Raw genomic sequence first — 115,343 nt, 5'->3', positions numbered from 1 at the left:
GGGAGATCGAGGACCGGGTGCAGGCACCCTGCCCCATCTGGATGATCGCGGTGGCCCGGGTGCTGTCGGGGGCCGCCCAGGGGCTGATCTCGGCCGTCATCGTGCTGCCGATCGCGGCCGTGGTGCACGCGCCGGGGGTCCATCCGCACCTGGTCATCCACTGGTGGATCGTGGTCACGCTGATTCCGCTGTCGTGCGTCACCATGACCTCCCTCGGGCTGTTCCTGGGCACCACCTTCGAGCCCAGGAACATCGGCGTCATGTTCGGCTTCGTGGTGCTGCCGCTCGTCTTCCTCGGCGGCACGTACTACCAGTGGACGAAGCTGTCCCTGGTGCAGGTGGGAGGGTTCCACTGGCTCCAGGTACTCGTCCTCGTGAATCCGCTGATCTACATGAGCGAGGGCATGCGGGCCGGGTTCACCGATGTGTCCCACATGCATCTGTACATCGTCTATCCGGTGCTCGTGGGCTTCTTGGTGCTCTTCCTCGGCCTGGGTCTGCGGAACTTCCGTCACCGCGTACTGTCCTGACCCCGGGCCCGTGCCCGTGGCGCCGCCGCGTCCCTCGACGCCGCTACGTGGCGTCCACGAGCGCGGCGAAGGGATCGATCACCCGGCCGTCGGCGCCCTCGCGGAGTGCGCGGCTGCGGCGGAGGTCCCGTACGACGGTGAGCTTGCGCATCCAGCGATCGGTGCCGTCGTACCGGGGCCGGAAGGTGCCGCGTCCGTGCAGCGCACGGTAGTTGTCCACCAGCAGCAGATCGCCCTCCGCCAGGCTCAGTGTCGTGGCGCCGCGATCAAGCTGGTCGGCGAGGTCCGCGAGGGCCTTCGCCGCGCGTTCGTCGCCCGGCAGGGCCCGCGTGTACGGGAGATCGACGCGCAGGTACGGGGCGTGCCGGGAGCCGAACATCAGCGGGCGGGGGCGCCCCGCTTCCGTGGTCCCGCCGCTCCTGCGCAGGTGTTCGGAGTCGGGCATGATCAGGAACCGGGGCGAGAACAGCGCGTCCAGGTCCAGCCGTCCGAGATCGAGGGCGGCGGTGGTGACGAGAGAGTTGGGCACCCGGTCGTGGTTCCTGAGGCAGAGCAGTGCGAGCGCGTCGCACCGCTCGTCGCTGAAACAGTCCTCGATGTGCAGTTCCAGGTCGGTCTCGCTGCTGTGACCGGTCTGCTCCCGCTCCTCGCCCGCGATGGGCAGGATGTCGTTGAACAGGTGCCCGTCCTGCAGGCTGGCCCAGCCGATGGGATCGCCCAGCTGGGCGGTGACAAGCGCGAGCCAGAAGTCCTGGCGGACGGTGGCGGCGGGTTCGCGTTCCTTCCAGTGGCCCGGGGTCGGGCAGTCAGCGCCGCCCACCGGGCCGCCGCGGATCACCAGCGCCGCCGTCGACTCCGCGAAGCGCATCTCCCGGACGGCGTCCAGCACCTCGTCCGGCAGCCCGGACGCGTACGCGCCGGCCTTCCGCAGGAATCCGGGATCGTCGGCCGCGCCGAACTCCTCGCCCACGGCGTCGAGCACGGCCGAGCACTCCCGAACGGCCTGTCCGCCGAGGGTCAGCTCCCGTATCCCGGGGTCCCCGGCCCGCACCGTGTTCCCGTTCTCCCGCACGTCTCTCTTCCCTTCGTGTCGCTGTGGACGAAGCCGCTGAATCGGCCGGTGTGACGGGGTCGACCGTGTCCGCGTCGACCGTGTCCGGCCGGTGCTCACCTCGGTGTCGCGTCCAGCGTCATCGAACGGAACTGGGCGCGCCACGGCTCCGGATCGAACGACCGCAGCACGTACTCCCGATCCCGGTCGAGGCCTTCACGTACGGGGGGATCGGCGGCGGCGTTACGGTCCATGAGATCCACCAGCGCCCGCGCCGCCTCCGGTATCCCCTCGTTCCCCTGGTAGCCCTTCACGACGACGCAGCCGCTGTCGGAGCCGTAGAAGTCCTCGAAGCAGGTGAAGTCGGTGACCGCGCAGGGGACCCCGGCGATGGCGGCCAGCGCGGGGCCGAGACCGACGCTCTCCACGTCGGCGGTGTTGGGGGTGAACAGCACCGCGCCGGGCCCGGAGCGGCAGAGGCGCAGCAGGTCCACCTCGTCCAGACGCCACTGACCCGCCGCGTCCAGATGGCTGGCCAGCGGGACACCGTCCAGGAAGGCGATGTCCTTCAGTACGCCGATTTCCCCCGCCAGGGCGAGCACCTCGCGGGCGTACGGAGGGTCCTCGTCGAGGCTGCCGAAGACCACCAGGTACGGGGCGGGGGTGCCCCGGCTCTCGCAGATCTTCTTGGCCTCGGCCAGGAGCGAGACCGATATCTCCACGCCCTTGACCCGGAACATCCGTACCGGCACGAGCAGCAGCGGACGGTCCCGGTCGAGATCCCGTTGCGCGAGGAACTCCGTGTGGCGGTCCTGGAGCCGGCCGCTCTCCACGACCGGCAGGACGTTGGGCAGGATGCTCGCCGTCAGCGACGTCGGATAGCCGCTGACCTCCTTCGCGAGTGCCGGGGAGACCACGGCCCAGCGGTGGCAGGGATGGGATCCGGGTACGGGGGTGAACTCGTTCGGCTCCTCGGGATAGAGGCGGACGCCGTCCTCGAAGATCGCGCAGCTGCCGAAGAGGTCGTGGTCCCAGAAGAGAACGCCTCCGGGTCGGCCGTCTGCCCAGCGCTTCGCCGCGGCCCGGTGCAGGCCGAGGGTCACCGGCACGGCGTCCGAGAGCGTCATGTTGACCGCGCACACCCAGTCGACGTCGTGATCGTCGAGCCAGCGGGTGAAGTACTCCTCGTAGGGCCCGGCCAGCGCCTCGATCGCGTCGCGCAGCTCGGCGCGCTCCGCTTCGTCCAGCGCGTCGGCCCGGGCCACCCCCGCGCGGACACGGGTCAGTTGGCGCATGAGCTCGGCGCGCTCCAGGTCCACCGGCACGGCGTCGCTGACCGACATCCAGGCGGGGTATCCGCTGTCCGGGCGTCCTTGGGGGAAGAAGTGTTCCTTGTCGGGCCGCCATGAGTAGCCGAGGTCGGCGACCACGGGCAACTCCAGCTCTTCCGAGCCGAGTTCAGCTTCGATCACATTGCGGAAGATGGTGAGCAGTCCACTCACGGGGAGTCCGTCGCCCGACACCAGAGCAAGCTTCATCCGACCCTCTTCTCATGAATCCTCAGAATCCTCAGGAAACGTCTCCGGTCCGACGTGGCACCGACGCGGCACCGACGCGGCACCGGCACGGCCCGCGAAGGCGCACACCCGTACACCGGCGGGCACCCCGCGAGGCGACCGCGCGAGCCACCCCGACCGTCCCGCAGCCGTACGCGGAAGGACTTCTGCCCCACGACCGGCGGGCCATGCCCGGGGCCCCGGATGTGGATCTACACGGCCATCCCGGGTCTCAGGCAAGCAGGGCGGGCGGTACGACAGCCCGGGCCCGCTCGTACAGGGACTTCGCTTCCTGGTTCTTCAGGTGCGGGCGGAGAAGCTTGAACATGTCACGGAAGCGCTGGTCGATTCGTCCGGAGTCGACCAGCGGGTAGTCGTCCAAGGCGTTTCCCCACGTGACACAGGCCGCTTCCAGATGCCCTATGGACAGTTGGCGCTCCGCGAGAATCGCGCGTTCCTTGACACGGGAACGGCGGTAGACGCCGGGCCGCAGCCTGTCAGACTCCCGCATCGCCTCAACGGCTCCACGCGGATCGCCGAGTTCGAAACGAACCTGGCTCACGTGGTAGTTGAGCGACGCGGGGCTGTAGGAACCGAGAGCCTTCTCGCGGGATTCGGCTTTCTCCATGGCCCTTTCGGCTTCGCGCAGATACCTGAGTGCTTCGACGCGGTTCCCGGTCCGCGCTGCCGCATGCGCCTGCCGGCCGGCCAGGAAGGGGCGCATCCGAGGACCCGCCTGAGGTGACGCCGCCGCAGCCGCGTCGGCGAGCCGCACGGCGGTGGCACCATGGCCCAGATCAACCGCCTGGACACTCATTCCCCGCAGCGTGGTGCAGTACGTCAAGTGATCTTCTGAGGCCCCCGCCAACTCCAGAGCCTTCTGGTAATAGCGCTGCGCCAGACCGTGCAATCCCTCGTCGACGGCCATGTAACCGGTGAGGTAGCACAGGTCCGAGGCCGCTGACAGCATCGCCTTGCGTACATCTTCGGTGGCCTCGGTACGCAGGAGGGGCGCCACGGTGTTGACGATGAACGAGGCGGTCGGCGGGCGCGCGGTGCGCCCACCGAACTGGTCATCCATTTCGGACAGACGCTCGGTCATCGCCACGACGGTCGCGACGTCCGGCTCTCCGATACGCCGAAGAGTCCTCGACCGCGCACCTTCCATCCGGCCGACCACATCGGGCCATTCGGGAATGGTGAGAGCGGCAGAGAAGAGGGCGGCATTCACCACGCTGCGCCGCGACAGGTCCATGTCCTGCCTCCCGAGATCAATGATCGCGTCAACAGTGTCCGGTCCGGCGGCTGCACCGGCGACTTCCGGGAAGCCCGCCTCGCGCGCGGTGACGGGCCGCCCCCGAGGGGCTCTCACCTCTCCCCCGGGCTGTAGCAGCCCGGCTTCCTCCAACCCCTTTGCAGTGAAAGGACGTTCACGCCGCCAGGTCAGCAGCCGGAACGGTCCTCAGACAGGCCTGAATCGACTGGCCTTCACGGCTCCGACGAACGCTGTCCAAGCGTCTTCGTCGAAGACGAGGCAGGGCGCAGCAGCGACCTTACTGTCCCGTATCGGCACGAGACCCGGAAATCCGTCCGCCACTTCGAGGCATTCGTTGTTTCCCCCGCTGTATGTGCTCTTGCGCCACCGCGCTTCCGACAGGTCTGAAAATGTGCGACGCGGGGCGTTCATTCTCCGTGCTCCTTCGAGAGCTTGTGGATGAGGGAAAGTGACTCCGCAGGGGAGAGCGCCGACGAGCGGGCATCATCAAACAGAGCCCGGTAGCGGGCCACCTCCGGTTCATGCTCCAACCAGATAGACCCTGTCGGATTGTCCGCGAGCACAACATCAAGAGCCGAGGTCTCCGTAAAACTGAGTATCACGTAAGGGCCGAACATGCTCGCATGAGCCCCACGATGAAACGGAAGAATCTGAATCTGCACATTCGGCAGATCGGCCACGCTCATCAAGTGCTCCAGCTGTGCACTCATCACATTCGGGCCCCCAACCTGCTGCCTCAGAACGCCCTCCGCGACGACGGCCCAAACGCTCAGTGGGTCATCAGCCACAAGTCGTTCTTGCCTTGCCAAGCGAACGCGAACGAACTGTTCGATCTCGCTTGGTGTCTGCCATGCCTTGGAGGCGACCGTCACGGCCCTCACATAGTCGGCGGTTTGCAACAAACCGGGGATGAGTTGCCCCTGAAATGTACGAATAGTGGAAGCCGTTGCTTCCAGCGCAATATAGTCCCGATAAGTGTCAGCGAGTACAGGGCCGTACTGATTCCACCATCCAGTTCGACGACGGCGGTTGGCGGTTCGGGCAAGATCCGTGAGACGGGTCGCAATCTCCCCTTCCTGCTCCACGCCATAAGCACGGAGCAGAGCCAGCACATCGGGCGTCCTCACGGCCACACGTCCGTTTTCAATGCGACTGATCTTGCCCTTGGTGCAATCGAGAGCCTCGGCCGCACTGGCCATCGTAATTCCAGCCGATTCTCGAAACTTCCGTAGCTCCTCGCCCAGTTGGCGGCCGAGCACGGTAGACGGCTTCTCCGTCCTCCTCGCCAGTGTCACTCCGACTCCTTATCGAACTGTAGTTCTAATTTTCACCTCGCACTGAGACCTTCGGGCAACAAAGCTTTCAGGCAACGTTGCACATATCTCGCCTTGGGTGCATTCCACTGAGGGTCGAGCCGCCATTACGGAGTGTGATGTCGATGCGTCAGAAGGATCAGCGCGCCCAAATACGGGCCTGCTGAAGACATTCTGCCCCGCACTGCGGCGGTGTTGGAGGGTGTCACGGCTGCCGATACCGGCCGTTCCGGTGCCGCTACCACTACGGCGCCCCAGCGAACGCCCCCTCGCCCAGCGAGCTCGCTGAACAGGAAGGCCCCCGCAACCGCGCGAACGGTCCGCCGGGCAACGACGCGGCGGTGCAAGCGACATGGTGTATCGACCACACCGGTCGGAGCGGGCATACGGGCTATCGCTCGATCGTGACCCGACGCCTGCGCGCGATGGCACCTCCTGATGAGACGGGGGCGGTGACGTGTGATGGCGCCTGACGCCATCGGGGCGGCCCGTCGTGACGGTCGCCTCCCGGCTCGTCGTCGGGTGACCGATGTGCTGCTCAGCGGCCTGGGGCATGTCCTGTATCTCATGGACGAACTCTGGTACCGCGTGCGCCCGGACGCGAAAGCGGCGGATCAGAGGATCGAGGCAGCTCTACGCCACGCTTTGCGTGGCCTGGCGTCTCACATCGACCCGGCGGACCGGCTGCCGGCCGATGAGGAAGGGCGCGACACGCAGACCGCGTGGGTCGACCACGAGTGGGAGTCGCTGGTCGACCGGCTGACTGCCGGGGGCGGCCGGGACGGCGCACCACCCCCCGGAGGCTGATGCCTCACAGCGGCCCCAGCCACCGGCCAGGAATCTGGCGGGTGGCTGGGGCTTCGCCCCGCCTTCCTGGCTCCTCGGTCCAGTTACCCGCACGCCCTCGGAACCGGATACGTCTTCGCGGCCCATCCTCCGGGGTCAGTTCAGCGCGTCGATGGCCCGCACGATCAGCTCGCGGGCAGCCGCGCCGTACACGGCCATGGCCCGTAGTTCCTCGAACGCCTTCATGTAGAGGGCGATCTCGCTCGGCTGGGTGACTGTGACGCGGGCGGAGAGCAGTTCCAGGGAAACGAGCGTGTCGTCGTACATGTGGAACGTCTCCATCGGCCAGATGGAGCGCGAGGGCGTCGCCGCCGGAATCACTCCGAGCGATACCGACGGGAGCGCGCCCGCCGTCAGCAGGTAGCCGAGCTGCGCGGCCATGGCATCCGTGTCTCCGATCTGGTGCCGCAGCGCGGATTCCTCGACCAGCAGCACGAAGCGATGCCCCGGCTCATGGACGATCCGGGACCTCTCCAGGCGGGCGGCGACCGCTTCCGGCACGTCGTTCGGGATCTCCCGGAAGCCGGTGATCGACGACATCAGGGCGGTGATGTAGCCCTCGGTCTGCAACAGGCCGGGCACCAGGGTGCCCGAGTACACGCGGAAGACGCTCGTCGCCTTGAACAGGGGGACGTAGCTGTGCTGCAACTGCTTGAGTCCCACCCGTACCTTGCGCCGCCAATCGACGTACTGGGATCCGGCGTTGTGTGACTGAGCGATGATGTCCGCCGCCTGGTCCTCAGCGCCGCACGCACGACACCAAGCGCGGATGTCAGCAGGCGACGGAGGCGTTCGGGCGTTTTCCACGCGCGAGGACTTCGAGTGGGTCCAGCCGCAGAGCGCGGCCAGCTCGGACCCGGTGATCCCGGCCTCGGCACGGAGTTCACGCAGCCGTTGGGCGACGCTCTCACGGGCGGCCTGAGCCGATGAGGACGGGGAGATGGGCATGAGCTGACCTGAGCGCTCTCTCGCTATCCGATCTTGTACTCCACGAGTCCCCTGCCGCTTCCGGTCCGTCCGGATGGTGGGGCTCTCACCTCCCACCCGAACGGTAGCGGCCCGGCTTCCCCCAACTCCTTCCATGTGCACCGATGTTCACGTCCATCGACGCCTCCGGCCGACGCACCCGTACGCGCGCACCGGCCGGCCGCTCCATGTGAAGCGCCCGGCCGGGATTCCCGGCCGGGCGCTTCACATGGACACTCGTCCGGACTCAGCCGTGCGAAGGCACCGCCAGGCGGTGGGTGCCCGCCGGGGCCGTGTACAGGGCGCCGCGGGGGTCCACCGCGCCGTCGCCCTCGGGGGTGGCGCCCACGAGCAGGACCTGCCACGGCAGGTCGCTCTCCGTCTCGACGACGATCTCGCCGCCCGTGCGCCGGGTGGTGAAGACCGCGGCCGCGCCGGAGCCGTCCTGGGTGGGGATGGTGGTGACCGTCTCGGAGCCGTCGGCGCCGCCCGCGTACACGCGCAGCGTCACACCGTCCGCCCAGGCGTACTCGGTGCCCTCGTCACTGGCGCCGAACGGGATGACCGCGCCTGGGCGGGCCAGCAGGGGCAGCGTGGTGAAGTCGTGCGTCTCACGCTGCCAGCCGGGGCCGGGGACCAGCTCGCCGGTGAGGACGTTGGTCCAGGTGCCGGCGGGTACGTAGTAGTCGACCGTGCCTTCCTTGGTGAAGACCGGTGCCACCAGCAGGTCGTCGCCGAGCATGTACTGCCGGTCGAGGGTCTGGGCGACCAGGTCCTCGGGGAATTCCAGCAGCATCGCGCGCATCATCGGCGTACCGGCGTCCCTGGCCTGGGTCGCGGCGCGGAACAGGTACGGCATGAGCTGGTGCTTGAGGCGGGTGAAGGTGCGGGTGACCTCGACCGCCTCGTCCCCGTAGTCCCACGGCACCCGGTAGGACTTGCTGCCGTGCAGCCGGCTGTGTGAGGAGAGCAGACCGAACTGCACCCAGCGCTGGAAGACCTCGGCCGGCGGGGTTCCCTCGAACCCGCCGATGTCGTGGCTCCAGAAGCCGAACCCGGACAGTCCCAGCGACAGGCCGCCGCGCAGCGACTCGGCCATCGCGTCGAAGGAGGACTCGCAGTCGCCGCCCCAGTGCACGGGCAGCTTCTGGCCGCCGGCCGTGGCGGACCGGGCGAAGAGGACGGCCTCGCCCTCGCCGCGCTCCCGCACCAGCAGGTCGAAGACGGTCTCGTTGTAGAGCTGCGTGTAGTAGTTGTGCATCCGCTCCGGGTCGGAGCCGTCGTGCCAGGCGACGTCGACGGGCACGCGCTCGCCGAAGTCCGTCTTGAAGGCGTCCACGCCCTGGTCGAGCAGGACCTTGAGCTTGCTCGCGTACCAGTCACGGGCGGCCGGGTTGGTGAAGTCCACCATGCCCATGCCGGCCTGCCACTGGTCCCACTGCCAGACGTCGCCGTCGGGCTTCTTGAGCAGGTAGCCCTCGGCCATGCCTTCGGCGAACAGGTGCGACTTCTCACCGATGTACGGGTTGATCCAGACGCAGATGCGCAGCCCCTGCGCCTTGAGCCGGGCGAGCATGGCTTCCGGGTCGGGGAAGACCGCCGGGTCCCAGATGAAGTCCGACCACTGGTACTCACGCATCCAGAAGCAGTCGAAGTGGAAGACGCTGAGCGGGATGTCGCGGTCGGCCATGCCCTTCACGAACCGGTTCACCGTGGCCTCGTCGTACGAGGTGGTGAAGGAGGTCGACAGCCACAGGCCGAAGGACCAGGCCGGCGGCAGCGCCGGGCGGCCGGTGAGGGCCGTGTACCGGGCGAGGATCTCCTTCGGCGTGGGGCCGTAGATGATGAAGTATTCGAGGGACTGGTCCTCGACGCTGAACTGGACGCGCCCGACGGCCTCGGAGCCCACCTCGTAGGACACCTTGCCGGGGTGGTTGACGAAGACGCCGTATCCCCGGTTGGTGAGGTGGAAGGGGATGTTCTTGTACGCCTGCTCGCTGCTGGTGCCGCCGTCCGCCTGCCAGATGTCGACCGTCTGGCCGTTCTTCAGGAACGGGGTGAAGCGCTCGCCGAGCCCGTACACCGTCTCGCCGACACCGAGGGGGAGCTGACCGACCATGTGGTGGCGGTTCTCGTCGTCGGTGACGAAGCCGGTGCCGCGTGCGCCGACGGAGGTGAGGGATTTTCCGGCGGCGGTGAAGTCCAGCAGCCAGGGGGCGTCCGTGTCGACCGTCAGGGAGAGCTCACCGGAGGTGAGTTCGATCTTCGAACCGTCGCGGAGCACGGTGGCCGGACTCTGTCCCGGGCCGTCGGCGCCGGTGGTCAGCTCGAACTCGGGTCCGCGCCGGACCTTGCCGCCCTGGTGGGTGGTGCGGACGCCGATGACGCCCTCGGCCGGCGACCAGAGCTTCACGGTCAGCAGGGGGCTGTTGAGGGTGTGGCCCCGGTCGGTGACCCGCTTGACGGGCGCGTAGAGCGTGACGTCGTTCTCGGTGACAGCGGCGTCCGCCACCTCGGCCGCGTAGCGCGGGGTGACGCCCGGCCGCATCTGCCAGTAGCCGTCGGTGAACTTCATCTCAGTGCTCCTGCTCGGTCGCGGGGTGGGCGGCGCGGTGGGCGGCGATCAGCTCGCGGAACCAGTGGTAGCTGTCCTTCGGCGTGCGCTCCTGCGTGTCGTAGTCGACGCGCACGATGCCGAAGCGCTGGCCGTAGCCGCGGGCCCATTCGAAGTTGTCGAGCATCGACCAGCAGTAGTAGCCGCGTACGTCCACGCCCGCGTCGATGGCGCCGACGAGCGCCCGGAGGTGGTCCTGGAGGTACGTCACCCGGTCCGCGTCGTGCACGGAGCCGTCCGCGGAGACGGTGTCGGCCTCGGCCGAGCCGTTCTCGGTGATGTAGACGGGCGGCAGGTTCGGGTAGCGCTTGTCCAGGTCGACCAGCAGGTCGGTGAAGGCCTCGGGCACGACGGGCCAGCCCATGGTGGTGTGCCGGGTGCCGTACGGGTCGGTCTCGACGACCCCGATGTCCATGGCGGTGCGCAGGCTCAGGTCGGCCTCGCGGTGCGGCGCGTCGGCGACGGTGAGCGGGCGGTAGAAGTTCAGGCCCACGAAGTCCAGCGGGGCGCCGATGATGTCGAGGTCGCCGTCGCGGCGGTACGAACCGTCGGCGAGCGTGCCCCAGGTCTCGGCCTCGCCGGTGGGGTAGCGGCCGGCGAACAGCGGCTCCGTCCACACCTCGTTGTGCAGCGTCTCGGCGCGGCGCAGGGCGGCCTGATCGGCCGGGGAGGAGCTGGCCGCCTCGATCCGGTCGAGGTTCAGGGTGATGCCGACCTCGCGGGCGCCGGCCTCGCGCAGCACCTGGACCGCGTGGCCGTGGGCGAGGAGCAGGTGGTGGGCGGCGGCCAGGGCGGGGGTGCCCGCGCGCACGCCGGGGGCGTGCCGGCCCTCCGCGTACCCCACGAAGGAGGAGCAGAAGGGCTCGTTGAGGGTGATCCAGCGGCCGACCCGGTCGCCGAGCCGGTCCACGACGACGCGGGTGTACTCGGCGAAGTGCTCGGCGGTCTCGCGCACGCGCCAGCCGCCGCGGTCCTCCAGGGCCTGCGGGAGGTCCCAGTGGTAGAGCGTGACGGCCGGGGAGATACCGGCGGCGAGCAGCGAGTCGGTGAGCCGGTCGTAGAAGTCCAGGCCCTTCTCGTTGACCGCGCCGGTGCCCTGCGGCTGGATCCGCGACCAGGCGATGGAGTAGCGGTACGAGTCGACGCCGAGGCGGCTCAGCAGCTCCACGTCCTCCGGATACCGGTGGTAGTGGTCGCACGCGACATCACCCGTGGCACCGCCCTCGGTACGTCCGGGGGTGTGGCTGAAGGTGTCCCAGATGGACGGCCCGCGGCCGTCCTCGTCGTACGCGCCCTCGATCTGGTAGCTCGCGGTCGCGGTGCCGAAGGTGAATCCCGGAGGGAATACCAGGGAGGCGGGTGAAGCGCTGCTCATGGTGTTGCGGACCTTTCGGGTCTGCTGGGGGTGTGGGGTGAAACGGTGCTGCCTGATCAGGCGTCCCGCCCCGGGGAGGGCGTCGCGCCTGATCAGGCGGGGTACGGATGAGCGGGTTCGGATGAGCGGGTACGGGCGGGGGCGGTCAGGCCGGGGCCCGTACGGCCGCGCGGTGCGTGGCTACTTGACGGAGCCGCCGGTGATGCCCGCGGCGACGTACTTCTGCGCCATCACCAGCAGGATCGCGGCGGGGATGGCGGAGACGACGGCGGTCGCCATGACCGCGCCCCAGTCACTGACGTGGGCGCCGATGTACTCGTACATGCTGAGCGTGATCGGCTTGATGTCGTCCGTGGTGTTGAGGGTCAGCGCGAACATGAAGTCCGACCAGGCGAAGAGGAACGTGAAGAGCCCGGCCGTGATGAGCGAGTTGCGGCTCATCGGCAGCACGACGCGTACGAAGGCGGTGAAGCGGTTCGCCCCGTCGACCATCGCCGCTTCGACGACTTCCTTCGGGATCGAGACCATGAAGGCCCGCAGCAGCACGATGGAGAACGGCAGTCCCAGTGAGGCGTCGGCCAGCATCAGGCCGGGCAGGGAGTTGACCAGGTGCAGGTCGACGTAGGCGCTGTAGAGCGCGTTGGCTATGACGATGCCGGGCACCATCTGGGTGATCAGGGTGCCGAACACCATGGTGCGGCTGCCGCTGAGCTTGAGCTGGGCCATCGCGTACGCCGCCGGTGCGGCGAGCGCCAGACAGATCACGACCGCGCCGAGCGCGACCCCGAGGCTGGTCAGCAGCGAGCCGCCCTGGCTGCTCAGGGCGCGGCTGAAGTTGTCCCAGCCGGGTGAGGTCGGGAACCAGGCGGTGGAGGCGAGGCTTTCGCCGGGCTGGAGCGCGATGTTCAGCATCCAGTACAGCGGGAAGAGCAGGATGACCAGAATGACCAGCGCGATGACGGTGTTGGCGCCTCGGCGCAGAGTGCGGGATGACATGGCGATCACTTCCCCTGACCGAAGTCGGACCGGTTGGCCCGCAGATAGAACACCGCGAAGATCGCGCTGACGAGGATGAGGATGTTCCCGACCACCGCGCCCTGACCGAAGTCGAGTTGCTGGAAGGACAGCTGGTAGGTGACGGTGCCGAGGGTCTGGGTGGAGTCGGCGGGGCCGCCGCCCGTCAGCGCGAGGATCAGGTCGAGGATCTTGATCGTCGACATGAAGCCGAGGACCAGGACGACGGTGACGACCGGGCGCAGCTGCGGCAGCGTGATGCTGCGGAAGGTACGCCAGGGGCCGGCGCCGTCGAGCGAGGCGGCCTCGTACAGCTCACGCGGGATCTCCTGGAGCCCGCCGTACAGGATCACCATGTTGAACGGGATGCCGACCCAGATGTTGACCAGGATCGCGGACAGCAGGGCGACGCTCGGGCTGCTCAGCCACGGCACCGCGTGGTCCGTGAGGTGCAGGTTCATCAGCAGGGTGTTGATCACCCCGGTGTCCTGGTCGAGGAGCTTGCGCCAGACGACCGACGACACGACCATCGGGACGAGCCAGGGCAGCAGCAGGACCGCGCGGACGAAGCCGGAGAGCCGGAAGCGGCGGGCGAAGAACACCGCGAGCATCAGGCCCAGGGTGAACTGCCCGAGCAGCGAGCCGACGGTGAAGACCAGCGTGTGCCAGAGCGAGTCGGTGAACAGCGGGTTGTTGAAGACCGCGGTCCAGTTGTCGAAGCCGTTGAAGGGCGCCTTGCCGGTGAAGAACGTCTGCGGCGTGTAGTGCTGGAAGCTCATGATGACGTTGCGCACGAGCGGGTAGCCGAAGAACGCCAGCATGTAGACCAGGGCCGGGGCGACGAAGAGCCAGCGCAGCGCGGAGCCCTTCGTCCTGCGCGGCTGGGTTTCCAGGGGGATGCCCGGCTGGGGCTTCACGGGGGTGTCAGTGGTGACGGTGGTCATCGCGGTCTCCTCACTCGCCGCCGGCCGTGGCCTGCGACTGGGCGTGCTTCAGCGCGGCTTCGGGTGAAGAGTTGCCGGTCAGAACGGACTGGAAGGCGCCTGCCAGGGCGTCGGAGACCTTCGGCCACCGGTCACCGACGATGGCGGTACGCGAACGGGCGGTGGCCACCTGGTCCGCGAAGCCCGCGAGCTTCGGGTTCTTGGCCTTGTACTGCGCGGCGGCCGTGTCCTTCGTGGGGATGTTGTTGACACCCTCACCCCACGCCACCTGGTTCTTCTCCTCGTTCAGGCAGTTGAGGATCTTCGCCGCGGTTTTCTGCTTCGTGGCGTCGCCGTTCTTGGGCAGCGTCATCACGGTGCCGCCCATGGGGGCCACGGGGGCCTTGCCGGCCACCGGGACCGGGACGGTGGCGACCGCCCAGTGCAGGTTCTTGTGCTCGTTGAGCGTGGGCACCTGCCACGGGCCGTTGACCATCATCGCGGCCCGTCCGGCGATGAACTGGTCGTTGACGTCCTGCTGGTTCCAGTTGACGACGGCGCTGGAGGTGACCTTGCTGTCGACCAGGCTCTTCCAGAGCTTGAGCGCCGCGACGCCCTTGCCGTCGTCCAGATGCGCCTCGCTGCCGCCCGCCGACCAGAAGAACGGCAGGAACTGGTAGACACCGTCCGCGTCCGGCGTGGCGCTGAAGGCCATGCCGTACGTCTTGCCCTGGGTCAGCTTCTTGGCCGTCACCAGGAGCTCGTCCCACGTGGTGGGCGGCTTGACGCCGGCCTTCTTCAGCAGGTCGACGTTGTAGACCAGCGCCAGCGAGTTCACCGAGCGGGCGATGCCGTACTCGGTGCCCTTGTAGGTACCCAGGCTCTGCGCGCCGGGGGAGATTCCCTCGACGCTCACCCCCGCGTCCTTCAGCGGAACCAGACCACCGGTGGCGGCGAACTGGGGCAGCCCGGATCCGTCCAGCTCAAGGATGTCGGGCAGCGAGTGCGAGGAGGCCATCCGCAGTGCCTTCGTGGCCACCTGGGAGGCGGGGACACTGGTCTGCTTGACCTTCACCCCCAGCTGCTTGGCGCACTGGTCGAAGAACTTCTGCTGGGCGGTGTGCTCAAGGGTGTCGGTGGCCGAGTTCAACACCGTGATGGTGTCGGGGCCGGGCCCTTGCGCGCAGCCGGCGAGGCTGACCCCGGCCACGAGGGCTGCGGCGATCAAGGCCGGCGCCGCGAGACGGCGGCGAGGGTATGGCATGGCGGTGTCTCTCCGTTCGGGCTACGACTCTGTAAGGAGACGGAGGTCGTGCGAGACAGCGCGACGGCAGGCCGGGCACCAGGGGTGTCCGGCCGCGTCGTTGTCTGCGGAAATGCGGGAGAAGCTGGGGAACGCTGGGCTGGAGAAAGGGGTGGACCTTGGAACGACAGGGTCGCGTGACCCACGACACAGTGCGCCCGGCGCTACCGGGGGGCACTTCGGACGTCCGTGGTCCGGCTCAGACGCTGTGCTGAACCGAGAGCATGGGAGGACCGGGCGGGACAGGGCCGTACCGTGCGCCGGACGGCCCCGTGGCGCTCTCTGCGATGTGGCTCATGGCGGTCACCATGGCTCCCGACTGTCGTGCGGTGCCGAAGTCGATGCGATCGACCCCGACTTGTCGAAACGATTCGTCGAATCGATTCGACGATGCGATTGCAGCGATGTTAAGCGTTTGTATGGATGGCGACAAGAGTTTGTCGGGAGGAGACCGGGATCAGTCGCGCGGGGCGGTGAGCGGGGTGAGCCCCGGCAGCAGTTCCGGCGCGATCAACAGGTGCCCGACGGAGTCGGCCAGCAGCCGCGTGGCGGGCTCCATGCCCCGCCGGGGAGGCTCGCGCAGTGCTGTGGCGGCGGCTACGGCCAGCCGGGTCACCTCTGTGGCCAACGTCACCACCGGCAACTCGATACGGGGCAGCCGCCGGCCGGCCGGATCGCTCGGCAGGGCGCCGATGACCACGACCGTCAGATCCTCCGGTATACGAAGCCCCGCACCGGTCACGGACGTCAGGATGTGATGGTGCGCGGAGGGGTGCTGCACGATCAGCGCGGTCGGCCGGTTCCGCGCTCCGCCGCCCAGCCGGCCCGTGCGGTCGGCGAGGAGCGTGCGGAGTTGGCCGGCGAGCCCGGCGGGGTCACTGACCGAGTGGGCCACCTGGACGGCGGCGCCGGTGCCGCGGGCACCCCGGCCGGCGCCGGCGATGCCACGCAGCGCGTAGCTGCGCCGGGCCCGTACTTCCGATTCGCCCGGCGCGAGGTAGACCATCTCGCTGTGTCCGGCGGCGGCCAGTTCACGCACCGCGAGGGCCGCGGCCTCTTCCCAGTCGAGGTCGGTCCACGGGAGGGCGTCCTCGTCGGCGGGCCGCCCGATGAGAGCCGCCGGGAAGGCCAGTTCCCGTACGACGTCGATACGCGCGTCCTCCATGTCGACGGCCATGAGCACCGCCGCGTCCGCGAGTCCGCTGCGCGCCACGCGCCGCAGGCCCTCGGCGTTGTCCCGGGAGGTGGTGAGGAGCAGGTCGAATCCGAGGTGGTTGGCGGCGTCGCTGATGTCTATCGCGAAGCGGCCGTCCACGGCGTGCTGCCGGCCGGCCGAGCGGGGCAGGGCGAGAGCGATCACATGGGTGCGGCTGCTGCGCAGGGTCCTGGCGCTGGCCCGTGGGTGGTAACCGAGGGCGTCCACGGCTTCCTGTACGCGCCGGCGCGTCTCCTCGGAGATGCTCCGGGAGCCGTTGAACACGTACGAGACCGTGCTCGGCGCGACCCCGGCGCGCTGCGCGACGTCCCTGATGGTTGCCATTCTCGACCCTTCGGTGGTGCGGCACGACGCCGGAGAAGGTGCCGGAGCGGCGATTCGCCATCGTATCGAACGCCTCGGTGGGGTGGCCGCGAGCATGGTGGCCTGAACTCACTCCACAACAGGGCCTATTGCCCCAAAAGGTGCAAAGCATCCAAATGGGCTGCTCGGTGCGGCCGGACGGCGGGACCCACCGGAGAGGCGGCGTCCCGCCGTGCCCCGAAAAGGACCGGGAAAACAAAGAAAAGATCTCCGTTTCCCAGGCATGGCCCGAATTACCGAGGGCACACGGCTGGTCGGAGGTTGATAACTATGGTTCCCCTGCTTCTCGTTCTTCTGCTCGCCCTGATCCTCTTCGGTGCCGGTTTCGCACTCAAGGCACTCTGGTGGATCGCGATTATCGTGCTGGTGGTCTGGCTCCTCGGCTTCCTGGTGCGTCCGACCAGTGGTGGAAAGCGTGGCCGCTGGTACCGATGGTAGACAGAGCGCACTGAACAGCGGTCAAGTGGGCGGGGCCCGGACACCATTGTCCGGGCCCCGCCCATTTCCCTGCCCCAACTCCACCGCGTCCGATAATTTCCCCGCGGCAATACTCGTCGCGTTCGCGTCACGGGCGATAGGGAAAGGCGGGCTGACGGCCCGTGAATTCTGGTTCGCGGGTTCACTGGTCCACGGCGCCGGACTGCGGGGCGCTCCGGGGGCGGCGAGCCCCGGCGGCTCGTGGCGGTGTCGGGCAGGACGTCGGGGGTGATCTCGGCCGGCCCCAGCGGACCCCGGCCATCGCCGGCGGGCTCCAGGGGCCCAGCGGCGAGGGTCCATATCGAGCTGAATCCCGCCGAGATCCAGCCAGACCGGCAACCCGTTCCGCCCGGGGTGCCGGGGACCCGGTCCGGCCGCCGAGCGGGCGCGGGCCGGTCTGCTGCGGGCCGTACGGTCCTGCTCCCCCGGCTGCCGGGCCGGAGCCGCTCCGCCGGACGGATCCGGCCGGGCATCCGGACCCCGTACCCTCACCTCACCGCTCTCCGCACCACCTCTTTCGCCGCCCCGCGCAATCCCCCGATCGAGGGGTCACCCACCTCACGGGTGACGCGGAGGGGCCTTCCCGGGCGGCCGCGCCCATCCCGCACGGCCTCCCCACCGCACTCGAACGTCTGTTCTATGCTTCCCTCCGCGCGCCCCGTTACAGCCTCTTGATCAGGTCCGTTGTCCGGGCGCCCACCTGTACCGCCGTGCCCTCCGGAGGAATCTTGCGCCCTGTCCCCGCCCCCATCGGCGTCACGCGCGGCATGAGCGACGCGCGCGGTCCCGCCGAAGTGGCCGACCCGACCGAGCAGTGCACCTGCGTCATGCAGAATCGCGGCGACACCACCGGGCCGGCCGATGCCGGGGGCCCCCGGGTGCTCGACCTCCGGGACGGGACCGGCTGCTGCGCTTCCCACACCGCCCCGCACCGGCTGCTGGCCGCCCTCGCGCACGAGATCCGGCCGGGCGGGCGGCTCGAACTCACCGTACGGACCGCTGATCTCACCCCGGAACTATGGGAGGACCTGCTGGTAGAGGCCGGGTTCACCGTCGACGAGATGGTGCCTCTGGACGGCGGAGACGCCAGGGACACCGGCACGACAGGCACGACAGGTGCCGGCACGGTGGACGCGGGCACGGTGGACACCGGCACGACGGGCGCCTCAGCCGGTACGGGCGAGCCCGCCGCCACGGACGCCCCCGCCCCCTGCCGGCTGATCCGGGCCCGGCGACGCGAGAGGCCCGCGTACCCCCGCGTCACCAGCCGGCCGCGCGGCACCGGCCGGGTGCCCACTCCGCACGCCACCCTCGGCGTCGGGGTGATCGTCCGGGACAGCGCCGGCCGGATCCTGCTCGGGCTGCACCACGGCGGAACGTGGGAGCTGCCCGGCGGGAAGCTCGATCCTGGCGAGTCCGTCACCGCCGCCGCCGTACGCGAACTGCGCGAGGAGACCGGGCTGCGGACCCACGAGCGGGACGTGACCGTGTTCGCGATGCTCCACGACGAGACCGGCGGCCTGACCCGCGTATCGATGGCCGCCGTGGTCACCGTGTACGACGGCGTGCCCGTGGCGGCCGAGCCGGAGCTGATCCGTGAGTGGCGCTGGGCCCCGGTCGACGAGCTGCCGAGTCCGCTGTTCGTGCCGTCCGCCCAGATCCTGACGGCGTGGCGGCCGGGGCTCGACATCGACCATCCGCCGGCGCACCGCCTGCCCGTCGCCGGGGGTCACGGCTTGCGGGCGACACCCGCGTAGATCGAGACCGCCGCGTCGCTCGCGCCGGGCAGGGCGGTACCGTCCGGGCGCCAGTTGTGCGGCACCGCGAGGCCCGGCTCGACCAGCTCAAGGCCGTCGAAGAACCGCAGCACCTCGTCCCGCGAGCGCACCTGCGCGGGGATGCCGCCACTGCGGTAGACGTCGACGACCCTCGCCCACATCTCCGGGGCGAAGTCAGGCGTGCAGTGGGAGAGGACCAGGTAGCTGCCGGAGGGCAGCGCGTCGAGGAGGAAGCGCACGGTGTCGTACGGCTGGAACTCGTCCGGGACGAAGTGCAGCAGCGCGTTGAGGGACAGCGCGACCGGACGGGTCAGGTCGATCGTCCGGTGCAGCTCCTCCGACTCGACGATGGTCTTCGGGTCCCGGACGTCGGCCTGGATGTACGTGGTGCGCCCCTCGGGGGTGCTGCGCATCAGGGCCTCGGCGTGCCGCAGGACGACCGGGTCGTTGTCGACGTAGACGACCCGGGAGTCCGCAGCGGCCTCCTGTGCTATCTGGTGGAGGTTGGGGCGGGTCGGGATGCCCGTCCCGATGTCCAGGAACTGGCGTATCCCGGCCTCGGCGGCGAGCCAGCGGGTCGCGCGGTGCATGAACAGCCGGTTGGTCCTGGCGCAGGTCTTGATGGTCGGGAAGACCGACTCGACATGGGCGGCGGCGGCCTTGTCGACCTCGTAGTAGTCCTTGCCCTGGAGGTAGAAGTCGTACATGCGCGCCGGATGCGGCTTGGTGGTGTCGATCTCGTCGACCGACGGCTGGTCGAGGTCCGTCATGCTGGTCCGTCTCCGTTTCTCGGATTCTCAGATTCTCGGATGGTGAGAGGAATAGTCGGGGCGGGGGTCGGGGGCGGGGGTCGGGGGCGGGGCTCGCCGGCACCGCACACCACCGGGCGCTACAGGAGGAAGTCGGCGAGGCCGTTCTTCGCGCCCTCGACGAAGCCGGCCATGGCGGCCGTGGTGCAGATGAGGGCGGGGCCCGACGGGTCCCGTGACTGACGGACGGCGATCCGCCCGCCGCCCACCTTCTTCGTCTCGACGCAACTGCCGCCGTTGGGGCCGCTCCAGGGCTTCTCCCAGCCGTCCGCGCCCAGCTGGTCGGCCGGCATGCCGTTGAAAATGTCCCGCATCAGAGCTCCTTGCGTATTCCTTGGAGGAAAGCTCTTGTCTCCGCGACGGGTGCCGCCCGGGCGGACATGTTGTCCAGGACTTCCAGATAGGCGGCGACATCGGGGCGCTGGTCCATGTAGACGGCGCCAGTGAGGTTCTCGGTGTAGACGACGTCGGGCAGTTCGGCCATGTCGAACCGGAAGAGATGGAACGGCCCGAACGCCCCGAGGTGCGGGCCCACCGCGAACGGCATGATCTGGAGCGTGATGTTCGGCAGAGAGATCGCTTCGAGCAGCCGATCGGCCTGGGCGCGCATGACGCCGGGGCCACCGACGGGCCTGCGCAGCACCGCTTCCTCCATGAGGATCCACAGAATCGGCGCGTTCGATTTGCTGAGGAGCTGCTGGCGTTTGACGCGCAGCGCGACGCGGCGTTCCAGCTCGTCGGCGTTGCGATGGGCGCCGGCCCGGAGCACCGCGCGGGCGTAGTCCTCGGTCTGCAGCAGACCGGGCACGTAGTGGGGTTCGTACGTCCTGATCAGCGCGGCCTCGTCCTCAAGGCTGACGTACGCGCTGAACCAGCCGGGCAGGGCATCGCGGTAACGGTGCCACCAGCCGGGCTTGTTGGCGGCCTTCGCCAGCTCGACGAACTCCTCGGCCTCGCTCCCCCCGACTCCGTACACCTGGAGCAGCAGCCGTACATAAGGGAGCTTGAGGCTGACCTCGGAATTCTCCATCCGGCGAATCGTCAGCGGGGTGACGTCCAGGATCTTGGCCGCCGCCTCGCGGGAGACGCGCGCTTTCTCACGCAGCGCGCCGAGCCTCTTGCCGAGGACGATTCTCAGGACCGTGGGCGCGGTTCCGGTACGGACCGTTTCCTGCCGTGCGCTCATCTCCCGCAGTGTGGCAGGTAGTTGATGATCGATCCAGGGTCAGTTGTGAGCATTTTGAAATTATCAGATCGATCAGTTGCGACCTGAGAGCACCCGCGCCCATAGTGAGCGCGTGGCGTTTATCACGGATCACCGTGCACACGAGCAACTTCGTTCGGCGGCCAAGGAGTTACCGGGCCAGGGCCATGGGAGCGACGCCTTCACCCTGCCCAGCCGGCGGGATTCCGTCGCCGGGGCGCGGCACCGGGTCCGTACGGAGCTGGAACGGCGCAACGTGCCCGCCGAGTTGTGCGACCACGCCGTTCTGGTGCTCTCCGAACTGGTCACCAACGCCGTACTCCACGCCACCGGCGCGGTGATCGGCTGCGAGGTCCGGGTCACGGCCGACCAGGTACGACTCGACGTGCACGACCAGGGAACGCGGGACGGAGTCGTCGGCCCCCGACCAGCCGACTCCCGCGCGGAGAGCGGGCGCGGACTAATCCTGGTGGACAGCCTGGCCGGCGCCTGGGGCGTCGTCACTCACGAGAACGGTGCCGGTCGCACCGTATGGGCGACGCTGCCCCTGCACGGCTGAGGCCGGCGAGCCACCAGGCCCCGTCCCGACCGGCAGTACAGGGGTCTGCCGGTCGGTCGACGGGTGCCATGCCCCGGCGGCGGCAGTGGCCACCGGCGCGACCGGCGACCGGTCACGTCCGCCCGAAGCGGGCGACGAAGCGGCGCTGCCAGGGAGTCTCCACCGCGTGTGCCGCGTAGTGCCGCCGGACGTAGGCGACCGCCTCGCCGTTGGGCACCCCGTCCAGTACGGCGAGACAGGCCAGCGCCGTACCGGTTCGTCCGCGTCCGCCGGCGCAGGCGATCTCGACGCGTTCGGCCCCGGCCCGCTCCCACGCCTCGCGCAGCGCGTCCCCCGCGGCGGTGCGGTCGGACGGCAGTCGGAAGTCGGGCCAGCGAAGCCAGCGAGCCTCCCAGGGGACCGAGGGCGGCTCGTGGCCCAGCAGGTACAGCGCGAAGCCGGGCACCGGCCCCGCCGGCACGGGGTGCCTGAGCCCCCGGCCGCGAACGAGCCGTCCGGAGGGCAGTCGCAGCACACCCGCCGCGGCGGGCTCCCAAGCATGGTTCACGCGGCGAGCGTAGCCGCCCGGCCCCCGGACGGGCATCGCCCGGTGCGGGCCGCCTCGCGCTGATCAGCGGCGGGACCGACAGGCACGTTCCCGCCGCTGATCAGCGCGCACCGAAATACCCATAAGCTTAAATGGGTATGTAAGGGGTATAACGATCAGCCTGGACCATCACGTCCTTCACACGCTCCCACCGGGAGGTGAGCGAATGGCTGAGCAGCTCGTCATGGACGACGCCGGAGCCCAGCGTCTGCGCATGATCATCGAGGCAGGTGATGAGCTGGGGGGTGCCGACCTGCTCGGTTTCGCGCTCGACCACGCCGTCACGGCGCTCGGCGGCGTGGGCGGCATGGTGCACCTGCGCATCCCCGGCGGCCAGGGGCTCCGCCTGATGGCGGTGCACGGGCTCGCCCGTACGATCGCGCAGACCTGGGACGGGATCGAGGAGACCGGGCCCACCGCCCCCGCCCGCGCGGTGGCCGAAGGGATGACGGTCTGGGCGCCCGGCCACAACGGCGAGCACACCCCCGGCGGCGGCGAGCACACCCCCGGCGGCGAAGATCCGCTCCCCGGCCTCGCCCCGGGGCGCCGCCCGCAGCGGGTGGCGCCCCGGGCGTGGGCCTCGGCGTTCCCGGCCGGAGGCGGATTGCTCGCCGTCCCGCTCGTGACTCCGGGCGGCGTCGCCGGTGTGCTGTCCGTGATGACAGCCGCGGGTGAGGGACCCACGCCCCGGGACCGGGCCGTCGTCGAGGCGCTCGCCGCCTGGGCGGCCGTACGCCTGCGGGAGTTCTCGGCGACGCCACGGCAACCCGAGGGCGGGGAACCGTGGGACCAGCCGCCCACCACCCCGCTGCGGCAGGCCCTGAAGGCGATCAGGGTGGGGTCCTGGGAGTGGGACCTGGCCACCGGGGACCAGCTCTGGGACGAGTCGACCCTCGCCATCCTGGGGATGGATCCGAAGGACACGAAGCAGCACTTCGATGCCTGGACCGGCCGGGTCCACCCCGATGACCTGCCGTGGATGGTCGTCGAGATGGAGCAGGCGATCCGCAACCGCAAGGTGTTCGGCGTGGAGTACCGGGCCCGCCGGCAGGACGGCACCACGATCTGGATCAGCGCGCGGGGCAAGGTCCTGCTCGGCGACGACGGCGAACCCGTCCGCATGGTCGGGACGGTGTGGGACACCACCGAGAGCCGGATCGCCCGGGATTCCGTGAGCCGCGCGCTGCGGCACATGAGCGACGCGTTCCTCGCCATCGACAAGGAGTGGCGCCTCACGTTCGTGAACGTCGAGGCCGAGCGGCTGCTCGGCGGCAACCACGCACTGGTCGGGCAGAACCTGTGGGACGCCTTCGCGAGCATCGACGTCGATGTCGAGGGACTCGGCCTGGAGTCGAACTACCGGCGGGCCGCGGAGACCGGCGTACCGGTCGAATTCGATGTGCTGTGGCCCCTTGACGACCGCTGCTACCACGTACGACTGGTCCCGGTGCCCGACGGACTGACGGTGTACGCCACCGATGTCACCGAGAGCCGCTCGCGCGCCGCCGAGCGTGACGCGGCGGAACGGGCGGCCGCCGAGCGCACCGGCCGGGTCGCGGAGCTGACCAACGCGCTCGCCGAGGCACTGACGATCAGCGACGTGGTGAAGGCCGCCGCCGAGCGGGTGCTGCCGCTGTTCGGCGCGACCGGCCTCATGGTGCTGTTCCTCGAAGGCCGGACGATCCGGATCGCCGGGGTCGTCGGATATCCGCAGGAGTTCCTCGACGGTGTGGAAGGGCTGTCGATCGACGACATCGGCAGCGTCGAGGAGGTCTACCGCACCAAGCGGCCGGTGTTCCTCGACGATCCCAAGGCGTACGTGGCCCGTTACCCGGACCTCGGCTACGCTCCGATCGCGTCCGGCAAGCGGGGCTGGGCCTTCATGCCGCTGATCGCCTCCGGCCACACCATCGGCTGCTACGTCGTCTCCTTCTCCGAGCCGCGCCACGTGAACGGCGAGGAACGGGCGCTGCTCACCACCCTCAGCGGGCTGGTCGCGCAGGCCGTCGAACGGGCCCGGCTCTTCGACCGGGAGCACACCCGGGCACAGGCGCTCCAGCGTGGCCTGCTGCCGCACGCCCTGCCGTCGCTGCACGCCGTCACGGCCGCCGCGCGCTATCAGCCCGCCAGCGAGGGCATCGAGGTCGGCGGTGACTGGTACGACGTCATTCCCCTGTCCGGTTCCCGGGTGGCGCTGGTCATCGGCGACGTGATGGGGCACGGGCTGTCCGAGGCCGCCACCATGGGCCGGCTGCGTACCGCCGTGCACACACTCGCCGATCTGGAGTTCCCGCCCGCCGAACTCCTCAGCCGCCTCAACGACCTGGTCAACGACCTCGGGGACGACTTCTACGCCACCTGCCTGTACGCGGTGTTCGACCCGGTCCTCTCCACATGCACCTTCGCCCGCGCCGGGCATCCCCCGCCGGCCGTCGTGCACCCGGACGGCACCGTCGAGTTCCTCGGCCGGTCCCCCGACCCGCCGCTGGGCGCCGCCCGCCCGCCGTTCGAGACCACCGAGGTGAAACTGCCCGAGGGGAGTCTGCTGGTTCTGTATACCGACGGGCTGGTGGAATCCGTCACCCGGGACATCGACCTGGGCATGGAACAGCTGGCCACCGCGCTGTCCGGGGCGTCGTCCGCCCGGCACCACGGGGTCCGGAGCGAGAGCGATTCGCTGGAACGCATGTGCGACGACGTACTGGCCGCGCTGCTCCCGGAGAAGGAGCTCACGGACGACGTCGCGCTGCTCATCGCCCGTACGCATACGACAGCCCCATCGGACATCGCCGCCTGGCCGCTCTCCGACGGGCCGATCGCGGCCGGCGAGGCACGCGACCATGTCCGGGAGCAGCTGGCCGACTGGGATCTCGACCTGCTCACCATGACCTCCGAACTGCTGGTCAGCGAGCTGGTCGGGAACGCCATCCGGTACGGCAAGGGCCCCATCGGGCTGCGGCTGCTGCGCAGTGAGGGGCTGATCTGCGAGGTCTCCGACGGCAGTCTGACCACGCCCCGCATCCGCCACGCCTCGGACACGGACGAGGGCGGGCGCGGGCTGCAACTGGTCGCCGCGCTCTCCCAGCGCTGGGGGACGCGCTACACCGCCACCGGGAAGTGCATCTGGACCGAACAGCAGGTGCCTGACCTGTCGGACCTCGGGTAACACCTGACGGGATCCCGGGTGACACCTGTCGGACTTGTCGGCCCCGGGACCTCCGCTGACGCCTGTCGGCCCTGTCAGCCCCGGGCTGATGTCAGGCCGACGCGCTCCGCGCCCCGGCCTGACATCTGTCGCCACTCGCGTCCCGCCCGTCATCGGACTTCCGCAAACGGCCTGCCGCGCGCGCGGACCGGCCGTAACGTCACCGACGGCGCCGGGGCCGTCCGGGCCCGTGGGCGCCCGTCGGAAGGAAGACACAGTGAAGATGCCGGAGCCCGTACGGTGACCGCGGTCGCCGTGGACGGCCTGCGCAAGAGTTACGGGGACCACGAGGCGGTGGGCGGGGTCAGCTTCAGCGTCGAGCGCGGCGAGATCTTCGCCCTGCTGGGCCCGAACGGCGCGGGGAAGACCACCACACTGGAGATACTCGAAGGCTTCCGGAGCCGCGACGGCGGGACAGTGGAGGTGCTCGGACGCGATCCGGGCCGCCGCGCCGACAGCCGCTGGCTGCGCCGGCAGATCGGCCTCGTCCTCCAGGACATCGCGGTGGAACCATATTTGACGGTCCGTGAGACGATCGCGCGGAACGCCGGGTACTACCCCTGCCCCCGCGATGTCGGTGAGGTGATCGACCTGGTGGGCCTTACCGAGAAGAAGGGCGCCAAGGTCAAGGATCTCTCCGGCGGCCAGAAGCGGCGGCTCGACCTGGCGCTCGGGATGATCGGGGACCCTCAGCTGCTCTTCCTCGACGAACCCACCACCGGTTTCGACCCCAGCGCCCGGCGCGGCGCCTGGGACGTGGTGCGGAACCTGCGGGACGCGGGTACCACGATCATGCTCACCACCCATTACATGGACGAGGCGCAGGCGCTCGCCGACAACGTCGCGGTGATCGCCGCAGGCCGGATCGTCGCCGAGGGCACCCCCGCGACCATCGGCGGACGCGACAGCGCGCGCACCCGGATCAGCTTCGCGATGCCGGCCGGCGCGGTCGCCTCCGATCTTCCGCTGACGGTGACGGCGATCGAGGCCGGGACGGTGACGGCGGAGGTCGACGACTCCACCGCGGCGCTGCACGAACTGACCGGCTGGGCCCTGCGGCGCGACACTCCGCTGGAGCGGCTGACCGTCGACCGGCCAAGCCTGGAAGACGTCTATCTCAGCCTGACCGGCGCCCACGCCGCGCAGGAGGAATCCTCGTCGTCGCCCGCCCGGCGGCGCCGCCCCGGACGGAGCCGCTCATGACCACCGTCGACACGGCCGGCACCCCGGCGACCGGCTCCGGCGAGGCCCGCCCGGAACGGAACGGCGACTTACGCCTGCTGCTCCATCAGATCCGTTACGAACAGCTGTCGTTCTGGCGGAACCCGCAGTCGATGGTCTTCACCTTCGTCCTGCCCGTCCTGATCATCGCGATCTTCGGCGCCGTCTTCAGCGGCAGCGACAGCGACAGCGACCCGTTCTTCTTCGGCCTGTCGGGCATGCAGTACTACACCCCCACCATCGCCGCCGTGTCGGTGCTCGGCGCCTGCTACGCGCAGCTGGCCATCGTGCTGGCGATGCGACGGCAGTCCGGCATCCTCAAACGGCTGCACGCCACCCCGCTGCCCGCCTGGATCTACTTCGCCGGGCTGCTGGTGCACTGCGTGATGGTCAGCGTCATCGATGTCGCGCTGATCATCGGGGTCGGCACGTTCTACGACGTACCGCTGCCGACCCACTGGGGCGCGGTCGCCGTCACGCTGCTCCTGGGCGCCGCGAGCTTCTGCGCGATGGGTGTCGGGGTGGCCTCGCTGATCAGGAATTCCGAGGCGGCACCCGCCGTCGTGCAGTTCATCCAGTTTCCCCTGGTGTTCATCTCGGGCAGCTACTTTCCCATCCACTCCGGCGTGCTGAACGACATCGCGGGGCTGCTGCCGGTGAAGCCGTTCAACGACGCGATGCTCGCGCCGTTCGCGCAGAACGCCGGGTTCCAGTGGAGGGAGCTCGGCATTCTCGCGGTCTGGGGAGTGCTCGGCGCGCTGCTCGCCGTACGCCGCTTCCGCTGGAACCCGAAACCGGAGTGATCTCGGGTCCGCCCCACAGGGCCGGGCGCCCCGTCCCCCCGCACACCAGAGGAGCACCGTTCCATGCGAGCCACCCTCCAGCAGCTGTCGGACCGGTCGTCGGACCGGCTGTCGGACCAGTCGTCGGACCAGTCGTCGGACCAGTCGTCCACGGACAGCCCGGCAGGCGAGTGGGAACTCGACCCCTCGGCCGGGTCGGTCACCTTCACCGTCCGCCATCTCTTCTTCCGTACCGCCGCCGGCACCCTCCCGGTGCGCTGGGGCTCGGCCGAGATCGGCGGCGGGCGGACCGTCGAGCGGCTTGAGGTGGTCGTCGATCCGGCCGGTTTCGACACCGGCAACCCGAACCGGGACACGGCGGTGCGCGGCCCGAGGTTCCTTGATTCCGCGACCTTTCCGGAGATCCGCTTCACCGCGGGCCCCCTCGTGGCCGGGGGCGGCGGCTGGGAGATACCGGGACAGCTGACCGTCAGGGGCACGGCACTTCCGCAGTCCTTCACCGTGGACACGGCGGCGAGCACCCTGGACGCGGCGGCGGGACGGATCGAGGTCCACGCCACGGCCGAGATCGACCGGCACGCGTGTGGTGTCGGCGCGAAGAGCGCGCTCGTCGGGCCCCGGCTGAGTGTCCGGATCAAGGCGGTTTTCATCCGCCGGAGTCTCGCTACCGGTCAGCGCGGCAACTCCGGCCTCCGTGGCCGGGAAGACGTCAGCGAGCCGGCAGGCTCCGGCCGGGCCGGTTCTGGGGCAGAAATGCCACACCGCGCACGACCCTCGTACAACTGACGCCGGTAATTCGACGAGAAGTAGATTTTTCGTTCGCGCTGTTACGTTTCCGGATCACGAGGCCCGAGCACCGATCCGCTTTCCCCGGATGCCAGGACCTCAACTGCTGTGGCGCGAAATCACTCGTGCCATCACGGCGTCAGGGTGCTTGCCGGAAGCGGAAGTTCATATTCCTGTGAACCTGGTTCCGATTTTCCCGTCAACCGGCTGAACCCCTGCCCGGGCGGCCGGGTCAGGGGCTGGGACATCAAGAGCCGGTGAGGGGCAGGGGGATGGGGAGCCGGGGGGGCGGGGGTTTGTGGAGGACGGTCGTGGGGTGCGGTCAGGACAGTGCGGCGCTGACTATCAGGACGAAGGCGGCCACCGAGAACAGCGTGCGCACGAGGTGACAGGCGTTCCAACGGGACTCGAAGGCCGCGCGCGCCACACTGTCGGGTCTGGAGGTGGCCGCGGCGAGCGAGTTGTTGAGCGGGACATTGCCGCCGATGGTGACCAGGTGATTGATGATCGCGCAGACCAGGCCGGCCACCAGGAGCCATTTCTGGTTGTCGGACCGGCCTTCGACGGGGACGGCGAGAGCCGCCGACGGAAAAGCGACTATGGCGAAGAATGTCAGGAGGAAGACAGGACGGGGAACGAGCTCATTGATCCTGCGCATGGCCGGGACGAACTGCTCGTCCGTCAGCCGGGCAAGGGCAGGCATGATGCCGGTCTGGAAAATAAGGAAGTAACCCGCGAACAGACCCGTGGAGATCGCGGAGAGAGCGAGCAGCAAAGTGGCCATGCCGAACATCATGGCGCACTGAATACCCGGTGCGGGACTGTTCTTGACAGCTTCTCGATCACCTTGGCAGTTCGTGGCTTTTCGTCTCGGGAATGAGCGGGAACGGGGTCGCCGAGACCCTGGCATGGAGTCGCCACTCTCTGAACTGGCACTTGTCACGGTGCGCAATCATGTGAGTACATGGAGTGGCGTACGACTCCGATGGGGATGGCGGGGGTGGTCAGCGTGGGGGATTTATCAGGATCTGTACTCAACAGGTCGACGCTGTCGGTAGGTGTGGCGCGGGAGGACGTGGTGGACACGCTCCATCCGCCCGGCCGGCCGATCCGAGGTGTGCGGCAGGTGACGGCGACGCTGACCGCTCTGGTCCGCTCCGCCCGCCGTGAGCTGCTCGTCTTCGACGACCCGGGCGGCTGCCTGGGCCAGGGCATCCCTGAGCCGTTCCTCGAATTCGCCGGCACCTGCGTGCGCTCGGCGGGCGGGCGCACCTGGCAGGACGGTTCCGGCACCGGCTCCGGTCCCGGCTCCGGCCTGGGCCTCGGCTCCGCCACCGGAGCCGGTTCCGGTGGCAGAGGGCGGGGGCGGCCGCCCATGGTCAGCGTCCGCCGGATCGTGCCCCGGCACGGGCTGGCCGGGCTCCCCCGTCACCTGCCGCACGAGCTCCCCGGCCGGGCGAGACAGACGGACTCCATCCCCTTCAAGCTGATCCTGGTGGACCGGACGGTCGCCGTGGTCCCCATCGATCTGCAACTCCACTACAACGGACTTCTGCTGATCCGGGATCCGGTGATCGTCCAGTCCCTGGTCCGCACCCACCAGACCTGGTGGGAGAGCGGCGAGGACCTTCCCACGGCAGCCGCCCCTTCCCCGGGGGCCCTCCCGGCCCAGCTGCGGCCTGTGCTGGAGGCTCTGCTGGCCGGACTCACCGATGAGACGGCGGCGACCCGGCTGGGCATGTCCAACCGCACCTACAGCCGCCGGGTGGGCGACCTGCTCACCGCCCTCGGCACCACGAGCCGCTTCCGGGCGGGTGCGGAAGCGGCTCGACGAGGCTGGATCTAGGCTCTGTCCGGGGCCCTTCCCGGCAAGCTTTGCCGCGTTACAGGCCTTAGCTGGGGGCGGAACCAGTTCTGGCTGGGTTCGGCCCTGGACCTGGGCTCGGCCCTGGACCTGGGCTCGGCCCTGGACCGGGTCGGAACCGAAGAGGCCCGTGAGCCGTGCTCACGAAACGATGTCCTTGCGGGAGAAGCCCCGGAAGGCCAGCGCGAACAGCACCACGGCATACGTCGCCGAGACCGCCGCGCCCTTCGCCATGCCACCCCACTCCAGCTGGGGCTGGAGGGCGTCGGCCCAGGCGAACTGCCAGTGCGCGGGCAGGAAGTCACGCCAGGAGCCGAGCGCCGTCACGGCGTCCAGCACATTGCCGATGATCGTCAGCCCGACGGCCCCACCGACCGCGCCCAGCGGAGCGTCCGTCCTGGTCGACAGCCAGAAAGCGAGGCCCGCCGTGACCAGTTGGGAGACGAAGACGAACGCGACGACCAGAGCCAGCCGTGGCAGGGCGTCACCGGCGGCCAGGGAACCGCCCGTGGGCAGTTCCAGCGGCCCCCAGCCATAGGCGGCCGTGCCCGCCGCCAGCGCGACCAGCGGCAGCAGCACCATCGCCGCGGCGCTCATCCCCAGCGCCACCGCCAGCTTGCTCCAGAGCAGCCGGGCCCGTGGCACCGGTGCGGCGAGGAGGTAGCGCAGGGAGGACCAGCTCGCCTCGGAGGCCACCGTGTCCCCGCAGAACAGCGCGACAGGCACCACCAGCAGGAAGCCCGCCGAGACGAAGAGGCAGGTGGCGGCGAAGTTGGCGCCGGAGGCGGTCGCGGTGTCCATGAGGTTCAGCCGGCCAGCACCGCCACCGTCCCCTTCACCACCCGGGGTCCCGCCGATCGCGAAGGCCACGATCAGCACGAAGGGAAGGACAGCCAGCACGGCCCCCATCGCCAGTGTCCGCCTGCGCTTCAGCTGCCGCAGCGCCTCGACCCGCAGCGGCAGGGTGTGCCGGGCCCGGTAGCCCGGGGCCGATTCGGTCAGCACGCTCATGCGGATTCTCCTGCGATCAGGGTGAGGAACGCGTCCTCCAGGCGGCGGTACGGTCCGACGCCCGTGAGCGGGACGTCCAGCCGTACCAGCTCGGTGATCAGGGCGGTGGTGCTCACGCCGTCCAGCCGCACGAGCAGTCCGCCCTCCGTGCGGACGGCCGAGCCGACCCCCGCCAGCGCGGCGATCTTCTCGACGACGGGCTCCGCCACCTCCTCGGCGGTGGTGACGAGCAGGGTGTCGCCCGAGCCGGTGATCTCCGCGACCGGACCGGCCTGCACGAGTCGGCCACGGTGCATGACGACCAGATGGGTGCAGGACTGTTCGACCTCGGAAAGGAGGTGACTGGAGACGATGACGGTCCTGCCGCCGGCCGCGTACCTGATCATCACGTCGCGCATCTCACGGATCTGCGGCGGGTCGAGCCCGTTGGTCGGTTCGTCGAGGATCAGCAGGTCCGGCATGCCGAGCATCGCCTGTGCGATGGCCAGCCGCTGCCGCATGCCCTGCGAGTACGTGCGTACGGCCCGGGCGAGAGCGTCACCGAGCCCGGCGATCTCCAGGGCCTCCTCGATGTGGGCGTCCTCGGCGGGACGGCCGGTGGCCTGCCAGTACAGCTCCAGGTTGGCCCGTCCCGACAGATGCGGCAGGAAGCCCGCGCCCTCGACGAACGAGCCCACCCGGGAGAGCACCGGGGCGCCCGGCCGGATCGCGTGCCCGAAGACCCGGATCTCGCCCGCGTCCGGGCTGATCAGTCCCATCAGCATGCGCAGGGTGGTGGTCTTGCCGGCGCCGTTCGGGCCGAGCAGACCGAGCACCTGTCCCTTCTCGACCTGGAAGGAGAGATCTCGGACCGCGTAACGGTCGGCGGACTTGGCGTAGCGCTTCGCCAGACCGGTGATCCGGAGCGGCACGTCGGCGAGCGCCGGGTCGGGCGCCGGCGCGGCGGTACGGCGCCGGGCCGTGAGCAGCAGCGCGGCCGCGATCAGTGCGCCGATGGCCGGAAGTCCCCAGGTCCACCAGGGCAGTCCGGTGGAGCCGCTGGTCAGGGCGGGCACGGTGGGCACGGTCAGCGGGCCGTCCAGGGCGACCCGGTAGGTGGCCGGGGCGGCCGGTGAGGCGTAACCGAGGTCCGTGGCGGCGAGGACGACCCGCAGCCGATGCCCGGCCTGCACCTGATGGTCGACGGCGGGCATCGTGAACTCCACGGTCCTGCCCTGGCGGGCGCCCTCGACCCGTACGGGCGAGACGAGCTGTGAGGGCAGCACCTGTTGGCGGCCGTCCGGCCCGACGTCGTACACCTTGCCGAAGAGCACCGCCTCGCCACTGTCGGAGGTGACCTTGACCCGCACGGTCGGTGAGCCGGTGATGCGCAGCGAGTGGTCGAGCGGCCGGGAGTCGAAGCGCGCGTTCTGCCCGGGGAAGTCGAGGGAGAAGCCCACACCGAGAGCCGACAGCTGGGAGAGTCCTCCGCCGACTCCCGGTACGGCGGAGATGGCGGGCGGGGTGGCGCCCGCCGGGTTGCCGAAGGTCTGGCCGCCGCCGCTGAGGGGGATGGTGGTGGCGCCGGCCGCCAGGCCCGGGTAGCGGTCGGTGTCGGCGCCCCGCAGCTGGGACCGGCCGTCGGTGGAGTCGACGCCTCCGGTACGGCTGACCCGGAACGCGGGCCCGGTGTCCGCGCCCTTGTCGTCCTTGAGATAACGGTCGAACCAGGTGGAGATCCGGCTCTCGACCCGGCTGGTCTCCGGGTCGCCGCCGTCGTGTCCGCCGGCCATCCAGTCGACGTCGACGGGTGCGCCGTTGCCGCTGATCGCCTTCGCCATGGCATCGGCCTGGCCGAGCGGGAAGAGTGAGTCGGACTGGCCCTGGATGATCAGAGCGGGGACATCGATCCGGTCGCCGACGGCGACGGGGCTGCGCTGTTCGAGCAGTTCACGGGCGGCCTCGTCCGGTTTCCCGGAGACCGCGACGCGCTGGTACATCTCGCACAGGTCTTTCTCGAAGCTCGTGCAGCCGCCGCCGGAGGCGAAGAAGATCCCGGCCCAGAGCTTCTTGAAGACGCCGTTGGGGAAGAGCGCGTCGGCGAGATTCCAGTAGGTGATCTGCGGGGCGATCGCGTCGACCCGCTGGTCGTATCCGGCCGCGAGCAGCGAGATGGCCCCGCCGTACGAGGCGCCGGTGACGCCCACGCGCGGATCGCCCTTCGCGTCGAGCCGTACCTCGGGCCGCGCGGCCAGCCAGTCGATCAGCCGGGACACGTCCTTGACCTCGTGGTCCGGGTCGTTGATCCCGATCTCACCGGTGGACTTCCCGAAGCCGCGCGCCGACCAGGTCAGCACGGCGTACCCGTCACGCGCGAGCTTCTCCGCCTGGGCCCGTACGTCGTTCTTGTCGCCGCCGAAGCCGTGTCCGATCAGTACGGCCGGCCGGCGCCCGTTGCCGGCGGTGAAGTACGAGGCGTCGATCCGGGCGCCCGGCATGTCGAGCACCTGATCCTTCTGGCGTACGACGGGCTCGCTGTCCGAGGCGACGGCGGTCCAGGTGCCGGCTCCGACGAGCACCAGGGCGGCGGCCGAGGCCGCGAGCCATCGTGCGCGCGGCCGGAACCGGCGGGGGGTTCGGATCTCCATGGTTGAACCCTAAACGGGGCCTGGGCGGGGCGGCGCTGACGCCGGTCGGAACTCGGGGGCCTCCTCGGGTCGTACGAGGTAACGTCGGCGTACAGCGGACGCGGTACGCCCGCCGCGCCAAGGAGGCAGCAGATGGAGATCCGCCGGGCGACCACGGTCGCCGAGCTGACCGCCGCGGAGCATCTCTACGACGGCCCGGCCCGCCCCGAGTGGGCGGAGCGCTTTCTCGCCGCTCCCGGCCATCTGATGCTGATCGCGTACGTCGACGGGGCACCGGCCGGGATGGTCTCGGGCATCGAGATGCTGCACCCGGACAAGGGCGTCGAAATGTGCTTGTACGAGCTGTCGGTGGCCGAGCCGTACCGGCGGCGCGGTATCGGCCGGGCCCTGACCGACGGGCTGGCCGCCGTGGCACGGGAGCGCGGCTGTTACGACATGTGGGTCGGTGCGGACACGGACAACGATCCGGCGCTGGCGACCTACCGTGCGGCCGGGGCCGGGGACGACGGCGCGTTCGCCATGCTCACCTGGGACTTCACGGATGGCACGCCCTCCGCCGGGTAACCGGTCTCGACCGGCAGCAGCCGCGTGGCGCCTGCCAGGTCCCCTCCGCGCACCAGAGCGTGAATCCGGTGCGCGAGGGGCGTCACGTCCCTGATGGAGACGGTCCACTCGTCCGCGTACCGCCGAGCGGCCTCTCCCCGGAGCCCGAGCTGGAGTGAGCGGTACGGCAGGGGCCGCAGACGCAGATCCCGTTCCGGGTCCCACTGCACCCGGGCGGGGGCGCGCTTCAACTCGCGCTTCCAGGCGGCCTGGTCCGGGTAGAGGGCACGGTCGTACTGCGCCGGACAGGCATGCCGGAGTGCCTGGTCGAAGCCTTCCCGGGATATCTCCACGGCCAGCACGCTCTCCTGGCCTTCCTTCGCTCCCCAGCCGCAGCGGTACATCATCCACAGGAACGACGGCTTGACCCAGGTCATCCGGTCCCGCTTCCAGAGGTCCGGAAAGCGGCCGTCGCGGGCGGCGGCGAGCCCGATGGCCGGCGGGTACGCCTGATAGAGGGTGATCGTCGACGCCGTGTGCAGCGCGCGGATCCGGTACTTCGGTTCTGACATGGGTCCAGCTTCCCGCCCCGCGTTCCGGCCTTCCACCGATTAACGGCCCGGTCAGGACAGGGTGATGACCGGGTTGTAGAGGTCCAGCCAGAGCGCGAGATCGAGGGTGCGTTCCAGGCCGCGCCGGGAGGCCGTGGTGATCTGCGGGGTGTCCCGTTCCGCCGCGCGCCGCACGCGGGCCGGGTCGACCAGGTCGAAGACACGGTGGGAGGGGTCGGCGAGCAGTTGTTTGGCGTGTTCCTGGAGGGCGATCGCGTACTTGGGGTCCTGGGTGGAGGGGTAGGGGCTCTTCACCCGGTCGTAGACCGACCGCGGCAGCACATCGGCCGTCGCCTCCCTCAGCAGGCTCTTCTCCCTGCCGTCGAAGGACTTCATGGACCAGGGGGTGTTGTAGACGTACTCGACGAGCCGGTGGTCGCAGAAGGGGACCCTGACCTCCAGGCCCACCGCCATGCTGGCGCGGTCCTTACGGTCCAGCAGCATCCGGACGAAGCGGGTCAGGTGCAGGTGGCAGATCCTGCGCATCCGGTATTCGAAGTCGCTCTCCCCGGCCAGGCGTTCGACGCCGGCCACGGCCGTGGCGTAGCTGTCGCGGAGGAACCCCGGCAGGCTCAGGGCCGTACTCACCTCGGACCGCAGCACATTGGCGTCGTCACCGAAGTACTGCTCGAAGCGCACCAGCCACGGATACATCTCGGCCTGCCTGGCCTCCTCGTCGAAGAACTGGAGGTAGCCGCCGAAGACTTCGTCGGCCGACTCCCCGGACAGCGCGACGGTCGATTTCTGCCGGACGGCCCGGAATAGCAGGTACAGCGAGGCGTCCATGTCGCCGAAGCCCAGGGGAAGGTCACGGGCCCTGATCATCCGGCCCCGCACCTCGGGGTCGGCGAGGGCGTAGGAGTCGAGCACGATGTCCTCGTGTTCCGTCCCCGACGCGGTCGCGACGTCGTGCACGAAGGGCGCGTCCGGGGTGGTGCGCAGCTCGTCGGCGACGAAATTCTCGGTCCGGCCGACGAAGTCGACGGAGAAGCTGCGCACCTTCTCGCCGCTCCCGGCCAGCTGCCGCGCGGCCAGCGCCGTCATGGCGGAGGAGTCGAGGCCGCCCGAGAGGAGGGTGCAGCGCGGCACGTCGGCGACGAGCTGGCGCCGGACGATGTCGTCGAGGAGCGTGCGCACCTTCGCCACCGTGGTGGCCTGGTCGTCGGTGTGCGGGCGGGTCTCCAGGGACCAGTAGACGTGCCGGCGGAGGCCGCCCCGGTCCACGGTCACCACGGTGCCGGGCTCGACCTCGTGCATGCCGTCCCACACGGCGTGGCCGGGCGTCTTGACGAAGGCGAACAGTTCGCGCAGCCCGTCCAGGGCGACGCGGGCGCGGGCGAGCGGGTTGGCGAGGATCGCCTTGGGCTCGGAGCCGAACAGCACGCCGTCCACGGTCGGGTAGTAGTAGAAGGGCTTGATGCCCATCCGGTCGCGGATCATGACGAGCTTCTGCTGCCGGCCGTCCCAGATCGCGAAGGCGTACATCCCGTTGAGGCGTTCGGCCACGGCCTCGCCCCATTCGAGATAGCCGTGCAGGACGACCTCCGTGTCGGACTCGGTGGTGAACCGGTGGCCCCGGCCGGTCAGCTCCCGGCGGAGCTCGGTGAAGTTGTACGTCTCCCCCGAGTAGACGAGCGCGAGGGTGCCGCGTGGGGTGTCGAGGGTCATCGGCTGCCGCCCGCCGGGCAGGTCGATGATCGCGAGCCGTCGGTGCCCGAGGCCCGCGGGGCCACTGAGCCAGGTACCCCGGTCGTCCGGGCCCCGGCAGGACATGGTCTCCGTCATCGCGTCCAGCGTTTCGGACGCGGAGCGGAGTTCACGGTCGAACGAGACCCACCCGGTGATGCCGCACATGCCTGTCCTCCTGCTTCCGATCGAGGGCCGGCACAGGCCAGGGACCGAGGAGACCAGCGATTCCACGGCAGGACAGGGCACCGGGCCGGATCAGTCGTATCCAGCACCTGTTGAGCGAGCGCGAGTCAGAAGACCGCGCCCGGGTCAACGAGGCCGCGACACCGCTGGACACGCGTACCGGTGATTCAGCTCGACGCCTTCCTGTGAAAGGCCGTGGCCCGGGCGGCGATGGTCGCCGTCCGGGCCACGCGAAAATTTCCGGCTCAGGTGCGCTCGTCAGTGGTGCCCGGTGGCTTCAGCGGTGCTCAGTGGTCAGTGGTGGTCAGTGCTCAGTTGGTGCTCAGTGGTTACGGGGGAAGCCCAGGTCCACGCCCGTCGGAGCTTCCGACGGGTCCGGCCAGCGGGTGGTGACCACTTTGCCGCGCGTGTAGAAGTGCACGCCGTCGTTGCCGTAGATGTGGTGGTCGCCGAAGAGCGAGTCCTTCCAGCCACCGAAGGAGTGGTAGCCGACCGGCACCGGGATCGGCACGTTCACGCCGACCATGCCGGCCTCGACCTCCAGTTGGAAGCGGCGTGCGGCACCGCCGTCGCGGGTGAAGATGGCCGTGCCGTTGCCGAACGGCGAGGCGTTGATGAGGGCGACGCCCTCCTCGTACGTCTCGGTGCGCAGCACGCACAGCACCGGACCGAAGATCTCGTCGCGGTACGCGTCGGAGTCCGTGGAGACCTTGTCGAGCAGGGACAGGCCGATCCAGTGGCCGTCCTCGAAGCCGTCCACCGTGTAGCCGGTGCCGTCCAGGACGACGTCCGCTCCCTGGGCCGCCGCGCCCGTGACATAGGTGGCGACCTTGTCGCGGTGTGCCTTGGTGATCAGCGGGCCCATCTCGGAGAGCGGGTCGGCGCCGGGGCCGATCTTGATCTTCTCGGCGCGCTCGCGGATCCTGGCGACGAGTTCGTCGCCGATCGCGCCGACCGCCACGACCGCCGAGATCGCCATGCACCGCTCACCGGCGGAGCCGTACGCCGCCGAGACGGCCGCGTCCGCGGCGGCGTCCAGGTCCGCGTCGGGCAGCACCAGCATGTGGTTCTTGGCGCCGCCGAGTGCCTGGACGCGCTTGCCGTTGGCGGAGGCCGTCGTGTGGATGTAGCGGGCGATCGGGGTGGAGCCGACGAAGGAGACCGCCACCACGTCCGGATGCGCCAGCAGGGCGTCCACCGCGACCTTGTCGCCGTGCACGACGTTCAGCACGCCGTCGGGCAGGCCGGCCTCCGCAGCCAGCTCCGCCAGGAAGTTGGCGGCCGAGGGATCCTTCTCACTGGGCTTGAGGACGAAGGTGTTCCCGCAGGCGATCGCCAGCGGGAACATCCACATCGGCACCATCGCGGGGAAGTTGAAGGGCGTGATGCCCGCGACGACGCCCAGTGACTGGCGGATGGAGGAGACGTCGACCCGGCTGGAGACCTGGGTGGACAGCTCTCCCTTGAGCTGCGTGGTGATCCCGCAGGCCAGCTCGACGATCTCCAGACCGCGCGCGACCTCACCGAGCGCGTCCGAGTGCACCTTGCCGTGCTCGGCGGTGATCAGCGCGGCGATCTCGTCGCGGTGCGCGTCGAGCAGCGCGCGGTAGCGGAAGAGAATGCCGGTGCGCTGAGCCAGGGACGAGGTCCCCCAGGTGGCGTACGCGGCCTTCGCGGCGGCGACCGCCGTGTCCACCTCCTCGACGGACGCCAGCGCGACCCGGGTGGTGACGGTCCCGGTCGCCGGGTCGGTGACGGGGCCCCAGTCGCCCGACGCGCCCTCGACGGTCTTGCCACCGATCCAGTGGTTGACGTTCTTCATGCGTACTCCCTCACAGATGACGGCGGCGGGCTGCCACGTGCCGGTCGTACTCCTCGCGGGCTCTGACCGCGGGCGTACGGGTCGCGGCCTCGGCCACGGGCACATCCCACCATGCCTGGGCCGGGGGCACACCGGACATGGTGTCCGCCGTTTCGGTCTCCACGTAGACACATGTCGGGGCATCCGCCGCTCGCGCCTCGGCGAAGGCTTCGTACAGGTCACGGATGGTCCTGGCCCGGATCACCCGCATTCCGAGGGAGGCCGCGTTGGCGGCGAGGTCGACGGGCAGCGGGGCGCCCGTGTACGTGCCGTCAGGGGCGCGGAAACGGTACGCGGTACCGAACCCCTCCGCGCCGACCGACGCGGAGAGCCCGCCGATGGAGGCGTAGCCGTGGTTCTGCAGGATGACGAGCTTCAGGGGCAGCCGCTCCTGGACCGCCGTGACGATCTCGGTGGGGTTCATCAGGTAGGTGCCGTCCCCGACCAGCGCCCAGACGGGCCGGCCGGGGGCCGCGAGCTGGACGCCGATGGCCGCGGGGATCTCGTAACCCATGCAGGAGTAGCCGTACTCGACGTGGTACTGGTCCCGGGAGCGGGTGCGCCACAGCTTGTGCAGTTCGCCGGGGAGCGATCCGGCCGCGTTGATGACGATGTCCTCGTCGGTGACGAGGGCGTCGAGCACCCCGAGGACCTGCGCCTGGGTGGGGTGGTAGAGCTCCTCCTCGGTGGTGAAGGCGGCCTCCACCCGGTCTTCCCAGCGCTCCTTGTCGTCACTGAACTCGGTCGCGTAGGCGGGTGCGACGCGATGGTCGCCGACGCCGGTGGCCAGCGCCTCCAGTGCCGTACGGGCGTCCGCCACCAGGGGCTGGGCGGCGAGCTTGTGGGCGTCGAAACCGGTGATATTGATATTGAGGAAGCGGACGGCGGGGTTCGTGAAGAGTGTCGCGGAGGCGGTGGAGAAGTCCGACCAGCGGGTGCCGACGCCGATCACCAGATCGGCGGTCCTGGCCAGTTCGTCGGCGGTGGCGGTACCGGTGTGACCGACGCCGCCGACATCGCAGGGGTGGTCGTGGCGCAGTGAGCCCTTGCCCGCCTGGGTGGAGGCGACCGGGATGCCGGTCGCGTCGGCGAACGCCGCCAGCGCTTCCTCGGCCGCGCTGTGGTGGACACCGCCGCCCGCGACGAGCAGAGGGCGGCCCGCTTCCCGTACCAGCCTGACGGCCTCGGCGAGTTCGGACGGATCGGGCGCCTGCCGGCGGACGCGCCACACGCGCTCGGCGAAGAACTCCTCCGGCCACTCGTACGCCTCCGCCTGCACGTCCTGCGGCAGCGCGAGGGTGACGGCTCCGGTCTCGGCAGGGTCGCTGAGCACCCGCATGGCGGCGAGCGCGGCCGGGATCAGCGCCTCGGGGCGGGTGATGCGGTCGAAGTACTTCGAGACGGGCCGCAGGGTGTCGTTGACGGACACGTCACCCGCGGTGGGGAGTTCGAGCTGTTGGAGGACCGGGTCGGCGGGACGGGTGGCAAAGGTGTCACCGGGGAGCAGCAGCACGGGGAGGCGGTTGATGGTGGCGAGGGCCGCGCCGGTGACGAGGTTGGTGGCGCCGGGGCCGATGGACGTGGTCACGGCATGGGCGGAGAGGCGGTTGCTCTGCCGGGCGTAACCGACGGCCGCATGGACCATCGCCTGTTCGTTGCGCCCCTGCAAGTACCTCATCTCCTCGCCGGACTCGACAAGGGCCTGGCCGATACCCGCCACGTTGCCGTGGCCGAAGATGCCCCAGGTGGCGTTGATCAGCCGCTGCCTGCGGCCGTCCCGCTCGGTGTACTGGCGGGACAGGAAGGTGATCAGTGCCTGGGCGACGGTCAGGCGGCGCGTGCGCTCGTTCGAGGCACCCGTCCCGGCCGCTGCGGTGGCCGCAGCGGTCCTGGTCGTGTTGATGTCCCTGCTCATCGGGGCCCCTCCTCTGCTCGGTACAGCGGCAGGCGCGGATCGACGGCCTCCTCCCGCCAGGTGTCCCGGATCCAGCTGTGGTCGGGGTGGTCGCGGATCAGCCACTCCCGGGACTCACCGGGTCCCGCCATCACGTTGAGGTAGTACATGTCGCGTCCCGGCGCGGCGATGGACGGGCCGTGCCAGCCGTCGGGGATGAGGACGGTGTCACCCGTACGGACCTCGGCGAGGACGTCCGTACCGCCCGGGCGGGAGGGCGAGACCCGGTGGTAGCCGAGCCCGTCGCCGTCGATCTCGAAGTAGTAGATCTCTTCCAGCTCGGACTCGGCGCCCGGGTGGTACTCGTCGTGTTTGTGCGGCGGGTACGACGACCAGTTGCCGCCGGGGGTGAGTACCTCGACGGCGATGAGGCGGTCGCATACGAAGACTCCGGCCGCGGCGAAGTTGTTGACCTGGCGGGAACAGCCGCCCGCGCCGCGCAGCTCGACCGGAACCTCCGGCGCGGGACCGTAGCGAGCGGGGAGTCGTCGCTCGCACTTCGCTCCTGCCAGGGCGAAGCGGCCTCCCGCGCCGGAGGCGATCTGTGCACGGGCGTCGCGCGGTAGGTACACGAAGTCCGTGACTCCGCTGAACACGCTTTCCCTGCCGCGCAGTTCATAGAACTCGCCTTGCGTGTGCACCGTACAACCGCCGGTGAGCGGAAGCACGATCCACTCGCTGTCCCCGGTGGCCAGCTCGTGGCTGCCGCCAGGTGGCAGTTCCAGGACGCGCAGGCCGGAGTGGGACCAGCCGGCCCGCTGGGGGTCGATGTCGAGTGCATACGGTCCGCTCGCCGTGCTGCCCGCCGGTACGTACCGTTCGTACGGCTCATGGTCGGTCGTCATGATGTCTCCGTACCCCCTGGAGCAGCTGTACGGCGGTATCGACGGCGCCTGCCACGTTCCCGTCGACCGGATAGAGCAGCGAGCGGCCCACCACCAGACCGCGGACGGTGGGCAGTTGCAGCGCCGTGCGCCATTTCTCGTACGCGCCCTCCTGATCCCCTCCGGTCTCACCGCCCAGCAGGACGGCCGGGAGGGTCGAGCTCTCCATGACCCTGGCCATATCGTCGGGGTCCTGGGTGACGGGAACCTTCAGCCAGGTGTACGCCGAGGTACCGGCCAGCCCCGACGCGATGGCGATCGAGCGGATCACGGCCTCGGCGCTGAGATCGGTACGGAGCCGTCCCCCCTCGCGGCGGCAGATGAACGGTTCGACGAAGACCGGGAGCCGGCGCTCGGCCATGGCGTCGATGACGCGGGCGGCGGAGTGGAGGGTGTCGAGGGAGCCCGGGTCCTCGTAATCGATGCGGAGCAGCAGCTTGCCCGCGTCGAAGCCGAGCCGGGCGAGATCCTCGGGGCGGTGTCCGGTGAAGCGGTCGTCCAGCTCGAAGGCGGCTCCGGCCAGGCCACCGCGGTTCATCGAGCCGACGACGACACGGTCTTCCAGGGCCCCGAGCAACAGCAGGTCGTCCAGGATGTCGGCGCTGGCGAGGACACCGTCCACGCCGGGGCGCGACAGGGCCAGGCAGAGCCGCTCCAGCAGGTCGAGACGGTTGGCCATGGCGAGGCGGTGGTCCCCGACGGCGAGGGCGCCGCGGGCGGGATGGTCAGCAGCGATGATCATCAGCCGGCCGGTGGAGCGCAGCAGGGGCCGCCGGACGCGCCGGGCCGCGGCCTCGGCGATCGCTTCGGGGTGGCGGGTGCGCAGCCGGACCAGCTCGGCCACGTCGACGCGGGTCACGAGAGGACGTCCGAGGACGGCACGGGATCCCGCACGGGGACCGGGCCTCCGGCGAGGACTCGGGCGACCTCGCCGTCGTACGGCATCGCGGAGGAGCAGGCGAGGCGGCCGGCGACGATGGCGCCGGCCGCGTTGGCGTAGCGCATGACGCGCTCCAGCTCCCAGCCGGCGAGCAGCCCATGACAGAGAGCGCCACCGAACGCGTCCCCGGCGCCGAGTCCGTTGACGACGTCCACGGGAACGGCCGGCACCTCGGCGCGGGTGCCGTCGCGATGGACCGCGAGTACGCCTTTGGGTCCCTGTTTGACGACGGCCAGTTCGGCACCGGCGGCGAGCAGTGCCTCGGCGGCGGCCCGGGGTTCACGCTCTCCGACGGCGACCTCGCACTCCTCAAGGTTGCCGACGGCGACGGTGGCCAGGCGCAGGGCCCGCGCGTACAGCTCGCGCGGGTCGGCTTCCGCGCTCCGGCCCCCGGCGGACCGTTTTCCGGCGGACAGTCTCCCGGAGGACGGAGCGTCGGCGGGCCGGTCCTCGGCGTCCGGGTCCTCGGCGGGCGTAGGCCAGAACATCGGCCGCCAGTCGAGGTCGAAGACGGTGACGCCGGAGCGGGCGCGCGCCTCCAGCGCGGTCAGCGTGGCCGAACGGCTGGGCTCCGCGCACAGGCCCGTACCGGTCATCCAGAAGATCCGTGCGGACCGGATCGCGTCCAGATCCAGTTCGTGGGGGTGAATCTCCAGATCGGGGGCCTTGGGCTGCCGGTAGAAGTAGAGCGGGAAGCTGTCCGGCGGGAAGATCTCGCAGAAAGTGACCGGGGTCGGATACCTCCCGACCGCAGTCACCCAGCGGTCGTCGACCTCGAAGGCGCGCAGGGCCTGGTGGAGATAGTCCCCGAAGGGATCCTGGCCCGTGCGGGTGATGACCGCGGCGCGGCGGCCCAGCCTCGCCGCCGCGACGGCGACATTGGTGGCGGATCCGCCGAGGAACTTCCCGAAGGTGTCGGCCTGCGCCAGCGGGACACCGCTGCGCAGCGGATAGAGGTCCACCCCGATCCGGCCCATGGTGATCACGTCGTACGGCGCAGGCATACGTGTCCCTTCGGTTCGACGGCGGCCCCCGGCCCTCACCCACTCCTCATGCCCCCTCCGAAGCCCGGTCAACGCTTTGTCCTTACATTCGGACGAAGGCTTGACACTCTTTCCGCGCGGCCGGAAGGCTGGAACGTATGACCTCCTCCGTACCCTCACTGAACCGCATCCGGGTCGGGTCGGCCCCCGACTCCTGGGGGGTGTGGTTTCCCGACGACCCCCGACAGGTCCCCTGGCAGCGCTTCCTCGACGAGGTGGCCGAGGCCGGCTACGAGTGGATCGAACTCGGCCCCTACGGCTACCTCCCGGCCGACCCCGCCCGGCTGGGCGAGGAGACGGCCCGGCGCGGCCTGAAGGTCTCGGCCGGCACCGTCTTCACGGGGCTGCACCACGGCCCCGCCGTCTGGGAGAAGACCTGGGCGCATGTCGCGGACATCGCGGCGCTCACCCGGGCGATGGGCGCGGACCATCTGGTCGTCATTCCCTCCTTCTGGCGCGACGACAAGACCGGTGAGGTCCTGGAGGACCGCACCCTCACCGCGGCGCAGTGGCGCGATCTGACCACCCAGACCGAACGCCTCGGCCGCGAGGTCCAGGACCGCTACGGGCTGCGGATCGTCGTGCACCCGCACGCCGACACCCATATCGACAGCGAGGAGAACGTCAGCCGCTTCCTCGACGCCACCGATCCCTCACTGGTCTCGCTCTGCCTGGACACCGGGCACTACGCCTACTGCGGCGGCGACAGCGTCAAGCTGATCGAGACCTACGGCGAACGGATCGGCTATCTCCATCTCAAGCAGGTGGACCCGGAGATCCTCGCCGAAGTCGTCGCGGACGAGGTGCCGTTCGGACCGGCCGTCGGTCGAGGCGTGATGTGCGAACCACCGGCCGGGATCCCCGCCCTGGAGCCGGTCCTGGCGGCGGCACAGCGGCTGGATGTCGATCTCTTCGCCATCGTCGAACAGGACATGTATCCGTGCCCGCCCGACAAGCCCTTCCCGATCGCCGCCCGCACCCGCCGCTTCCTGCGGAGCTGCGGCGCCTGAAGCGTTCATCACGTCCACCCGCGGCCTCGGAAGATCCCCTATCCGGCCTCAAAACATCGAACTTGTGGACTCTCTGCGCACTCACGGCCAAGGCGCCATATGTGCCGTGCGTGTCACAAGCATCCCCTTACCGTCACACATATCTCCATTACGCGGGTCTTCCGTCACGGGGAGGCGACAACCCGGCCCCCTTCATCACTCTGCGTCGCTCATTGGGCACAGGCTGAGTGATCGCCAGCACATGCCGCAGCTCCCTCGACGGCCCACAGGCCGCCTCTGCGGCACATGCGGGGAGGTACTACTGATGACGGACAAAAAGCTCTGGTCCTACAAGGAGATCGCGGCGCACATCAGGGTGCAGCCGGACACCGTCCGCTCCTACCGCAAGCACGGACTGCTTCCACCGCCCGACCATGTCGAGAACGGCAAGCCCTACTGGTACGCGGACACCGTCCGCGCCTGGGTGGCCAACCGCCCCGGCAACAGAGGCACCCGGAACTGACCGGCACCGGCGGGACCGGAGGCTGATGAGGGGCCCGGCGGCGGGGTCCCGTACCGATCCGGTACGGGACCCCGCCCCGCTTCCCGGCCGTCAGACGCCCGCCGGGTCGCGGTCCCGCCCGGCCGGTGCCGGGAGGTCCTCGACGGCCGGCGGCGGACCGCCCTCGCTGAGGCCGAACCGGTCGTGGAAGCGGCGCAGCGGGGCCGGGGCCCACCAGGTCGCCTTACCGGTCAGCTTCATCACCGCGGGGACCAGCAGGCTGCGCACCACCATCGCGTCCATGACCACGGCGAGCGCGATACCGAGACCCAGCATCTTGGTGTTGGTCACCCGCGAGGTGCCGATGCCCACCATGACCACGGCGAGGATGACGGCGGCCGCGGTGATCAGGCCGCCCGTACGCCGGAGCCCGAACGCCACCGCCCGCCCGTGGTCCCCGCCACGGTCGTACTCCTCCTTGATACGGGAGAGCAGAAAGGCTCCGTAGTCCATGGAGAGCCCGAAGGCGACACAGAACATCAGGACCGGCAGCGTCGTCTCGATGTCCCCGGTGGAGGTGAAGCCGAGCAGCCCGGAGAGGTGGCCGTCCTGGAAGACCCACACCACCGCGCCGAACATCGCCGTGAGGCTCAGCGCGTTGAGCACGACAGCCTGGATCGGTATCAGCACGCTGCCGGTGAGCAGGAAGACCAGGAGCAGGGTCACCACCGCGACGATCCCCGCCGCCCAGGGCAGCCGGTCGGCTATGGCGTCCTTGGAGTCGACCAGGATGGCGGCGCTTCCGGTGACGGAAGCATCGAACGCGGCCGGCTCGGCGCGGAGTTCCCGCACGAGCCGCTGGGAGTCCTCCCCCACCGCCTCCCCCCGGGCCAGTACCGTGAAGTACGCGTGCGCGCCGGAGGTGACCGGCCCCTCGACCCGCAGCACACCCGGCAGCCCGGATATCCGGCTGCGGAAATCGGCGTACTCGGTGGGTGTGGCCGCGCCTTCGGCGAGCACCACCAGGCCGCCGCCGGGTCCGCCGGGGAAGCCGTCCCGTATCTCCTGCTGGACCACCCGGGACTCGGCGCTCGACGGCAGCTGACGGTAGTCGGCGGTACCGAACTTCACGCCGAGGAACGGCAGTCCGAGCAGCACCAGTCCGGCCGTGGTGGCGAAGGCGAAGAGCGGGGCCCGGCGCATCACGAGCGCCGCCACCCGCCCCCAACCGGCCCCCGGCTCCGCGGCCGCTCCCGGCACGGGCGGAGCACTCCCGGTGCGCCGGCTCCGCCGGTCCCGGCGCAGCAGCCGCCGCAGATCCAGGGCATTGACCCGGTGGCCCAGCAGCATCAGCGCGGCGGGCAGCAGAATCAGCGCGGCGGCCGCGGCCAGCAGCACCACCGCGATCCCCGCATAGGCGAAGGAACGAAGGAAGTACTGCGGGAAGACCAGCATGGCGGCCAGCGACACCGCCACGGTCAGTGCGGAGAACAGCACCGTCCGTCCGGCCGTGCGCAGCGTGATGCCCACGGCGTCCCGCACCTCGGCCCCTTCGGCCAGCTCCTCGCGGAACCTGCGGACGACGAACAGGGCGTAGTCGACGGCGAGTCCGAGCCCGAGGGCCGTCGTGAGGTTCTGTGCGAAGACCGAGACATCGGTGAACTCGGTGATGGCGCGCAGCACGGCGTTCGTCCCCAGGATGGCGACGATGCCGAGTCCGAGCGGCAGCAGTGCGGCAACCGCGCTGCCGAAGACCATCACCAGCAGGACCAGCGTCACGGGCAGGGCGATCAACTCGGCCCGCAGCAGATCCTCCTGGATGAGGTCCTGCATCTCGTGCTGCACGGCGACGGGTCCACCGAGAGAGACCCGCAGAGGTCCTTGCTCCCCGCGGAATTCGGGGGCCACGCGGTCCAGGACAGCGGCGGCGGTCTTCTCGTCGCCTTCGATCCTCGCCGCGATCAGCGCTTGCCGCCCGTCCTCGGCGCGCAAGGCGGCCGCCCCCGTCCGCCAGTACGACCCGACCCCGGTGATGCCCTTCTCGGACGCGAGCCGCTCGGTGAGCCGCTCGGCCTCGGCGGCGACAGCGGGGTCGTCCACGCTCCGGTCCCCGCTGTCGACGAGCAGCAGCAGATTCGGCTGCGAGGCGGGAAACTCCCGCTCCAGCGCCCTGGTGGCGTACGTCGACTCGGCGTCGGGGTCCTGCCAGCCCCCGCTGCCCATCCGGTCGGCGACCCCGCTCCCGGCGACCACGGCCAGAGCTGTGATCACGAGGGCGACCAGGAGAGAGAGCCGCGGGCGGGCGGTGACGAACCGGGTCCATCCCCCGAGACGCGGTTCCGTGTTGACTTCGGACATGGTGCGGTGTCCCCTTCACCGTGACCCGTGGCACGGGTCGGCCATTGCCATAGAGTGAAAACACGAGCCATCGCTCGCATTAGTCAAGAATGCGAGCGATCACTCGTGTTTGTCAACCGATCCAGGAAAGCCGGGGATTCATATGCCGGAGGCGAACAGCGACAGCGGCGAGGCCGGGGCGGGAAAGCCGCGCCGGCGACAGGCCCGGGGCGAGCGCCGCATCGCCCAGCTTCTCGAAGCGGCGGCTCACGTCTTCTGCACCACCGGCTACACCGCCGCGAGCACCAATTCCATCGCCCGCGAGGCCGGCGTCTCCCCCGGCACGCTCTACCAGTTCTTCCCCAACAAGGAAGCGATCGCCGTCGAACTGGGCGACCAGCTCCTGCGCCGCTGGCGCGAGACCTACGGTCAGGCGTTCCTGCCGGCCCACCTCGGCCTGCCACTGGACCAGCTGCTGGACGCCGTCCTCGACCCGCTGATCCAGTTCAACCGCGAGAATCCGGCGTTCGCCGTCCTGATGCACGGCTCGGAGATCCCCGGCCAGGTCGTCCAGGAGCACGACGCCCTGCACTCCTCCATGCTCACCCGGGTCGAGGAGATCCTGGGCGGCTACCTCCCCGACGCACCGAAGGCCGATCTCACCCGCATCGCGACCACCACCTTCGCCATGTTCAAGGCCGGTCTGGATCTGATCCTGTCCCGGGAACCCGAGGAGCGGGACGCGTACACCGCGGAGCTGAAGACGGTCATCTTCCGCTATCTGCAACCGTTCGCCGGAGAGGCCGCGTGCGCCCCCGACCACATCGGCAAACAGGCGTCGCCCAGCTGACCCGCGCGAAACCCGCGCCCACTCCTTTTGATACCCCCTAGGGGTACAGGGGTACAGTCGGGGGGAGAACGGGAACCTGGTCACGACCGGGATGCCCCGCCGACCCTGGCCCCCAGCGCCACAGCCCCCCGAAAAGGAGAGCGTCATGACCGCCGAGACGAAGACCCAGGCTGATCAGGCCGGACAGGTCACCACGGTCTACCAGGTCACCGGAATGACATGCGGCCACTGCGAGGGAGCGGTCGCCGGCGAGATCTCCGAGATCGAGGGCGTCACCTCCGTCCAGGCCGCGGCCACCACCGGACAGGTGACCGTGGTATCCCGGACCCCCCTGGAGGACGCCGCCGTACGCGCCGCCGTCGACGAGGCGGGATACGAGCTGGCCGGGCAGATCTGAGGCGCCGCTCGCGTCTCAGGAGCCGGTCTTACCAATTCTTTGCACCCGGCCTCCTTCACATGAGCCACAGGACCTTCACAACGAGACCTAGATCACATAGATTAAGGGGTAACCATCCGGGCAGCTCGCGTGTCTAAGAGGACGATGCCAGAGAACGTCTTGGGGGACGTTCGACGGCATGTCATGGGGTGTCTTGGGGGACATCCCGGACAAGCGATTGGCCGGGGCACGTGCACCGGGGAGCTTTGAGCGGCCCTCCCGTACGTACCCCGGTCAGAGCGTCGCGAGAAGCTTCTGCTGGTTACGGCAGAGACGCCCGGCCGGATCCCGTGGGGGGAATCCGCTCCGGGGATATGGAAAGCGCCCCGTTCGTCGACCCGTGGGGGGATCGGCGGCGGGGCGCTTTTCGTTGAAAGCGAGCGCTGGACGCAGGCGTCAGCGGGACTCGACCGGGACGAAGTCGCGCAGGACCTCACCCGTGTAGATCTGGCGCGGGCGGCCGATGCGGGAGCCGGGCTCCTTGATCATCTCGTGCCACTGCGCGATCCAGCCGGGCAGCCGGCCGAGCGCGAACAGCACGGTGAACATCTCGGTCGGGAAGCCCATGGCCCGGTAGATCAGACCCGTGTAGAAGTCCACGTTCGGGTAGAGCTTGCGCTCGACGAAGTAGTCGTCGGCCAGCGCGTGCTCTTCGAGCTTGAGCGCGATGTCGAGCAGCTCGTCGGACTTGCCGAGCGCCGAGAGGACATCGTGCGCCGCCGCCTTGATGATCTTCGCCCGCGGGTCGAAGTTCTTGTAGACGCGGTGCCCGAAGCCCATGAGCTTCACGCCGTCTTCCTTGTTCTTCACCTTGCGGATGAAGGTGTCCACGTCGCCGCCGGACGCCTGGATGCCTTCGAGCATCTCCAGCACCGACTGGTTGGCGCCACCGTGCAGCGGGCCCCACAGCGCGCTGATACCGGCGGAGATCGAGGCGAACATGTTCGCCTGCGAGGATCCGACGAGACGCACGGTGGACGTCGAACAGTTCTGCTCGTGGTCCGCGTGCAGGATCAGCAGCTTGTCGAGCGCGGCGACCACGACCGGGTCGGGCTCGTACTCCTGCGCCGGCACGGAGAACGTCATCCGCAGGAAGTTCTCGACATAGCCGAGATCGTTGCGCGGGTAGACGAAGGGGTGGCCGATCGACTTCTTGTAGGCGTACGCCGCGATCGTCGGCAGCTTGGCGAGCAGCCGGATCGTGGAGAGGTGACGCTGCTTCTCGTCGAACGGGTTGTGGCTGTCCTGGTAGAACGTGGACAGCGCGCTGACCACGGAGGACAGCATCGCCATCGGGTGGGCGTCACGGGGGAAGCCGTCGTAGAACCGCTTGACGTCCTCGTGCAGCAGGGTGTGCTGAGTGATCTCGTTCTTGAACGAAGCCTGCTCGTCGACCGTCGGCAGCTCGCCGTTGATCAGCAGATACGCCACCTCGACAAAACTGGACCGCTCGGCCAGCTGCTCGATGGGGTAGCCGCGGTAGCGCAGGATGCCCTGCTCGCCGTCGAGGTAGGTGATCGCGGACTTGTAGGCGGCGGTATTGCCGTAGCCACTGTCCAGGGTCACCAGACCGGTCTGAGAACGGAGCTTCCCGATATCGAAGCCCATGTCGCCGACGGTGCTGTCGATCACCGGGTAGGTGTACTCGCCGTCGCCGTACCGCAGTACTACCGCGTTGTCGCGTTTCTCGCTCACGTCATCCCTCACCGACGTAGTGCCTCTTCTTCGAGGTGCCCTGACTGTCTCTACCATCCCCCATTTGGCTCAGGAGAGTGCACTCGGGGTCGGCCATTGGGCCTATTGGCGGCACTCAGTGCCGCCAACCTGGTCATCCTGCCCCCTTCGCCCCCGTTTCGAAAGTCCCCGGTGACGTTTCGCACGCCGCCTCAGCCGGTGGGCCGTACCCGGTTCAGCCCGCGAGGCGGTGGTCGAGGGCGGTGAAGCGCCTGCCCGCGGAGACCGTACGGACCGCCTGGCCTATGGCCTTGCGGGAACCGACCAGCACCACGAGCTTCTTGGCGCGGGTGACCGCCGTGTAGAGCAGATTCCGCTGGAGCATCATCCAGGCCCCGGTGGTGACCGGAATGACCACGGCCGGATACTCGCTGCCCTGGGAGCGGTGGATCGTCACGGCGTACGCGTGGGCCAGCTCGTCCAGCTCGTCGAAGTCGTACGGCACCTCCTCGTCCTCGTCCGTCAGCACCGTCAGCTTCTGGTCTTCCAGATTGAGCGAGGTGACCACCCCGACCGTGCCGTTGAAGACGCCGTTCTCCCCCTTGTCATAGTTGTTACGGATCTGCGTGACCTTGTCGCCCACCCGGAAGACCCGGCCGCCGAGCCGCTTCTCGGGCAGCTCGGGTCTGGCGGGCGTGATGGCCTGCTGGAGCAGCGCGTTCAACGCGCCCGCGCCGGCCGGCCCGCGGTGCATCGGCGCCAGGACCTGCACATCACGCCGGGCATCCAGACCGAATCGGGCGGGAATCCGCCGGGCCGCCACATCGACCGTGAGCAGCCCCGCGTCCTCGGTCTCCTCCTCCACGAAGAGAAAGAAGTCGCTGAGGCCCTGGGTGATCGGCCGTACTCCGGAATTGATGCGGTGGGCGTTGGTGACCACCCCCGACTGCTGGGCCTGCCGGAAGATCCGGGTCAGCCTCACCCGGGGCACGGGACCTCCCTCGGCCAGCAGATCCCGCAGCACCTCACCGGCCCCCACCGAGGGGAGCTGGTCCACATCCCCGACGAGCAGCAGATGCGCGCCCGGTGCGATCGCCTTGACCAGCTTGTTGGCCAGCAGCAGATCCAGCATCGACGCCTCGTCGACCACCACCAGATCGGCGTCCAGCGGCCGGTCCCGGTCGTACGCCGCGTCCCCGCCCGGCTTGAGCTCCAGCAGCCGGTGCACGGTGGACGCATCGGCGCCGGTCAGCTCGGCGAGCCGCTTGGCCGCCCGCCCGGTGGGGGCGGCCAGCACCACCTTGGCCTGCTTGGCCCGCGCCAGCTCGACGATCGAGCGGACGGTGAAGGACTTCCCGCAGCCCGGCCCGCCCGTCAGGACCGCGACCTTCTCGGTGAGCGCGAGCCGGACCGCCTGCCGCTGCTCGGGGGCCAGCTCAGCACCCGTACGGCCGGCCAGCCACGTCAACGCCTTGTCCCAGGCCACATCCCGGAAGGCCGGCATCCTGTCCTCCCCGGTGCGCAGCAGCCGCAGCAGCTGGGCGGAGAGGGACAGCTCGGCGCGGTGGAAGGGGACGAGATAGACGGCGGTGACCGGCTCGCCGCCCTCCGGCCCCGGCACCGATTCCCGTACGACCCCCTCCTCCTCGGCGGCCAGCTCGGCGAGGCACTCGATGACCAGCCCGGTGTCGACCTGGAGCAGCTTCACGGCATCCGCGATGAGCTGCTCCTCGGGCAGGAAGCAGTGGCCCTGGTCGGTGGACTGGGAGAGGGCGTACTGCAGTCCCGCCTTGACCCGCTCCGGGCTGTCGTGCGGAATGCCGACGGCCTGGGCGATCCGGTCGGCGGTGAGAAAGCCGATGCCCCAGACGTCGGCCGCCAGACGGTAGGGCTCGTTCCTGACGACCGAGATCGAGGCGTCGCCGTACTTCTTGTAGATGCGGACGGCGATGGAGGTGGAGACGCCGACACCCTGGAGGAAGACCATGACCTCCTTGATGGCCTTCTGCTCCTCCCAGGCGGCCGCGATCAGCTTCGTGCGCTTGGGGCCGAGGCCGGGGACCTCGACGAGTCTCTTCGGCTCCTGCTCGATGATGTCCAGGGTGTCCAGGCCGAAGTGCTCGACGATGCGGTCGGCGATCCTCGGGCCGATGCCCTTGATCAGGCCGGAGCCGAGATAGCGGCGGATGCCCTGGATCGTCGCCGGAAGGATGGTGGTGAAGTTGTCCACCGTGAACTGCTTGCCGTACTGCGGATGCGCGGCCCAACGGCCCTCCATGCGCAGCGACTCGCCCGGCTGCGCGCCGAGCAGCGCGCCCACCACGGTGAGGAGATCGGAGCCCCGGCCGGTGTCGACCCGGGCGACCGTGTAGCCGTTCTCCTCATTGGCGTACGTGATCCGCTCAAGGACGCCTTCGAGCACTGCTGGACTGGACATGCCCCGACGCTACCGCCCGGCTCCGACAGGGTGGTGTGCCTGTGGACAAGTCCGGCTCCGGCCACGGCACGGGAGCGGCGCCACCAGTTGCGCCCATCCCCGCACCGCAAGGCCCACGGTGCGACACAAGGGCGCGTGACAAGGGGCCCGGTCCCATGGACCGGGCCCCACGCGCTCCCCCTCCGTCAGAGCCTTCCCATCCCCCCGGATCCACCCCGAAGGCCCTGATGACGTATGAGACTCACGTCACCCGGGAAGGGTTGCACGATTCCGTACGGTGATTTTCCCGGGGCAGCGAGATCAGCGCGGCTGCCTCCCCGCTGATGGGAGGCGAGGACGCGGCCGAGGACGATGGTGCTGTCCACACCGTGGAACCGTCGGCAGAGCCCGGTCACCGGGCACGGTGGACGCGTCGGGCAGCCCGAAGGACCCGCGAAGAGCGACCCGCCCCGCACGCCTTCTCACGCTCCGCCCTCATGACCGCGTATGCGCCGCCGCCCTCGGGAGCTACAGCACGTGGCGCACGTACCGTTCGGCGACCTCGGCGAGCAGTTCCACGCCGTCCCTCGCCCATAGTTCGTCGTTGAACAGCTCCACCTCGATCGGGCCCGTATAGCCGGCCGCGTCCACGCGCTCGCGCCAGGCCCGCAGGTCGACCGCGCCGTCGCCGAGCTGCCCTCGGCCGTTGAGGACGCCGGCCGGGAGTGGGGTCGTCCAGTCGGCGAGCTGGAAGGAGAAGATCCTCGCCCCCGCACGGGCGACGGCGGCGGGAGCTCTGTCGTCCCACCAGAGGTGGTACGTATCGACGACCACGCCGACCTGGTCGGCGGGGAAGCGTTCCGCGAGTCCGAGGGCCTGGTCGAGGGTGGAGACCACGCAGCGGTCGGCGGCGAACATCGGGTGCAGCGGCTCGATCGCGAGCCGGACGCCCCGCTCGCCCGCGTACGGTGCCAGTTCGGCCAGCGCGTCCGCGACGCGTTCGCGGGCGGCGGGCAGGTCGCGGCCGCCCGGCGGGAGCCCGCCGGACACCAGGACCAGGGTGTCGGTGCCCAGGACCGCCGCCTCGTCGATCGCCGCGCGGTTGTCGGCCAGTGCCTCGGCCCGCCGGCCGGGGTCGTCGGCGGTGAGGAATCCGCCCCGGCAGAGCGTGGTGACCGTGAGCCCGGCGTCCCGTACCAGCATGGCGGCCGCCTCGACCCCGTACGCCTGGACGGGTTCGCGCCACAGACCCACCCCGGGCACGCCGAGGCGCACGCAGGCCTCGGTCAGCTCGGGCAGGGGCAGTTGCCTCACCGTCATCTGGTTGATGCTGAAGCGCCTCAGATCGCTGTCCGGCCGGCCGGTCACCGGTTTACTCCGTACCCGCCGGGCGTCGGTCACTGGTCCACTCCGTACACGCTGAGCAGGGACGCCATCCGGGCCCGCGCCACCGCCGGATCGGGAAAGAGGCCGAGCCCGTCCGCCAGCTCGTAGGCCCGCGCCAGATGCGGCAGCGAGCGGGCCGACTGGAGGCCGCCGACCATCGCGAAGTGGTCCTGGTGGCCCGCCAGCCAGGCGAGGAGGACCACGCCCGTCTTGTAGAAGCGGGTGGGTGCCCGGAAGAGATGGCGGGAGAGCTCGACGGTGGGGTCGAGCAGCTCCCGGAAGCCCTTCACGTCGCCGGTGTCCAGGACACGTACGGCGTGCGCGGCCAGCGGCCCCAGGGGGTCGAAGATGCCGAGCAGCGCATGGCTGAAGCCCTCGTCGTCGCCCGCGATGAGCTCGGGGTAGTGGAAGTCGTCGCCCGTGTAGCAGCGCACACCCTCCGGCAGCCGGCGGCGCAGCTCGATCTCGCGCCGGGCGTCCAGGAGCGAGATCTTGATCCCGTCGACCTTGTCGGGATGTTCCGCGATGACCTGGAGGAAGGTCTCGGTGGCCGCGTCGAGATCCCGACTGCCCCAGTAGCCGTCCAGCCCGGGATCGAACATCGGGCCGAGCCAGTGCAGGACGACCGGCTCGGCCGCCTGCCGGAGCAGGCGCGCGTAGACGCCGAGGTAGTCGTCAGGGGTCGCGGCGGCCGCCGCGAGGGCGCGGGAGGCCATCACGACGGCCTGGGCGCCCGTCTCCTCGACGAACGCCAGCTGCTCCTCGTACGCGCTGCGGACTTCGTCCAGGGAGTGTGGGCCCGGCGTGAGCTGGTCGGTGCCCGCGCCGCAGGCGATCCGGCCGCCCACGGCCTTGGCCTCGGCGGCCGAACGGCGGATCAGTTCGGCCGCGCCCGCCCAGTCCAGGCCCATGCCGCGCTGCGCGGTGTCCATGGCCTCGGCCACCCCGAGGCCGTGCGACCAGAGGTGGCGGCGGAAGGCGAGGGTGGCGTCCCAGTCGACGGCGGCGGGCGCGTCGGGGCTGGTGTCGGCGTACGGGTCGGCGACGACATGGGCGGCGGCGAAGACCGTACGGGAGGCCAGGCGCGGCCCGCCCACGGCGAAGCGTGCGGGTTCGGCGCGCGGCGTGTACGGACGGAATCCGCCGCCGGGGGCGGGCAGCCTGAGCGTCACAGGGTCAGCTCCGGCACGGCGAAGCGGCGGCCCTCTTCCGAGGACCGCAGGCCCAGTTCGGCGAGCTGCACCCCGCGCGCGCCCGCGAGAAGGTCCCACCGATACGGCTCACCGAGCGCGACATGACGCAGGAACAGCTCCCACTGCGCCTTGAAGCCGTTGGCGAATTCGGCGTTGTCCGGTACCTCCTGCCACTGGTCGCGGAAGGACTCGGTGGCGGGCAGGTCCGGGTTCCAGACCGGCTTGGGAGTGGCGCTGCGGTGCTGGACGCGGCAGCGGCGCAGACCGGCGACGGCCGAGCCGTGTGTGCCGTCGACCTGGAACTCGACGAGTTCGTCGCGGTTGACCCGGACCGCCCAGGAGGAGTTGATCTGCGCGACGGCCCCGCCTGCCAGCTCGAAGATGCCGTACGCGGCGTCGTCGGCGGTCGCGGCGTACGGCCCGCCCCGCTCGTCCCAGCGGCGCGGGATGTGTGTGGTGATGTGCGCCTGGACGCTGGTGACCCGTCCGAACAGCTCGTGCAGGACGTACTCCCAGTGGGGGAACATGTCGACGGTGATGCCGCCGCCGTCCTCGGCGCGGTAGTTCCAGGAGGGGCGCTGCGCCTCCTGCCAGTCGCCTTCGAAGACCCAGTAGCCGAACTCTCCTCTCACGGAGAGGATCTCTCCGAAGAAGCCGCCCTCGACGAGGCGCTTCAGCTTGAGCAGGCCAGGCAGGAAGATCTTGTCCTGGACGACGCCGTGTCTGATCCCGGCGCCACGGGCGAGGCGGGCCAGGTCGAGTGCGCCGGCGAGGTCGGTCGCGGTCGGTTTCTCGGTATAGACGTGCTTGCCGGCCTCGATCGCCTTTCTGACGGCTTCGACGCGGGCGGAGGTGACCTGGGCGTCGAAGTAGATGTCGACAGTGCTGTCCGTCAGGACGGCGTCCAGGTCCGTGGACCATTCGGTCAGGTCGTGACGGCCGGCGATCTCCCTGAGGGCGTGTTCACGGCGACCGACGAGGACGGGTTCGGGCCACAGCACGTCGCCGTTCCCGAGGTCGAGGCCGCCCTGTTCGCGGATCGCGAGGACGGAGCGCAGCAGGTGCTGCCGGTATCCCATCCGCCCCGTGACGCCGTTCATGGCGATCCGCACTGTCCTGCGTGTCACGAAGTTCCCTCCATACGACCGTAGCAAGCGCTTTCTATAGGGTATGAAGCTAGCCTGCGACCGCGGCCCGGACAAGAGCGGGACCGCGATCCCACCCGTACCCCGATCCCACCCGTCCCCCGGAGGAAAGCGATGACTGTCACCCTGGCGGATGTGGCGGCCCGCGCCCGGGTGTCGCCCGCCACCGTCTCGCGCGTACTGAACGGCAACTACCCGGTCGCCGCTGCCACCCGGGAACGCGTGCTGCGGGCGGTGGACGAGCTGGACTACGTACTGAACGGACCGGCCAGCTCACTCGCCGCCGCCACCTCCGACCTGGTCGGCATCCTCGTCAACGACATCGCCGACCCGTTCTTCGGGATCATGGCCGGGGCGGCGCAGACCGAGATCGGCGGGCAGGAGGGCACCGGCCGGGCGGGCGGCGAGAAGCTCGCCGTCGTCTGCAACACAGGCGGCTCGCCCGAGCGCGAACTCACCTACCTGACCCTGCTGCAGCGCCAGCGCGCCGCGGCCGTCGTCCTGACCGGCGGGGCACTGGAGGACCCGGACCATATCGCCGCGATGTCCGCCAAGCTGGCCAGACTCGCGGACGCGGGCACCCGGGTGGTGCTCTGCGGGCGCCCGCCGCTGCCGGGCAGCGACGCGATCGTGGCCGCGCTGGCCTTCGACAACCGGGGCGGCGGGCAGCGGCTGACGGAGCATCTGCTCGCGTTGGGGCACCGCAGGATCGGCTACGTCGCGGGCCCGGTGGAGCGGACGACGACCCGGCACCGGCTGGAGGGGCACCGGGCGGCGCTGCGGGCGGCGGGACCGGCCGGGGGCGCGGCGGGCGGCGAGGACGAATCGCTGACCGTACACGGGTCGTACACGCGGCGCTCCGGGTACGAGGCGACGCTGGAGCTGCTGCGGCGGGCGCCGGATCTGACGGCCGTGGTGGCCGCGAACGACACGGTGGCGCTGGGGGCCTGCGCGGCGGTGCGCGATCAGGGGCTGCGTATCCCGCAGGACATCTCGGTGGCGGGCTTCGACGATCTGCCCTTCTCGGTGGACGCGGTGCCGGCGCTGACGACCGTACGGCTGCCGCTGTACGAGGCGGGAGCCCGGGCGGGCCGGCTGGCGATGGGGACGGAGGCGCCGCCGCCGGGAGGGATCGCCACGATCGCGGCGGAGCTGCTGGCGCGCGCGTCGACGGCGCCGCCACCGTCACGGACGTAGCGGCGCCGACGCCCGGCGGGCCGGCCGTGGCGGATCCTGGACAGATCCTTGCCGCCCCTCGACGCCCCGACCTACCTTTGACTCAGTCAAGAAAAAGGTCCGGGGTCAGTCAAGGAAAAATCCGGGGGTGGAGCATGGCCGTCCACGAAATCCGCTCGTTCAACCGCTTCTACACGAACCTCATCGGCGCGCTCGACCACGGCAAGCACCTCCACACGCCGTACACCCTCACCGAGTCGCGGGTGCTGTACGAGCTGGCTCACGCGCCGCGCACCGACGCCGCCGATCTGCGGGTCGAGCTGTCCCTCGACGCCGGATATCTGAGCAGACTGCTCACCAAGTTCGAACGCGAGGGGCTGGTCGGGCGCGCACCGTCCGAGGAGGACGCGCGCCGGCAGCGGATAACGCTCACCCCGCGGGGACGGGAGGCCGCCACGCTGCTCGACGAACGGTCGCGGGAGGCCGTGGGCTCGCTGCTCGACCGGGTGGAGCCCGAGGAGTGGCCGAGGCTCACGGAGGCGATGCGCACGGTGCGGGAGATCCTCGGCGCCGAACGTCCAGGGACGCCGCATCCCGCCGGCCCTGTGCTGCGCGGCCCCGCCCCCGGCGAGCTCGGCTGGATCGTTCAGCGCCACGGCGCCGTGTATGCCGCCGAATACGGCTGGAACACCGAATTCGAGGGTCTCGTGGCCGGGATCGTCGCGGACTTCGCACAGGCACACGATCCCCGGCTGGAGCGGGTCTGGATCGCCGAGCTGGACGGAAGACCGGTGGGCTCCGTGATGTGTGTACGGGACGACGCGCCGCACATACGGGAGGACCCGCCGCACACCGCCAGGCTGCGCCTGCTGCTCGTCGAGCCGGGGGCCCGGGGACACGGCCTCGGGGAGCGGCTGATCGGCACGGTGGTGGATTTCGCGCGCGAGGCGGGGTACGGGGAACTGATGCTGTGGACCAATGACGTCCTCGCCGCCGCCCGCGTCCTCTACCGGCGCGCCGGATTCACCCTCGTCGCCGAGAACCCGCACCGCTCCTACGGCGCGGAGCTGGTCGGCCAGGACTGGCGGCTCCCCCTTCAGGAAGGAACAGTCCGATGAAATTCGCCTTCTCGACCCTCGGAGTGCCGGGCCTGCCCATCTCCGAGGTCGTCGAGCTCGCCTCCGCGACCGGATACCAGGGGGTGGAGCTGCGGGCCCACCCCGAGGAGCCCGTCCATCCAGGGATCGGGGTGGGCGAACGGGCCTCGGTGGTGGACGACTTCAAGCGCGCCGGTATCGAGATCCTGACGGTCGCCGGGTACGCACGGGTCGCCGACCCGGACATCGACGAGGAGCGGCTGCGCCAAGACCTGGACGAACTGCTGCGGCTGGCCCGGGATCTGGGGGCTTCGTTCATCCGCGTCTTCCCGGGCGGCGGCGACCAGGATCAGGCCACCGCCGACGCGACGGCGGCGCGACGGCTCGGAGCGGCGGCCGAGGTCGCCGCGGACTTCGGCGTACGGATCCTGCTGGAGACCCATGATTCGCACCGCACGGGCACGGACGCCGCCCGGGTGCTGGGTCCCGTCGGCCATCCGCAGGTGGGGGCGCTGTGGGATGTGATGCACACCTGGTTGGGCGGGGAGGATCCGGCGACCACCCATGCGGTACTCGCTCCGCACCTCGGCTACGTCCAGGTGAAGGACATCGCTTCGGCGCACGACACGACACCGCTGGCCCTGGGCTCGGGAGCGCTGCCGCTGGCCCGGTGCCTCGCGCTGCTGGACGACGACAGCTGGGTGTGCTGGGAGTACGAGAAGCGCTGGTACCCGCGGGCGGCCGAACTGCCGGGGCAGTTGGAGGCAGGCCGGGGGTACTTGGAGGGCCTGATCGCGGCGGGGCGGTGACCGCGCGACCGTCGGGGTCACGGGCGCGGCGGAAGCGCGGCTGAGTCGGGCGGTCCGGTGGCCGGGAGCGCGTGGGGCGGCTCCGGGGTCGTGACGGAGGGTATCGGGGCCGGCGAGGCCGGGGTGAGGGGACTTGAGGTCGGGGGAGCGGGCATCAGGGGAGCGGGCGCCAGGGGAAAAGGCGTCAGGGGAAAAGGTGTCAGGGGCGCCGCGACGTGGGAGGTCGGGAGCGGGAGGGCCGGAGTGGGACGCGCCCCGCCACGGGACATCGAGGTCAGTGCCACTCCCCCGACCAGCAGCGCCGCCGCGCAGCAGCGCGGCACGCTGACCGATTCGCCGAGCAACAGGGCCGCGGACGACATCCCGAAGACCGGTACGAGCAGCGAGAACGGCGCGACGGAGGAGGCGGGGTAGCGCCGCAGCAGGAAGCCCCAGGCACCGAAGCCGAAGACGGTCGAGACCCAGGCGACGTAGAAAATGACCCCGGCACCGGTGCCGTCCAGCGCGCGCAGGGCTGCCAGGTCGGCGTCCAGGCCCTCGGTCAGCAGGGAGAGGCCGAGCAGGGGCAGCACGGGAACGACCGAGACCCACACCATGAAGTTCAGCGCGTCCGGCGGGGACGCCTTGCGGGTGAGAACGTTGGAGACTCCCCAGCAGGCCGCCGCGGCGATGACCAGCGTGAAGGCGATCAGCGGCCCCGACGCCCCCTCGTCGGCCGCCGCGACCGCGATCCCGGTGAGAGCGACGGCCATGCCCAGCAGCCCGCGAGCGCCCGGCCGTTCACCAAGGGCGACAGCGGCGAACAAGGCCGTGAAGACCGCCTGGATCTGGAGGACCAGGGACGACAGGCCCGCCGTCATTCCCCGGTCCATGCCGATGAAGAGCAGGCCGAACTTGGCCACTCCCAGCGTCAGCCCGACCCCGGCCACCCACGTCCAGGCGACCTTGGGCCGGCCGACGAAGAAGACCGCGGGCAGTGCCGCCGCGAGGAAGCGCAGCGCGGAGAAGAGCAGGGGCGGGAAGTGGCCGAGCCCGACCTCGACGACGACGAAGTTCACTCCCCAGACGGCGGTGACCAGAACGGCGAGTGCCTTGTGTGTGGTGCGCATGGAGAGAGGATCGCCGGGGCCAACCATGAAGCACCAGCGCGGATTTCTTCACTGTGGAATTGAGCGTTGCTTACGATTCGCGCGTACGCCCGACTACGCGTACGACCGACCGCAGGAGAAGCGAACCATGCTCGATCTGTCCCGGCTGCGCGCGCTGCACGCCGTCTCCGTTCACGGCTCCGTCGCCGCCGCGGCCGCCGCGCTCGGCTACACCCCCTCCGCCGTGTCGCAGCAGATCACCAAGTTGGAGCGGGAAACCCGGACAACCCTGCTGGAGCGCCGTGGCCGGGGAGTGGCGCTCACCGACGAAGCGCGGCATCTCGCCACCACCGCCGAGGAGTTGCTCGCCATCGTCGAGCGCGCCGAGACCACCCTGGAGGAGCGCCGGGGGCAGCCGACGGGCCGGCTTGTCGTCGGCGCCTTCGCCTCCTCGGCCCGTGGCCTGCTCCCCGGCGTGCTGGCCGAACTGGCGCGGCGTCACCCCACCCTCGACGTCCGGCTCCGGGAGGTCGACCCGCATCTCTCGATCGATCTGGTGGCCCGGGGCGTGCTCGACCTGGCGGTCGCCCATGACTGGGACATCGCACCGCTGCCCGCGCCCGAAGGCGTCGAGCAGGCGGTGATCGGGGATGACCTGTGCGACGTCCTCGTCCCGGCGGATCATCCGCTGGCGGCGCGGTCCGTCGTGAGCCGGGCCGATCTGCCGGGGCAGCGCTGGATATGCCAGCCACCCGGCACGGTCTGCCACGACTGGCTGGTGCGCACGCTGCGCGCGGCCGGCTGCGAGCCTGATCTCGCCCACCAGGCCGAGGAGAACCACACGCAGTTGGCGCTGGTGGCGGCCGGGCTGGGCATCGCCATGATCCCGCGCCTGGGCCGTGGTCCGCTGCCGGAGGGGGTGCGGGCGGTCGCGCTGGAACCGGTGCCGGTGCGCCGGTTGTACGCGCTGTGGCGTACGGGCGCGGCGCGGCGCCCCGCGGTCACGGCGGCGGTGGAGACGCTGCGGCGGCACTGGCCGGAAGTCGCCGCCCGCTGACCCGCTGGTGCCGTTCCCGGCAAGCTCTGCCCCGTCGCGCGACCACTGCCGGTCGCGACTCCGGGTCGCCCGGGCGGCGCACCTGGGGTCCCTCCCGTCACATCCTCATCCGTCCACCAGTCAGCGGCGCACCCCTTGACTGGCAGTTACTTTCCAGATATCCGTGAACTCCTGGAAGTTTCCTTCACTTCCTCGCAGCGCACGGCCGGAAGGAGCACAGTGCAGGACAGGTCCATCTCACGACGCACCCTTCTCACCGCGACAGCCGTAGCAGCGGCAGCTGTCGCCGCGACGTCGGTGCCCTCGACCGCCGCCCCCGTACGCCCGGGACACGCCCCGGCACGGCACCCTGATCACCATCCTGACCAGCTTCACCACCGCGCTCGCCTCCGCCGGACCCTCTCGCGGATGAGCCTGGAGGAGAAGGTCGGCCAGCTCTTCGTCGCGCGCGTGTACGGGCATTCCGCCACCGCCCCCGACCAGGCCGACATCGACGCCAACCTCACCGCCCTCGGCGTCCGCACGGCCGCCGAGCTGATCGCCGCCTACCACGTCGGCGGCATCATCTACTTCGCCACGTCGCACAACACCCGCGATCCCCATCAGATCGCCGATCTCTCCAACGGCATCCAGAAGGCGGGGCTGGCCCAGGACACCCCCGTCCCCCTGCTGATCGCCACCGACCAGGAGCACGGCATCGTCGCCCGGGTCGGCAAGCCCGCCACGCTGCTGCCGGGTGCCATGGCGCTCGGTGCCTCCCGCTCGACGTCCGACGTCCGCGAAGCCGCCCGGATCGCCGGTACCGAGCTGGCCGCCATCGGCATCAACCAGAACTACGCGCCGGACGCGGACGTCAACGTCAATCCCGCCAACCCCGTCATCGGCATCCGCTCCTTCGGCGCCGATCCGCAGGCGGTGGCCGGCATGGTCGCGGCCCAGGTCACGGGGTATCAGAGCGCTGGGATCGCGACCGCCGCCAAGCACTTCCCGGGCCATGGCGACACCACCGACGACAGTCACTTCGCCCTGCCCACCATCCGCCACACCCGGGAGCAGTGGACGGAGCTGGACGCGCCGCCGTTCAAGGCCGCGATCGCCGCCGGTATCACCTCGATCATGACCGCGCACATCGTCGTCCCGGCCCTCGACGCGAGCGAGGACCCGGCGACCCTCTCGCACCCCATCGTCACCGGTGTGCTGCGCGAACAGCTCGGCTACGACGGGGTCGTGATCACCGACTCCCTCGCCATGGAGGGGGTGCGGCAGAAGTACGGCGACGACCGGGTGCCCGTCCTCGCGCTCAAGGCGGGCGTCGACCAGCTGCTCGACCCGCCGGATCTCCCCCTCGCCTGGAACGCCGTCCTCGCGGCGGTCAGGGGCGGCGAGATCAGCGAGGAGCGCATCGACGGGTCCGTCCTTCGCATCCTCGAACTGAAGGACAGGATCGGCCTGTTCAACGATCCGTACGTCTCACCGGACGAAGTGGACCGTACGGTCGGCATCCCGGAGCATCTGGCCGCCGCGGACCGGATCGCCGACGGGACCACCACTCTGCTCGTCAACGAGGGCGGACTGCTGCCCCTGAATCGTCGGCGGGAGAAGGATCTGCTGGTCGTGGGCGCGGACCCGGCCTCACCCTCCGGGACGACAGGGCCGCCGACCCACGTCCTCGCGACGGCGCTGACCGAGCTGGGTTTCACGGCCACCGCCCTGTCCACCGGTACGGCTCCGACCGCCGCGCAGATCGACGCGGCGGTGGCGGCGGCCCGGGGCAAGGACGCGGTCCTCGTCGCCACGTACAACGTCTCGGCCGACGACTCGCAGCGCACGCTGGTCGGCGCGCTGGCCGCGACCGGGGTGCCGGTCGTCACGATCGCCGTCCGCAACCCGTACGACGTCGCGCGGCTGTCCGGCGTCCCGGCGGGCGCGGGCGGACGGTCGGCCTCCGTGGCCACGTACTCCTGGACCGATGTCGAACTGCGTGCCGCGGCGCGGGTGATCGCGGGCCGGGTCAGGCCCATGGGCCGGCTGCCCGTGCCCGTACAGCGCGCGGACGATCCGGCGCAGGTGCTGTACCCGATCGGCCACGGCCTGACGTACTGACACGTTGTGGGTGGTGCCCGCCTTTCCTCCTCACGGGCGGGCACCACCCACAGCGGCCGGGGTTACGGCCTCAGGGCCTGCTCCCGGCCCAGGCTCCGCTTGTCGAGCCGGGAGTCGAACGGCGCCAGCGGCTCCGCCTTCGCCTCGTCCCGCCGTACGGCGGCCGGAGCGACGCCCGCCCAGTCCAGGATCCTCGCCGTGGCCTTCGCCGACTGCTCCGGGCTGAGAGCCGCGACATCGGCTCCGTGGTTGGCACCGGGCGCGACGTACACATAGCTGTCACGCGCGCCGAGTCCGAGGCGGAAGGGCTCGGCGCCCCAGGGGTCGTTCTCGCCGTACACGAAGAGCATCTGGTTCGCGTGGTGACGGACCCAGCTGTCGACGTCCGGCATCTCCAGGGGGTTGAACCTCATCGGGATGTCACGCGGCACGAAGTTGCGCGGCGGCTGGTAGCCGTAGCGGCTCAGCTTGCCCAGATGCGGCTGCTTGATGTCGGGCGACCCCAGCTCGGTGCCCGCCTGGTAGTAGTACGGCGTGTACGCCTCCAGGCCCTGGTCCGTGTACGCCGAGAAGCCGGAGATCGCGTCGATGGTCCGGTAGATCTCCTGGTCGGAGGCGGTGGCCGGCGGGATGCTGGCGCAGTCCGCGAGCCGGCTGTACTGCCAGAAGGCCCAGACGAAGTCGAGCACCACGGCCTCGTACGCCTTGTCGAGCGTGCCGACCGTGTCGAACGTCGCGCCGTCGGCGTCCGCCTGCTCCTTGTACGTCTTCTCCAGCGGCTCGCGCCGGATCAGGGCCTCGCGCTGCACGGCGTTGAGTTTGTCGCGGCATTCCTTGGTGCCGACGCGCTCGAAGAACCGGTCGTACGCCGAGTCCTCCCTGTTGAGCACGTCGTTGGGCGCGACGTACGCGACGACGCCGTCCATGTCGCCGGGGTAGAAGCGCTCGAAGTAGGTGGCGGTCATGCCGCCCTTGGAGGCGCCCGTGGCGAGCCACTTCCCGGCGTAGATCCGCTTCAGCGCGGTGAAGATCCGGTGCTGGTCACTGGCCGCCTGCCAGATGTCCAGCGTCGACCAGTCGGCCGGCTGGGGGCGGGACGGGGTGAAGAAGCGGTACTCCATCGAGACCTGGTTGCCGTCGACGATCCGGGTCGGCTCGCTGCGGCTGGGGCTGGTGGAGACGATGTAGCCACCGGTGAAGAAGACCGTGGGCCGGCTGGTGTCCTTGTGCAGCAGCGTGACGCGCTGCTGGAAGGTGCCCTTGGCGGGGTGACGGTGGTCGACCGGCTGGGTGTAGCTGAGGACGAAGTAGCGGTAGCCGTCGTACGGCTTCTCCTGGATCAGGCTCATCCCCGGGATCGCGAGGATGCGGTCCTTGATGTCGGTGGTGGCGGTCTCCTGACCCGCACCCCGGTCGGCGGCGGTTGCCGCACCGGCCGTGGCCACGGTGCCTATGACCAGCACGAGCGACAACAGCCATCTCAACGCCTTGCGCATGTACGCTCCCTGTGTTCATGACAGACGCCGTGAACCTAACGCGCGCACCACCCGCTCCACCATCCCCAACGCCTGTGGGGTGAAGCTTCCGCCGTCCACCACCGGACGGCCACCGCTACCGGTACCGCCACTCGGGGTACGGGTCACCTCCACACCCACGCGCACCCGTCCGCCCTCGCGCCGGAACCCGCACCGGCCCTCACACCGTGGCCGTCTCCTCCTCGCCGATGAAGCTGCGCCACAACCGGGCGTACCTGCCGTCCAGCGCCAGCAGTTCGTCGTGCGTGCCGTCCTCCACGACCCGGCCGTGGTCCATGACGACCACCCGGTCGGCGCGCGCCGCCGTGGTCAGCCGGTGTGCGACCACCAGGGTGGTCCGGCGGCCCGTGAGCCGGTCGGTGGCCTGGTTGACCAGGGCCTCGCTCGCCAGGTCCAGGGCCGCGGTCGCCTCGTCGAGCAGCAGCACGTCCGGGTCGACCAGTTCGGCGCGGGCCAGCGCGATCAGCTGGCGCTGGCCGGCGGAGAGGTTACGGCCGCGCTCGGCGACCTCGTGCAGATACCCGCCGTCGAGCGTCGCGATCATCTCGTGGGCGCCGACCGCGCGGGCCGCGGCCTCCACCTCGGCGTCACTCGCCTCGCGACGCCCGTACGCGATGGCGTCACGGACCGTCCCGACGAAGAGGTACGCCTCCTGCGGGACGACTCCGAGCCGGTGCCGGTACGCCGTCAGATCCAGGTCACGCAGGTCCGTGCCGTCCGCGGTGACCCGGCCGCCGGTCGGGTCGTAGAACCGGGCGACCAGCTTGACCAGCGTGGACTTGCCGGCGCCGGTCTCACCGACGAAGGCGACGGTCTGGCCGGCCGGAATCCGCAGGTTCACCCCGGTGAGCGCGGTCTCCTCCTTGAGCTCGCCGTCCTCACCGCCGTAGGCGAAGTCCACCTGCTCGAAGGCGATCTCGCCGCGCAGCGACAGGACGTCCAGCGGCGCCTTCGGCGCGGCCGTCGAGGTCGGCTCGCGCAGCAGTTCCTGGATGCGGCCGAGGGAGACGGTGGCCTGCTGGTACCCGTCGAAGACCTGCGAGAGCTGCTGCACGGGTGCGAAGAACAGGTCGATGTAGAGGAGGTACGCGACCAGCGCGCCGGTCGTCAGGGTCCCGGCCTCCACCCGCCCCGCCCCGACGATCAGTACGGTCGCCGCGGCCACCGAGGACAGCAGCTGGACGAAGGGGAAGTAGACCGAGATCAGCCACTGGCCACGGACCCGGGCGGCGCGGTAGTGGTCGCTGCGGGCGGCGAAGCGGGCGGCGCCGTCCTTCTCGCGCCGGAACGCCTGGACGATCCGCAGCCCGGAGACGGACTCCTGGAGATCGGCGTTGACGACGCTGACGCGCTCGCGGGCCAGTTCGTACGCCTGCACGCTCTTACGCCGGAAGAAGTACGTTCCGATGATCAGCACCGGCAGGGTCGCGAAGACCACCAGCGCCAGCTGTACGTCGATCACCACGAGCACGACGAGGATGCCGAAGAAGGTGACGACGGAGACGAACGCGGTGACGAGCCCCGTCTGGAGGAACGTCGACAGCGCGTCGACGTCCGTCGTCATCCGGGTCATGATGCGGCCGGTCAGCTCACGCTCGTAGTAGTCGAGCCCGAGCCGCTGGAGCTGCGCGAAGATCTTCAGACGCAGTGCGTAGAGAACGCGCTCGCCGGTGCGGCCGGTCTTGCGGGTCTCGCCGATCTGCGCCGCCCACTGGACGACCACGACGAGCAGACCCAGGCCGGCGGCGACCCACACCGCGTTGAGCGCGAGCCGCTCGACGCCCTGGTCGATGCCGTGCCGGATGAGCACCGGCAGCAGCAGCCCCATGCCCGCGTCCACGGCGACCAGCAGCAGGCTGACCGACAGCGCCATGCCGAAGCCGCGCAGCAGCCGGCGCAGCCCGTACGACTCCTCGGCGGCGACGGCGCGCGCCTCGTCCACGCCGGGCGTGTCGACGGCCGGCGGGAGGGCATCGACCTGGGCGAGCAGTTCGGGGGTGGCACCGGCGGCCGTGTCGTCGTCCGTGGCCGCTTCGTCGCGTACCCACAGGGCGGGGGTGACGCCGCGCTCCGCGTCGAACTCGGCGTCGATCTCCTCCTGGAGGGAGCGGTCGTCCGCCAGGGACCCGGTCATCGTCCCGACCGGGGAACCGGCCTCGGAGCCGTCCGGACCGGCCTCCGGTCCCTCCGGACCCGCCGGTGAACCGGCGGCGGCCGAGGCGGCGGCCGGTGTGCCGGAGGGCGCCACGTCTCCCAGCGCGTCCGGGTCGGTCAGCAGCCGCCGGTACAGGGCGGACCGCTCCTCCAGTTCCTCGTGCGTGCCGATGTCGGCGAGCCGTCCGCCGTCCAGTACGGCGATCCGGTCGGCCAGGCCCAGGGTGGAGCGGCGGTGGGCGATGAGCAGGGTCGTACGCCCGGCCATCACCCCGCGCAGCGCCTCATGGATCTCGTGCTCGACGCGCGCGTCCACGGCGGAGGTGGCGTCGTCGAGGAGGAGCAGCCGGGGGTCGGTGAGGATCGCCCGCGCGAGGGCGATGCGCTGGCGCTGCCCACCGGAGAGGGTGAGGCCCTGCTCGCCGACCTTGGTGTCGTAGCCGGCCGGGAGTTCACTGATGAAGCCGTGGGCCTGGGCGGCACGGGTGGCCCGGAGGATCTCCTCCTCGGAGGCGTCAGGCTTTCCGTAGGCGACATTGGCGCGGACGGTGTCGGAGAAGAGGAAGCTGTCTTCCGGTACCAGCCCGATGGCGGCCCGCAGCGAGTCCAGGGTCAGCTCTCGGACATCATGGCCGCCGACCAGGACCGCGCCGTGCGACACGTCGTAGAAGCGGGGCAGCAGCAGCGAGACGGTGGACTTGCCGCTGCCGGAGGAGCCGACGACGGCGACGGTCTCGCCGGCCCGCATCTCCAGCGAGAAGCCGTCGAGAACGGGCCGGCCGTCGGCGTACCCGAAGGTCACGTCGTCGAACTCGACGGTCGCCTCGGCGTCGGCGGGCAGCTCCTTCGTGCCGTCCCGGAGGGTCGGTTCCGTGTCGATGAGCTCCAGTACGCGTTCCACGCCGGCCCGCGCCTGCTGGCCGACCGTCAGCACCATCGCGAGCATCCGGACCGGTCCGACCAGCTGGGCCAGATAGGTGGAGAAGGCGACGAACGTGCCCAGGGTGATCTCGCCACGGGTGGCCAGCCAGCCGCCGAGCGCCAGCATCGCGACCTGGCCGAGGGCCGGTACGGCCTGGAGGGCGGGCGTGTAGCGCGCGTTGAGCTTGATGGTCCGCAGCCGGCCCGCGAACAGCTTGCGGCTGACCTCGCGGAGCTTCCCCGTCTCCTGATCCTCCTGCCCGAAGCCCTTGACGACGCGCACGCCGGAGACGGCGCCGTCCACGACCCCGGCGACGGCGGCGGCCTGCGACTGGGCGTACCAGGTGGCGGGGTGCAGCCGGGTACGGCTGCGGACGGCGATGAACCAGAGGGCGGGGGCGACCGCTAGGGCCACCAGCGTCAGGGGCAGCGACAGCCACGCCATGATCGCCAGGGAGATCAGGAACAGCAGCACATTGCCGATGGTCATCGGCAGCATGAAAAGGAGCGACTGCACCAGCTGAAGGTCGCTGGTCGCCCGGCCGATGACCTGTCCGGTGGACAGCTTGTCCTGCCGGCGCCCGTCGAGGCGGGCGATCGTCTCGTACATGTCGGTACGGAGATCGTGCTGGACGTCGAGCGCGAGCCGCCCGCCGTAGTAGCGGCGGATGTACGTCGTGGCGTAGACGACGACCGCGGCGAGGATCAGCAGGCCGGTCCAGACGGCGAGCGAGCGCCGGCCGTCACCTATGACGTCGTCGATGACGACCTTGGTGATCAGCGGAACGAGCGCCATCACCGCCATCCCGGCGAGCGAGGAGCCGAGCGCGAGCGTCACATTGCGCCGGTAACGCCACGCGTACCCGGCGAGCCGCCGTGCCCAGCCCTGTTCTGCCACCGCCACCGAGATGCCTTCCGATCGTCCTGAACCGCCGGAAAGCACCAACACGAGCGGCCCGGGATTTCATCCCGCCGCAACAAATGGGCGCGCGAGCGCGCCGCGCCCGTCAGCCGAAGCGGCCGTTGACGTAGTCGGCGGTACGCGAATCCTGCGGGTTGCCGAACATGGCCTCGGTGGGGCCGTGCTCCACGATGCCGCCGGGGGTGCCCTGCGAGGCGAGGAAGAAGGCGGTGTTCTGCGAGACGCGGGCCGCCTGCTGCATGTTGTGGGTCACGATCACGACCGTGACCTCGCTGGCGAGGTCCTGGATGGTCTCCTCGACGTGCCGCGTGGAGGTCGGGTCCAGGGCTGAGCAGGGCTCGTCCATCAGCAGGACGCGGGGGCGGATGGCGAGCGAGCGGGCGATGCACAGCCGCTGCTGCTGGCCGCCGGAGAGCGCGCCGCCGGGCTGCCGGAGGCGGTCGCGGACCTCCTTCCACAGGCTCGCGCGGCTGAGGCATTCCTCGACGAGTTCGTCCTTCTCCCGGCGGGAGGCACGCTTTCCGGTGAGCTTGAGGCCCGCCAGCACGTTGTCGTAGATGGACATCGCCGGGAACGGGTTGGGCTTCTGGAAGACCATGCCGATGTGGCGGCGGGCCTCGGTGAGCCGCCGTCCGGGCGCGTAGATGTCCTCGCCGTCGAGCAGCACCTCGCCGCCCATGGCGGCGCCGGGGATCATCTCGTGCATCCGGTTGAGGGTGCGCAGGAAGGTCGACTTGCCGCAGCCCGAGGGGCCGATGAGGGCGGTGACCTGACCGGCGGGCATGGTCAGGGACACCCGGTCCAGGACCTTGTGGGTGCCGAACCAGGCGGAGACGGCGCGGGCGTCCAGGGCGGCGGGCCCTGGCCCGTCCTGCTCAGGGATCCGGGGAAGGCTGATGGTGGTCTCGACGGCGGTAGCGGTGGCGGTGGCGTTCACGGCGGGGGCACCTCGGGGCGGGACGGAGGGACGGGACGGAGGGGCGGTACGGAGGGGCGGTACGGACGGGCCGCGGAGGACGGAGGGACTGCGGAGGGACGGGAGCCGAACAGGTGCTGGTGAGAGCAGGTGCTGGTCGGAACAGGTGCCGGTCGGAACAGGTGCCGGTCGGAACAGGTGCCGGTCAGAGCAGGTTCGGCAGGAGCATGGTGACCTGGTCGGCGACCTGGAATCCCACGGCGGCGGTGACCGGGAGGAAGACGATCCAGGTCTGGTGGCGGCCCCAGCGGTGCCACGCCCAGACCGCGGCGACGGCGACGGCGAGCAGCGCCTGGAGCCAGAGCACCAGCTCCCACGGGGTGGCGCTTGACGTGCCCATCGGCTGCTCGTCCTCGGGGAGTGAGCCGGGACGGATGACGGCGGTGGGGGTGTCGGCGGTCTTGGACACCAGGTCGGCGTCGACCCGCAGCACACCACCGGGCAGGTAGGAGGCGCCGACGGCGGTGACGAGGACCAGTCGGCCGCCGGCCGCGGCGGGCGGCGGGGGCGAGGGGTCCCCGGCCCGGCGGGGGCCCAGCACCCGGTAGGTGTGGCGGCCCTGGCCGGTGGTCACGGAGAACTTCGTGCCGGGGGTGAGGTCGCGCAGTTCGCCGAAGGGTCCGCCGTACGCGGCGGCGCGGCCCATCAGCACGCTGGTGCCGGCCTGTCCGGGCAGGGGCGTGTCCCGGCGGTGACCGGGACCGTCGGCGAGGATGTCGGAGGCGGTGCCTTCGAAGACCACCTCGCGCAGGTGCAGCGCCGGGATCTCCAGCAGGGCGACGGGCGTGCCCGGGGCGAGGAGCCGGCCCTGCTGGTCGGTCTGGCCGACGGACGCGATGCCCTCCGCGAGGCCGGCGCGCAGCGCGTCGAATCCGGCCTGCTGCGCGGAGCGGTGCTGCAGGCCGCTGACCAGTACGAGGTTGGTGACGAGTCCCAGCAGCAGGACGGCCAGGGCGAGCAGGGCGCCGCGTGCGATCTGGCGGACAGCAGTCGGTGGTGGCGTCTTCCCGGTCTCCGGGGCGGGCCCGGGCCCGGCGGTGGTCGGGGGCGGAGCGGGACGGGTGGCGGTTTCCGGCGTCTCGGCGCGGGCCGCTGCCTGCGGCGGGGTCTGGACGGTAACCGTCACGGCGGCCGGCCTCCTGGGGCGTGCGCGGGTGGGGTGAGTCTGGATGACGGACGAGCTGGTCGGGTGGGACCTGGTGGGGCGCCCGGCCGCGGCGGGCGCTGTGCCCGCCGCGGCCGGGACCGGGATCACTTGGAGGTGATGACGAAGTTCTTGCCGGTGCCCGCGTTCACGGTGCCGCTGCCGACGTAGACCAGGTGCAGGGTGTGCTTGCCCTTGGCGAGCTTCGGCAGGGTGATGGTGACCTTGCCGTTCTTGAGGGTGGCGGTCCCGATGACCTTCTTGCCCTCAAGGATCCGCACGGTGCCGGTGGGGACGGTGCCGGTCGCGGTGACGGTGGCCGTCACCTTGGCGCGGGCGGAGGGCTTGACCGTGGTCGGGGCGCTGCTCTTGAGGCTCGCCGTGGCCTTGGTGACCGTGACCTTGACGGCGACCGAGGAGGCGTTGTGCCGGGTGTCGCCGCCGAAGGACACGGAGAAGGTGTGCGTGCCGACGGAGAGCGAGGCCGGCAGGGCGACGGAGACCTTGCCGGACTTGTCCAGCGTGCCCGTGCCCCGGGAGGTCTTGCCTTCCAGGACGGTGACCTTGCCGGTCGGGACGGCCTTGCCGGTCACCGCGACGTTGATCTTCCGCGCGGTGCCGTAGGCGACCTTCGCCGGGGAGGCGGTCGCGGCCGTCTTCGACGCGGCCTTGGTGACCGTGAGCTTGACCGTGGCGGCGGAGGCGTTCAGCTTGGTGTCGCCGCCGTAGGACACGGTCAGGGTGTGCGTGCCGACGGAGAGCGAGGCCGGCAGGGCGACGGAGACCTTGCCGGACTTGTCCAGCGTGCCCGTGCCCAGGGTGGTCGCGCCCTCGGTGACGGTGGCCTTGCCGGTCGGGACGGAAGCGCCGGTCACGGTGACGCCGACCGTGCGCGCGGTGCCGTAGGCGACCGACGCCGGGGAGGCGGTGGCGGTCGTCTTCGACGCGGTCTTCACGACCGCCGCGTCGGTGACGGTGCCCGTGACGGTCTTGGCGGGGCCGCCGCCGACCAGGTTCGCGGCGTAGACCTCGGCGGTGTACTTGCCGGCGGGCAGGTCGATGGTCAGCGAGGTGGCCGGGGCCTTGATGTCCTTGCTGTACGCGAGGGCGCCGGCGGCGTTCGTGACCAGGACCCGGTAGTCGGTCACCGGGAGGGCGGTCGCGAACGGCGCGGTCCAGGAGAGCTTCAGCTGACGGGCGGCCGGGGCCGTCGCGGTCAGGGAGCCCACGGCTTCGGGCTTGGTCAGGGTGTAGCTGCCCTCAAGACCGCCGTACTTCGCGTGGTTCTGCGGGTCGATGGAGCCGTTGTAGGGCTCGTTGAGGAAGCCGTACCGGGCGATGGTGTTCTGCGCGGCGGCGGAGGCCATGGCCGGCTTGTGCGCGCCCTCGGTGACGAAGAGGTCGTACAGACCCTTGTCGAAGAAGGCGCTGGAGGTCTCGACCGCCCGGCTCGGGACGACGTTGTAGACGTCGCGGCCGAAGGTGGAGTCGTTGTAGTACGCCTCGACCGGGGCGAGCTTGTCGCCGATCGTGGTGACCGGGGAGACCGGGGCGCTGGAGTTCTTCAGCGTGAGGGCGCCGACGAAGGCACCGCCCTCGGCCGCCTTGGAGCTGCGGTCGGGAGCGACGTTGTTGATCTGCGCGACCCAGCTGGCGACGGAGAACGGGATGAGGTCGCCGTCCTGCTGGATGACGCCGTCGGCCTTGTTCTCCTCGACCACGTGGTCGGCGGGGATCTGAACGGACGCGTCGGCGACACCGAGGGCGTTCAGGAAGAACTTGCGCGTACCGGAGCTGGCCTGCGGGATGAACGGGTGGACCGGCTTGCCGCCGATCGTGGTGACGGCTCCGGAGTAGATCTCCTTGAGCTGTTCCGGGGTGAGGTTCTTGAGGTGGTCGCCCTTGGCGACGTAACCCACGGCGTCACGGCCGAACGGGATGTAGACGAGGGTCTCGCCCGAGACGCTCGGACCGCCGGAGGAGCGGGCGAAGTCGACCTGGCCGGCCATGAGGGCGCCGTCCTTGCCCTTGACGGGGTCCGGGTCGCCGGAGAGGGCTGCGCTGAGGGCCTTCGTACCCGCGCCCGAGCCGTTGGGCCGGCTGAACTCCGGTCCGTTCGCGCGGGACTTGATCAGGGCCGAGCCCGTCGCGTCGTAGGACGCCACGTTCGGGAGGACGGTGTCGGCGAGGCCGCCCAGCACGTCCTGCGTGGTGTCGGAACCGACACCGACGTAGGTGCCGAAGGTGCCGGTCGCCGGGTCGGCGGCGGCGGGGCCCGCGACGGCGATGGTGCCGGCCGCTATCGCGGCCGTGATGATCGCTGCGAGCGCGGCGGTGGGACGCTTGGTGCCCATGTGTCTGTCTCCAAATCGGGGACCGATGTGACGTGTACGGGACTGCGGTGGCATGTCAGGTGATGCGTCAGGCGGTTCATCAGGGGACGTGTCAGGTGATGCGTCAGGTGGTTCGGGCCTGCCCGGGCCGGCCGGGGGGCCGGTCTGGCAGGGTTGTGCTCACCGTCCGCCCCGACTTGCACTCGGGGCGGACGGCGGTCCTTGGTGGCGGAGCGGTCCGGCCGGCCCGCCGGTGTCCGGCGGGCCGGGCGGCTCCGCTCAGCGCCGGGGCAGCCGCAGCGCGCGCAGCCGGGCCGGGATCGTCAGCCTCGGTATGAGCGTGATGACGCGTCCGCCGGGCAGGGTGACCCGCAGGGGAAGCCTCTCGCCTCCCGCGAAGGGCGCGGCCACGGCGGCGAGCAGGCCCAGCGCGGCTCCGAGCGGCACCGCGTAGCGCAGGGCTGCGGCCGGGTCTCCCGGCGTGATGCCGCCCGCGGCGACCTGGACGGCCGTGTCGGCCGGGCCCTTGCCGGGCGCCGCGGAACCGCCCGGCGTGCCGCCGGGGGTGGCGCCGGGGTCTCCCGGTGCGCCCGTCGCGCCGTCCGTGTCTCCGGTGCCGGGCGCCCCTCCGGGTCCGCCGAGTGCGCCGTCGGCGCCCCCGGTGCCGGTCCCCTGGCCGCCGTCGGATCCGCCGGAGGTACCGCCCGTACCGCCGTCACCGTCCTCGCCCTTGGCGGGCTTCCAGTCGACCAGCTCCGTGGCGGCCTTCCGGGCCTCGGCGCGGAACTCGGCCGGTAGCGGCGCGTATCCGAACGGCAGCGCGCCCGGAGAGGTACCGGTGGTCTGGCCCGCGCCCACCGCGTACCGCAGGAGCGCGGCGTACTGGCGCCGTGCGTCGCTCTTGAGCTTGGCCGGACGGGCCGCGCCGTACACCACCATGGTCAGCGGGTAGGCGCCCTTCACCTTGGCGGTGGGGTCGACCTGGCGGACGCCGTCCTTGACCGGCGCCTTGGTGGCCGCGTTCAGCAGCGCGGCGCTGGTCGGGGCGGTGAACTCACCGGCGGCGTTGAGCAGTCGCGCGGTCTGGAGGCCGTAGCGCGCGGCGGACGCGGCGTCCGTGACGGTCAGCATGAAGCGCTGGCCGGCGATCTGCGGGCCCGGGCTCTTCCAGACCGGAGGAGTGGCCAGCGCGTCCCAGGTGGACTTCCACAGCTGGTCGGCGCGGCGCGTGCGCAGCGCGCCCGCGCGGAGGTTGTCGACGTACGGGTGGAAGTCCGTCATCGTCTGCTCGACATCGGCGTCGGTGCCCGGCGGGATGGCGCTCCACTTGTCGCTCTTCGGGAAGTCGTCGCGGTCCGGGGTGAAGGGGACCCCGTTCGGGTTGAGATCCGCGTTGGTGCTGAAGTACGGGTTGACCCGCATGCCCCACTCGTCGGGCACACCCGCCAGGAACTGGCGGGTCTTCGGGTCCGTCAGCACCCAGTTCCAGATCTGCGCGGCGGCGTCGGTGTGGCCCAGCGCGGTGATCAGATCCGTGTCGGTGCTCGGGTTCGAGGCGACCGTCAGGTCGGCGAACTCCGGGTTGTGCTTGACGAACTCGGGGTCGGTGACCAGCCCGGTCGGGTTGGTCAGCGCCCAGCTGTACCCCTCGGCCGCGACAAGTTTGGAGACGCCGTTCACATACTCGGTGCGGACCGCGCTCCAGGGAGAGTTGCGGTAGGACTCGGTGAGCAGTTTCGCGACCATGCGCGGGGTGAGGTCCAGCGACTGGACCCGGGTGCCGGCGCGCGTCTTGACGTCGGCGGGCGCGCCCGAGCGCGGCTGGCGCTCGATGCTGAAGCCGATCACCGCGCCGGAGAGCACGGTCGGCGCGTAGGTGAGCGTGTCGCCGGGCTTGGTGGCGCCGGTGACCGGACGGGACGTGAAGACGAGGCTGTCGCCGGTGTCCGCGAGCCGGTTACGCGCCTCGGGGTCGCCGACCGTGGTGTAGCCGTACACCGTTCCGGTGGAGCAGAGGGCGGACTGCCAGCTGCTCATGGCGTCGGACACCAGCTCGCTGCCGGTGGTGTCGCGCTCCTCCGCGCCCATCGCGCAGCCGGCCCCGACCGGGTTGAAGTCGAGCTTGACGGCGATGCGGTTGCGCCAGTTGGTGGAGGAGACCGGGGATCCCGCGTTGACCTGGGTGGTGTCCTGGTACGGCTCACCGTCGAGGTTGAGGTGTCCCTGCGGGACGATGACCAACCAGCAGGAGCGGCCGGTGACGGTGCCGTCGGGGTGCTTGAGCGGGGCTCCGCAGCCCAGGTGCGGAGCCTCGTTCTTGGTCTGCGCCTCGAAGAATTCCTGGCCGGTGCCGTCGGAACCGGTACGGCCGAAGGGGACCTCGTTGGTGGTGTTGTAGCTGAACAGCGGGTTGTTCTGGGTGTCGCTGGTGATCAGCGTGCCGTCGACCGCCTTGAAGGGGACCTCGCCCCGGCCGTACGGCCGTCCGGCTCCGTACTCCTTGTCCTGGCGGTAGCTGGTGGGGTCGGCGCTGTAGAAGATCTGCCGGGTGTCGTCGTACCCGTTGCCGGGCCACGTGCCCCGGCCGGTGATCGGCGAGGCGCCGAACTGGCACTGGGTGCGCGGCGGCCCCGGGTTCTCCGGGACGGAGCGGTCGTCGTCGCCCCAGCACTGCATGATCTGGACGAAGTCGGTGTCGAACAGCCCGCCGGCGACCGTGGTGGGGGTGCCACCGGTCCAGGTCACCTTGATCGCCTGGCTGGCCAGGTCGCGGGTCTGGCTGACGGTGAACTTCATGTTCTTGAACTCGCCCCGGCCGGAGACCGTGACGGCGGAGGACTGGGCCGCCACCGGCTCGGAGGGCGGCAGGACGACCGTGGCGGTCTGGGCGAGGACGGCGCCGGCGAGGGCGCCGAGTGCCGTGCCGGTCAGCACCCGCCGGGCCAGCCGGCGCAGCAGGGGCGGGCGGTTCGCGGTGCCCGGGGCGTCCGGGACACGTGAGGCACGTGAGGTACGCGGGGAACTCAACGGGATCCCTCCTTGCGGCGGCCGAGGACGCGGGCCGCGGTGGCGGGTGCGAGGACCAGGGCGAGCACGGTGAGGCCCGCGAGCAGCATCAGGGTCTGGGTTCCGCTCCAGCCGTCCTGGCCGGGGACCGCGACCGGCTGGGCGAGGACGATCTGGCCGTCGCCACCCCCGGTGCCACCGCCGGCGGCGGCGTCGCCGCCCACCGCCCCGGCGCCACCGTCGGCGGACTCGACGGGCAGGCCGGTGTCCGGGTCGACGGCGCCGGACCCGGAGCCGCCGGTGGTGCCCGTACCGCCGGTGGTGCCGGTGGCACCGCCGGTCGCGCCGGACGTACCCGTGCCGCCGCTGCCGGACGTACCGCCGCCCGTGGCGCTGCCGCCGGCGCCGCCGGACGTACCGCCACCAGCGGTGGTGCCGCCACCGTTACCGCCCGTGGTGCCGCCGCCGCTGCCGCCGCCCGTGCCGCCCTTGCCGCCGCCCGGCTTCGCACCGCCGCTGCCGGTGGTGCAGGGCGCGGCGCCCTGCTTGTCGCACGGCTCCGGGTACGGCGCGGTCTTGGCGAGGGTGTTGGTGCCGTCCGTGCTGAAGGTCGGGTTGTGGCAGCCCTTGATGTTGACGTTCTGGGTCTCCACCCCGGGAATGCGGCGGATCTGGTCGAATCCGGCCTGTACCAGGTTGATCGGCAGCGGCGAGTAGCCGAGCTGCGGGGCGTACTGCTGTCCCTGGCACATGAAGTAGTAGGAGAAGGCGCCGAGGGTCTTGCCCTTGGCCTTGGTGAACTGTCCCTGGACGCGCAGCGGCAGGATCACGTACGAGTAGCTGGACAGCGGGTAGTTGCGCTTGTCGCTGTCGGCGTAGACACCGCTGAGGTTCTGGTTCAGGTACTCCGGCGAGTTCTTGTCGGTGTTGATCCTGGCCTTGATCAGCGACACGGCGACGTTGGCCGGGGTCGGCTCGGTGTAGTAGCCGGCGTGGTTGAGCACCTTGGCGACCGGGAAGCCGGCGTTCTTGGCGTACGAGTAGTTGACGTAGCCGATCGCGCCGTCGGCGTAGTCCTGGGCCACGTAACCGGCCACACCGAGGTCACCGGACTGGGCGATCATGCCGGGCGAGGTCGGGTAGTACGAGGTCGAGCCGCAGGCGCCGGCCCGGCCGACCTTGCCGCAGTAGGTGTTCCAGAGCGAGGTGTGCTGCTTGGACATCCACAGGGTGAACTGCGCGCTGGAGCCCGAGCCGTCCGAGCGCACCACCGGCACGATCTTCTTGGCCGGCAGCTTCAGTCCCGGGTTGTCGGCGGCGATCGCCGGATCGGACCACGTGGTGATCGCACCCGTGAAGATCTTGGTGACGTTCGCGCCGGAGAGCCGCAGGTTGGTCACCCGCTGGCCGCTGACCTTCAGGTTGTACATGAACACCGTGCCGCCGGCCACGACCGGCATGTAGGCGTATGAACCGGCTGCCGGCCTCTCGGGCGCGGACCCGTCGGTGGGGTGGGTCTGGAAGGGGATGTCCGAGACCGCGAAGTCCACCGTTCCGTTCAGGAACTGACGGCGCCCGTCGGAGGAGCCGTTCTGGGCGTACTGGATCTCCATGCCGTACTGCTTGACGTTCTTGCGCCACTGGTCAACGGCGTTGAACGCCCACGTCGAGCCGGCTCCGGAGAGCGGCACGTAGCCGTCCGCGGCGGCGGCACGCTGGACGCCGGGACCGAACACCCCGGATACGAGGACGGCGACAAGGGCCGCGAACAGCGCGACCGGGAAGGGTATGCGGCGGGCCATCAGGGGTTCTCTCCAGGCAGCGGTGTACCGGCGGGGGCGAACAGCGAAGGGACCGGGGCGTCCATCTCGTCGAAGCGAGCGACGTCCTGGCGGGAGGCGCGGGCGGCGCGGCGCGTCTGGCGCTTGGTGAGCTGGCCGGGGCCGCGACCACCGATCACCCGGGCGATGGTGAACAGCACGAGGACCAGTGCCATGAGGACCGCGGCGGCGGCGAAGCCACGGGCGATCATCGCGGGCTCGGGGGACTTGACGAAGGTGAAGACGGCCAGCGGCAGCGAGATCATCGGCCCGTCGGTCGGGTCGGCGTTCAGACTCGCGGTGTAACCGGCGGTCAGCAGCACCGGCGAGGTCTCGCCGATACCCCGGGCGGTGCCGAGGATGACCGCGGTGGCCAGGCCCGAGCGCGCGGTGGGCAGGATCACGTGCCACACGGTCCGCCAGCGGGGCGCGCCGAGCGCTTCCGCGGCCTCGGTGAGGTTGCCGGGGACCAGCCGCAGCACGACGTCCGAGGCCCGGATGATGATCGGGAGCATCATCACGCTGATCGCGAGACCCGCCGCGAGGCCGGACTTCGGGAAGTGCAGGATGAGGATCCAGGTCGCGTAGACGAAGAGACCGGCCACGATCGACGGCAGCGCCGTCATCGCCTCGACCACGGTCCGTACGAAGCGGACGAAGCGCCCGCGCATCTGGTTGAGGTAGACCGCGCAGGCGACGCCGAGCGGGATGGTGATCGCCAGCGCGATGGCGATCATGATCACGCTGCCGATCAGGGCGTGCGCGATACCGCCGACGCTGATCGGATCGAGCGGCCCCGCCCGCGTCATGTCCTCGGTGAAGAAGTTGAGGTGCGGCAGGGCGTCCTTCCCCCGCCAGAACGTGTAGACGACGACCATGACGAGGCCGGTGAAGAGCAGCAGGGCCGCGGACCACAGGACCACGGTCATCAGCCGGTCCCGTACGGCGGGACCGTCGTCCTCCAGCCAGGCCAGCAGCGCGTACGCGCCGAGGAAGACCAGGTAGGCGACGACGTAGAAACCGAGGGCTCCGGAGAGCGGGGCCAGCCGCCCGAACAGCAGGACGGCGGTACACAGACCGGTGACGGCGGCGCCCGCGAGGTTCAGCACCTCGCCACGGCTGACGCCGCCGAGGCCGCGCCGCTGCTCCGGAGCGTCGTTCCCGTCCGCCGGGCGAGGGGGCAGAACGGTGGTCGCGGTGGTCGCGGTGGTCGCGGTGGTCGTGGCGGCCGCGGTGGTCGCGGTGGCGCCGGGTTTGTCCAGCAGGACAGTCATCTCGTCATCCCTCGCTCTGTGCGCCGGACCGCGAGCGGGCCACGATGGTTGAGGCGGTGAAGTTGACCAGCAGGGTGAGCAGGAACAGCGCCAGGCCGGCCGCCATCAGCGCCGACATGCCGAATTCGGACGAGTCGCCGTAGTGCAGGGCGATCAGCGAGGAGACCGAGTTGGCCCCGGTCTGCAGGATGTGCGGCTGGATCGTGAAGACCGGCGAGATGATCAGGTAGACGGCGATGGTCTCGCCCAGTGCCCGGCCGAGCCCCAGCATGGTGCCGCCGATCATGCCGCCCAGGCCGTAGGGCAGTACCACCGAGCGGATCATGCCCCAGCGGGTCGAGCCGAGGGCGAAGGCGCCCTCGCGTTCACCGGCCGGAGCCTGCGTGAAGACCTCGCGCATCACCGAGCACATGATCGGCGCCACCATCATGGCGACGACGATTCCGGCGACGAAGGTGGAGGCGGTGTAGACACTGGCCGAGGAGAGCGGGTCCCCCGGTTCGGCGCCGTCGACCTTGAGAAAGGGCACCCAGGAGAACCAGCTGGACAGCCAGCGCGACAGCCCGATCACATGGCCCTGGAAGAAGAAGAGCCCCCACAGGCCGTAGACCACGGACGGCACCGCCGCCATCAGGTCGACCATCGCGACCAGGGTGCGGCGCAGCCGGCGCGGGGCCACCTCGGAGATGAACAGCGCGGTACCGACCGCCAGCGGCACGGAGATGACGACCGCCACGGCGGCGATCAGCACGGTGCCGGTGAGGACGGCGGCGATGCCGAAGTTCTGTGCGTCGGGCTGCCACTGTTCGGTCGTCAGGAAGCTGAAGCCCTGGACCCGCAGCGCCTGACCGGCCCGCAGGAGCAGGAACAGCCCCACCGCGGCCATGATGGCCAGCACCGCGATTCCGGCGGCTGTCAGCTGCCCGCGGAAGATCCGGTCTCCGATGCCCTTGGCGACATGCGACCGACGGGGCGTATCGCCGCCGTCCACCTCAGGTATCCGGGACACCACTTGTGTGGATGCCACGTGTTGTTCTCTCCCCACCCTCTACGCGCGTGCCGAGGGGCGACGCACCAGGGAGAGTTAACGAGGCGTCAATGTCCGGATTGGCGTTCGAAAACGGGCAGAAGATGAACATCAGGGAAGCAAAGGAAGCGGGAGATGTGGAGAAAGATGGTAGATACAGCGAACACATCGGTCTTTGCTTGACCTTGAACGCCTCGTGGGCACTACCCGAAGCGCCGCGCCCGCGTCCGGCCCGGGGCCGTACGCGGCCCGGCACCGGTCCGGCTCGGACGCCGACCCAGACCGGGCTCGGATACCGGATCCAGGCCGGATCCAGGCCGGATCCAGGCCGACCCGGGGCCAACTCCGCAGTCAGTGAACCGCGTTGTGCGAGCCCGGGTCCGCCGGGGGCGCGAATCCCCCGGCCTCCGGCGGACCCCACGGGTCAGCGACTGGCGGGAACGGCTTCCCTGGCCGACTTCTCCGGCGTGGCCGGGACCGCCTCGTACGGGGTCGCCGGCACCTGGTGGACAGCGGTCCTGGCCTTGGCGGCCACCGGGTTGAGGTCCTTGTGGACGGCCTTGGCGACCGCCTGGATGGTGTTGACGCCGTCGTTCATCGTCTTGTTGTCGTCAGTGAGCACACTGATCAGGTAGTCGTGCCCCTTGCCGGTGAACGCGCCGACGCTGTGCACGCGCCACCCGTGGGTCGACCGCGAGAGCCAGCCGTTCTTGAGCTCGACGGTGGCGGTCTTCGGGGCGCCGGCCGGGACGCCCCAGCGCTGGGACGCGACGACCTTGCGCATCCGCTCCTGGATGAACGCGCGCGCGTTGTCGCTCAGCACGGTGTTCTTGGCGGTCACCAGGGTGAGCAGCCGCTGCTCGTCGTCGGCGGTGATCTGGGTGAGCCCCCAGTAGCCGCCGGTCCCGGGGACGGTCCTGGTCATGCCCGCCGCCTTGAGGAAGCCCTTGATCTTCGTCAGGCCGAGCTGCTTCCACAGGGCGCTGGTCGCGTTGTTGTCCGACTTGGTGATCATGGCCGTGGCGAGGCTGATCTCGCGCTGCGTCAGGTAGCGGTTCGTCTTCTTCGCGTCCCAGAGCAGGGTCGCGAGCACGGTCACCTTGACCACGCTCGCCGAATCGAACTTCTGCGTGGCGCGCAGAGCGCAACGTGTGTTGGTCGTGCGGTCGTAGACCGCCAGGGCCGTGGTGGACTTCCTGCCCTTGAGTGCCGCGGTGATGTCCTTGGACAACGTGGCGGCGAGCCCCGCCTTGCCCGAGGTACAGACCACGGCCGGCGCCGCCGCCACCGCGGGCGCCGCCCCGGCGGCCACCGGGGCGAGCACGCCCGCGGCCACCGCCACGGACAGCGCGCCACGGGCACGCCGGGATATTCGCTGGTGAGTCATGAAGGTTTCCCGCCCCCCTGAAGCGTCGACGAGCGCGCTCAGGGGCGCGCTCGCTGACATGACACCCGAACACGGGCGAATGGTTGTACGCATTCCGCACCGAGTTGCGCGGGGTCGGTCGGCGGCAGGTGAGAGTCAGGGAAACAGGACCATGTCAGAGGGGGGTCTGTCATAGGTGGGTCTGTCAGAAGCCGTATCTCAACCGGACATGATCGCTTGATTTCCGCTGGTCAGGCATGGTCTGGCTCGGAAGAGAGAGATCACGGTCCAGCTGGGCTTGGAGACAACCTCGGCGAAGGTCGAGGGGGTGCGCTCGAAGGCCCGGCGTCTGGCGGAGCGCGGGTGGATCCGGCAGGAGGCGTCGGGGGCATTCAGCGTCGGCCGACGGCCCGTGGCCGTGCCAGGCGTCGGCTCATCCGCGTGACCATCGACCACCGGATCATCGCCTCGCTGCTGGCCGGCAACGTCTCGTAGTCCCGGGCCGGCCGGCGCGAATGCGTCAGCCACGCGAACGTGCGCTCGACGATCCAGCGCCTGGGCAGCACCACGAACCCTGTCATGTCGTCGGTGCGTTTGACGATCTGCAAGGTCAGCGCGAGTTTCTGACGGCACCAATCGACGAGGGAGCCGGTGTAGCCGCCGTCTGCCCAGAGCAGGGTGATGTCGCGGTGCAGCCGGGCGCAGCCGCCCCAGCAGGCCCACGGCGGCGTCCCGGTCGCCGATGTTCGCGGCGGTGACCGCGACGACCAGGAGCAGACCGAGCGTGTCGGTCACGATGTGCCGCTTACGCCCGGGCACCTTCTTCCCGCCGTCGTAGCCACGTGAGGCGGCAGGCACCGTCACGCCGGCCCGCACCGACTGCGCGTCGATGATTCCCGCCGTGGGCTCGGCCTCACGGCCCTCGCGCTCACACTCCGCGTCCGTCATGTCCGGCGGGTACCGGCGCACCCGGTCGGGATGATCGGCCGCATTGCCGTACACGTGCGCGAGGCAATCACACGATGGTGTGGCCGAGCTGAACTGGACGGGCTCGGACGTGTACATCAACGACACCAGGGCCTCCCGGCATTGCTCGGTTAGATTCGCATCCCCGAGCTACCGAGAGGCCCTGTCTTTTCATGCGCGCACAACGGGAAGATCACCCCGGCGGGAAACCTGTTCGACCCGCACGTTCCATGATCGGTTGAGATACGGCTTCTGAGCCACGGTCCGCAACTCCCGGCTCTCGAAGTGCATCGCATCCCCCTGAACCGGGGCGTTGCGACGACCGCTGGAACGGACTTCTCGGCCGGGGTCCTTGGGCACCTTTCGTTCGGCCCGAGAGGCTTCCTTACGACACGGGGGCGACGCCGGCTGAGGTGGCAACGCAGCCCGGCCGTACCGGGTATCTGCTTCGCGATCGCGGCCGGCGCACGATCGTGCCATGGCTCTGCCCTGGGCTGTTGAGACGTGGGAGACGTCTACGACCCGATCGGGGCGAACAGCGCGTTGATGGTCCGGTTGGCGTTCATGTTGATCTCGTAGCTCGGATTGCTGCCCGCCAATTCCACGCCGTCGACCGCCCAGGCGTCGAACCGGTAGCCGGGGTTGGGGAAGGCGCTGACGGTGACCCGCGTGTTGGGATCGTACGGACCGAATTCGCTGATCCTGACCGTGCCGCCGGTGTTCGGGGTGACGGAAACGGTGAGGGAGTGGCGGTTCAGGGGCCTCGTGGGGGCACGGTAGGCGGCCAGGATGTCGGCGTTCTGCCGTGCGACGGCCGCGTTGTTGTTCATGGCGTCGCCGAGAGGCTGGTTGCCCCAGAACCTGTCGGGGTTGGAGTACTCGTTGACGACGTTGCACGCCTGGGGGCAGGCGCTGGAGTAGGCCATGAGCGTGCGGTGCTGTCCGTTGGGCGTGATCCAGCCGTAGTTGGACGAGCCCGCGGGCGGCGTTGAGCCTTGCCTCACGTACGTCAGGCGGTCGTGCTGCATGCCGAAGTTGTGGCCGATCTCGTGTGCGAGGTTCTCCCATGCCGTCACGGAGAAAATGCTGGTGACCGAGAACGCGGCACCGGAGGTTGCCGCTGACGGGCCAGGAGTGGGCAGGTCGGACGCCCCGGAACTGTCCTCCGCGGGGACGGAGGCGAACAACGCGACCAGGTCGGCGCCGTACAGCAGCCGTTGGGTCGCGGCCGTACTGCCGAGGACCGTGTTTGTCGGGCTGCTGATCATGCTCAGCAGCGTGTTCACGTTCTCGCGAGGGACCCCGGTGGCCGCGGTCTCGTAGGTGTTGATGACATGCACGCTGGCCGGCACATTGCTGCCCGCGAGCGCCCTGTTGAGCTGGTTCACGCCGTAGTTGATACGGGCCACGACCGCCGAGACACTGCCGAGTTCGGCGACAGTGGCCGGGGTGTAGGCCGCGACGATGTCGATGGCTGCCGGATTGTTCGGCGTGGCGGCCCTCGTACCGGGCTTGTATCGCTCGTACGGCTTTGTCGCGCGGACGTCGACCGTGTCGACACCGTGCCCGTTGGGCGGCAGTTTCAGGGAGTCGATCTCCTTCAGCACGTACCAGCCCGGCCGCTTCGCCAGCGGCTCATAGGCGTACTGGCGGAAGCCGGCCTCGATCGTGCCGGAGAGCGTGACCGGCCCCTTGCCGCAGGCTCCGATCACGGACACCGAGATGGTCTTCTGGACATTCTTCGGGTCGTGACCGCTCCAGTACACCGTGCCGTTCTTGTCCAGTCGCTGGAAGTCCTGCACCGCGGTGAAGGGCTTACCGTGCTCGAACAGCGGGAAGGTACGACGCTCGGGTCTGCCCTCCTTCTGCTTGCCACACAGCGAACGGAACGCCTTGGCGTCCGTGCGCTGTGCGGCACTCCGCAGTACCCAGGGCCCGTGATCACCGCCGCCTGGTCTGGCGGAGGCGGCAGGTGCGGTCAGGACCAGTGACAGACCGGCAGCGACAGCGGTCGCCGCGCGGGTGGTGGCGAGCAGGAATCGAGGACGCATGAGATGGAGGAGCCTTCCGTGAGGGTTTCGCCTTGTATCCCGCACCGAAGACCACGCCACGCCGGTACGACGTCCCCACACGACCGACCGGTCTCCGGTTCACCCGAACAGAGGGGGCGGGGCCCGCCGGACACCGCCTGGACCGTCAGGTCGGCCCGGACAGACTCGTGCGTGCCCGGCCATGAGCTTGGCGTTTTGAGCTTGCTCCGGTTTGGCGGACTTCGACCTGGTCGAGACCCGGGTGCGTGACTGGGTCCGGCAAGCAGAAGTCGACGCCGGCGAGCGGGATGGCCTGACCGGCAACGAACGTGACGAGCTGGCCGCGTTGCGGCGGGAGAACCGCCGTCTGCGCGAGGACGTGGAGGTCCTCAAGCGAGCCACGGCTTTCATCGAGGCGGAGAAGCAGGCAGGCCACAGCTCACACGAGCATGTGAGCTGCTGAAGGTCTCCCGTGCCGCCTACTACGCCCGCCGCTCAGGCCCCAGCGCGCCAGCGCACCACCATCCCGGCCCCCAAGGCGGCCATCCGCCCAGACCTGGTCCTACGCGACTTCCAGCCGAACCCTGCCGGCGCTGACACGCGCTGGTGCGGCGACATCACCTACATCCCCACCGACGAGGGCTGGCTCTACCTGGCCACCGTCATCGACATCGCCACCCGCCGCGTCGTCGGCTGGGCCACCGCCGACCACCTGCGCACGAGCCTGGTCTCCGACGCCCTCACCACCGCCTGCCGCACCCGTCGACCGACAGAGCGCGTACCGACCGCGGCCGTCAATACACCAGTCACGAACTCGCCTCACTCGCGGCGCAGTTGAACGTCCGCCTGCCCGTGGGGCGCACCGGACAGTGCTGGGACAACGCCCTGGCGGAGTCGTTCTTCTCGACGTTGAAGAACGAACTGCTCGGCAGGCAGTCCTGGCCCACCAGAGCAGCCGCCCACACTGCGATCTTCGAACCGCCGGAAGATCACCCGGCCAGGAGCCCTGTTCGACCCGCACGTTCCACGGTCGGTTGAGATACGGCTACTCGGAGGTGGGTCTGTCAGAGATGGGTCGGGGCGAACATCCGGAGCAGGGCCGGGAGGACGACGACCGAGGGGCCCGGGGCCGCCAGGGCCCCTGCCAGGTCCTCGCGCAGCGACTCCGGGGTCGTACGGATCGCGGGGACGCCGAAGGACTCCGCCAGGGCGACGAAGTCCGGCCGGGAGAGATCCGTGCCGGCGGACTCGCCGAAGGCGTCCGTCATGTATTCGCGCAGGATGCCGTAGCCCCCGTCGTCCACGATCAGCCAGGTGACCGGGAGGTCGTACTGGCGGGCCGTGGCCAACTCCGCGATCGAGTACATCGCGCCACCGTCGCCCGAGACCGCGAGCACCGGTGTCGTAGGGTCGGCGGCCGCGGCACCCAGGGCGGCGGGGAAGCCGTAGCCGAGGCCGCCCGCGCCCTGACCCGAGTGCATCGGCCCCGGCCAGGCCGACCAGGCCCAGTAGGCGAGGATCGTCATGTCCCAGAAGCTGGGCGAGGAGGCGGGCAGCGCGTCGCGTACGGCGCTCAGGACCTGCCGCTCCAGCGTGAGGCCCTGGGCGTCGATCCTGGCCCGTACCTTCGCCAGCACCGCACGGACGGACCCGGCGGCGGCCGGGTCGTGGCGCTCGCTCACCGCCTCCAGCAGCGCCGACAGCGCGATCCTGGCGTCGGCGTGGATGCCCAGCGCGGGGTGGTTGGACTCCAGCTTCCCGAGGTCGGCCTCGATCTGGATCACCCGGCCGCGGGGGCGGAACGTGCGGTAGTTCGAGGAGAGTTCGCCGAGCCCGGAGCCGACGACCAGCAGCACGTCCGCGTCCTCCAGGAAGTCGGTGGTGTGCCGGTCCTCCAGCCAGGACTGGAGGGACAGCGGGTGCTCCCACGGGAAGGCGCCCTTGCCGCCGAAGGTGGTGACGACCGGCGCGTCCAGCTTCTCGGCGAGCGCGCGGAGCTTGCCGGACGCGTCGGCCCGTACGACTCCGCCGCCGGCGATGATCACCGGCCGGGCCGCGCCCGACAGCGCGTGTGCCGCGACGGCGGTCAGCTCGGGGCGGGGCAGCAGCTCGCGCGGGGTCGCGTCCATCGCCGTCACGACCGGCAGCGACGTCGGGGCGAGCAGCACGTCCTGCGGGATCTCCACCCAGACCGGGCCGTGCGGCGCGGTGAGCGCGGACTCCCAGGCGGCGGCGATGGCCGACGGGATCTGGGAGACGGTACGGACGGGGTGCACGGACTTCACGATGTCGCGGAAGGACGCCTGCTGGTCGCGCAGTTCATGCAGGTAGCCGTGGCGTCCGCCGCCGAGGCCGGCGGTCGGCACCTGGCTGGAGACGGCCAGCACCGGCGCCGAGGCGGCGGACGCCTCCTGGAGCGCGGCGAGCGCGGTGAGCGCGCCGGGCCCGGTGGAGAGCAGCAGCGGGGCGACCTCGCCGGTGACCCTGCCGTACGCGTCGGCGGCGAAGCCCGCGTTGTTCTCCACCCGCAGCCCGACATAGGTCAGACCGGACCGGCGCAGGGCGTCGAACATGCCCAGCGCGTGCTGGCCGGGCAGCCCGAAGACGGTGGTGGCGCCGAGGCCGTGCAGCGTTTCGATGACGAGGTCACCGCCGTGGCGCCCGTCCGGCGGGTCCAGGGCGGCGGCGGTCTGCGCGGCGGTCAGCCGCGGCATGTCGTCGTGGTGGTGGTCGTGGCTCACTTGGCCCGCGCCTGGGAAGCCCGCGGAGTCGGGGAGGCCGGGGCCGCGTTCACCCCGGCCGCCTTCGCCTCGGCGATCTGGCGGGACATGATCGTCGTCAGCTCGTACGCCGTGTGGGAGGCGGCGACGGAGGTGATCTCGGCGTGGTCGTACGCGGGCGCGACCTCGACGACATCCGCCGAGACGAGGTGGCAGGAGGCCAGTCCCCGCAGGATTTCGAGGAGTTCCCGGGAGGTGAGCCCGCCGGCTTCGGGGGTGCCGGTGCCGGGCGCGTGCGCCGGGTCGAGCACGTCGATGTCGATGGAGATGTACAGCGGGCGGTCCCCGATGCGCTGCCGCAGCTGGTCGGTGACCTCGTCCACGCCCCGCCGCATGACATCCGCCGAGGTGACGATCCCGAAGCCCATCCTGGCGTCGTCGTCCAGGTCCTTCTTGCCGTAGAGCGGGCCGCGCGTGCCGACGTGGGAGAGCGCCTCGGTGTCGAGGATGCCCTCCTCGACGGCCCGGCGGAACGGCGTGCCGTGGGTGTACGCGGCGCCGAAGTAGGTGTCCCAGGTGTCCAGGTGGGCATCGAAGTGGAGCAGCGCGACAGGACCGTGCTTCCTGGCCACGGAGCGCAGCAGCGGCAGGGCGATGGTGTGGTCGCCGCCGAGGGTCATCAGGCGGGCGCCGGTGCCGAGCAGATCGTCGGCCGCCGCCTGGATGGTGTCGACGGCCTCGTCGATGTTGAACGGGTTGGCCGCGATGTCCCCGGCGTCCGCGACCTGCGCGAGCGCGAAGGGCGAGGCGTCCTGGGCCGGGTTGTAGGGGCGCAGCAGGCGCGACGCCTCGCGGATCGCGTTCCCGCCGAAGCGGGCGCCGGGCCGGTAGGAGACACCGCTGTCGAAGGGGACGCCGACGACGGCGACATCGGCGGCGCCGACCTCGTCGAGCCGGGGTAGCCGGGCGAAGGTGGCCGGGCCCGCGTACCGGGGGATACGGGACGAGTCGACGGGCCCGCGCGGGCCGGTGTCCGGGTTTACGTATCCGTTGCTGCTCATGCGTCGGGCCTCTCCGGGCTGTGATCCTGCGACTCTGGGTGGGTACGGCTGTTCTGCGTTGCTCTGGGTTGCTCTGGGTTGCTCCGGGTTGCTCCGGGTTGTTCCGGGTCGCTCTGTCGTTCGCTCCGCCAAGGATGGACCGGACCACCGACAAGGGTCCGACCGGGGCGTCAGGAGACGGGCACGGCGGTCTCCGCGGGCAGCCCGTCGTCGGCAGTTTCCCCGGCCACGCGTTGGCGCCGGGCGGCGAGCACCGCCTCGTCCGTGGGCTTCGTCACCAGGCTGACGATGACGTAGGCGGCCGGCGAGGAGAGCGGCCCGTAGGAGACGGGCTCGTTGGCGAGGATGCCCGTAGGAGACGGGCTCGTTGGCGAGGATGCCGTACGCGCCCATCAGGCAGATGACCGCCAGGCCGCCCACGATCACCGAGGCCGGCGCCCCGTGCACCGTGCCGCTCTTCCACGGCAGACCGCCGAGGAGCGGGCGCGGCGCATGCCCCACCACCCCATGGCGAGCATCCCGGCCGGATGGACGACGATCACCGTGTGGTCCACCGCCATGGGCTTCCTCCGTCCCGCCTGGTGCCGTGCTGATCTCGTGCGTCACGACGGTAGGTGGCCGGAAAGCAGCGCTGAAGTGTACGTTTCATCCGCTCCTGACGCTGCCGATGGATGGAACATCCATGCCGAACCCCGCCGCTTCCCCGCCTACCCCACCGATCCCGCTGACCGCACTGCTCGCGGACGCGGATCTCGGTCTGCGCCGGATCGCCGGGCCGCCGGACGACGAAGGGCGCGACGCGGCACGCGTCATCCACTGGGTGCACACCTCGGAGATGGCCGACCCGTATCCGTACCTGCTCGGCGGTGAGCTGCTGCTGACCGCCGGTGTCCAGCTCGCCGACGCGCACGCGGACACCTACGTGGCGCGGGTGATGGAGGCGGGCGCCGCGGCGCTCGGCTTCGGGGTGCGGCCGGTGTACGACACGGTGCCGACCGCCCTCGTCGAGGCGTGCGACCGGCACGGGCTGCCCCTGCTGGAGGTGCCGCCACGGACACCGTTCACGGCGGTGGCGCGCGCGGTGTGGCGGCTGATGGCCGAGGCACGCCACCGCGAACTGCGCCGGGTGACGCAGGCCCAGCAGGGGCTGGCAGCGGCGGCGGCCCGCCAGGACCCGGTGTCTGCCGTCCTGCACCAGCTGGCGGTACGGCTGGGTGGCCACGCGGTCCTGTTCGGGCCGGACGGCGCCGAACTGCACACCACCGGCCGCACCCCGTCCCCCGGCGCCCGGACGGCCCTGGCCCGTCTCGCCCGGGTGGTCCGTACGGGCCGCGGCTCCCCCGCACACCCCACCGGCCCCGCTGGAGGCCCCGGACCAGCCGGTCCCACCGGTCCCACCGGCCCCACCTCCGCCAGCGACTCCGCCGACGGCGCCCATCTCGCCGCCTACGCGCTCGGCGGCGGCCAGGGCCTGGTCCTCGGCGTGGCCGCCCGCGAACGGGAGGCCGGGGACCACACCCTCACCGGGGTCGCCGTCGTCCTGCTCTCCCTGCTGACCGCGCCCCACCAGGGCGCCGCCGAGGCGGGCCGTTCCGCCGCGCTCGTACGGCTGCTGCTGGCCGCCTCGCCGGACGAGGCGGCGAGGGCCGCGCCCCTGCTCGGCCCGGGCCCCTGGACCGTGGTCCACGCGCGGGGCGGCGACACCCCCTTCGCGGCGGGCGCGCTCGCGGCGGCGCTCGGCAGCGCGCTGGTGGAGACGGACGGCGACACCGGCACCGTCCGGATCGTCACCGACCGGGAGGTCACCCCCCAGCCCGGCTGGACCCTCGGTGTCAGCGCCCCGGCCGGGGCCACGGAGCTGGCCGTCGCCGACACCCGGGCGGGCCGGGCGCTGCGCCGCGCGGAGGCGGCCCGCGCCGGCCTCGTACGCCACCGGGAGACGGGACTGGACGGGCTGGTCACCCCCGAGGAGGCGACCGCCCACGCCCGTACCCTGCTCGCACCCCTGGCCGGCTCACCGGACCTGATCGAGACGCTGCGCGCCTGGCTGTCGCTGCACGGCGGCTGGGACCGTACGGCGGCGGCCCTGGCCGTCCACCGCAACACGGTCCGCCAGCGGATCGCCCGCTGCGCGGCCCTGCTGGACACGGACCTGGACGACGCCGACGTACGGATGGAGCTGTGGTTCGCGCTACGCCGACTGTGATGTGCGTGACAGCCGCCCCGGCCACCGCCGCCGGCGCACCGCCCGCCGCACCGCCTGTCGCGCCCACCGCGCCGCCTGTCGCACCGGCCGCCGCACCGCCCTCTGGACAGCTCCCCGAACCGCTCGGTAACTTAATCTGAGCAAGCGCTTAGAGGAGTGCTTGGAGGACGAGCCGAAGCCATCAACCGAGCAGCCCCGATGGCGAGCGACCGCCCCGCGAGAGCGGCGGCGGCTTGAGCCGCAAAGGAGTGCCTTCCGTGCGCCGTACCGTCTACAACGAGGACCACGAGGCGTTCCGGGAGACCATCCGCGCCTTCATCGAGGCCAAGGTCGTCCCGGTCTACGACGAGTGGTACGCGGCCGGCCAGGCGCCCCGCGACTTCTACCACCAGCTCGGCGAGCTGGGCATCTTCGGCATCGAGGTGCCGGAGGAGTACGGCGGCGCGGGCGAGGAGTCCTTCAAGTTCCAGGCGGTCATCTCCGAGGAGTGCGCCCGCGCGGGCGTCTCCTTCGGCGGTTCCGGCGTCCATGTGGCGCTCTGCCTGCCCTACCTGAAGGCTTATGCCACCGACGAGCAGAAGAAGCGCTGGCTGCCGGACTTCGTCAGCGGCCGGACCATGTACGCCATCGCCATGACGGAGCCCGGCACCGGCTCCGACCTGGCCGGCATGAAGACCACCGCCACGCTCTCCGGGGACGGCACGCACTACATCCTCAACGGCGCCAAGACCTTCATCACCGGCGGGGTCCACGCGGACCGCGTCATCGTCTGCGCCCGCACCGCCGCAGCGACCCCCGACGACCGCCGCTTCGGCATCTCGCTGCTGGTCGTGGACACGAAGTCCGAGGGATACGCGGTCGGCCGCAAGCTCGACAAGCTGGGCCTGAAGACCTCCGACACCGCCGAACTGTCCTTCACCGACGTCAAGGTCCCGGTCGGCGATCTGCTCGGCGAGGAGAACAAGGGCTTCTTCTACCTCGGCCAGAACCTGCCGCAGGAGCGCCTGGGCATCGCCGTCGGCGCGTACGCGCAGGCAGCGGCGGCGGTCCGGTTCGCGCAGGCGTACGTGCAGGACCGGACCGTCTTCGGCAAGACCGTCGCCTCCTTCCAGAACACGAAGTTCGAGCTGGCCGCCTGCAAGGCGGAGGTGGACGCGGCCGAGGCCGTCGTCGACCGCGCGCTGGAGGCGCACGACCTGGGCGAGCTGACCGCCGCCGAGGCCGCCTCCGCGAAGCTCTTCACCACCGAGGTCGCGCACCGCGTCATCGACAAGTGCCTCCAGCTGCACGGCGGCTACGGGTACATGAACGAGTACCCGATCGCCCGGCTGTACGCCGACAACCGCGTCAACCGCATCTACGGCGGCACCAGCGAGGTCATGAAGATGATCATCGCCAAGTCGATGGGGCTGTGACCGCCGGGGCAAACGCCCCGGCCGGCCCCGACGCCCTCGCCGATCTGCTCCGGTTGCTCGACCTGGAGCGGATCGAGCGGGACATCTTCCGGGGCCTGAGCCGCTCCGTGGTCATCCCCCGTGTCTTCGGCGGCCAGGTCGCGGCGCAGGCGCTGGTGGCCGCCGGCCGTACCGTCCCCGACGACCGCGCGCCCCACTCCCTGCACGCGTACTTCCTGCGGCCGGGTGACCCCGGCGCCCCGATCGTCTACTCCGTCGACCGCATCCGGGACGGGCGGTCCTTCACCACCCGCCGGGTCGTCGCCGTCCAGCACGGACGGCCGGTCTTCCACCTCTCCGCGTCCTTCCAGACGTACGAGGAGGGCCTGGAGCACCAGTCGGAGATGCCCACCGCGCCGGACCCGGAGACGCTGCCGACAGCCGCCGAGCTGTTGCCGCGCCACGCGGACCGGTTCGTCGATCCGGGTGTCGTGGACCGGCTGCTGGAGGCGCGGGCGGCGGTCGACCTGCGCTATGTGGACGCCCCGCCGTACGCCACCGCGGGAGAGCCGCGCGAACCCCGCTCCCAGGTGTGGTTCCGTACGGCCGGCAAGCTGGCGGACGACCCGCTGCTGCACGTCTGCCTGGCCACCTATGTCTCCGACATGACGCTGCTCGACTCGGTCCTGCTGGCGCACGGGCGGGGCGGCTGGGCGGTGGGCGACGTGGTGGGCGCGAGCCTGGACCACGCGATGTGGTTCCACCGTCCCTTCCGCGCGGACGAGTGGCTGCTGTACGACCAGCACTCCCCGTCGTCCTCCGGCGGGCGGGGCCTGGGGCAGGCACGGATCTACACCCGGGACGGCCGGCTCGCGATCTCGGTGATCCAGGAGGGCGCGGTCCGTGTCCCGCACGGCCAGGAGTGACCGGTGCGCCGGGGTCGCTTCGCCAGGCTCGCTTCGCCGGGACCGGTTCGCCAGGGACAGTGGGCCGGGAGCTCCGGGACCGGCCCCCCGGGTCAGAGCAGGCCGGCCTCGTTCAGCAGATACCGCGTCATCGGGTCGTAGAAGCGGGGGTCGGTGACGTGGTCGTCCAGCGGAACCGTCACCTGCAGGGTGCCTTCCGCCTCGCCGATGAACAGCGCCGGGTCGTTGCAGTCCGCGTAACCGACCGAGTCCAGCCCGCGCTGCCCCGCGCACCCCGCCCAGCCGTGGTCCGCGACCACCAGATCGGGCAGCGGTCTGCCCGCGCGCTCCAGGCCGTCCAGGATCGCCCGCATCGGCTCCGGCGAGTGCGTGTGCCACAGGGTCGCGTGCCGCTCCAGCATCGCGACATCCGCGAACTGGAAGACCATGCCCTCGTCCGCCATGAGCCCACCCGGGATCCGTACGATCTCGCAGCCGGCCGCGCGCAGGGCGTCCGCGGTCTGCCGGTGGACGTCCAGCAGCCCGCCCGGGTGGCCGGTCGCGAACAGGACGCGCTCCCCGCCGGCGGCGGCCTTGCGCAGCCGGGCGGCCATCCGCTCCAGGCCGTCGACGGTCAGCTCCGGGTCGATGGTGTCCTGCCCGGCCCGGTGCTGCGGATCGTCGCCGACCCCGCACCGCTCGGCCATCACCGCGAGCACGTCCTGCTCGTCGGTCCAGCGGTCGCCGAGCTCCAGACCGAGCCAGTAGTGGCGGTCGCCGTTGGCGAGGCTGCGGTAGTGGGCGAGATTGTTGTCGCGTGGCGTGGCGACGTCACCGGCGATGCGGGTACGGACGAGGTGGTCGACGAGAGCGGCACGGGTCGGTATCGGCATGAGCCCATTGTGCCGTCAGGGGTACGCGCGCCGCCGCTCGTCGGGGGAGCAATCCATGACGGGCCGGGCACCGAATACGTACGGAGTACGTTCCACACAGCGGAGTTCGGCACAGCTGAGTTCCCCCACCGAGTCCGCGCGGCTGAGTACCGCCGAATTTCACACAGCCACGTTCGGCACAGCCAAGTTCCGCACAGCCAGGTTCCGCACAGCCAGGTTCCACACAGCCAGGTTCCACACAGCCAGGGAGTGTCCTGTGGCAGCATCAACCGGTCTCGGCCGTCCGGTATCCCCCTTCACCCTGCCGGGCGGTCAGCTCGACGGCGGCACCTTCGTCCGGCGGGACTACCGCCTCGACGAACGGCGCGGGCATCCCCTGGTCCTCGCCTTCTATCCCGGGGACGACACCAGCGTCTGCACCAAGCAGCTCTGCTCGTACTCCAGCGGCCTGGAGACCTTCACCGACCTCGGGGCCGAGGTCTGGGGCATCAGCCCGCAGGGCGTCGACAGCCATGAGGCCTTCGCTCGCAAGTACGGCCTGCGGATCCCCCTGCTCGCCGACACCGACCGCTCGGTCGCGCGGGCCTTCGGCATCGCCGCTCCCGGCATCGGGCTGCGCCGCGCGGTCTTCCTGATCGGCCCGGACGGAAGTCTGCACTGGAAGCATGTCGCCCTGCTCGGCGCGACCTTCCAGCCCGTCGAGACCCTGGCCCTGCGGCTGGCGGAGCTCAGGACCGCCTGACGTCAGGCGCGCCCGGCGTCTTCGCGCTCCTCCCCCGGGGCATCCCCCAAGGCGGCGAAGGCGCCGTGCGCCAGCCTGCGCAGCAGGGACTCCGTCGCCGCGCGCCCCGGCAGACCGCTGCCGTACGAGCCGAGGTGCGGCGTCGAGTTCAGCAGGCCGAAGACGGCGTGCACGGCGCCGCGCGCCCCGGACTCCGGTACGTCCGGATACAGCTCCCGTACGACCCCGACCCACAGCTCCACGTACTGCCGCTGGAGCTGCCGCACCAGTTTGCGGTCGCTCTCCCTGAGACGGTCCAGCTCCCGGTCGTGGAGCGTGATCAGGGGACGGTCGTCCAGGGCGAAGTCGATGTGCCCGTCGATCAGCGAGGCCAGCACGGCGGCCGGATCGGCGGCCGCCCCGGTCTCCGCGGCTCCCCGCACGCGCCGCTTCCCGCCGTCCAGCAGCCGCCCGCTGATGCCGACGAGCAGCTCGGCGAGCATCGCGTCCTTGCCCGCGAAATGGCGGTACAGGCCGGGGCCGCTGATACCGACGGCGGCCCCTATCTCGTCGACGCCGACCCCGTGGAACCCGCGCTCGGCGAAGAGGCGTGCCGCCTGCTTGAGGATCTGCTCGCGGCGGGTCGGAGCCGCGGTCCTGGTGCTCATGGGAAATCATTCTAGACAGGGTCGTTAGCGGTCGTTAACCTGAAAGGCAGGACGTTAACGCTCACTAACCGGCGCGCACGGCGGGCCCGGCGGACCTTACCGACCAGCGAGGGAGCTACGAGCGATGCAGCAGGCACCGGTGCTGGCGAGCGCCGCGGACCCGGCGTCCGCGTCCTGGCGGGCCAACGAGGCGGCCCACGAGGAGCTGGCCGCCGGTCTGCGCGCCCGGCTGGCCGCGGCCCGGTCCGGCGGCGGCGAGAAGGCCCGCGCCCGGCACACCGCGCGGGGCAAGCTGCTGCCCCGGGACCGCGTGGACACCCTCCTCGACCCCGGCTCGCCCTTCCTGGAGCTGGCACCGCTGGCGGCCGAGGGGATGTACGGCGGGGCGGCCCCGGCGGCCGGGGTGATCGCCGGGATCGGCCGGGTCAGCGGCCGCGAGGTGGTGATCGTCGCCAATGACGCCACGGTCAAGGGCGGCACGTACTACCCCATGACGGTGAAGAAGCACCTCCGTGCCCAGGAGGTCGCCCTGGAGAACCGCCTGCCCTGCCTGTATCTGGTGGACTCGGGCGGCGCCTTCCTGCCCATGCAGGACGAGGTCTTCCCCGACCGGGACCACTTCGGGCGGATCTTCTACAACCAGGCCCGGATGTCCGGCGCCGGCATCCCGCAGATCGCGGCGGTGCTCGGGTCGTGCACGGCGGGCGGGGCGTACGTCCCGGCGATGAGCGACGAGGCCGTGATCGTGCGCGGCCAGGGCACGATCTTCCTGGGTGGTCCGCCGCTGGTGAAGGCGGCGACCGGTGAGGTGGTCACGGCCGAGGAGCTGGGCGGCGGCGAGGTCCACTCCCGTACGTCGGGGGTCACCGACCATCTCGCCGAGGACGACGCGCACGCGCTGCGGATCGTCAGGACCATCGTCTCCACCCTCCCCGGGCGCGGCACCCTCCCCTGGTCGGTCGAGCCGGCCGAGGAGCCCAAGGTGGACCCCGCGGGGCTGTACGGAGCGGTGCCGGTGGACTCCCGTACCCCGTACGACGTCCGGGAGGTCATCGCCCGGCTGGTCGACGGCTCCCGGTTCGCCGAGTTCAAGGCCGAATTCGGGACGACCCTGGTCACGGGCTTCGCCCGGGTGCACGGTCATCCGGTCGGCATCGTCGCCAACAACGGCATCCTGTTCTCCGAATCCGCCCAGAAGGGCGCGCACTTCATCGAGCTGTGCGACCAGCGCGGCATCCCGCTGCTCTTCCTGCAGAACATCTCCGGCTTCATGGTCGGGCGGGACTACGAGGCGGGCGGCATCGCCAAGCACGGCGCGAAGATGGTGACGGCCGTGGCCTGCGCGCGCGTGCCGAAGCTGACGGTCGTGGTCGGCGGTTCGTACGGCGCGGGCAACTACTCGATGTGCGGCCGGGCCTACTCCCCCCGCTTCCTGTGGATGTGGCCCAACGCCAAGATCTCGGTGATGGGCGGCGAGCAGGCCGCCTCCGTCCTGGCGACGGTCAAGCGCGACCAGATCGAGGGGCGCGGCGAGGAGTGGGCCGCCGAGGACGAGGAGTCCTTCAAGGACCCGATCCGCGCGCAGTACGACACCCAGGGCAACGCCTACTACGCGACCGCGCGGCTCTGGGACGACGGCGTGATCGACCCGCTGGAGACCCGCCAGGTGGTGGGCCTGGCGCTCACCGCCTGTGCCAACGCCCCGCTGCCCCGCAGGGACGGCGCGGCCCCCGGCTACGGCGTCTTCCGGATGTGAGGCGCGCGATGACGGCGGGAACGGCCGCGAGAACGACCCCGCGAATGACGGCGGGTGCGAAGGCGGGTACGGAGGCCGGAATGAGGGTGGGCATGTTCGACACGGTTCTGATCGCCAACCGAGGCGAGATCGCGGTCCGCGTCATCCGCACCCTGCGGGCGCTCGGGGTCCGGTCGGTCGCGGTCTTCAGCGACGCGGACGCGGACGCCCGGCACGTCCGGGAGGCGGACACGGCGGTACGGATCGGCCCGGCGGCGGCCTCCGAGAGCTACCTCCGCGTCGACCGGCTGCTGGAGGCCGCCGCCCGTACCGGCGCGCAGGCCGTCCACCCGGGCTACGGCTTCCTCGCGGAGAACGCGGGTTTCGCGCGGGCCTGCGAGGAGGCGGGACTGGTCTTCATCGGGCCGCCCGCCGGGGCCATCGACCTGATGGGCGACAAGATCCGTGCCAAGGAGACCGTGCGGGCGGCCGGGGTCCCGGTCGTACCCGGCTCCTCCGGCAGCGGGCTGAGCGACGCTCAACTCGCCGAAGCGGCGGCCGGGATCGGTATGCCGGTGCTGCTGAAGCCCTCGGCGGGCGGCGGCGGCAAGGGGATGCGGCTGGTGCGCGCGGAGGCGGCGCTCGCGGAGGAGATCGCGGCGGCCCGGCGCGAGGCGCGCTCGTCCTTCGGTGACGACACGCTGCTGGTGGAGCGGTGGGTGGACCGTCCGCGCCATATCGAGATCCAGGTCCTGGCCGACGCCCACGGGAACGTGGTGCACCTCGGCGAGCGCGAGTGCTCGCTCCAGCGCCGCCATCAGAAGCTGATCGAGGAAGCCCCCTCGGTGCTGCTGGACGAGGCGACCCGCGCGGCGATGGGCGAGGCGGCGGTCCAGGCGGCGCGCTCCTGCGGATACACGGGCGCCGGGACGGTCGAGTTCATCGTGCCGGGCGGTGACCCGTCGTCGTACTTCTTCATGGAGATGAACACCCGCCTCCAGGTCGAGCACCCGGTGACGGAGTTCGTCACCGGTCTGGACCTGGTGGAGTGGCAGCTGCGGGTCGCGGCCGGCGAGCGGCTCCCGTTCACCCAGGCGGACATCACGCTCACCGGCCACGCGGTGGAGGCCCGGATCTGCGCGGAGACCGTGTCGGTGGCGGAGGGCTCCCGGGGCTTCCTCCCCTCCGGCGGTACGGTGCTGGCGCTGCGCGAGCCGGCCGGCGACGGCGTACGGACGGACTCGGGCCTCAGTGAGGGCACGGAGGTCGGCAGCACGTACGACCCGATGCTCGCCAAGGTCATCGCCTACGGCCCCGACCGCGCGACGGCCCTGCGCAAGCTGCGGGCGGCCCTGGCGGAGACGGTCACGCTGGGCGTCCCCACGAACGCCGGTTTCCTGCGCCGCCTGCTGGCGCACCCGGCCGTGGTGGCGGGCGATCTGGACGCGGGCCTGGTCGAACGCGAGATGGAGGCCCTGGTGCCCACCGAGGTGCCGGCCGAGGTCTACGCGGCGGCGGCGGCGGTCCGTCAGGCGGACCTGCTGCCACCTGGGGGACCGGGGTCCGGCTGGGTGGACCCCTTCTCCGTACCGAGCGGCTGGCGCCTCGGCGGTACGCCCACGCCGGTGGCGCACCCGCTGCGCGTCCCCGGATGTGAACCCGTCACCCGCGAGGTAGGGCCCACGGACCTGTTCCGGGTGGAGCCCGCCCGGGTCACGGTCACGGTGGACGGCATGACCCACACCTTCCACCGGGCCGGCGACTGGCTCGGCAGGGACGGTGACAGCTGGCACGTGCGGGACCACGACCCCGTCGAGGCCGCGCTGCGCGGCGCCGTCGGGGCAGGCGGCCCGGACTCGCTGACCGCGCCCATGCCCGGCACCGTCACCGTGGTCAAGGTGGCCGTCGGGGACGAGGTCACCGCCGGGCAGAGCCTGCTCGTCGTCGAGGCGATGAAGATGGAACACGTCATCTCCGCGCCGCACGACGGCACGGTCACCGGGCTGGAGGTGACCCCCGGCTCCACGGTCGCCATGGACCAGGTCCTCGCGGTGATCGCACCGGCCGACGCCGAGACACCGGGAGGGCCGGCCCCGCAGACCCCACAGGCCCCGCAGACCCCGCAGGCCCCACAGACCCCGCAGGAGGAGTCATGACCGAGGGACTGCCCATGGCCGTACCCGCGCGGGGCCTGCCGGCCCGGGTCCGTATCCATGAGGTGGGCGCGCGCGACGGCCTGCAGAACGAGAAGGGGGTCGTGCCGACCGAGGTGAAGGCGGAGTTCATCCACCGCCTCGCCGGCGCCGGGCTGACCACCATCGAGGCGACCAGCTTCGTCCACCCCTCGTGGGTACCCCAACTGGCGGACGCCGAGCAGCTGTTCCCGCTGCTCGGCGGCCTCGCGGAGACCGAGGGGGTCGCGCTCCCCGTGCTCGTGCCGAACGAACGCGGACTCGACCGTGCCGTCGCCCTCGGCGCCCGCCGTATCGCCGTGTTCGGCAGCGCCACCGAGTCCTTCGCCCGGGCCAATCTCAACCGGACGGTGGACGAGTCGCTGGCCATGTTCGCGCCGGTCGTCGCCAAGGCCCGCGCGGACGGGATCCATGTCCGGGGCTATCTCTCGATGTGCTTCGGCGACCCGTGGGAGGGCCCGGTCCCGGTCGGTCAGGCCGTCAGGGTCGCCAAGGCTTTGCTGGACCTGGGATGCGACGAGCTGAGCCTCGGCGACACGATCGGCGTCGCCACTCCCGGCCATGTGCGGGCGCTGCTCGCCGGGCTGAACGAGCGGGGGGTGCCGACCGATGTCCTCGGGGTTCACTTCCACGACACCTACGGCCAGGCGCTCTCCAACACCCTCGCCGCGCTGCAGCACGGCGTGACCACCGTGGACGCCTCGGCCGGCGGCCTCGGCGGCTGCCCGTACGCGAAGAGCGCCACCGGGAATCTCGCCACCGAGGACCTGGTGTGGATGCTCCAGGGTCTCGGTATCGAGACCGGCGTCGATCTCGGCCGGCTCACCGCCACCAGCGTCTGGCTGGCCGAGCGGCTGGGCCGCCCCAGTCCCTCCCGCACCGTCCGCGCGCTGTCGGCGAATCCGGCACAGTCCCCCAAGGAGTGACCCACCGATGTCCCTGGACCACCGGCTCTCCGCCGAGCACGAAGAACTGCGCCGCACCGTCGAGGAGTTCGCCCACGAAGTGGTGGCGCCCAAGATCGGCGACTTCTACGAGCGGCACGAATTCCCGTACGAGATCGTCGCCGAGATGGGACGGATGGGGCTGTTCGGCCTGCCCTTCCCTGAGGAGTACGGGGGCATGGGCGGCGACTACCTCGCCCTCGGCATCGCCCTCGAAGAGCTGGCCCGGGTGGACTCCTCGGTGGCGATCACCCTGGAGGCGGGCGTCTCGCTGGGCGCCATGCCCGTCTACCGCTTCGGTACGGAGGAGCAGAAGCGGGAGTGGCTGCCGCGCCTGTGCTCGGGCGAACTGCTCGGCGCGTTCGGGCTCACCGAGCCGGACTGCGGCTCCGACGCGGGCGGCACACGCACCACGGCCGTCCGCGACGGCGACGCGTGGGTGATCAACGGCACCAAGTGCTTCATCACCAACTCGGGCACGGACATCACGGGCCTGGTCACCGTCACGGCGGTGACCGGCCGCAAGGACGACGGCCGCCCGGAGATCTCGGCGATCATCGTCCCCTCCGGCACCCCCGGCTTCACCGTCGCCGCCCCCTACTCCAAGGTCGGCTGGAACGCGTCGGACACCCGCGAGCTGTCCTTCTCCGACGTACGGGTCCCGCTGGCGAATCTGCTCGGCGAGGAGGGTCGCGGGTACGCCCAGTTCCTCCGCATCCTCGACGAGGGCCGGATCGCGATCTCCGCTCTGGCGACGGGCCTGGCCCAGGGCTGCGTCGACGAGTCGGTCACGTACGCCAGGGAGCGGCACGCCTTCGGGCGCCCGATCGGCGCCAACCAGGCCATCCAGTTCAAGATCGCCGACATGGAGATGCGCGCGCACATGGCGCGGATCGGCTGGCGGGACGCGGCGTCCCGGCTCGTCCTCGGCGAGCCGTTCAAGAAGGAGGCGGCGCTGGCGAAGCTGTACTCGTCCACGGTCGCCGTCGACAACGCCCGCGAGGCCACCCAGATCCACGGCGGCTACGGCTTCATGAACGAGTACCCGGTGGCCCGGATGTGGCGCGACTCCAAGATCCTGGAGATCGGCGAGGGCACCAGCGAGGTCCAGCGCATGCTGATCGCCCGCGAACTGGGCCTGACCGGCTGATCATCCACGCGACAGCCCTCAGCCGCCGCACCGCCATGTCTGAGCACGACGGCGCGTTCCGGGCCCCGACCGGGACCCGGAACAGGCTGTGCCCGCCGACCGGGCCCGGGCCGCCTGCGTGAACGGGCTGGACGGCAACGGGGTCTGCGGACGGCCCGGCCGGGTGATGTGGCGGTTCATCAGCGTGATCGCCGCCTCAGGGTCGAGGTGAGAGCATCTGCCCCGCCTCGCCCCACTGCGAGGGGAAGAGCGGTCACCGCATACATCGCGGATTGCCCGGATCACGGGATCACGGGGTCGTCTACTGGCCGACAGTCATGGACCAGTGGACGTCGCCAGGAGCCTCAATTTTGATCGAGGCCTCCTTTCCACGACTCTTGAGATCGATCTGGTTGTAGGTGCTGCTGACTTCGCCCGCAGTACATTCGAGGGGGAAACCGAGTGCCACCGGCTGCAGAGTAACGGTAATCACTCCCGCTCCTTGACAGTTCACGGCGATCGATACCGGTCCCGAATGAACTCCCCCGGTATCTCGACTTCCTGATTGCCATTGCCGACATCAACCGAGGCCAGGACCTTCCCTTCGGGGAGGGTCGGCGCCACGGAGGCAGATTCGCTTGACTTGCTTCCCGTGTACTCCGGGGCATCAGCCGTAGCAGAAGTCACCGCATCAGGTTTTGAGGCAGTGCTGCTGTCAGTGCACGCATTCAATCCGGCGATGCACGACAAGACGCCGAGGAATGCGACTCGGACGCGAGGCATCGGACCGAAGGCCGGAATGTCTAGCTTTCCCACAGGTACCAGCCGTTCTTGTAAGGCGCGTAGCTGGTCACGGTGCTCTTCGGAGTCGTCGAACAGTTGGTGTAGTAGCGGTAGCTGGTACCGGTCGTCTTGAGTCGGTAGACCCCGTAGTTGCTGTTCGTCGTCTTGCGAGCCGGAGCGTCGACGGGCTCGCAGTACTGACTGCTCGGAGAGATCTCCGAAGGGTTGCCGGTCGCCTCGTCGCCGGGCGTCCAGCCCGCCGGAAGCTCAGTGAGGGACTCCTCCGGCTGCGTCGGCGGGGTGGTGTTCACCACCGAATCACTCGGCGTTTCATCTGCGGAAGCCGCGGCGGCCATGCCTGTCGGCCCCTGTCAGAAGCGCGACAACAGCGGTCGTTCCCACAGCGGCTCTGCTGAGTTTGAGTCCCATGTAATTCCCCTCCCCCCTTCGCCCCCTGGCGAGCGGCGTGTGACGACAACATTAGAGCCGCACTGATCAAAAAGACACAGAAAAATCATGTGCCGGAGCGAGATTCGAGGTTTCCCTGGAGAGACCTCCTGGATCAGGAGCACATCAGGGCGATTTCAAAGTCGCTCTTTTATGAGATGCGCAGACCAGGGCGATGCGACGACATCCGGCGGGCGGCGACACACGCGGCGAAACTCCATTGCGCGCACCCCTTTCCCCCCAAGTCGCCTACTCCGCAAGGAAATTTGATGTGCCGCCAGTTCACCTGGGCACGTCGCCCACCCGTCAGTACGGCGCGATCGTCAGACCGACGGAATGGCTTCGAACGCCGGCGAATCCGCGGCAGCGGCGAGTCAGCGATCACCCGGTCGCGACTGTGCCGACTGTGCCGCCATTGGTCCGGGGCGGCGCCGACGAGTAGGTAAGGCTAGGCTAACCTGCCTTCGACGGCCCGTCGGCCGTCCCCCGGCCCCCGGCACGTACGAAAGCGGACCCACCATGCCCACTGCCCGAGTTTCCCCCCTCACCCGTCGCGGCCTGCTCGCCGCCGGGGGCGCCGTCGGCCTTGCCGCCGCGCTCGCCGCCTGCGGCGACGGCGACAGCGACGCGAACGGCGGCTCCACGGACTCGGGCGCCGCGAAGCCGGGCCCCTGGTCGTTCAAGGACGACCGGGGCGTGACCGCGAAGGCCGGGAGCACGCCGAAGAACATCGTCGCCTTCACCGGCACCGCCGCCGCGCTGCACGACTACGGCGTCGAGGTGAAGGGCGTCTTCGGCCCGACCAGGACCGCAGACGGCAAGCCCGACGTGCAGGCCGGCGACCTCGACATCAGCAAGGTCGAGATACTCGGCAACGCCTGGGGCGAGTTCAACGTCGAGCGGTACGCGGCACTGAGCCCCGACCTGCTGGTCACCGCGCAGTGGCTGAAGAACGAACTCTGGTACGTGCCGGACCAGTCCAAGGACAAGATCCTCAAGCTGGCCCCGAGCGTGGCCCTGTGGGCGGCGGAGACCACCATGCCCCAGGCGATCCAGCGCCACGCGGAGCTCGCCGAATCCCTCGGCGCCGACCTCAAGGCCCCGGAGGTCACGGACGCCAAGGCCCGCTTCGAGAAGGCCGCCGCGCGACTGCGCGCGGCCGCCAAGTCCAAGCCCGAGATCACGGTACTGGTCGCCTCGGCCAGCCAGGACCTCTTCTACGTCTCGCTCGCGAAGACGTCCGCCGACACGCTCTACTTCCAGCAGCTGGGCGTGAGGTTCGTCGAGCCCAAGGTGTCGGGACAGGGCTTCTTCGAGGAGCTGAGCTGGGAGAACGTCGGCAAGTACGACGCCGACATCATCATGATGGACAATCGCACCTCGGCCCTCCAGCCCGCCGCCCTCACCTCGAAGCCGACCTGGGCGCGGCTCCCGGCGGTCAAGGCCGGCCAGGTCGTCCCGCGCACCACCGAGCCGATCTTCTCGTACGCCAAGTGCGCACCGATCCTGGACGCTCTGGCCGAAGCCATCGAGAACGCGAAGAAGGCCGGCTGACTCCCGACCCCCTCACCGGGACACCGAGGGCACACCCGGACACCGAGAGCACACCCGGCGCCTTTTCTCCCCTTTGATCAGCCTCGGTCCGCTTCACTTCGCTTCAGTCCCCTTCAGTCCGCAATTCGGCTCCATTTTCGACCTCGAACCGGCGATCCTTGCCCGATATCGGGCAGAAATGTTGCGAAGGACCTCGCGCGCCAGCAATATCAACAGGTGCTCGAACGCCGCCCGTCGTACGACGACCTCATCGACCATCTGGTCCGCAGCACCTCGCTCCAGCGCGGTGAGGCGGCCCGGGTGGTACTCGATGTGCTGGCGTACTTCGACGAGACGACCGAGGAGTTCGTCCGCCGCCGCCACCGCGAGATGCAGTCGGGTGGCGCGGTGAACGCGGAGATCTTCGAGCGGATCGCGGCCGAGTTGCCGCATCGCGCGGTGGCGCCCGCGGAGCTCTCGCTCCGGCAGTTGCGCCGCATCGTCTACGGCTGACAGCAGTGCGGGCCGACCGTAAATCAGAAGGGGAAGACACCGTATGTGCGGAATCGTCGGATACATCGGAAAGCGTGACGTGGCTCCGCTGCTGCTGGAGGGCCTGCAGCGGCTGGAGTACCGGGGGTACGACTCCGCCGGCATCGTCATCACCGGCAAGCCGGCCGCGGGCAAGGCCGCCACGCTGAAGATGGTCAAGGCCAAGGGCCGGGTCCGCGAGCTGGAGGCCCGCGTCCCCAAGCGGTTCGCCGGCACCACCGGCATCGCGCACACCCGCTGGGCCACCCACGGCGCTCCGAGCGACGAGAACGCGCACCCGCACCTGGACCCGGAGGGCAAGGTCGCCCTCGTCCACAACGGCATCATCGACAACGCCTCCGAGCTGCGCGTGAAGCTGGAGGCGGACGGGGTGGTGTTCCTCTCCGAGACCGACACCGAGGTACTGACCCACCTCATCGCCCGCTCCCAGGCCCCGACCCTGGAGGAGAAGGTCCGCCAGGCGCTCCAGCTGATCGAGGGCACGTACGGCATCGCCGTGCTGCACGCCGACTTCGCGGACCGGATCGTCGTCGCCCGCAACGGCTCGCCGGTCGTCCTCGGCATCGGCGAGAAGGAGATGTTCGTCGCCTCCGACGTGGCCGCGCTGGTCTCCCACACCCGCCAGGTCGTCACCCTTGAGGACGGCGAGATGGCCACCCTGAAGGCCGACGACTTCCGTACGTACACCACCGAGGGCTCGCGCACCTCGGCCACGCCGACCACCGTGGAGTGGGAGGCCGAGTCGTACGACATGGGCGGCCACGACACGTACATGCACAAGGAGATCTCGGAGCAGCCCGACGCCGTGGACCGGGTGCTCCGGGGCCGGATCGACGACCGCTTCTCCACCGTGCACCTGGGCGGCCTCAACCTGGACGCCCGCGAGGCGCGCGGGGTGCGCCGGATCAAGATCCTCGGCTGCGGCACCTCGTACCACGCGGGCATGATCGGCGCGCAGCTGATCGAGGAGCTGGCCCGTATCCCGGCGGACGCGGAACCCGCCTCCGAGTTCCGCTACCGCAATCCGGTCGTGGACCCCGACACCCTCTATGTCGCGGTGTCCCAGTCGGGCGAGACGTACGACGTGCTCGCCGCCGTCCAGGAACTCAAGCGCAAGGGCGCGAGGGTGCTGGGCATCGTGAACGTCGTCGGCTCGGCCATCGCCCGGGAGACCGACGGCGGGGTGTACGTGCACGCGGGCCCCGAGGTCTGCGTCGTCTCCACCAAGTGCTTCACCAACACCGTGGTCTCCTTCGCGCTGCTCGCGCTGCACCTGGGCCGGATCCGCGACCTGTCCGTCGCCGACGGCAAGCGGATCATCGAGGGGCTGCGCAAGCTGCCCGCGCAGATCGCCGAGATCCTGGAGACGGAGGACGACATCGCGAAGCTGGCCGGGGAGTACGCGGAGGCCAAGTCGATGATGTTCATCGGCCGGGTGCGCGGCTATCCCGTCGCCCGCGAGGCGTCGCTGAAGCTCAAGGAGGTCTCGTACATCCACGCCGAGGCCTACCCGGCCTCCGAGCTGAAACACGGTCCGCTGGCCCTGATCGAGCCCGCGATGCCGACGGTCGCGATCGTCCCCGACGACGACCTGCTGGAGAAGAACCGCGCGGCGCTGGAGGAGATCAAGGCCCGCAGCGGTCGCATCCTCGCGGTCGCGCACCAGCCGCAGGAGAAGGCCGACCACACCATCGTCGTGCCGAAGAACGAGACCGAGCTGGACCCGATCCTGCTGGGCATCCCGCTCCAACTGCTGGCCTATCACACGGCGCTGGCGCTGGGCCGGGACATCGACAAGCCGCGCAACCTCGCGAAGTCCGTCACCGTCGAGTAGTCACGCGGTCGGGTGGTCGCGCCGCGGCCGTCCTGCCTCTTCCGTGGCGAGAGCGTCTCCCGTGCGACCACCCGGCGCACAGGAGACGCTCTCCGACGGAGCCGGCGCCAGACGCCGGCCCGTGTCTACCTCAGCCGGTGGCCGTCACTCCCCGGCCGGCAGCCCGGTGACCCGGCAGCGCGACCGGCCAGTTGGCCAGCGCCGCCGTCGCCGCGTACCAGGAGGCGAGTCCCGCCAGGACGGCGAACCAGCCGCCCACCTTGATGATTCCCGTGCTGTCGGCGAACTGACCGATCGCGAGCAGCACGAGCCCCACGCCGAACAGCGCGTACGTGCCCTGCACGAGCGGGCCCGAGGACGCGGCACCGAGGGTGAGGCTCAGCGCCAGCAGCGCCCACAGGATCAGGAAGAACCCGACCGCGTCCGCGGTGACCTGGTGACCGGCCCCGATCCCCCAGGTGAACCAGAAGGCGCCGAGGGCCGCGAAGGCCGAACCGGAGAACAACTCGCCCGCGCGGTAGGCGAGCAGTCCGGCGACGAAGAGCGCGATCCCGCCGACGTACAGCGCGAGCGTGACCGCGTCGCCCGCCGTCACTCCTTTGATGGCGCCGGTGTGGCCGATACCGAAGGCCAGCAGGGTGAGTCCCAGCGCGAGATGGCCGAGAACCGAAGTCGAGGTAGCGCTTCCCGCAGAGACGTCGTTGTCCACGGCGGGCTCCCTTCATGAGGTGCGTGGTGTGCTGTGTACCAGCGACCGTTATGTACCCTTCACCGGCACATGATGCACCTCTGGGAGTGAGTTAATTCACTTTTCACGTAAGGGAATTGACGGGCTCTCAGCTGGGTATCGGATGCGCTCCCACGTCAACCCGCGACGAACCGGGGGCGGCGTGAATCGAGGCGATGCGCGAACGGCGAGCGGTATGCCGGCGGCGGGGTTACGGGATGACCACGACGGGCCGCTGCGCGCGCCGCGCCAGCCGTCCCGCCACCGAGCCGAAGATCCGCCCGACGATGCCGTGGGTGGATCCGACGACGATCGCGTCGGCGGAGTACTCCTGGCCGACCTCTTCGAGTTCGTGGCAGATGTCGCCGCCGCGCTCCACGAGGATCCACGGCACCTCGGCGAGGTAGTCCGCGCAGGCGAGTTCGAGGCCGAGGACCTCGGTACGGTGATCCGGTACGTCCACGAAGACCGGGGGTTCGCAGCCCGCCCACACCGTGGTCGGCAGCCTGTTGGCGACATGGACGATGATCAGACCGGAGCCGAGGCGCCTGGCCATGCCGATGGCGTACGCGAGCGCCCGCTCACTGGAGGTGGAGCCGTCGAAGCCGACGACCACTCCGTGCTGGAAAGCGGGATCGCAGGAGGCGCGCGTCTGTTCCGCCGCCTGCAGGCCCGACAAGGGGTCGGCTACCTGCTTGCGGTCTGCGGGTTCAGGGTTTTCGTGACCGGCCATTGGTGTCTCGGCGAAAGAGATCCTGTTGGGGTGGAACAACGATGGGCGTGACGGGCTGAGCTGTGTCCGGGAATCATCTTCCCAACCCCATACCCCGAAGGGTACGGCGGCACTCCTCTTCATGCCCAGGGACTGACGCCCCGCACCAGGCGTTCAAGGGAGCATGCACGAGGCCGCGCAGGATCGCAATGCCGGATGGCCACTACAGCTGTCCGGCACGCCGGCAACACGGCTCCACCGCACGGCCACCACACCGCCGCCGACCCGCTCCGCCCCTCACCGGGCCCCGCGTCGCGCCCCGCCGGCCCGAGAGAGTCCCGGGACCGCGTCGTGGACCGCTCGGGCCCCCGCCGGCGCCCCGCGACGCGCGGACCGGGCGCGGACCGGGCGCGGACCTGAAGCGGACCGGCGAGCCGGCCGGGGAGGAGACCGGAAGCCGCGGGGCCCGGGCGGCCAGGGCCCCGCCGTACAGACGTACGGTACGGCTGAAAGCCGGCGGTTCCGGGGACGCCGGGGGGCGCATTCCGGCTCGTACGCGGGCAAGGGAAGTGCGCCGGGGGATTGAATGAGGACCGCGTGCTTCACACAGACGCACCCATCGCTTTTCAGCCAACTTCACGCAGGGGCGGAGCCCTTGCCGAAATGGTCCGCCAACCCCCTTGCCACCAGCGGAGAAAGGACCGAACCGGTCTCCCGCACCCTACGGGGACGGGCCATGCGTGTGAGGCCCACTTCCACTCAAGGCCCGTGAGTGGAACGCTTCGTGATCGAATGCTTCGCGCCAAGTTGCCTTGTCGACATAGTGGCGGTTGGAGAACTTGTCACGCCGGCACCACGGGACGCAGTAGATTCGATCATGAGTAGCGAAGACTGGGGACCCGTGCAAAACCGAGGGGAATCGTGCAAGAGCGAGAGGCCCGACAAGAACGGGGAGACGCGAACACCGAGGGGGGCTTAGCGCCATGAGCCAGGACTCCACTGCCGCACCGGAGTCAGCAAGGAAGCTTTCCGGGCGTCGCCGCCGGGAAGTCGTCGCCGTGCTGCTCTTCAGCGGCGGCCCCATCTTCGAGAGCTCCATCCCGCTCTCCGTGTTCGGAATCGACCGCCAGGACGCCGGGGTTCCCCGCTACCGCCTGCTCGTCTGCGCCGGGGAGGACGGGCCGCTGCGCACCACCGGCGGTCTCGAACTCACAGCGCCGTACGGCCTGGAGGCGATCAGCAGGGCGGGCACGGTGGTCGTGCCGGCCTGGCGGTCGATCACATCACCGCCACCACCGGAGGCACTGGACGCGCTGCGCCGCGCCCATGAGGAGGGCGCGCGGATCGTCGGTCTGTGCACCGGCGCGTTCGTGCTCGCCGCCGCCGGCCTGCTGGACGGCCGCCCGGCCACCACGCACTGGATGTACGCGCCGACGCTCGCGAAGCGCTACCCGTCCGTCCACGTGGACCCGCGCGAGCTCTTCGTCGACGACGGCGACGTGCTCACGTCCGCCGGCACGGCGGCCGGAATCGATCTGTGTCTGCACATAGTCCGGACCGACCACGGTGCGGAGGCCGCCGGGGCACTCGCCCGCCGACTCGTCGTACCGCCACGGCGCAGCGGCGGTCAGGAACGCTACCTCGACAGGTCTTTACCTGAGGAGATCGGCTCCGACCCGCTCGCCGAGGTCGTGGCCTGGGCGCTGGAGCATCTGCACGAGCAGTTCGACGTGGAGACGCTCGCGGCCCGCGCGTACATGAGCCGCCGTACCTTCGACCGGCGGTTCCGCTCGCTCACCGGGAGCGCGCCGCTCCAGTGGCTGATCACCCAGCGGGTGCTGCAGGCCCAGCGGCTGCTGGAGACCTCCGACTATTCGGTCGACGAGGTCGCCGGCCGCTGCGGCTTCCGCTCCCCGGTGGCGCTGCGTGGCCACTTCCGGCGCCAGCTGGGCTCCTCACCCGCGGCCTACCGGTCCGCCTACCGGGCACGCCGCCCGCAGGGCGAGCCCGTGGCGCCGGGAGCCATGGAGCCGGTCGTACCGGCCCAGGCGTCCGTGCACTCCCGGCGGGCGGGCGGCGCGGGCGGGCCCGGCGGAGGGACGGCGCCCACAGCGGTCGCGGAGCACGGCAAGCCTGGTTTCGACGTGTACGCGACAGGTCCGGGCCGTCCGAGTCTGCCCGGTCAGCGGAGCGCCCCGTAGGGTAAGACACATGAACGATCGCATGGTGTGGATCGACTGCGAGATGACCGGGCTCTCGTTGGCGGACGACGCACTCATCGAGGTGGCCGCACTGGTCACCGACTCGGAACTGAACGTGCTCGGTGAAGGGGTGGACATCGTGATCCGCCCGCCGGACGCGGCGCTGGAGACCATGCCCGAGGTGGTGCGGCAGATGCACACCGCCTCGGGCCTCCTCGACGAGCTGGCGGGCGGCACCACGCTGGCCGACGCCGAGGCGCAGGTGCTGGCGTATGTACGCCGGCATGTGAAGGAGCCGGGCAAGGCACCCCTGTGCGGAAACTCGGTCGGCACCGACCGCGGCTTCCTCTTCCGCGACATGCCGGCACTGGAGAACTACCTCCACTACCGGATCGTCGATGTCTCCTCGGTCAAGGAGCTGGCCCGCCGCTGGTACCCGCGCGCCTACTTCAACAGCCCGGAGAAGAGTGGCAACCACCGTGCGCTCGCGGACATCCGCGAGTCCATCGCGGAGCTGCGCTACTACCGGGAAGCGGTCTTCGTCCCGCAGCCCGGCCCGGACTCCGACACGGCCAAGCAGATCGCCGCGAAGCACGTCCTGCCCCCCGAATAGGCGGCTGACACCTCGCGCCTTTATAGCGGCGCGAGCACCCCCGCAGACCCTGTACACTTTTTCTCGACCGGTCAGGGAAAAGACCGGGCATGGTGGGTATAGCTCAGCTGGCAGAGCACCTGGTTGTGGTCCAGGATGTCGCGGGTTCAAGTCCCGTTACTCACCCTTGAAAGATCATCCCCTACCCGGGACTACGGGTAGGGGATGATCTTTTTGCGTGGCTGCTCCTTCGCGGCCGGCCTGAGCGGAACGGTCTGGGGGGAACGGTCTCAGGTGGCCGGTCTCACGCGTACGAGCCGAAAGCGCTCATGAAGGCCAGCGGCTCCTGCGGGACGGAGCTGCACGACGGGTCCGCGGTGTCACGCGCGCCACCCGGGCACTGCCTGTCGCGGGCCGTGGACCACATCGACAGCCGGCCCAGACCCTTGGAAGCGGCGAAGGCGACCAGCCGCCTGGCGTCGTCGACCTGGAAGATCTCCGTGTTCACGTCGTTGACGCCGATCATGGGGGTGACGGCCACGGCCCTCCAGGCGGCCGCGTCCGACAGGCCGAACACGCCCTTGACCTGCGCCTGCGTCGCGGTCGCGGCCTGGACGGCATACGTGGCCATGTCACCGCTGTACGAAGCGCCGTAGTCCATCGCCATGATGTTGACCGTGCCGACGGTGACGCCGTTCCTCCTGGCGTCGGCGATCAGATCCACCCCCGGCCGGGTCAGGCCGTCCGGCATCACGGGCAGGGTGAAGGAGACGTCCAGACCGGGGTGCGACTTCTGGAGCCGTGCGACGGCCCGCGCCCGGCGCGTGTTGGCCGCCGTGTCCGTCAGGGCCGCGCCCTCGATGTCGAAGTCGACCTTGGTCAGCCGGTACGCGTCCACGACCTTGCCGTACTCCGCGGCGAGGGCCGGGACGGACGGACAGCTGAGGGCCGGCTCGCTGCCGGACGCGCCACCGAAGGAGACCCGTACGTCACCGCCGCCGGCGCGCAGGCGGCCGATCTGGGCGGCCACCGGGTCTCCGTCCAGATCGCCCGCACCGCCCCAGAGCGGGACACAGCCGCCACCGGAGGTGAGGAAACCGAGCGTGAAGTCCTTCACACCGGTCCTGGTCGCGGTGTCCACCAGGTCGATCGCCGGACGGAGCGAGGTGTCGACGTACGGCGCGAAGCCTCCGGCGGCGCCGGCGGCCCCGCCCGCATCGGTATCCGTATCCGTATCCCTGAGTGCGAACGCCGCGCCGCCGGCCAGCGCCGCCGTGACGAGCACGCCGATCACCGCCCTGCTCCGGCCGCTCACCCTGCGCTGGTGTGTCCTGCTGCCCATCACGTGCCTGCCTCTGTGGATCGGGGGTACGGCGGCACGCTAGCCGCCCCGATCCGGACAAACACCCGTTTTGGTACGGTCGTTGGATTCTCAGGAGGTGCTCGGGGAAGGCGGCTCCGCGACCGGCGGCGGCTCCAGCTTCACCCCGACGCCGCGCAAGGTATGCAGATAGCGCGGCCTGGCGGCCGTCTCCCCCAGTTTGCGACGCAGCCAGGACAGATGGACGTCGATGGTCTGGTCGTCGCCGTACGACTGCCGCCACACCTCGGCGAGCAGTTCCCGGCGCGGTACGACCTCCCCGGGGCGTCCGGCGAGGAAGGCCAGCAGGTCGAACTCCCGCCGGGTCAGATCCAGACGGACCCCGTCCAGTTCGGCCTGGCGGCGCGGCGGGTCGATGGTGAGCCCGCCCACCCGGATCATCCGCCGGGGCACGGCCCCACCCGGAACGGACCGTGAGCGGCGCAGGACGGCCGCCATCCTGGCGGACAGGTGCTCCACGGAGAACGGCTTGGTGAGGTAGTCGTCGGCGCCGTCGTTGAGGAGCCGGACGATCTCCGACTCGTCGCCCCGCTCGGTGGCGATGATCACCGGTACATCGGTGATCCGGCGCAGCATCCGCAGCGCCTCCGACCCGTCGAGATCGGGCAGGCCGAGGCCGAGAATGACCACATCGAACCGGAAATGGGCCACCTCGCGCAGCGCGTCCAGGGCGGTACCGACGCTCCGCACGGTGTGGGAGGCCTCGGTCAGGTGTCTGATGAGGGCGGAGCGCACGAACTGGTCGTCCTCGACGACGAGCACACTGGGCATGGGCGGCACCGTACGCCATCCGGGTGGCGCGGGGAGGCGAGTCGCCGGGGCCGGCACCGGGCGGCGTCCGCCGGCCGGTGGCCTGCGGGCCCCCGGCCACAGCGTTACCGAGGCGGCCCTCCGTAGCCGATCCTGTTGCCGTCGGGATCGCGGTACACCGCCTTGCGCATACCGTCGGGATACGTCTCCCGCTCGGCGGGTTCGATCCCCCGGTCGGCGATCCGGGCGACGCGGGCGTCGAGATCGTCGACGAGGATCGTCCGGACGGCGTGACCCGCGTCCTCGGCGTTCTGCTGGATGTACAGATACCGGTGCTCGGCGAGCTCCCACACCGCTTCCGTGCCGGACGGGAGGAAGGCCGGCTCGGAGCCCAGCACCCGCGCGTACCAGGCTTTCGCGGTCTCGTAGTCCCGGACGTAGATCCCGGCGAACAAGTCGATCGACATCCGAGCAGGTTACTGCGGCGACCAGGGATGTCCGGGTGCCGTGGCGGTCACCTGCCCACACCTCCCCGGACAGAACACCTAGCCGCTGAACGTGCCGTCCGGCGGCAGGGGCGAAGGCTTGGCGGCCGCGTCGGTGACCACGGCCGCCCCGCCGGTGAAGTCGGCCAGCGCCCGGCCGTGTTCCACCCGGCCCGGATGGGGATCGCTCGCGACACGGCGGGTGAATTCGGCGACGGGCAGTTCGCGGTCCGAGGCGAGCAGTACGGCGTTGCCGAAGCGGCGGCCACGGAACACCGTCGGGTCGGCGGCGAGCGCGAGGTGCCCGAAGGCGGTGGCGGCGGTGGCGATCTGGCCGCGCAGATGGGCGAGCGGCGGGCCGTCCGCGAGGTTCGCGGCGTAGTGGCCGTCCGGCTTGAGGACGCGCCGCACCTCCGCGAGGAACTCGACGCTGGTGAGATGCGCCGGGGTCCTGGCGCCGCTGAACACGTCCGCGATCACCAGATCCGCCCAGCCGTCCGGGATCTTGCCGAGCCCGGCGCGGGCGTCGGTGGAGCGGACCCGTATCCGCGCTTGGGGGTCCAGCGGCAGTCGTCGGCGGACGAACTGGACGAGAGCCGCGTCCACTTCGACGATCTGCTGGGTGGAGCGGGGACGACCGGCGGCGATGTAGCGGGCGAGGGTGAAGGCGCCGCCGCCGAGATGCACGACCTGCAGGGGCTGGTTCGCCGGGGCCACGAGGTCGGCGACATGGCCGAGTCTGCGCTGGTACTCGAAGGACAGGTACGCCGGGTCGTCGAGGTCGACGTGGGACTGGGGAGCGCCGTCGAGCAGCAGCGTCCAGGCCCGCGGGCGCTCGCGGTCCGGGGTCAGCTCGGCAAGTCCGCTGTCGACCGTCTCGGCCACGGCCTCGGCCCCGGCCTCGGAAGCGCTTCGCGTACGTCGTCTGTTCTTGGCCACCTGGCCATTATCGACCGGCTGCCGCTACCGCCACCCCGTGGGGGGACGGCCCGGCCCGCTCGTCAGTTCACCGACATCGGTCGGCGGCCTCGATCATCCGCGCCGCCTCGCGCAGCGCTTTCCGCAGCACCGCCGGGTCCGTGACCGGGTCCGTGGCCTCGGGCGGCAGCAGCCAGCCGGACCCGGTGACCGGCGGCTCGGCGGGGATGCGGGCGCCTCGCCCGTTCGTCTGCGTACAGGCACTGCCCGGCATGTCCCACCCCGCGGCCGTACCCGGCGGCACCAGGAAGCCGAGCGTGTCACAGGACCCGTCGTGCAGGACGGGCCCCACCGCGGGCGTGGCGCCGCGCCGCAGGATGTCGACCGCCTCCAGGCCCTGCCGGGCCGGGACCGTCACCAGGTCAGGGGCGTCGCCGGTGTCCCTGGCGGTCCCGGCGGGCATGCCACCCGCCGTGGACCGATCAGTCGTCCGCGACCCGCCGCTGGGCTCCATACCGACCTCCAACTCCAACTCCAACAAGGGGACCCCTCCTCGTCGAGTGCAGACGCGTTGAGCGTCTCCATGGGGTTCAACGCGCCACGGCGTCAACGGCAACGGCGGCACGCCGCCGCAAAGGATGGCACTTCATGGCAGATCGGGGGCGTGATATCCGATTTGTTGGGAAACCCTGTGTGTGCGACCCATCACAGCGGGTACGTTCTTGCTCCGCCGGGCCGGCCGGAGTCGGGCACCACCCGCGCCGCCGGCGACACCCGTACAGCCCGCGTCACCGGTACCACCCCACACCACCCGTCAGCACCCGCACGCACCCACCCCCACGCACGCACCGCACCACCGCCAGCACCACCGCCACAGGGCGCCGGGCGACCGGCAGCACCACCGGCTGCACCAGGAGGGCTCGGCCATGGCGTCGTCTCGGGCAGTTCCCAACCACGCCTTCCGTCAACTGCGCGGCCGGCGCTCACCGGGTGAGTTCGCCGCCGCCGTACGCAGGGCCGCGCGGGAGATCGACGAACAGGTCGCCTGCGACGCACGGTATATCGGCCGGGTGGAGGCCGGCGAGATCCGCTGCCCCAACTACGCGTACGAACGGGTCTTCCTGCACATGTTTCCCGGCCGGAC

Annotated in this window: 93 protein-coding genes, 1 tRNA gene and 3 pseudogenes (2 of these 97 running past the window's edge); 38 read left to right on the top strand and 59 right to left on the bottom strand. The window is 70.6% G+C overall.

What is annotated here, in order from left to right:
* Positions 1-530: the 3' portion of an ABC transporter permease gene (locus tag ACIBAE_RS05260; RefSeq protein ID WP_399282445.1), read on the top strand. 367 nt of this gene lie to the left of the window's left edge; 530 of the gene's 897 nt are visible here — the last part of the coding sequence; its start codon lies off the left edge, out of view; the stop codon is at positions 528-530.
* A gap of 43 nt (positions 531-573) precedes the next feature.
* Here the strand turns inward: ACIBAE_RS05260 and ACIBAE_RS05255 are convergent, their stop codons facing one another.
* The 5 genes from ACIBAE_RS05255 to ACIBAE_RS05235 all read right to left on the bottom strand — a co-directional run bounded on the left by ACIBAE_RS05255 (position 574) and on the right by ACIBAE_RS05235 (position 5,702).
* Positions 574-1,602: a TauD/TfdA family dioxygenase gene (locus tag ACIBAE_RS05255; protein WP_399282444.1), complete on the bottom strand. Its 1,029-nt coding sequence runs from the start codon at positions 1,600-1,602 to the stop codon at positions 574-576.
* A gap of 95 nt (positions 1,603-1,697) precedes the next feature.
* On the bottom strand, positions 1,698-3,119 hold the full coding sequence (locus ACIBAE_RS05250; protein WP_399282443.1) for a hypothetical protein: 1,422 nt from the start codon (positions 3,117-3,119) through the stop codon (positions 1,698-1,700).
* A gap of 250 nt (positions 3,120-3,369) precedes the next feature.
* Positions 3,370-4,392, bottom strand: a complete 1,023-nt coding sequence (locus tag ACIBAE_RS05245; RefSeq protein ID WP_399282442.1) for a transcriptional regulator — start codon at positions 4,390-4,392, stop codon at positions 3,370-3,372.
* A gap of 207 nt (positions 4,393-4,599) precedes the next feature.
* The gene (locus ACIBAE_RS05240; RefSeq protein WP_399282441.1) at positions 4,600-4,824 is read right to left on the bottom strand and encodes a DUF397 domain-containing protein; all 225 of its coding nucleotides are present in this window, start codon (positions 4,822-4,824) and stop codon (positions 4,600-4,602) included.
* On the bottom strand, positions 4,821-5,702 hold the full coding sequence (locus ACIBAE_RS05235) for a helix-turn-helix domain-containing protein (RefSeq protein ID WP_399282578.1): 882 nt from the start codon (positions 5,700-5,702) through the stop codon (positions 4,821-4,823). Before ACIBAE_RS05235 ends, ACIBAE_RS05240 begins: the two co-directional genes overlap by 4 nt.
* 546 nt (positions 5,703-6,248) lie before the next feature.
* Here ACIBAE_RS05235 and ACIBAE_RS05230 point away from each other — a divergent pair.
* A complete protein-coding gene (locus ACIBAE_RS05230) occupies positions 6,249-6,533 on the top strand; it encodes a hypothetical protein (RefSeq protein ID WP_399282440.1) in 285 nt (94 codons plus the stop codon).
* Positions 6,534-6,668: 135 nt separating this feature from the next.
* On the opposite strand, the gene ACIBAE_RS05225 is transcribed toward ACIBAE_RS05230, so the two are convergent.
* From ACIBAE_RS05225 to ACIBAE_RS05195, 7 genes are all read right to left on the bottom strand, one after another.
* On the bottom strand, positions 6,669-7,520 hold the full coding sequence (locus tag ACIBAE_RS05225; protein WP_399282439.1) for a helix-turn-helix domain-containing protein: 852 nt from the start codon (positions 7,518-7,520) through the stop codon (positions 6,669-6,671).
* A 265-nt stretch (positions 7,521-7,785) separates the two neighbouring features.
* Positions 7,786-10,113: an alpha-xylosidase gene (gene yicI, locus ACIBAE_RS05220; protein ID WP_399282437.1), complete on the bottom strand. Its 2,328-nt coding sequence runs from the start codon at positions 10,111-10,113 to the stop codon at positions 7,786-7,788.
* A 1-nt stretch (position 10,114) separates the two neighbouring features.
* On the bottom strand, positions 10,115-11,527 hold the full coding sequence (locus ACIBAE_RS05215; protein WP_399282436.1) for a GH1 family beta-glucosidase: 1,413 nt from the start codon (positions 11,525-11,527) through the stop codon (positions 10,115-10,117).
* Between the two features lie 180 nt (positions 11,528-11,707).
* Positions 11,708-12,523: a carbohydrate ABC transporter permease gene (locus ACIBAE_RS05210; RefSeq protein ID WP_399282435.1), complete on the bottom strand. Its 816-nt coding sequence runs from the start codon at positions 12,521-12,523 to the stop codon at positions 11,708-11,710.
* Between the two features lie 5 nt (positions 12,524-12,528).
* On the bottom strand, positions 12,529-13,485 hold the full coding sequence (locus tag ACIBAE_RS05205) for a carbohydrate ABC transporter permease (RefSeq protein ID WP_399282434.1): 957 nt from the start codon (positions 13,483-13,485) through the stop codon (positions 12,529-12,531).
* Positions 13,486-13,495: 10 nt separating this feature from the next.
* On the bottom strand, positions 13,496-14,728 hold the full coding sequence (locus ACIBAE_RS05200) for an extracellular solute-binding protein (protein WP_399282433.1): 1,233 nt from the start codon (positions 14,726-14,728) through the stop codon (positions 13,496-13,498).
* Positions 14,729-15,224: 496 nt separating this feature from the next.
* Positions 15,225-16,307: a LacI family DNA-binding transcriptional regulator gene (locus ACIBAE_RS05195; RefSeq protein ID WP_399282432.1), complete on the bottom strand. Its 1,083-nt coding sequence runs from the start codon at positions 16,305-16,307 to the stop codon at positions 15,225-15,227.
* Between the two features lie 309 nt (positions 16,308-16,616).
* Here ACIBAE_RS05195 and ACIBAE_RS05190 point away from each other — a divergent pair, with 309 nt between their 5' ends.
* Both ACIBAE_RS05190 and ACIBAE_RS05185 read left to right on the top strand, forming a co-directional pair.
* Complete coding sequence (locus ACIBAE_RS05190) at positions 16,617-16,784, top strand: hydrophobic protein (protein WP_399282431.1); 168 nt, start codon at positions 16,617-16,619, stop codon at positions 16,782-16,784.
* Positions 16,785-18,112: 1,328 nt separating this feature from the next.
* Positions 18,113-18,580, top strand: a complete 468-nt coding sequence (locus ACIBAE_RS05185; protein WP_399282577.1) for an NUDIX hydrolase — start codon at positions 18,113-18,115, stop codon at positions 18,578-18,580.
* Here the strand turns inward: ACIBAE_RS05185 and ACIBAE_RS05180 are convergent.
* The 3 genes from ACIBAE_RS05180 to ACIBAE_RS05170 all read right to left on the bottom strand — a co-directional run bounded on the left by ACIBAE_RS05180 (position 18,553) and on the right by ACIBAE_RS05170 (position 20,596).
* Positions 18,553-19,371: an SAM-dependent methyltransferase gene (locus ACIBAE_RS05180; protein ID WP_399282430.1), complete on the bottom strand. Its 819-nt coding sequence runs from the start codon at positions 19,369-19,371 to the stop codon at positions 18,553-18,555. The two genes, ACIBAE_RS05185 and ACIBAE_RS05180, sit on opposite strands and share 28 nt — an antisense overlap.
* Before the next feature lie 119 nt (positions 19,372-19,490).
* Positions 19,491-19,724, bottom strand: coding sequence for a DUF397 domain-containing protein (locus tag ACIBAE_RS05175; protein ID WP_399282429.1), 234 nt, complete (start codon positions 19,722-19,724; stop codon positions 19,491-19,493).
* A complete protein-coding gene (locus tag ACIBAE_RS05170; protein WP_399282428.1) occupies positions 19,724-20,596 on the bottom strand; it encodes a helix-turn-helix domain-containing protein in 873 nt (290 codons plus the stop codon). Before ACIBAE_RS05170 ends, ACIBAE_RS05175 begins: the two co-directional genes overlap by 1 nt.
* 112 nt (positions 20,597-20,708) lie before the next feature.
* Between ACIBAE_RS05170 and ACIBAE_RS05165 the strand changes: the two genes are divergently transcribed.
* Positions 20,709-21,173, top strand: a complete 465-nt coding sequence (locus tag ACIBAE_RS05165) for an ATP-binding protein (RefSeq protein WP_399282427.1) — start codon at positions 20,709-20,711, stop codon at positions 21,171-21,173.
* A 112-nt stretch (positions 21,174-21,285) separates the two neighbouring features.
* On the opposite strand, the gene ACIBAE_RS05160 is transcribed toward ACIBAE_RS05165, so the two are convergent.
* Positions 21,286-21,720 carry a protein-tyrosine phosphatase family protein gene (locus ACIBAE_RS05160; RefSeq protein WP_399282426.1) on the bottom strand — a complete coding sequence of 145 codons (435 nt, stop codon included), beginning with the start codon at positions 21,718-21,720 and terminating at the stop codon, positions 21,286-21,288.
* A 205-nt stretch (positions 21,721-21,925) separates the two neighbouring features.
* Between ACIBAE_RS05160 and ACIBAE_RS05155 the strand changes: the two genes are divergently transcribed.
* The 4 genes from ACIBAE_RS05155 (at position 21,926) to ACIBAE_RS05140 (ending at position 27,774) form a co-directional block, all read left to right on the top strand.
* Positions 21,926-24,925 (top strand): SpoIIE family protein phosphatase, encoded by a 3,000-nt coding sequence (locus ACIBAE_RS05155; RefSeq protein WP_399282425.1) that lies wholly within the window; start codon positions 21,926-21,928, stop codon positions 24,923-24,925.
* A gap of 279 nt (positions 24,926-25,204) precedes the next feature.
* Complete coding sequence (locus ACIBAE_RS05150) at positions 25,205-26,167, top strand: ABC transporter ATP-binding protein (protein WP_399282424.1); 963 nt, start codon at positions 25,205-25,207, stop codon at positions 26,165-26,167.
* Positions 26,164-26,988: an ABC transporter permease gene (locus tag ACIBAE_RS05145; RefSeq protein WP_399282423.1), complete on the top strand. Its 825-nt coding sequence runs from the start codon at positions 26,164-26,166 to the stop codon at positions 26,986-26,988. Before ACIBAE_RS05150 ends, ACIBAE_RS05145 begins: the two co-directional genes overlap by 4 nt.
* Before the next feature lie 63 nt (positions 26,989-27,051).
* Positions 27,052-27,774, top strand: a complete 723-nt coding sequence (locus ACIBAE_RS05140) for a YceI family protein (protein WP_399282422.1) — start codon at positions 27,052-27,054, stop codon at positions 27,772-27,774.
* A gap of 322 nt (positions 27,775-28,096) precedes the next feature.
* Here ACIBAE_RS05140 and ACIBAE_RS05135 read toward each other — a convergent pair whose 3' ends face one another.
* Positions 28,097-28,558, bottom strand: coding sequence for a DUF1772 domain-containing protein (locus tag ACIBAE_RS05135; protein ID WP_399282421.1), 462 nt, complete (start codon positions 28,556-28,558; stop codon positions 28,097-28,099).
* A gap of 180 nt (positions 28,559-28,738) precedes the next feature.
* Here ACIBAE_RS05135 and ACIBAE_RS05130 point away from each other — a divergent pair, with 180 nt between their 5' ends.
* A complete protein-coding gene (locus ACIBAE_RS05130; RefSeq protein WP_399282420.1) occupies positions 28,739-29,620 on the top strand; it encodes a DNA-binding response regulator in 882 nt (293 codons plus the stop codon).
* 159 nt (positions 29,621-29,779) lie between these two features.
* On the opposite strand, the gene ACIBAE_RS05125 is transcribed toward ACIBAE_RS05130, so the two are convergent.
* Positions 29,780-30,649, bottom strand: a complete 870-nt coding sequence (locus tag ACIBAE_RS05125; RefSeq protein ID WP_399282419.1) for an ABC transporter permease — start codon at positions 30,647-30,649, stop codon at positions 29,780-29,782.
* Positions 30,646-33,276 (bottom strand): alpha/beta fold hydrolase, encoded by a 2,631-nt coding sequence (locus ACIBAE_RS05120; RefSeq protein ID WP_399282418.1) that lies wholly within the window; start codon positions 33,274-33,276, stop codon positions 30,646-30,648. The genes ACIBAE_RS05125 and ACIBAE_RS05120 overlap by 4 nt, the downstream gene beginning before the upstream one ends.
* A 132-nt stretch (positions 33,277-33,408) precedes the next feature.
* Here ACIBAE_RS05120 and ACIBAE_RS05115 point away from each other — a divergent pair, with 132 nt between their 5' ends.
* Positions 33,409-33,840 carry a GNAT family N-acetyltransferase gene (locus ACIBAE_RS05115; protein WP_399282417.1) on the top strand — a complete coding sequence of 144 codons (432 nt, stop codon included), beginning with the start codon at positions 33,409-33,411 and terminating at the stop codon, positions 33,838-33,840.
* Here the strand turns inward: ACIBAE_RS05115 and ACIBAE_RS05110 are convergent.
* From ACIBAE_RS05110 to iolC, 7 genes are all read right to left on the bottom strand, one after another.
* Positions 33,756-34,391, bottom strand: coding sequence for a DUF4291 domain-containing protein (locus ACIBAE_RS05110; protein ID WP_399282416.1), 636 nt, complete (start codon positions 34,389-34,391; stop codon positions 33,756-33,758). The genes ACIBAE_RS05115 and ACIBAE_RS05110 overlap by 85 nt on opposite strands.
* Positions 34,392-34,442: 51 nt before the next feature.
* Positions 34,443-36,284 (bottom strand): asparagine synthase (glutamine-hydrolyzing), encoded by a 1,842-nt coding sequence (gene asnB / locus ACIBAE_RS05105; RefSeq protein ID WP_399282415.1) that lies wholly within the window; start codon positions 36,282-36,284, stop codon positions 34,443-34,445.
* 340 nt (positions 36,285-36,624) lie between these two features.
* Positions 36,625-38,124, bottom strand: coding sequence for a CoA-acylating methylmalonate-semialdehyde dehydrogenase (gene mmsA, locus ACIBAE_RS05100; RefSeq protein ID WP_399282414.1), 1,500 nt, complete (start codon positions 38,122-38,124; stop codon positions 36,625-36,627).
* A gap of 10 nt (positions 38,125-38,134) precedes the next feature.
* The gene (gene iolD, locus ACIBAE_RS05095) at positions 38,135-40,078 is read right to left on the bottom strand and encodes a 3D-(3,5/4)-trihydroxycyclohexane-1,2-dione acylhydrolase (decyclizing) (RefSeq protein ID WP_399282413.1); all 1,944 of its coding nucleotides are present in this window, start codon (positions 40,076-40,078) and stop codon (positions 38,135-38,137) included.
* Complete coding sequence (gene iolB, locus ACIBAE_RS05090) at positions 40,075-40,962, bottom strand: 5-deoxy-glucuronate isomerase (protein WP_399282412.1); 888 nt, start codon at positions 40,960-40,962, stop codon at positions 40,075-40,077. The genes iolD and iolB overlap by 4 nt, the downstream gene beginning before the upstream one ends.
* Entirely contained in the window at positions 40,946-41,860 is a 915-nt protein-coding gene (locus tag ACIBAE_RS05085; RefSeq protein ID WP_399282411.1) for a deoxyribose-phosphate aldolase, read from the bottom strand. The genes iolB and ACIBAE_RS05085 overlap by 17 nt, the downstream gene beginning before the upstream one ends.
* Complete coding sequence (gene iolC / locus ACIBAE_RS05080) at positions 41,857-42,945, bottom strand: 5-dehydro-2-deoxygluconokinase (protein WP_399282410.1); 1,089 nt, start codon at positions 42,943-42,945, stop codon at positions 41,857-41,859. The genes ACIBAE_RS05085 and iolC overlap by 4 nt, the downstream gene beginning before the upstream one ends.
* Before the next feature lie 137 nt (positions 42,946-43,082).
* On the opposite strand from iolC, the gene ACIBAE_RS05075 reads away from it, so the two are divergent.
* Both ACIBAE_RS05075 and ACIBAE_RS05070 read left to right on the top strand, forming a co-directional pair.
* Positions 43,083-43,994, top strand: coding sequence for a sugar phosphate isomerase/epimerase family protein (locus ACIBAE_RS05075; protein WP_399282409.1), 912 nt, complete (start codon positions 43,083-43,085; stop codon positions 43,992-43,994).
* 304 nt (positions 43,995-44,298) lie between these two features.
* A complete protein-coding gene (locus ACIBAE_RS05070) occupies positions 44,299-44,496 on the top strand; it encodes a helix-turn-helix transcriptional regulator (protein WP_399282408.1) in 198 nt (65 codons plus the stop codon).
* Positions 44,497-44,586: 90 nt separating this feature from the next.
* Here the strand turns inward: ACIBAE_RS05070 and ACIBAE_RS05065 are convergent, their stop codons facing one another.
* Positions 44,587-46,833: an MMPL family transporter gene (locus ACIBAE_RS05065; protein ID WP_399282407.1), complete on the bottom strand. Its 2,247-nt coding sequence runs from the start codon at positions 46,831-46,833 to the stop codon at positions 44,587-44,589.
* 142 nt (positions 46,834-46,975) lie between these two features.
* Between ACIBAE_RS05065 and ACIBAE_RS05060 the strand changes: the two genes are divergently transcribed.
* Together ACIBAE_RS05060 and ACIBAE_RS05055 are read left to right on the top strand one after the other, a co-directional pair.
* A complete protein-coding gene (locus tag ACIBAE_RS05060; protein ID WP_399282406.1) occupies positions 46,976-47,662 on the top strand; it encodes a TetR family transcriptional regulator in 687 nt (228 codons plus the stop codon).
* A 145-nt stretch (positions 47,663-47,807) separates the two neighbouring features.
* Positions 47,808-48,059: a heavy-metal-associated domain-containing protein gene (locus ACIBAE_RS05055; RefSeq protein ID WP_399282405.1), complete on the top strand. Its 252-nt coding sequence runs from the start codon at positions 47,808-47,810 to the stop codon at positions 48,057-48,059.
* Between the two features lie 435 nt (positions 48,060-48,494).
* Here ACIBAE_RS05055 and ACIBAE_RS05050 read toward each other — a convergent pair whose 3' ends face one another.
* The 5 genes from ACIBAE_RS05050 to ACIBAE_RS05030 all read right to left on the bottom strand — a co-directional run bounded on the left by ACIBAE_RS05050 (position 48,495) and on the right by ACIBAE_RS05030 (position 55,894).
* The gene (locus tag ACIBAE_RS05050) at positions 48,495-49,793 is read right to left on the bottom strand and encodes a citrate synthase (RefSeq protein WP_399282404.1); all 1,299 of its coding nucleotides are present in this window, start codon (positions 49,791-49,793) and stop codon (positions 48,495-48,497) included.
* Between the two features lie 214 nt (positions 49,794-50,007).
* The gene (locus tag ACIBAE_RS05045; protein ID WP_399282403.1) at positions 50,008-52,209 is read right to left on the bottom strand and encodes an ATP-dependent RecD-like DNA helicase; all 2,202 of its coding nucleotides are present in this window, start codon (positions 52,207-52,209) and stop codon (positions 50,008-50,010) included.
* Between the two features lie 507 nt (positions 52,210-52,716).
* On the bottom strand, positions 52,717-53,508 hold the full coding sequence (locus ACIBAE_RS05040; protein WP_399282576.1) for a sugar phosphate isomerase/epimerase family protein: 792 nt from the start codon (positions 53,506-53,508) through the stop codon (positions 52,717-52,719).
* A gap of 77 nt (positions 53,509-53,585) precedes the next feature.
* Complete coding sequence (locus ACIBAE_RS05035) at positions 53,586-54,746, bottom strand: dihydrodipicolinate synthase family protein (protein WP_399282402.1); 1,161 nt, start codon at positions 54,744-54,746, stop codon at positions 53,586-53,588.
* Positions 54,743-55,894, bottom strand: coding sequence for a Gfo/Idh/MocA family protein (locus tag ACIBAE_RS05030; protein WP_399282401.1), 1,152 nt, complete (start codon positions 55,892-55,894; stop codon positions 54,743-54,745). Before ACIBAE_RS05030 ends, ACIBAE_RS05035 begins: the two co-directional genes overlap by 4 nt.
* Positions 55,895-56,026: 132 nt before the next feature.
* On the opposite strand from ACIBAE_RS05030, the gene ACIBAE_RS05025 reads away from it, so the two are divergent.
* The 3 genes from ACIBAE_RS05025 (at position 56,027) to ACIBAE_RS05015 (ending at position 58,994) form a co-directional block, all read left to right on the top strand.
* Entirely contained in the window at positions 56,027-57,109 is a 1,083-nt protein-coding gene (locus tag ACIBAE_RS05025; protein ID WP_399282400.1) for a LacI family DNA-binding transcriptional regulator, read from the top strand.
* A gap of 134 nt (positions 57,110-57,243) precedes the next feature.
* Positions 57,244-58,206: a GNAT family N-acetyltransferase gene (locus ACIBAE_RS05020; protein WP_399282399.1), complete on the top strand. Its 963-nt coding sequence runs from the start codon at positions 57,244-57,246 to the stop codon at positions 58,204-58,206.
* On the top strand, positions 58,203-58,994 hold the full coding sequence (locus tag ACIBAE_RS05015) for a sugar phosphate isomerase/epimerase family protein (protein ID WP_399282398.1): 792 nt from the start codon (positions 58,203-58,205) through the stop codon (positions 58,992-58,994). The genes ACIBAE_RS05020 and ACIBAE_RS05015 overlap by 4 nt, the downstream gene beginning before the upstream one ends.
* Before the next feature lie 17 nt (positions 58,995-59,011).
* On the opposite strand, the gene ACIBAE_RS05010 is transcribed toward ACIBAE_RS05015, so the two are convergent.
* A complete protein-coding gene (locus tag ACIBAE_RS05010; protein ID WP_399282397.1) occupies positions 59,012-60,103 on the bottom strand; it encodes an EamA family transporter in 1,092 nt (363 codons plus the stop codon).
* Between the two features lie 127 nt (positions 60,104-60,230).
* On the opposite strand from ACIBAE_RS05010, the gene ACIBAE_RS05005 reads away from it, so the two are divergent.
* Together ACIBAE_RS05005 and ACIBAE_RS05000 are read left to right on the top strand one after the other, a co-directional pair.
* Positions 60,231-61,139, top strand: coding sequence for a LysR substrate-binding domain-containing protein (locus ACIBAE_RS05005; RefSeq protein ID WP_399282396.1), 909 nt, complete (start codon positions 60,231-60,233; stop codon positions 61,137-61,139).
* Between the two features lie 408 nt (positions 61,140-61,547).
* On the top strand, positions 61,548-63,242 hold the full coding sequence (locus ACIBAE_RS05000) for a glycoside hydrolase family 3 protein (protein WP_399282395.1): 1,695 nt from the start codon (positions 61,548-61,550) through the stop codon (positions 63,240-63,242).
* A 62-nt stretch (positions 63,243-63,304) separates the two neighbouring features.
* On the opposite strand, the gene ACIBAE_RS04995 is transcribed toward ACIBAE_RS05000, so the two are convergent.
* The 13 genes and pseudogenes from ACIBAE_RS04995 to ACIBAE_RS04935 all read right to left on the bottom strand — a co-directional run bounded on the left by ACIBAE_RS04995 (position 63,305) and on the right by ACIBAE_RS04935 (position 84,737).
* Complete coding sequence (locus tag ACIBAE_RS04995) at positions 63,305-64,738, bottom strand: aminopeptidase (RefSeq protein WP_399282394.1); 1,434 nt, start codon at positions 64,736-64,738, stop codon at positions 63,305-63,307.
* A 199-nt stretch (positions 64,739-64,937) separates the two neighbouring features.
* Positions 64,938-68,756: an ABC transporter ATP-binding protein gene (locus tag ACIBAE_RS04990; RefSeq protein WP_399282393.1), complete on the bottom strand. Its 3,819-nt coding sequence runs from the start codon at positions 68,754-68,756 to the stop codon at positions 64,938-64,940.
* Between the two features lie 103 nt (positions 68,757-68,859).
* The gene (locus ACIBAE_RS04985; protein WP_399282575.1) at positions 68,860-69,624 is read right to left on the bottom strand and encodes a phosphate ABC transporter ATP-binding protein; all 765 of its coding nucleotides are present in this window, start codon (positions 69,622-69,624) and stop codon (positions 68,860-68,862) included.
* A gap of 271 nt (positions 69,625-69,895) precedes the next feature.
* Positions 69,896-70,876 carry a sortase gene (locus ACIBAE_RS04980; protein ID WP_399282392.1) on the bottom strand — a complete coding sequence of 327 codons (981 nt, stop codon included), beginning with the start codon at positions 70,874-70,876 and terminating at the stop codon, positions 69,896-69,898.
* A 125-nt stretch (positions 70,877-71,001) separates the two neighbouring features.
* Positions 71,002-73,248 (bottom strand): Ig-like domain repeat protein, encoded by a 2,247-nt coding sequence (locus ACIBAE_RS04975; RefSeq protein ID WP_399282391.1) that lies wholly within the window; start codon positions 73,246-73,248, stop codon positions 71,002-71,004.
* A 258-nt stretch (positions 73,249-73,506) separates the two neighbouring features.
* The gene (locus tag ACIBAE_RS04970) at positions 73,507-76,254 is read right to left on the bottom strand and encodes a hypothetical protein (RefSeq protein WP_399282390.1); all 2,748 of its coding nucleotides are present in this window, start codon (positions 76,252-76,254) and stop codon (positions 73,507-73,509) included.
* Complete coding sequence (locus tag ACIBAE_RS04965; RefSeq protein ID WP_399282389.1) at positions 76,251-78,035, bottom strand: phosphate ABC transporter substrate-binding protein PstS; 1,785 nt, start codon at positions 78,033-78,035, stop codon at positions 76,251-76,253. The genes ACIBAE_RS04970 and ACIBAE_RS04965 overlap by 4 nt, the downstream gene beginning before the upstream one ends.
* Positions 78,035-79,327, bottom strand: coding sequence for a phosphate ABC transporter permease PstA (gene pstA / locus ACIBAE_RS04960; protein ID WP_399282388.1), 1,293 nt, complete (start codon positions 79,325-79,327; stop codon positions 78,035-78,037). Before pstA ends, ACIBAE_RS04965 begins: the two co-directional genes overlap by 1 nt.
* Before the next feature lie 4 nt (positions 79,328-79,331).
* Positions 79,332-80,354, bottom strand: coding sequence for a phosphate ABC transporter permease subunit PstC (gene pstC, locus ACIBAE_RS04955; RefSeq protein WP_399282387.1), 1,023 nt, complete (start codon positions 80,352-80,354; stop codon positions 79,332-79,334).
* A 424-nt stretch (positions 80,355-80,778) separates the two neighbouring features.
* Positions 80,779-81,741 carry a serine hydrolase gene (locus tag ACIBAE_RS04950; RefSeq protein ID WP_399282386.1) on the bottom strand — a complete coding sequence of 321 codons (963 nt, stop codon included), beginning with the start codon at positions 81,739-81,741 and terminating at the stop codon, positions 80,779-80,781.
* Between the two features lie 371 nt (positions 81,742-82,112).
* The gene (locus ACIBAE_RS04945) at positions 82,113-82,397 is read right to left on the bottom strand and encodes a transposase (protein WP_399282574.1); all 285 of its coding nucleotides are present in this window, start codon (positions 82,395-82,397) and stop codon (positions 82,113-82,115) included.
* A gap of 82 nt (positions 82,398-82,479) precedes the next feature.
* A pseudogene (locus ACIBAE_RS04940) lies at positions 82,480-82,668 on the bottom strand (transposase); the annotation flags it as partial.
* A gap of 533 nt (positions 82,669-83,201) precedes the next feature.
* Complete coding sequence (locus ACIBAE_RS04935) at positions 83,202-84,737, bottom strand: reprolysin-like metallopeptidase (protein ID WP_399282385.1); 1,536 nt, start codon at positions 84,735-84,737, stop codon at positions 83,202-83,204.
* A 211-nt stretch (positions 84,738-84,948) separates the two neighbouring features.
* Between ACIBAE_RS04935 and ACIBAE_RS04930 the strand changes: the two genes are divergently transcribed.
* From ACIBAE_RS04930 to ACIBAE_RS04920, 3 genes are read left to right on the top strand one after another with little or no spacing between them, the layout of a single operon-like run.
* Positions 84,949-85,179 (top strand): hypothetical protein, encoded by a 231-nt coding sequence (locus tag ACIBAE_RS04930; RefSeq protein ID WP_399282384.1) that lies wholly within the window; start codon positions 84,949-84,951, stop codon positions 85,177-85,179.
* Between the two features lie 9 nt (positions 85,180-85,188).
* Positions 85,189-85,554 carry a DDE-type integrase/transposase/recombinase gene (locus ACIBAE_RS04925; protein WP_399282383.1) on the top strand — a complete coding sequence of 122 codons (366 nt, stop codon included), beginning with the start codon at positions 85,189-85,191 and terminating at the stop codon, positions 85,552-85,554.
* 14 nt (positions 85,555-85,568) lie between these two features.
* The gene (locus ACIBAE_RS04920) at positions 85,569-85,754 is read left to right on the top strand and encodes an integrase core domain-containing protein (RefSeq protein WP_399282382.1); all 186 of its coding nucleotides are present in this window, start codon (positions 85,569-85,571) and stop codon (positions 85,752-85,754) included.
* Between the two features lie 26 nt (positions 85,755-85,780).
* Here ACIBAE_RS04920 and ACIBAE_RS04915 read toward each other — a convergent pair whose 3' ends face one another.
* The 3 genes and pseudogenes from ACIBAE_RS04915 to ACIBAE_RS04905 all read right to left on the bottom strand — a co-directional run.
* Complete coding sequence (locus ACIBAE_RS04915) at positions 85,781-87,430, bottom strand: thiamine pyrophosphate-binding protein (RefSeq protein ID WP_399282573.1); 1,650 nt, start codon at positions 87,428-87,430, stop codon at positions 85,781-85,783.
* Between the two features lie 23 nt (positions 87,431-87,453).
* Entirely contained in the window at positions 87,454-88,497 is a 1,044-nt protein-coding gene (gene speB, locus ACIBAE_RS04910) for an agmatinase (protein WP_399282381.1), read from the bottom strand.
* A gap of 170 nt (positions 88,498-88,667) precedes the next feature.
* Positions 88,668-89,001: pseudogene (locus tag ACIBAE_RS04905) on the bottom strand (sodium:solute symporter); the annotation flags it as partial.
* 178 nt (positions 89,002-89,179) lie between these two features.
* Here ACIBAE_RS04905 and ACIBAE_RS04900 point away from each other — a divergent pair.
* The 3 genes from ACIBAE_RS04900 to ACIBAE_RS04890 all read left to right on the top strand — a co-directional run bounded on the left by ACIBAE_RS04900 (position 89,180) and on the right by ACIBAE_RS04890 (position 93,023).
* On the top strand, positions 89,180-90,703 hold the full coding sequence (locus tag ACIBAE_RS04900; protein WP_399282380.1) for a PucR family transcriptional regulator ligand-binding domain-containing protein: 1,524 nt from the start codon (positions 89,180-89,182) through the stop codon (positions 90,701-90,703).
* A 257-nt stretch (positions 90,704-90,960) separates the two neighbouring features.
* Positions 90,961-92,118: an acyl-CoA dehydrogenase family protein gene (locus ACIBAE_RS04895; RefSeq protein ID WP_399282379.1), complete on the top strand. Its 1,158-nt coding sequence runs from the start codon at positions 90,961-90,963 to the stop codon at positions 92,116-92,118.
* Complete coding sequence (locus ACIBAE_RS04890) at positions 92,115-93,023, top strand: acyl-CoA thioesterase (protein ID WP_399282378.1); 909 nt, start codon at positions 92,115-92,117, stop codon at positions 93,021-93,023. The genes ACIBAE_RS04895 and ACIBAE_RS04890 overlap by 4 nt, the downstream gene beginning before the upstream one ends.
* A gap of 92 nt (positions 93,024-93,115) precedes the next feature.
* On the opposite strand, the gene ACIBAE_RS04885 is transcribed toward ACIBAE_RS04890, so the two are convergent.
* Positions 93,116-93,895 (bottom strand): phosphatase, encoded by a 780-nt coding sequence (locus ACIBAE_RS04885; RefSeq protein WP_399282377.1) that lies wholly within the window; start codon positions 93,893-93,895, stop codon positions 93,116-93,118.
* A gap of 256 nt (positions 93,896-94,151) precedes the next feature.
* Between ACIBAE_RS04885 and ACIBAE_RS04880 the strand changes: the two genes are divergently transcribed.
* Positions 94,152-94,637: a peroxiredoxin gene (locus tag ACIBAE_RS04880; RefSeq protein ID WP_399282376.1), complete on the top strand. Its 486-nt coding sequence runs from the start codon at positions 94,152-94,154 to the stop codon at positions 94,635-94,637.
* A gap of 2 nt (positions 94,638-94,639) precedes the next feature.
* Here ACIBAE_RS04880 and ACIBAE_RS04875 read toward each other — a convergent pair whose 3' ends face one another.
* A complete protein-coding gene (locus ACIBAE_RS04875) occupies positions 94,640-95,284 on the bottom strand; it encodes a TetR/AcrR family transcriptional regulator (protein WP_399282375.1) in 645 nt (214 codons plus the stop codon).
* A 124-nt stretch (positions 95,285-95,408) separates the two neighbouring features.
* Between ACIBAE_RS04875 and ACIBAE_RS04870 the strand changes: the two genes are divergently transcribed.
* From ACIBAE_RS04870 to ACIBAE_RS04855, 4 genes are all read left to right on the top strand, one after another.
* Positions 95,409-97,040: a carboxyl transferase domain-containing protein gene (locus ACIBAE_RS04870; RefSeq protein ID WP_399282374.1), complete on the top strand. Its 1,632-nt coding sequence runs from the start codon at positions 95,409-95,411 to the stop codon at positions 97,038-97,040.
* 92 nt (positions 97,041-97,132) lie between these two features.
* On the top strand, positions 97,133-99,175 hold the full coding sequence (locus tag ACIBAE_RS04865) for an acetyl/propionyl/methylcrotonyl-CoA carboxylase subunit alpha (protein WP_399282373.1): 2,043 nt from the start codon (positions 97,133-97,135) through the stop codon (positions 99,173-99,175).
* Positions 99,172-100,137, top strand: a complete 966-nt coding sequence (locus ACIBAE_RS04860; RefSeq protein ID WP_399282372.1) for a hydroxymethylglutaryl-CoA lyase — start codon at positions 99,172-99,174, stop codon at positions 100,135-100,137. Before ACIBAE_RS04865 ends, ACIBAE_RS04860 begins: the two co-directional genes overlap by 4 nt.
* 7 nt (positions 100,138-100,144) lie before the next feature.
* Complete coding sequence (locus ACIBAE_RS04855) at positions 100,145-101,305, top strand: acyl-CoA dehydrogenase family protein (protein ID WP_399282371.1); 1,161 nt, start codon at positions 100,145-100,147, stop codon at positions 101,303-101,305.
* Between the two features lie 782 nt (positions 101,306-102,087).
* Here ACIBAE_RS04855 and ACIBAE_RS04850 read toward each other — a convergent pair.
* Positions 102,088-102,378, bottom strand: coding sequence for a hypothetical protein (locus ACIBAE_RS04850; RefSeq protein ID WP_399282370.1), 291 nt, complete (start codon positions 102,376-102,378; stop codon positions 102,088-102,090).
* A 655-nt stretch (positions 102,379-103,033) separates the two neighbouring features.
* Between ACIBAE_RS04850 and ACIBAE_RS04845 the strand changes: the two genes are divergently transcribed.
* The 3 genes from ACIBAE_RS04845 (at position 103,034) to glmS (ending at position 106,433) form a co-directional block, all read left to right on the top strand.
* A complete protein-coding gene (locus ACIBAE_RS04845) occupies positions 103,034-104,068 on the top strand; it encodes an ABC transporter substrate-binding protein (protein WP_399282369.1) in 1,035 nt (344 codons plus the stop codon).
* 216 nt (positions 104,069-104,284) lie between these two features.
* Entirely contained in the window at positions 104,285-104,560 is a 276-nt protein-coding gene (locus ACIBAE_RS04840) for a hypothetical protein (RefSeq protein ID WP_399282368.1), read from the top strand.
* 43 nt (positions 104,561-104,603) lie between these two features.
* Positions 104,604-106,433 carry a glutamine--fructose-6-phosphate transaminase (isomerizing) gene (gene glmS, locus ACIBAE_RS04835; RefSeq protein WP_399282367.1) on the top strand — a complete coding sequence of 610 codons (1,830 nt, stop codon included), beginning with the start codon at positions 104,604-104,606 and terminating at the stop codon, positions 106,431-106,433.
* A gap of 130 nt (positions 106,434-106,563) precedes the next feature.
* On the opposite strand, the gene ACIBAE_RS04830 is transcribed toward glmS, so the two are convergent.
* Entirely contained in the window at positions 106,564-107,142 is a 579-nt protein-coding gene (locus ACIBAE_RS04830) for an acetate uptake transporter (RefSeq protein ID WP_399282366.1), read from the bottom strand.
* A gap of 229 nt (positions 107,143-107,371) precedes the next feature.
* A complete protein-coding gene (locus ACIBAE_RS04825; protein ID WP_399282365.1) occupies positions 107,372-107,893 on the bottom strand; it encodes a universal stress protein in 522 nt (173 codons plus the stop codon).
* A 962-nt stretch (positions 107,894-108,855) separates the two neighbouring features.
* Here ACIBAE_RS04825 and ACIBAE_RS04820 point away from each other — a divergent pair.
* The 3 genes from ACIBAE_RS04820 (at position 108,856) to ACIBAE_RS04810 (ending at position 110,851) form a co-directional block, all read left to right on the top strand.
* A complete protein-coding gene (locus ACIBAE_RS04820) occupies positions 108,856-110,073 on the top strand; it encodes a GlxA family transcriptional regulator (protein WP_399282364.1) in 1,218 nt (405 codons plus the stop codon).
* Between the two features lie 10 nt (positions 110,074-110,083).
* Positions 110,084-110,686: an oligoribonuclease gene (gene orn, locus ACIBAE_RS04815; RefSeq protein WP_399282363.1), complete on the top strand. Its 603-nt coding sequence runs from the start codon at positions 110,084-110,086 to the stop codon at positions 110,684-110,686.
* 92 nt (positions 110,687-110,778) lie between these two features.
* A tRNA-His gene (locus ACIBAE_RS04810) sits at positions 110,779-110,851 on the top strand.
* Between the two features lie 118 nt (positions 110,852-110,969).
* Here ACIBAE_RS04810 and ACIBAE_RS04805 read toward each other — a convergent pair.
* From ACIBAE_RS04805 to ACIBAE_RS04785, 5 genes and pseudogenes are all read right to left on the bottom strand, one after another.
* Positions 110,970-111,899, bottom strand: a pseudogene (locus ACIBAE_RS04805) (chitinase); the annotation flags it as partial.
* A gap of 198 nt (positions 111,900-112,097) precedes the next feature.
* Positions 112,098-112,817 carry a response regulator transcription factor gene (locus ACIBAE_RS04800; protein WP_399282362.1) on the bottom strand — a complete coding sequence of 240 codons (720 nt, stop codon included), beginning with the start codon at positions 112,815-112,817 and terminating at the stop codon, positions 112,098-112,100.
* Positions 112,818-112,921: 104 nt separating this feature from the next.
* The gene (locus ACIBAE_RS04795) at positions 112,922-113,263 is read right to left on the bottom strand and encodes a VOC family protein (RefSeq protein ID WP_399282361.1); all 342 of its coding nucleotides are present in this window, start codon (positions 113,261-113,263) and stop codon (positions 112,922-112,924) included.
* Between the two features lie 78 nt (positions 113,264-113,341).
* Positions 113,342-114,220, bottom strand: coding sequence for a spermidine synthase (locus tag ACIBAE_RS04790; protein WP_399282360.1), 879 nt, complete (start codon positions 114,218-114,220; stop codon positions 113,342-113,344).
* A gap of 67 nt (positions 114,221-114,287) precedes the next feature.
* Positions 114,288-114,662 (bottom strand): hypothetical protein, encoded by a 375-nt coding sequence (locus tag ACIBAE_RS04785; RefSeq protein ID WP_399282359.1) that lies wholly within the window; start codon positions 114,660-114,662, stop codon positions 114,288-114,290.
* Positions 114,663-115,125: 463 nt separating this feature from the next.
* Between ACIBAE_RS04785 and ACIBAE_RS04780 the strand changes: the two genes are divergently transcribed.
* Positions 115,126-115,343 carry the 5' portion of a tetratricopeptide repeat protein gene (locus ACIBAE_RS04780; RefSeq protein ID WP_399282358.1) on the top strand. The gene runs 1,183 nt beyond the window's last position, so only the first 218 of its 1,401 coding nucleotides appear in the window; the start codon lies at positions 115,126-115,128; the stop codon falls past the right edge of the window.

Origin of the sequence: Streptomyces sp. NPDC051569 (assembly GCF_044454085.1) — a bacterium.
Taxonomy (GTDB): domain Bacteria; phylum Actinomycetota; class Actinomycetes; order Streptomycetales; family Streptomycetaceae; genus Streptomyces.
The sequence above is the reverse complement of the archived record's forward strand: the minus strand, read 5'-3'. Positions and strand labels throughout refer to the sequence as shown.

Excerpts from the sequence above, each read along its gene's own strand:
- ACIBAE_RS05250 (WP_399282443.1), bottom strand. The coding sequence starts at position 3,119 with ATGAAGCTTGCTCTGGTGTCGGGCGACGGACTCCCCGTGAGTGGACTG.
- ACIBAE_RS05245 (WP_399282442.1), bottom strand. The coding sequence starts at position 4,392 with ATGGACCTGTCGCGGCGCAGCGTGGTGAATGCCGCCCTCTTCTCTGCC.
- ACIBAE_RS05240 (WP_399282441.1), bottom strand. The coding sequence starts at position 4,824 with ATGAACGCCCCGCGTCGCACATTTTCAGACCTGTCGGAAGCGCGGTGG.
- ACIBAE_RS05225 (WP_399282439.1), bottom strand. The coding sequence starts at position 7,520 with ATGCCCATCTCCCCGTCCTCATCGGCTCAGGCCGCCCGTGAGAGCGTC.
- yicI (WP_399282437.1), bottom strand. The coding sequence starts at position 10,113 with ATGAAGTTCACCGACGGCTACTGGCAGATGCGGCCGGGCGTCACCCCG.
- ACIBAE_RS05215 (WP_399282436.1), bottom strand. The coding sequence starts at position 11,527 with ATGAGCAGCGCTTCACCCGCCTCCCTGGTATTCCCTCCGGGATTCACC.
- ACIBAE_RS05210 (WP_399282435.1), bottom strand. The coding sequence starts at position 12,523 with ATGTCATCCCGCACTCTGCGCCGAGGCGCCAACACCGTCATCGCGCTG.
- ACIBAE_RS05205 (WP_399282434.1), bottom strand. The coding sequence starts at position 13,485 with ATGACCACCGTCACCACTGACACCCCCGTGAAGCCCCAGCCGGGCATC.
- ACIBAE_RS05200 (WP_399282433.1), bottom strand. The coding sequence starts at position 14,728 with ATGCCATACCCTCGCCGCCGTCTCGCGGCGCCGGCCTTGATCGCCGCA.
- ACIBAE_RS05195 (WP_399282432.1), bottom strand. The coding sequence starts at position 16,307 with ATGGCAACCATCAGGGACGTCGCGCAGCGCGCCGGGGTCGCGCCGAGC.
- ACIBAE_RS05190 (WP_399282431.1), top strand. The coding sequence starts at position 16,617 with ATGGTTCCCCTGCTTCTCGTTCTTCTGCTCGCCCTGATCCTCTTCGGT.
- ACIBAE_RS05180 (WP_399282430.1), bottom strand. The coding sequence starts at position 19,371 with ATGACGGACCTCGACCAGCCGTCGGTCGACGAGATCGACACCACCAAG.
- ACIBAE_RS05175 (WP_399282429.1), bottom strand. The coding sequence starts at position 19,724 with ATGCGGGACATTTTCAACGGCATGCCGGCCGACCAGCTGGGCGCGGAC.
- ACIBAE_RS05170 (WP_399282428.1), bottom strand. The coding sequence starts at position 20,596 with ATGAGCGCACGGCAGGAAACGGTCCGTACCGGAACCGCGCCCACGGTC.
- ACIBAE_RS05155 (WP_399282425.1), top strand. The coding sequence starts at position 21,926 with ATGGCTGAGCAGCTCGTCATGGACGACGCCGGAGCCCAGCGTCTGCGC.
- ACIBAE_RS05145 (WP_399282423.1), top strand. The coding sequence starts at position 26,164 with ATGACCACCGTCGACACGGCCGGCACCCCGGCGACCGGCTCCGGCGAG.
- ACIBAE_RS05140 (WP_399282422.1), top strand. The coding sequence starts at position 27,052 with ATGCGAGCCACCCTCCAGCAGCTGTCGGACCGGTCGTCGGACCGGCTG.
- ACIBAE_RS05135 (WP_399282421.1), bottom strand. The coding sequence starts at position 28,558 with ATGGCCACTTTGCTGCTCGCTCTCTCCGCGATCTCCACGGGTCTGTTC.
- ACIBAE_RS05130 (WP_399282420.1), top strand. The coding sequence starts at position 28,739 with ATGGAGTGGCGTACGACTCCGATGGGGATGGCGGGGGTGGTCAGCGTG.
- ACIBAE_RS05125 (WP_399282419.1), bottom strand. The coding sequence starts at position 30,649 with ATGAGCGTGCTGACCGAATCGGCCCCGGGCTACCGGGCCCGGCACACC.
- ACIBAE_RS05120 (WP_399282418.1), bottom strand. The coding sequence starts at position 33,276 with ATGGAGATCCGAACCCCCCGCCGGTTCCGGCCGCGCGCACGATGGCTC.
- ACIBAE_RS05115 (WP_399282417.1), top strand. The coding sequence starts at position 33,409 with ATGGAGATCCGCCGGGCGACCACGGTCGCCGAGCTGACCGCCGCGGAG.
- ACIBAE_RS05110 (WP_399282416.1), bottom strand. The coding sequence starts at position 34,391 with ATGTCAGAACCGAAGTACCGGATCCGCGCGCTGCACACGGCGTCGACG.
- asnB (WP_399282415.1), bottom strand. The coding sequence starts at position 36,284 with ATGTGCGGCATCACCGGGTGGGTCTCGTTCGACCGTGAACTCCGCTCC.
- mmsA (WP_399282414.1), bottom strand. The coding sequence starts at position 38,124 with ATGAAGAACGTCAACCACTGGATCGGTGGCAAGACCGTCGAGGGCGCG.
- iolD (WP_399282413.1), bottom strand. The coding sequence starts at position 40,078 with ATGAGCAGGGACATCAACACGACCAGGACCGCTGCGGCCACCGCAGCG.
- iolB (WP_399282412.1), bottom strand. The coding sequence starts at position 40,962 with ATGACGACCGACCATGAGCCGTACGAACGGTACGTACCGGCGGGCAGC.
- iolC (WP_399282410.1), bottom strand. The coding sequence starts at position 42,945 with ATGCCTGCGCCGTACGACGTGATCACCATGGGCCGGATCGGGGTGGAC.
- ACIBAE_RS05075 (WP_399282409.1), top strand. The coding sequence starts at position 43,083 with ATGACCTCCTCCGTACCCTCACTGAACCGCATCCGGGTCGGGTCGGCC.
- ACIBAE_RS05070 (WP_399282408.1), top strand. The coding sequence starts at position 44,299 with ATGACGGACAAAAAGCTCTGGTCCTACAAGGAGATCGCGGCGCACATC.
- ACIBAE_RS05065 (WP_399282407.1), bottom strand. The coding sequence starts at position 46,833 with ATGTCCGAAGTCAACACGGAACCGCGTCTCGGGGGATGGACCCGGTTC.
- ACIBAE_RS05060 (WP_399282406.1), top strand. The coding sequence starts at position 46,976 with ATGCCGGAGGCGAACAGCGACAGCGGCGAGGCCGGGGCGGGAAAGCCG.
- ACIBAE_RS05055 (WP_399282405.1), top strand. The coding sequence starts at position 47,808 with ATGACCGCCGAGACGAAGACCCAGGCTGATCAGGCCGGACAGGTCACC.
- ACIBAE_RS05045 (WP_399282403.1), bottom strand. The coding sequence starts at position 52,209 with ATGTCCAGTCCAGCAGTGCTCGAAGGCGTCCTTGAGCGGATCACGTAC.
- ACIBAE_RS05040 (WP_399282576.1), bottom strand. The coding sequence starts at position 53,508 with ATGACGGTGAGGCAACTGCCCCTGCCCGAGCTGACCGAGGCCTGCGTG.
- ACIBAE_RS05025 (WP_399282400.1), top strand. The coding sequence starts at position 56,027 with ATGACTGTCACCCTGGCGGATGTGGCGGCCCGCGCCCGGGTGTCGCCC.
- ACIBAE_RS05020 (WP_399282399.1), top strand. The coding sequence starts at position 57,244 with ATGGCCGTCCACGAAATCCGCTCGTTCAACCGCTTCTACACGAACCTC.
- ACIBAE_RS05015 (WP_399282398.1), top strand. The coding sequence starts at position 58,203 with ATGAAATTCGCCTTCTCGACCCTCGGAGTGCCGGGCCTGCCCATCTCC.
- ACIBAE_RS05010 (WP_399282397.1), bottom strand. The coding sequence starts at position 60,103 with ATGCGCACCACACACAAGGCACTCGCCGTTCTGGTCACCGCCGTCTGG.
- ACIBAE_RS05005 (WP_399282396.1), top strand. The coding sequence starts at position 60,231 with ATGCTCGATCTGTCCCGGCTGCGCGCGCTGCACGCCGTCTCCGTTCAC.
- ACIBAE_RS05000 (WP_399282395.1), top strand. The coding sequence starts at position 61,548 with ATGAGCCTGGAGGAGAAGGTCGGCCAGCTCTTCGTCGCGCGCGTGTAC.
- ACIBAE_RS04995 (WP_399282394.1), bottom strand. The coding sequence starts at position 64,738 with ATGCGCAAGGCGTTGAGATGGCTGTTGTCGCTCGTGCTGGTCATAGGC.
- ACIBAE_RS04975 (WP_399282391.1), bottom strand. The coding sequence starts at position 73,248 with ATGGGCACCAAGCGTCCCACCGCCGCGCTCGCAGCGATCATCACGGCC.
- ACIBAE_RS04965 (WP_399282389.1), bottom strand. The coding sequence starts at position 78,035 with ATGGCCCGCCGCATACCCTTCCCGGTCGCGCTGTTCGCGGCCCTTGTC.
- pstA (WP_399282388.1), bottom strand. The coding sequence starts at position 79,327 with ATGACTGTCCTGCTGGACAAACCCGGCGCCACCGCGACCACCGCGGCC.
- ACIBAE_RS04950 (WP_399282386.1), bottom strand. The coding sequence starts at position 81,741 with ATGACTCACCAGCGAATATCCCGGCGTGCCCGTGGCGCGCTGTCCGTG.
- ACIBAE_RS04935 (WP_399282385.1), bottom strand. The coding sequence starts at position 84,737 with ATGCGTCCTCGATTCCTGCTCGCCACCACCCGCGCGGCGACCGCTGTC.
- ACIBAE_RS04915 (WP_399282573.1), bottom strand. The coding sequence starts at position 87,430 with ATGCCGCGGCTGACCGCCGCGCAGACCGCCGCCGCCCTGGACCCGCCG.
- speB (WP_399282381.1), bottom strand. The coding sequence starts at position 88,497 with ATGAGCAGCAACGGATACGTAAACCCGGACACCGGCCCGCGCGGGCCC.
- ACIBAE_RS04900 (WP_399282380.1), top strand. The coding sequence starts at position 89,180 with ATGCCGAACCCCGCCGCTTCCCCGCCTACCCCACCGATCCCGCTGACC.
- ACIBAE_RS04885 (WP_399282377.1), bottom strand. The coding sequence starts at position 93,895 with ATGCCGATACCGACCCGTGCCGCTCTCGTCGACCACCTCGTCCGTACC.
- ACIBAE_RS04875 (WP_399282375.1), bottom strand. The coding sequence starts at position 95,284 with ATGAGCACCAGGACCGCGGCTCCGACCCGCCGCGAGCAGATCCTCAAG.
- ACIBAE_RS04870 (WP_399282374.1), top strand. The coding sequence starts at position 95,409 with ATGCAGCAGGCACCGGTGCTGGCGAGCGCCGCGGACCCGGCGTCCGCG.
- ACIBAE_RS04865 (WP_399282373.1), top strand. The coding sequence starts at position 97,133 with ATGTTCGACACGGTTCTGATCGCCAACCGAGGCGAGATCGCGGTCCGC.
- ACIBAE_RS04860 (WP_399282372.1), top strand. The coding sequence starts at position 99,172 with ATGACCGAGGGACTGCCCATGGCCGTACCCGCGCGGGGCCTGCCGGCC.
- ACIBAE_RS04855 (WP_399282371.1), top strand. The coding sequence starts at position 100,145 with ATGTCCCTGGACCACCGGCTCTCCGCCGAGCACGAAGAACTGCGCCGC.
- ACIBAE_RS04845 (WP_399282369.1), top strand. The coding sequence starts at position 103,034 with ATGCCCACTGCCCGAGTTTCCCCCCTCACCCGTCGCGGCCTGCTCGCC.
- glmS (WP_399282367.1), top strand. The coding sequence starts at position 104,604 with ATGTGCGGAATCGTCGGATACATCGGAAAGCGTGACGTGGCTCCGCTG.
- ACIBAE_RS04825 (WP_399282365.1), bottom strand. The coding sequence starts at position 107,893 with ATGGCCGGTCACGAAAACCCTGAACCCGCAGACCGCAAGCAGGTAGCC.
- ACIBAE_RS04820 (WP_399282364.1), top strand. The coding sequence starts at position 108,856 with ATGAGCCAGGACTCCACTGCCGCACCGGAGTCAGCAAGGAAGCTTTCC.
- orn (WP_399282363.1), top strand. The coding sequence starts at position 110,084 with ATGAACGATCGCATGGTGTGGATCGACTGCGAGATGACCGGGCTCTCG.
- ACIBAE_RS04800 (WP_399282362.1), bottom strand. The coding sequence starts at position 112,817 with ATGCCCAGTGTGCTCGTCGTCGAGGACGACCAGTTCGTGCGCTCCGCC.
- ACIBAE_RS04795 (WP_399282361.1), bottom strand. The coding sequence starts at position 113,263 with ATGTCGATCGACTTGTTCGCCGGGATCTACGTCCGGGACTACGAGACC.
- ACIBAE_RS04785 (WP_399282359.1), bottom strand. The coding sequence starts at position 114,662 with ATGCCCGCCGGGACCGCCAGGGACACCGGCGACGCCCCTGACCTGGTG.